This is a genomic window from Janthinobacterium algoris (assembly GCF_051380935.1).
Taxonomy (GTDB): Bacteria; Pseudomonadota; Gammaproteobacteria; order Burkholderiales; family Burkholderiaceae_D; genus Janthinobacterium.
This window is the reverse complement of record NZ_JBNYXZ010000005.1, coordinates 113,789-222,952: the sequence shown is the minus strand read 5'-3', so window position 1 is coordinate 222,952 and position 109,164 is coordinate 113,789. Positions and strand designations below refer to the sequence as shown.

109 protein-coding genes, 7 tRNA genes, 1 pseudogene and 1 riboswitch (2 of these 118 only partly in view) are annotated in these 109,164 nt (G+C 61.3%); of the genes and pseudogenes, 81 read left to right on the top strand and 36 right to left on the bottom strand.

Annotation, left to right across the window (positions count from 1 at the left end; translation table 11 throughout):
• Positions 1–259, top strand: the final stretch of a protein-coding gene (gene fliD, locus ACQ4W7_RS09765; protein WP_436530096.1) for a flagellar filament capping protein FliD. It extends 1,127 nt beyond the left edge of the window; 259 of the gene's 1,386 nt are visible here — the last part of the coding sequence; its start codon lies off the left edge, out of view; it ends in the stop codon at positions 257–259.
• Here the strand turns inward: fliD and ACQ4W7_RS09760 are convergent.
• On the bottom strand, positions 256–1,056 hold the full coding sequence (locus tag ACQ4W7_RS09760; protein WP_436530094.1) for an AraC family transcriptional regulator: 801 nt from the start codon (positions 1,054–1,056) through the stop codon (positions 256–258). The two genes, fliD and ACQ4W7_RS09760, sit on opposite strands and share 4 nt — an antisense overlap.
• A gap of 100 nt (positions 1,057–1,156) precedes the next feature.
• Here ACQ4W7_RS09760 and ACQ4W7_RS09755 point away from each other — a divergent pair, with 100 nt between their 5' ends.
• The 3 genes from ACQ4W7_RS09755 (at position 1,157) to ACQ4W7_RS09745 (ending at position 3,725) form a co-directional block, all read left to right on the top strand.
• Positions 1,157–2,407: an MFS transporter gene (locus ACQ4W7_RS09755; protein WP_436530092.1), complete on the top strand. Its 1,251-nt coding sequence runs from the start codon at positions 1,157–1,159 to the stop codon at positions 2,405–2,407.
• Positions 2,408–2,439: 32 nt separating this feature from the next.
• Positions 2,440–2,934, top strand: a complete 495-nt coding sequence (gene rraA, locus ACQ4W7_RS09750) for a ribonuclease E activity regulator RraA (RefSeq protein ID WP_426070532.1) — start codon at positions 2,440–2,442, stop codon at positions 2,932–2,934.
• Between the two features lie 149 nt (positions 2,935–3,083).
• On the top strand, positions 3,084–3,725 hold the full coding sequence (locus ACQ4W7_RS09745) for a choice-of-anchor C family protein (protein WP_436530090.1): 642 nt from the start codon (positions 3,084–3,086) through the stop codon (positions 3,723–3,725).
• Positions 3,726–3,836: 111 nt separating this feature from the next.
• Here the strand turns inward: ACQ4W7_RS09745 and ACQ4W7_RS09740 are convergent, their stop codons facing one another.
• The gene (locus tag ACQ4W7_RS09740) at positions 3,837–4,220 is read right to left on the bottom strand and encodes a MerR family transcriptional regulator (RefSeq protein WP_436530302.1); all 384 of its coding nucleotides are present in this window, start codon (positions 4,218–4,220) and stop codon (positions 3,837–3,839) included.
• A gap of 81 nt (positions 4,221–4,301) precedes the next feature.
• Between ACQ4W7_RS09740 and ACQ4W7_RS09735 the strand changes: the two genes are divergently transcribed.
• The 4 genes from ACQ4W7_RS09735 to ACQ4W7_RS09720 all read left to right on the top strand — a co-directional run bounded on the left by ACQ4W7_RS09735 (position 4,302) and on the right by ACQ4W7_RS09720 (position 7,849).
• Positions 4,302–4,739 (top strand): hypothetical protein, encoded by a 438-nt coding sequence (locus tag ACQ4W7_RS09735; protein WP_436530088.1) that lies wholly within the window; start codon positions 4,302–4,304, stop codon positions 4,737–4,739.
• A gap of 102 nt (positions 4,740–4,841) precedes the next feature.
• Positions 4,842–6,659 (top strand): DUF4153 domain-containing protein, encoded by a 1,818-nt coding sequence (locus ACQ4W7_RS09730; protein ID WP_436530086.1) that lies wholly within the window; start codon positions 4,842–4,844, stop codon positions 6,657–6,659.
• 263 nt (positions 6,660–6,922) lie between these two features.
• A complete protein-coding gene (locus tag ACQ4W7_RS09725) occupies positions 6,923–7,375 on the top strand; it encodes a GFA family protein (protein WP_436530300.1) in 453 nt (150 codons plus the stop codon).
• Between the two features lie 153 nt (positions 7,376–7,528).
• Positions 7,529–7,849: a hypothetical protein gene (locus ACQ4W7_RS09720; RefSeq protein WP_436530084.1), complete on the top strand. Its 321-nt coding sequence runs from the start codon at positions 7,529–7,531 to the stop codon at positions 7,847–7,849.
• A 144-nt stretch (positions 7,850–7,993) separates the two neighbouring features.
• Here the strand turns inward: ACQ4W7_RS09720 and ACQ4W7_RS09715 are convergent, their stop codons facing one another.
• Positions 7,994–9,217 carry an MFS transporter gene (locus ACQ4W7_RS09715; RefSeq protein ID WP_436530082.1) on the bottom strand — a complete coding sequence of 408 codons (1,224 nt, stop codon included), beginning with the start codon at positions 9,215–9,217 and terminating at the stop codon, positions 7,994–7,996.
• Positions 9,218–9,417: 200 nt separating this feature from the next.
• On the opposite strand from ACQ4W7_RS09715, the gene ACQ4W7_RS09710 reads away from it, so the two are divergent.
• Positions 9,418–10,005: a TetR/AcrR family transcriptional regulator gene (locus tag ACQ4W7_RS09710; RefSeq protein ID WP_436530080.1), complete on the top strand. Its 588-nt coding sequence runs from the start codon at positions 9,418–9,420 to the stop codon at positions 10,003–10,005.
• 332 nt (positions 10,006–10,337) lie between these two features.
• Entirely contained in the window at positions 10,338–10,736 is a 399-nt protein-coding gene (locus tag ACQ4W7_RS09705; RefSeq protein WP_436530078.1) for a VOC family protein, read from the top strand.
• A gap of 40 nt (positions 10,737–10,776) precedes the next feature.
• Here ACQ4W7_RS09705 and motA read toward each other — a convergent pair whose 3' ends face one another.
• A complete protein-coding gene (gene motA, locus ACQ4W7_RS09700; protein WP_426070523.1) occupies positions 10,777–11,640 on the bottom strand; it encodes a flagellar motor stator protein MotA in 864 nt (287 codons plus the stop codon).
• 42 nt (positions 11,641–11,682) lie between these two features.
• The gene (locus ACQ4W7_RS09695) at positions 11,683–11,931 is read right to left on the bottom strand and encodes a type 2 periplasmic-binding domain-containing protein (protein WP_436530076.1); all 249 of its coding nucleotides are present in this window, start codon (positions 11,929–11,931) and stop codon (positions 11,683–11,685) included.
• A gap of 112 nt (positions 11,932–12,043) precedes the next feature.
• Here ACQ4W7_RS09695 and ACQ4W7_RS09690 point away from each other — a divergent pair.
• Positions 12,044–12,195: pseudogene (locus tag ACQ4W7_RS09690) on the top strand (mandelate racemase); the annotation flags it as partial.
• Between the two features lie 2 nt (positions 12,196–12,197).
• Here ACQ4W7_RS09690 and ACQ4W7_RS09685 read toward each other — a convergent pair.
• Both ACQ4W7_RS09685 and ACQ4W7_RS09680 read right to left on the bottom strand, forming a co-directional pair.
• Positions 12,198–12,560 carry a glyoxalase superfamily protein gene (locus tag ACQ4W7_RS09685; RefSeq protein ID WP_426070522.1) on the bottom strand — a complete coding sequence of 121 codons (363 nt, stop codon included), beginning with the start codon at positions 12,558–12,560 and terminating at the stop codon, positions 12,198–12,200.
• Positions 12,561–12,602: 42 nt separating this feature from the next.
• Complete coding sequence (locus tag ACQ4W7_RS09680) at positions 12,603–13,307, bottom strand: hypothetical protein (protein ID WP_426070521.1); 705 nt, start codon at positions 13,305–13,307, stop codon at positions 12,603–12,605.
• 181 nt (positions 13,308–13,488) lie between these two features.
• Between ACQ4W7_RS09680 and ACQ4W7_RS09675 the strand changes: the two genes are divergently transcribed.
• From ACQ4W7_RS09675 to nosR, 8 genes are all read left to right on the top strand, one after another.
• Positions 13,489–14,547, top strand: a complete 1,059-nt coding sequence (locus ACQ4W7_RS09675) for an Lnb N-terminal periplasmic domain-containing protein (RefSeq protein ID WP_436530073.1) — start codon at positions 13,489–13,491, stop codon at positions 14,545–14,547.
• A gap of 82 nt (positions 14,548–14,629) precedes the next feature.
• Complete coding sequence (locus ACQ4W7_RS09670; RefSeq protein ID WP_436530071.1) at positions 14,630–15,892, top strand: DEAD/DEAH box helicase; 1,263 nt, start codon at positions 14,630–14,632, stop codon at positions 15,890–15,892.
• 87 nt (positions 15,893–15,979) lie between these two features.
• Complete coding sequence (locus tag ACQ4W7_RS09665) at positions 15,980–16,438, top strand: hypothetical protein (protein WP_426070518.1); 459 nt, start codon at positions 15,980–15,982, stop codon at positions 16,436–16,438.
• Positions 16,439–16,611: 173 nt separating this feature from the next.
• Positions 16,612–17,454 (top strand): response regulator, encoded by an 843-nt coding sequence (locus ACQ4W7_RS09660; RefSeq protein WP_436530069.1) that lies wholly within the window; start codon positions 16,612–16,614, stop codon positions 17,452–17,454.
• Positions 17,451–17,795 (top strand): hypothetical protein, encoded by a 345-nt coding sequence (locus tag ACQ4W7_RS09655; protein WP_426070516.1) that lies wholly within the window; start codon positions 17,451–17,453, stop codon positions 17,793–17,795. The genes ACQ4W7_RS09660 and ACQ4W7_RS09655 overlap by 4 nt, the downstream gene beginning before the upstream one ends.
• Positions 17,792–18,631 (top strand): HDOD domain-containing protein, encoded by an 840-nt coding sequence (locus tag ACQ4W7_RS09650; RefSeq protein WP_426070515.1) that lies wholly within the window; start codon positions 17,792–17,794, stop codon positions 18,629–18,631. The genes ACQ4W7_RS09655 and ACQ4W7_RS09650 overlap by 4 nt, the downstream gene beginning before the upstream one ends.
• Before the next feature lie 14 nt (positions 18,632–18,645).
• A complete protein-coding gene (locus ACQ4W7_RS09645) occupies positions 18,646–20,109 on the top strand; it encodes an ATP-binding protein (RefSeq protein WP_436530066.1) in 1,464 nt (487 codons plus the stop codon).
• Positions 20,106–21,443, top strand: coding sequence for a response regulator c-di-GMP phosphodiesterase, NosR family (gene nosR / locus ACQ4W7_RS09640; protein ID WP_436530064.1), 1,338 nt, complete (start codon positions 20,106–20,108; stop codon positions 21,441–21,443). Before ACQ4W7_RS09645 ends, nosR begins: the two co-directional genes overlap by 4 nt.
• Positions 21,444–21,453: 10 nt before the next feature.
• Here nosR and ACQ4W7_RS09635 read toward each other — a convergent pair whose 3' ends face one another.
• The 5 genes from ACQ4W7_RS09635 to ACQ4W7_RS09615 form a co-directional block, all read right to left on the bottom strand.
• Positions 21,454–22,782 carry an ATP-binding protein gene (locus ACQ4W7_RS09635; RefSeq protein WP_426070512.1) on the bottom strand — a complete coding sequence of 443 codons (1,329 nt, stop codon included), beginning with the start codon at positions 22,780–22,782 and terminating at the stop codon, positions 21,454–21,456.
• Positions 22,783–22,869: 87 nt separating this feature from the next.
• Positions 22,870–23,550 carry a hypothetical protein gene (locus ACQ4W7_RS09630; protein ID WP_436530059.1) on the bottom strand — a complete coding sequence of 227 codons (681 nt, stop codon included), beginning with the start codon at positions 23,548–23,550 and terminating at the stop codon, positions 22,870–22,872.
• Entirely contained in the window at positions 23,547–24,578 is a 1,032-nt protein-coding gene (locus tag ACQ4W7_RS09625; protein ID WP_436530057.1) for an MlaD family protein, read from the bottom strand. Before ACQ4W7_RS09625 ends, ACQ4W7_RS09630 begins: the two co-directional genes overlap by 4 nt.
• A 55-nt stretch (positions 24,579–24,633) precedes the next feature.
• Positions 24,634–25,449 (bottom strand): MlaE family ABC transporter permease, encoded by an 816-nt coding sequence (locus tag ACQ4W7_RS09620; protein WP_152254685.1) that lies wholly within the window; start codon positions 25,447–25,449, stop codon positions 24,634–24,636.
• A gap of 72 nt (positions 25,450–25,521) precedes the next feature.
• A complete protein-coding gene (locus tag ACQ4W7_RS09615; protein ID WP_426070509.1) occupies positions 25,522–26,388 on the bottom strand; it encodes a LysR family transcriptional regulator in 867 nt (288 codons plus the stop codon).
• Positions 26,389–26,508: 120 nt separating this feature from the next.
• Between ACQ4W7_RS09615 and ACQ4W7_RS09610 the strand changes: the two genes are divergently transcribed.
• Positions 26,509–27,879, top strand: a complete 1,371-nt coding sequence (locus ACQ4W7_RS09610) for an MFS transporter (RefSeq protein ID WP_436530055.1) — start codon at positions 26,509–26,511, stop codon at positions 27,877–27,879.
• Positions 27,880–27,894: 15 nt separating this feature from the next.
• On the opposite strand, the gene ribB is transcribed toward ACQ4W7_RS09610, so the two are convergent.
• Entirely contained in the window at positions 27,895–28,542 is a 648-nt protein-coding gene (ribB, locus tag ACQ4W7_RS09605) for a 3,4-dihydroxy-2-butanone-4-phosphate synthase (protein WP_046683947.1), read from the bottom strand.
• A 95-nt stretch (positions 28,543–28,637) separates the two neighbouring features.
• Positions 28,638–28,788: riboswitch (FMN riboswitch) on the bottom strand.
• Positions 28,789–28,973: 185 nt separating this feature from the next.
• On the opposite strand from ribB, the gene ACQ4W7_RS09600 reads away from it, so the two are divergent.
• The 5 genes from ACQ4W7_RS09600 to ACQ4W7_RS09580 all read left to right on the top strand — a co-directional run bounded on the left by ACQ4W7_RS09600 (position 28,974) and on the right by ACQ4W7_RS09580 (position 35,917).
• Positions 28,974–31,817, top strand: coding sequence for a M16 family metallopeptidase (locus ACQ4W7_RS09600; RefSeq protein WP_436530052.1), 2,844 nt, complete (start codon positions 28,974–28,976; stop codon positions 31,815–31,817).
• 95 nt (positions 31,818–31,912) lie between these two features.
• Positions 31,913–32,110 carry a hypothetical protein gene (locus ACQ4W7_RS09595; RefSeq protein ID WP_010399555.1) on the top strand — a complete coding sequence of 66 codons (198 nt, stop codon included), beginning with the start codon at positions 31,913–31,915 and terminating at the stop codon, positions 32,108–32,110.
• Positions 32,111–32,253: 143 nt separating this feature from the next.
• Positions 32,254–33,846, top strand: a complete 1,593-nt coding sequence (locus tag ACQ4W7_RS09590; RefSeq protein ID WP_436530050.1) for a methyl-accepting chemotaxis protein — start codon at positions 32,254–32,256, stop codon at positions 33,844–33,846.
• An 82-nt stretch (positions 33,847–33,928) separates the two neighbouring features.
• A complete protein-coding gene (locus ACQ4W7_RS09585; RefSeq protein WP_436530048.1) occupies positions 33,929–34,798 on the top strand; it encodes a ThiF family adenylyltransferase in 870 nt (289 codons plus the stop codon).
• On the top strand, positions 34,799–35,917 hold the full coding sequence (locus tag ACQ4W7_RS09580) for a nitroreductase family protein (protein WP_436530046.1): 1,119 nt from the start codon (positions 34,799–34,801) through the stop codon (positions 35,915–35,917).
• Positions 35,918–35,995: 78 nt separating this feature from the next.
• Here the strand turns inward: ACQ4W7_RS09580 and pepA are convergent, their stop codons facing one another.
• The gene (pepA, locus tag ACQ4W7_RS09575) at positions 35,996–36,829 is read right to left on the bottom strand and encodes a flocculation-associated PEP-CTERM protein PepA (RefSeq protein WP_426070503.1); all 834 of its coding nucleotides are present in this window, start codon (positions 36,827–36,829) and stop codon (positions 35,996–35,998) included.
• A 415-nt stretch (positions 36,830–37,244) separates the two neighbouring features.
• Between pepA and ACQ4W7_RS09570 the strand changes: the two genes are divergently transcribed.
• From ACQ4W7_RS09570 to ACQ4W7_RS09555, 4 genes are all read left to right on the top strand, one after another.
• Complete coding sequence (locus tag ACQ4W7_RS09570) at positions 37,245–37,418, top strand: hypothetical protein (RefSeq protein ID WP_426070502.1); 174 nt, start codon at positions 37,245–37,247, stop codon at positions 37,416–37,418.
• Between the two features lie 239 nt (positions 37,419–37,657).
• The gene (locus tag ACQ4W7_RS09565; RefSeq protein ID WP_166674638.1) at positions 37,658–37,795 is read left to right on the top strand and encodes a hypothetical protein; all 138 of its coding nucleotides are present in this window, start codon (positions 37,658–37,660) and stop codon (positions 37,793–37,795) included.
• Between the two features lie 129 nt (positions 37,796–37,924).
• Entirely contained in the window at positions 37,925–38,293 is a 369-nt protein-coding gene (locus tag ACQ4W7_RS09560; RefSeq protein WP_426070501.1) for a hypothetical protein, read from the top strand.
• Between the two features lie 75 nt (positions 38,294–38,368).
• Complete coding sequence (locus tag ACQ4W7_RS09555; protein ID WP_034750191.1) at positions 38,369–38,827, top strand: acyl-CoA thioesterase; 459 nt, start codon at positions 38,369–38,371, stop codon at positions 38,825–38,827.
• An 84-nt stretch (positions 38,828–38,911) separates the two neighbouring features.
• On the opposite strand, the gene ACQ4W7_RS09550 is transcribed toward ACQ4W7_RS09555, so the two are convergent.
• The 3 genes from ACQ4W7_RS09550 to ACQ4W7_RS09540 all read right to left on the bottom strand — a co-directional run bounded on the left by ACQ4W7_RS09550 (position 38,912) and on the right by ACQ4W7_RS09540 (position 43,180).
• On the bottom strand, positions 38,912–40,318 hold the full coding sequence (locus ACQ4W7_RS09550; protein ID WP_426070500.1) for a DEAD/DEAH box helicase: 1,407 nt from the start codon (positions 40,316–40,318) through the stop codon (positions 38,912–38,914).
• Between the two features lie 560 nt (positions 40,319–40,878).
• On the bottom strand, positions 40,879–41,667 hold the full coding sequence (fabI, locus tag ACQ4W7_RS09545; protein ID WP_436530043.1) for an enoyl-ACP reductase FabI: 789 nt from the start codon (positions 41,665–41,667) through the stop codon (positions 40,879–40,881).
• 103 nt (positions 41,668–41,770) lie between these two features.
• Positions 41,771–43,180, bottom strand: coding sequence for a transglycosylase SLT domain-containing protein (locus ACQ4W7_RS09540; RefSeq protein WP_436530041.1), 1,410 nt, complete (start codon positions 43,178–43,180; stop codon positions 41,771–41,773).
• A gap of 339 nt (positions 43,181–43,519) precedes the next feature.
• Between ACQ4W7_RS09540 and ACQ4W7_RS09535 the strand changes: the two genes are divergently transcribed.
• A complete protein-coding gene (locus ACQ4W7_RS09535) occupies positions 43,520–44,092 on the top strand; it encodes a DUF1415 domain-containing protein (RefSeq protein ID WP_426070868.1) in 573 nt (190 codons plus the stop codon).
• Positions 44,092–44,286 (top strand): DUF1289 domain-containing protein, encoded by a 195-nt coding sequence (locus ACQ4W7_RS09530; RefSeq protein WP_426070497.1) that lies wholly within the window; start codon positions 44,092–44,094, stop codon positions 44,284–44,286. Before ACQ4W7_RS09535 ends, ACQ4W7_RS09530 begins: the two co-directional genes overlap by 1 nt.
• Before the next feature lie 51 nt (positions 44,287–44,337).
• Here ACQ4W7_RS09530 and ACQ4W7_RS09525 read toward each other — a convergent pair whose 3' ends face one another.
• Positions 44,338–44,844, bottom strand: a complete 507-nt coding sequence (locus tag ACQ4W7_RS09525; RefSeq protein ID WP_071322895.1) for a DUF1993 domain-containing protein — start codon at positions 44,842–44,844, stop codon at positions 44,338–44,340.
• Between the two features lie 261 nt (positions 44,845–45,105).
• Here ACQ4W7_RS09525 and ACQ4W7_RS09520 point away from each other — a divergent pair, with 261 nt between their 5' ends.
• A complete protein-coding gene (locus ACQ4W7_RS09520) occupies positions 45,106–48,231 on the top strand; it encodes an EAL domain-containing protein (RefSeq protein WP_426070496.1) in 3,126 nt (1,041 codons plus the stop codon).
• 9 nt (positions 48,232–48,240) lie between these two features.
• Positions 48,241–50,514, top strand: a complete 2,274-nt coding sequence (locus ACQ4W7_RS09515; RefSeq protein ID WP_436530039.1) for a xanthine dehydrogenase family protein molybdopterin-binding subunit — start codon at positions 48,241–48,243, stop codon at positions 50,512–50,514.
• A 131-nt stretch (positions 50,515–50,645) separates the two neighbouring features.
• Here ACQ4W7_RS09515 and ACQ4W7_RS09510 read toward each other — a convergent pair whose 3' ends face one another.
• Complete coding sequence (locus ACQ4W7_RS09510; protein ID WP_426070494.1) at positions 50,646–51,074, bottom strand: thioredoxin family protein; 429 nt, start codon at positions 51,072–51,074, stop codon at positions 50,646–50,648.
• A 278-nt stretch (positions 51,075–51,352) separates the two neighbouring features.
• On the opposite strand from ACQ4W7_RS09510, the gene ACQ4W7_RS09505 reads away from it, so the two are divergent.
• Complete coding sequence (locus ACQ4W7_RS09505) at positions 51,353–52,270, top strand: 23S rRNA (adenine(2030)-N(6))-methyltransferase RlmJ (RefSeq protein WP_101481977.1); 918 nt, start codon at positions 51,353–51,355, stop codon at positions 52,268–52,270.
• A 181-nt stretch (positions 52,271–52,451) separates the two neighbouring features.
• On the opposite strand, the gene ACQ4W7_RS09500 is transcribed toward ACQ4W7_RS09505, so the two are convergent.
• On the bottom strand, positions 52,452–53,201 hold the full coding sequence (locus tag ACQ4W7_RS09500; protein ID WP_436530036.1) for an SAM-dependent methyltransferase: 750 nt from the start codon (positions 53,199–53,201) through the stop codon (positions 52,452–52,454).
• A gap of 18 nt (positions 53,202–53,219) precedes the next feature.
• Positions 53,220–53,828: a Maf-like protein gene (locus ACQ4W7_RS09495; RefSeq protein WP_426070491.1), complete on the bottom strand. Its 609-nt coding sequence runs from the start codon at positions 53,826–53,828 to the stop codon at positions 53,220–53,222.
• 246 nt (positions 53,829–54,074) lie between these two features.
• Between ACQ4W7_RS09495 and ACQ4W7_RS09490 the strand changes: the two genes are divergently transcribed.
• From ACQ4W7_RS09490 to ACQ4W7_RS09430, 13 genes are all read left to right on the top strand, one after another.
• On the top strand, positions 54,075–54,572 hold the full coding sequence (locus ACQ4W7_RS09490; protein ID WP_436530297.1) for a YceD family protein: 498 nt from the start codon (positions 54,075–54,077) through the stop codon (positions 54,570–54,572).
• Between the two features lie 200 nt (positions 54,573–54,772).
• Positions 54,773–54,955, top strand: a complete 183-nt coding sequence (rpmF, locus tag ACQ4W7_RS09485; protein WP_010399517.1) for a 50S ribosomal protein L32 — start codon at positions 54,773–54,775, stop codon at positions 54,953–54,955.
• Between the two features lie 210 nt (positions 54,956–55,165).
• Positions 55,166–56,233 carry a phosphate acyltransferase PlsX gene (gene plsX, locus ACQ4W7_RS09480; RefSeq protein WP_436530034.1) on the top strand — a complete coding sequence of 356 codons (1,068 nt, stop codon included), beginning with the start codon at positions 55,166–55,168 and terminating at the stop codon, positions 56,231–56,233.
• A 15-nt stretch (positions 56,234–56,248) separates the two neighbouring features.
• Positions 56,249–57,247 (top strand): beta-ketoacyl-ACP synthase III, encoded by a 999-nt coding sequence (locus ACQ4W7_RS09475; RefSeq protein ID WP_436530032.1) that lies wholly within the window; start codon positions 56,249–56,251, stop codon positions 57,245–57,247.
• Positions 57,248–57,278: 31 nt separating this feature from the next.
• Positions 57,279–58,220: an ACP S-malonyltransferase gene (fabD, locus tag ACQ4W7_RS09470; protein WP_426070488.1), complete on the top strand. Its 942-nt coding sequence runs from the start codon at positions 57,279–57,281 to the stop codon at positions 58,218–58,220.
• A 49-nt stretch (positions 58,221–58,269) separates the two neighbouring features.
• On the top strand, positions 58,270–59,013 hold the full coding sequence (gene fabG / locus ACQ4W7_RS09465; protein WP_426055377.1) for a 3-oxoacyl-ACP reductase FabG: 744 nt from the start codon (positions 58,270–58,272) through the stop codon (positions 59,011–59,013).
• Positions 59,014–59,191: 178 nt separating this feature from the next.
• Entirely contained in the window at positions 59,192–59,431 is a 240-nt protein-coding gene (gene acpP, locus ACQ4W7_RS09460) for an acyl carrier protein (protein ID WP_008449912.1), read from the top strand.
• Positions 59,432–59,460: 29 nt separating this feature from the next.
• The gene (fabF, locus tag ACQ4W7_RS09455; protein ID WP_426070487.1) at positions 59,461–60,711 is read left to right on the top strand and encodes a beta-ketoacyl-ACP synthase II; all 1,251 of its coding nucleotides are present in this window, start codon (positions 59,461–59,463) and stop codon (positions 60,709–60,711) included.
• A gap of 131 nt (positions 60,712–60,842) precedes the next feature.
• Entirely contained in the window at positions 60,843–61,355 is a 513-nt protein-coding gene (locus ACQ4W7_RS09450) for a hypothetical protein (protein WP_426070486.1), read from the top strand.
• 66 nt (positions 61,356–61,421) lie between these two features.
• The gene (rpoE, locus tag ACQ4W7_RS09445) at positions 61,422–62,045 is read left to right on the top strand and encodes an RNA polymerase sigma factor RpoE (protein ID WP_426070485.1); all 624 of its coding nucleotides are present in this window, start codon (positions 61,422–61,424) and stop codon (positions 62,043–62,045) included.
• Positions 62,046–62,117: 72 nt separating this feature from the next.
• Positions 62,118–62,453, top strand: coding sequence for a sigma-E factor negative regulatory protein (locus ACQ4W7_RS09440; protein ID WP_426070484.1), 336 nt, complete (start codon positions 62,118–62,120; stop codon positions 62,451–62,453).
• 232 nt (positions 62,454–62,685) lie between these two features.
• On the top strand, positions 62,686–64,182 hold the full coding sequence (locus tag ACQ4W7_RS09435; RefSeq protein ID WP_426070483.1) for a DegQ family serine endoprotease: 1,497 nt from the start codon (positions 62,686–62,688) through the stop codon (positions 64,180–64,182).
• Between the two features lie 99 nt (positions 64,183–64,281).
• Positions 64,282–64,527 carry a glutaredoxin family protein gene (locus ACQ4W7_RS09430; protein WP_436507673.1) on the top strand — a complete coding sequence of 82 codons (246 nt, stop codon included), beginning with the start codon at positions 64,282–64,284 and terminating at the stop codon, positions 64,525–64,527.
• Position 64,528: 1 nt separating this feature from the next.
• Here the strand turns inward: ACQ4W7_RS09430 and ACQ4W7_RS09425 are convergent, their stop codons facing one another.
• Positions 64,529–64,750 carry a hypothetical protein gene (locus ACQ4W7_RS09425; protein WP_426070481.1) on the bottom strand — a complete coding sequence of 74 codons (222 nt, stop codon included), beginning with the start codon at positions 64,748–64,750 and terminating at the stop codon, positions 64,529–64,531.
• Between the two features lie 93 nt (positions 64,751–64,843).
• Here ACQ4W7_RS09425 and lepA point away from each other — a divergent pair, with 93 nt between their 5' ends.
• The 15 genes from lepA to ACQ4W7_RS09350 all read left to right on the top strand — a co-directional run bounded on the left by lepA (position 64,844) and on the right by ACQ4W7_RS09350 (position 75,160).
• Positions 64,844–66,634: a translation elongation factor 4 gene (gene lepA / locus ACQ4W7_RS09420; protein WP_426070480.1), complete on the top strand. Its 1,791-nt coding sequence runs from the start codon at positions 64,844–64,846 to the stop codon at positions 66,632–66,634.
• Between the two features lie 3 nt (positions 66,635–66,637).
• Positions 66,638–67,555, top strand: a complete 918-nt coding sequence (gene lepB, locus ACQ4W7_RS09415; RefSeq protein WP_425254046.1) for a signal peptidase I — start codon at positions 66,638–66,640, stop codon at positions 67,553–67,555.
• A gap of 92 nt (positions 67,556–67,647) precedes the next feature.
• Positions 67,648–68,463 carry a ribonuclease III gene (gene rnc / locus ACQ4W7_RS09410; RefSeq protein ID WP_426070479.1) on the top strand — a complete coding sequence of 272 codons (816 nt, stop codon included), beginning with the start codon at positions 67,648–67,650 and terminating at the stop codon, positions 68,461–68,463.
• Position 68,464: 1 nt separating this feature from the next.
• Positions 68,465–69,367, top strand: coding sequence for a GTPase Era (gene era, locus ACQ4W7_RS09405; protein WP_034749612.1), 903 nt, complete (start codon positions 68,465–68,467; stop codon positions 69,365–69,367).
• Between the two features lie 27 nt (positions 69,368–69,394).
• Complete coding sequence (recO, locus tag ACQ4W7_RS09400) at positions 69,395–70,258, top strand: DNA repair protein RecO (protein ID WP_436530026.1); 864 nt, start codon at positions 69,395–69,397, stop codon at positions 70,256–70,258.
• 42 nt (positions 70,259–70,300) lie between these two features.
• The gene (pdxJ, locus tag ACQ4W7_RS09395; protein WP_436530024.1) at positions 70,301–71,062 is read left to right on the top strand and encodes a pyridoxine 5'-phosphate synthase; all 762 of its coding nucleotides are present in this window, start codon (positions 70,301–70,303) and stop codon (positions 71,060–71,062) included.
• A 16-nt stretch (positions 71,063–71,078) separates the two neighbouring features.
• Positions 71,079–71,474, top strand: a complete 396-nt coding sequence (gene acpS, locus ACQ4W7_RS09390) for a holo-ACP synthase (RefSeq protein WP_436530022.1) — start codon at positions 71,079–71,081, stop codon at positions 71,472–71,474.
• Positions 71,475–71,509: 35 nt separating this feature from the next.
• Positions 71,510–73,426, top strand: coding sequence for an excinuclease ABC subunit UvrC (uvrC, locus tag ACQ4W7_RS09385; protein ID WP_436530020.1), 1,917 nt, complete (start codon positions 71,510–71,512; stop codon positions 73,424–73,426).
• Between the two features lie 127 nt (positions 73,427–73,553).
• Positions 73,554–74,138, top strand: a complete 585-nt coding sequence (gene pgsA, locus ACQ4W7_RS09380) for a CDP-diacylglycerol--glycerol-3-phosphate 3-phosphatidyltransferase (RefSeq protein ID WP_101481959.1) — start codon at positions 73,554–73,556, stop codon at positions 74,136–74,138.
• 225 nt (positions 74,139–74,363) lie between these two features.
• Positions 74,364–74,439: transfer RNA gene (locus ACQ4W7_RS09375), tRNA-Gly, on the top strand.
• 92 nt (positions 74,440–74,531) lie between these two features.
• Positions 74,532–74,607: transfer RNA gene (locus ACQ4W7_RS09370), tRNA-Gly, on the top strand.
• Positions 74,608–74,678: 71 nt separating this feature from the next.
• Positions 74,679–74,754, top strand: a tRNA-Gly gene (locus ACQ4W7_RS09365).
• A gap of 55 nt (positions 74,755–74,809) precedes the next feature.
• Positions 74,810–74,885 (top strand) — tRNA-Gly (locus ACQ4W7_RS09360).
• 83 nt (positions 74,886–74,968) lie between these two features.
• Positions 74,969–75,044 (top strand) — tRNA-Gly (locus tag ACQ4W7_RS09355).
• A gap of 42 nt (positions 75,045–75,086) precedes the next feature.
• Positions 75,087–75,160 (top strand) — tRNA-Cys (locus tag ACQ4W7_RS09350).
• A gap of 87 nt (positions 75,161–75,247) precedes the next feature.
• On the opposite strand, the gene ACQ4W7_RS09345 is transcribed toward ACQ4W7_RS09350, so the two are convergent.
• Complete coding sequence (locus ACQ4W7_RS09345) at positions 75,248–75,865, bottom strand: NAD(P)-dependent oxidoreductase (protein WP_436530018.1); 618 nt, start codon at positions 75,863–75,865, stop codon at positions 75,248–75,250.
• A 24-nt stretch (positions 75,866–75,889) separates the two neighbouring features.
• Positions 75,890–76,714 carry an inositol monophosphatase family protein gene (locus ACQ4W7_RS09340; RefSeq protein ID WP_436530016.1) on the bottom strand — a complete coding sequence of 275 codons (825 nt, stop codon included), beginning with the start codon at positions 76,712–76,714 and terminating at the stop codon, positions 75,890–75,892.
• Positions 76,715–76,790: 76 nt separating this feature from the next.
• Here ACQ4W7_RS09340 and ACQ4W7_RS09335 point away from each other — a divergent pair, with 76 nt between their 5' ends.
• The 3 genes from ACQ4W7_RS09335 (at position 76,791) to ACQ4W7_RS09325 (ending at position 79,898) form a co-directional block, all read left to right on the top strand.
• Positions 76,791–77,432 carry a TetR/AcrR family transcriptional regulator gene (locus tag ACQ4W7_RS09335; RefSeq protein ID WP_436530014.1) on the top strand — a complete coding sequence of 214 codons (642 nt, stop codon included), beginning with the start codon at positions 76,791–76,793 and terminating at the stop codon, positions 77,430–77,432.
• Positions 77,433–77,887: 455 nt separating this feature from the next.
• Positions 77,888–79,375 carry a SulP family inorganic anion transporter gene (locus tag ACQ4W7_RS09330; RefSeq protein ID WP_436530012.1) on the top strand — a complete coding sequence of 496 codons (1,488 nt, stop codon included), beginning with the start codon at positions 77,888–77,890 and terminating at the stop codon, positions 79,373–79,375.
• 70 nt (positions 79,376–79,445) lie between these two features.
• Positions 79,446–79,898, top strand: coding sequence for a hypothetical protein (locus ACQ4W7_RS09325; protein ID WP_426070470.1), 453 nt, complete (start codon positions 79,446–79,448; stop codon positions 79,896–79,898).
• 54 nt (positions 79,899–79,952) lie between these two features.
• Here the strand turns inward: ACQ4W7_RS09325 and ACQ4W7_RS09320 are convergent, their stop codons facing one another.
• Complete coding sequence (locus tag ACQ4W7_RS09320) at positions 79,953–81,668, bottom strand: methyl-accepting chemotaxis protein (RefSeq protein WP_436530010.1); 1,716 nt, start codon at positions 81,666–81,668, stop codon at positions 79,953–79,955.
• Positions 81,669–82,050: 382 nt separating this feature from the next.
• Between ACQ4W7_RS09320 and ACQ4W7_RS09315 the strand changes: the two genes are divergently transcribed.
• The 8 genes from ACQ4W7_RS09315 to ACQ4W7_RS09280 all read left to right on the top strand — a co-directional run bounded on the left by ACQ4W7_RS09315 (position 82,051) and on the right by ACQ4W7_RS09280 (position 93,854).
• Positions 82,051–84,201, top strand: coding sequence for a TonB-dependent receptor (locus ACQ4W7_RS09315; protein ID WP_436530008.1), 2,151 nt, complete (start codon positions 82,051–82,053; stop codon positions 84,199–84,201).
• A gap of 305 nt (positions 84,202–84,506) precedes the next feature.
• Positions 84,507–87,578: a formate dehydrogenase-N subunit alpha gene (gene fdnG / locus ACQ4W7_RS09310; protein WP_436530006.1), complete on the top strand. Its 3,072-nt coding sequence runs from the start codon at positions 84,507–84,509 to the stop codon at positions 87,576–87,578.
• Positions 87,579–87,591: 13 nt separating this feature from the next.
• The gene (gene fdxH / locus ACQ4W7_RS09305) at positions 87,592–88,515 is read left to right on the top strand and encodes a formate dehydrogenase subunit beta (RefSeq protein ID WP_426070466.1); all 924 of its coding nucleotides are present in this window, start codon (positions 87,592–87,594) and stop codon (positions 88,513–88,515) included.
• Positions 88,502–89,185 (top strand): formate dehydrogenase subunit gamma, encoded by a 684-nt coding sequence (locus ACQ4W7_RS09300; RefSeq protein ID WP_426070465.1) that lies wholly within the window; start codon positions 88,502–88,504, stop codon positions 89,183–89,185. The genes fdxH and ACQ4W7_RS09300 overlap by 14 nt, the downstream gene beginning before the upstream one ends.
• Before the next feature lie 140 nt (positions 89,186–89,325).
• Positions 89,326–90,381 carry a formate dehydrogenase accessory protein FdhE gene (gene fdhE / locus ACQ4W7_RS09295; protein WP_436530003.1) on the top strand — a complete coding sequence of 352 codons (1,056 nt, stop codon included), beginning with the start codon at positions 89,326–89,328 and terminating at the stop codon, positions 90,379–90,381.
• Positions 90,378–91,787: an L-seryl-tRNA(Sec) selenium transferase gene (gene selA / locus ACQ4W7_RS09290; protein ID WP_436530001.1), complete on the top strand. Its 1,410-nt coding sequence runs from the start codon at positions 90,378–90,380 to the stop codon at positions 91,785–91,787. Before fdhE ends, selA begins: the two co-directional genes overlap by 4 nt.
• Positions 91,784–93,739 (top strand): selenocysteine-specific translation elongation factor, encoded by a 1,956-nt coding sequence (gene selB / locus ACQ4W7_RS09285; protein WP_436529999.1) that lies wholly within the window; start codon positions 91,784–91,786, stop codon positions 93,737–93,739. The genes selA and selB overlap by 4 nt, the downstream gene beginning before the upstream one ends.
• 19 nt (positions 93,740–93,758) lie before the next feature.
• Positions 93,759–93,854: transfer RNA gene (locus ACQ4W7_RS09280), tRNA-Sec, on the top strand.
• Between the two features lie 94 nt (positions 93,855–93,948).
• On the opposite strand, the gene ACQ4W7_RS09275 is transcribed toward ACQ4W7_RS09280, so the two are convergent.
• Positions 93,949–94,944, bottom strand: a complete 996-nt coding sequence (locus tag ACQ4W7_RS09275; protein WP_436529997.1) for a LysR family transcriptional regulator — start codon at positions 94,942–94,944, stop codon at positions 93,949–93,951.
• Positions 94,945–95,050: 106 nt separating this feature from the next.
• On the opposite strand from ACQ4W7_RS09275, the gene ACQ4W7_RS09270 reads away from it, so the two are divergent.
• From ACQ4W7_RS09270 to ACQ4W7_RS09260, 3 genes are all read left to right on the top strand, one after another.
• Positions 95,051–96,220, top strand: a complete 1,170-nt coding sequence (locus tag ACQ4W7_RS09270; RefSeq protein ID WP_436529995.1) for an NADH:flavin oxidoreductase/NADH oxidase — start codon at positions 95,051–95,053, stop codon at positions 96,218–96,220.
• A gap of 56 nt (positions 96,221–96,276) precedes the next feature.
• Positions 96,277–96,660 (top strand): nuclear transport factor 2 family protein, encoded by a 384-nt coding sequence (locus ACQ4W7_RS09265; RefSeq protein WP_426070459.1) that lies wholly within the window; start codon positions 96,277–96,279, stop codon positions 96,658–96,660.
• Between the two features lie 109 nt (positions 96,661–96,769).
• A complete protein-coding gene (locus tag ACQ4W7_RS09260) occupies positions 96,770–97,270 on the top strand; it encodes a nuclear transport factor 2 family protein (RefSeq protein WP_426070458.1) in 501 nt (166 codons plus the stop codon).
• Positions 97,271–97,335: 65 nt separating this feature from the next.
• On the opposite strand, the gene ACQ4W7_RS09255 is transcribed toward ACQ4W7_RS09260, so the two are convergent.
• The 3 genes from ACQ4W7_RS09255 to ACQ4W7_RS09245 form a co-directional block, all read right to left on the bottom strand.
• The gene (locus ACQ4W7_RS09255) at positions 97,336–97,971 is read right to left on the bottom strand and encodes a TetR/AcrR family transcriptional regulator (protein WP_426070457.1); all 636 of its coding nucleotides are present in this window, start codon (positions 97,969–97,971) and stop codon (positions 97,336–97,338) included.
• A 137-nt stretch (positions 97,972–98,108) separates the two neighbouring features.
• Positions 98,109–98,852 carry an SDR family oxidoreductase gene (locus ACQ4W7_RS09250; protein ID WP_436529992.1) on the bottom strand — a complete coding sequence of 248 codons (744 nt, stop codon included), beginning with the start codon at positions 98,850–98,852 and terminating at the stop codon, positions 98,109–98,111.
• Positions 98,853–98,919: 67 nt separating this feature from the next.
• Positions 98,920–100,023: an alkene reductase gene (locus ACQ4W7_RS09245; protein WP_426070455.1), complete on the bottom strand. Its 1,104-nt coding sequence runs from the start codon at positions 100,021–100,023 to the stop codon at positions 98,920–98,922.
• Positions 100,024–100,253: 230 nt separating this feature from the next.
• Between ACQ4W7_RS09245 and ACQ4W7_RS09240 the strand changes: the two genes are divergently transcribed.
• From ACQ4W7_RS09240 to ACQ4W7_RS09230, 3 genes are read left to right on the top strand one after another with little or no spacing between them, the layout of a single operon-like run.
• Positions 100,254–100,637, top strand: coding sequence for a nuclear transport factor 2 family protein (locus ACQ4W7_RS09240; protein ID WP_426070454.1), 384 nt, complete (start codon positions 100,254–100,256; stop codon positions 100,635–100,637).
• Positions 100,638–100,670: 33 nt separating this feature from the next.
• Complete coding sequence (locus ACQ4W7_RS09235) at positions 100,671–101,057, top strand: nuclear transport factor 2 family protein (RefSeq protein WP_436529989.1); 387 nt, start codon at positions 100,671–100,673, stop codon at positions 101,055–101,057.
• A gap of 26 nt (positions 101,058–101,083) precedes the next feature.
• Positions 101,084–101,533 (top strand): SRPBCC family protein, encoded by a 450-nt coding sequence (locus ACQ4W7_RS09230; protein WP_426070452.1) that lies wholly within the window; start codon positions 101,084–101,086, stop codon positions 101,531–101,533.
• Between the two features lie 47 nt (positions 101,534–101,580).
• Here ACQ4W7_RS09230 and ACQ4W7_RS09225 read toward each other — a convergent pair whose 3' ends face one another.
• Both ACQ4W7_RS09225 and ACQ4W7_RS09220 read right to left on the bottom strand, forming a co-directional pair.
• Entirely contained in the window at positions 101,581–102,837 is a 1,257-nt protein-coding gene (locus ACQ4W7_RS09225; protein WP_436529987.1) for a cation:dicarboxylate symporter family transporter, read from the bottom strand.
• Positions 102,838–102,896: 59 nt separating this feature from the next.
• Complete coding sequence (locus ACQ4W7_RS09220; RefSeq protein ID WP_436529985.1) at positions 102,897–103,322, bottom strand: VOC family protein; 426 nt, start codon at positions 103,320–103,322, stop codon at positions 102,897–102,899.
• Positions 103,323–103,466: 144 nt separating this feature from the next.
• Here ACQ4W7_RS09220 and ACQ4W7_RS09215 point away from each other — a divergent pair, with 144 nt between their 5' ends.
• Positions 103,467–104,327 carry a LysR family transcriptional regulator gene (locus ACQ4W7_RS09215; protein WP_436529983.1) on the top strand — a complete coding sequence of 287 codons (861 nt, stop codon included), beginning with the start codon at positions 103,467–103,469 and terminating at the stop codon, positions 104,325–104,327.
• 428 nt (positions 104,328–104,755) lie between these two features.
• Entirely contained in the window at positions 104,756–105,469 is a 714-nt protein-coding gene (locus tag ACQ4W7_RS09210; RefSeq protein WP_426070448.1) for a substrate-binding periplasmic protein, read from the top strand.
• Between the two features lie 14 nt (positions 105,470–105,483).
• Here ACQ4W7_RS09210 and ACQ4W7_RS09205 read toward each other — a convergent pair whose 3' ends face one another.
• The 5 genes from ACQ4W7_RS09205 to ACQ4W7_RS09185 form a co-directional block, all read right to left on the bottom strand.
• The gene (locus tag ACQ4W7_RS09205) at positions 105,484–106,224 is read right to left on the bottom strand and encodes a GGDEF domain-containing protein (RefSeq protein WP_426070447.1); all 741 of its coding nucleotides are present in this window, start codon (positions 106,222–106,224) and stop codon (positions 105,484–105,486) included.
• 3 nt (positions 106,225–106,227) lie between these two features.
• Positions 106,228–106,626: a DUF1987 domain-containing protein gene (locus tag ACQ4W7_RS09200; RefSeq protein ID WP_426070446.1), complete on the bottom strand. Its 399-nt coding sequence runs from the start codon at positions 106,624–106,626 to the stop codon at positions 106,228–106,230.
• 22 nt (positions 106,627–106,648) lie between these two features.
• Positions 106,649–107,206, bottom strand: a complete 558-nt coding sequence (locus ACQ4W7_RS09195) for a SiaB family protein kinase (RefSeq protein ID WP_426070445.1) — start codon at positions 107,204–107,206, stop codon at positions 106,649–106,651.
• A gap of 65 nt (positions 107,207–107,271) precedes the next feature.
• Positions 107,272–108,483, bottom strand: coding sequence for a SpoIIE family protein phosphatase (locus ACQ4W7_RS09190; RefSeq protein WP_426070444.1), 1,212 nt, complete (start codon positions 108,481–108,483; stop codon positions 107,272–107,274).
• A 180-nt stretch (positions 108,484–108,663) separates the two neighbouring features.
• On the bottom strand, positions 108,664–109,164 hold the 3' portion of the coding sequence (locus ACQ4W7_RS09185; protein ID WP_436529980.1) for an NAD(P)H-dependent oxidoreductase. It continues 90 nt past the right edge of the window; 501 of the gene's 591 nt are visible here — the last part of the coding sequence; its start codon lies beyond the right edge, outside the window; its stop codon occupies positions 108,664–108,666.

The following is a 109,164-nucleotide window of genomic DNA, read 5'->3' as shown; positions in this document are numbered from 1 at the left end:
TAACGGCAAGGGCGTGGCGGATCAGTTCTCCAGCAAGATCGGTGAACTGACGGGCGAAACGAGCATCATCCGCAAGGAAGTGCAATCGGTGGGCAAGGACATCACTACGCTGACCAACAAGAAAGCCGTGCTGGCCAAGGCACTGACGGCGCAGGCGCAGGCGCTGGTGAAAGCTTATTCCGCCCAGGAACAGATGGGGTCGAACTCGGCCTTGCCGGGTTATACGGGCAAGAATTCGCTCTTCGACTTCATGGCTTAAGGGCGCTCGCCCTGTGCAAAGAAAGCCGATGGCGAACTGCCGAAAGTCTTCTTGAACATGGCGGAAAAGGCCGACTGGCTGGCGTAGCCCAGTTCTTCGGCCACCTGCGACAGCGGCACGCCGCGCGCGATCAGGGGCGCCGCGTGCGCCAGGCGCACCTGCTGGCGCCACTGGCCAAAACTCATGCCCAACTCCTGTTCGAACAGCCGCGCCAGGGTACGCTCCGAGGCGCCGACCAGCTGCGCCCAGTGTTCCAGGGTCTGATTACCGCCCGGTTTCTCGATCAGGCTGTCGCACAGCGCTTTCAGACGCTTGTCGCCAGGCAAGGGGACGCGGATGGGGCGCGTGGCCGAGCGTTTCAATTCATCGAGTATCAGTTCGGCCAGCAATGCCTCGCGCGCCGGTTCCTGGCCCGGGTCCAGTTGTTCCAGCGCCATGATCAGCTGGCGCAGCAGGCTCGACACTTCCAGCACCTTGCAGTCATGTCCCGCAAACGGCGCGCGCGCGGCATGGATGCACAGGGGGCGCAAACGGGTTTTTTCCAGTATCGTGACGGCATGCTCCACGTTGGGCGCGATCCAGATGGCGCGCATGGGTGGCAGCACCCAGCTGCTGTTGTTGGCGGTGATGCGCAGCACGCCTTCGAGCGCCATGGTGACCTGGCCCCAGGGATGGCTGTGCGGTAATAAAAACTCATCGGGCTGCAGGTCGCGCGCAATCATCGTCACGGGGATAGTCGCGCTGGGCGCCTCTCGCGGCGGACACATGCGGGTATGGTGGAGGATAGGTACACCCATCAGCTTGGCCTTAATTCGATAAATTATGTCGTTCTGTCGGAAAACAGACGATGGTATTTTGCATACACTTGAGCTTCACCAGTATAAGACAGGGTATGACATGATAACAACTAACTCGGCAAGGCACTTGCCACCGCAGTCGCTGCCAACTTTGCGCAGCGATGCGCGCGTCATCGCCCTGGTGGGACTGGCGCATGGCGTGTCGCACTTCTACCATCTGATCCTCGCGGCCCTGTTTGTCTGGCTGAAGCCCGCCTTCGATCTGTCGTATGCGGAGCTGGGCCTGCTGATGACGGTGTTTTTCATCATCTCGGGTGTGGGGCAGGCGCTGGCGGGCTTTGTCGTCGACCGCTTCGGCGCCCGCGCCGTGTTGTTTTCCGGCATATTCTTGCTGGGCGTGTCGGCGCTGGCCCTGTCTACCGCCCACAGCTATGCGGCGCTGATGCTGGGCGCCATGCTGGCCGGCATGGGCAACAGCGTGTTCCATCCGGCCGACTACACGATACTCAACCAGCGTGTCTCGGCGGCCCGCGTGGCCTACGGCTTTTCCGTGCATGGCATCAGCGGTAATATCGGCTGGGCCCTGGCGCCCCTGTTCATGACGTATGTTGCCACCCAGTATGACTGGCGGGTCGCGCTGCAATGCGCGGCCGTGCTGCCGTTTGGCGTGCTGCTGATCCTGTTCCTGAACCGCCACGCCATCCGTCCCGAGCCTGTCAAGCAGGCCGCGCCGGGCCAGATCGCCAGCGGCGAAGGCGCCCTGGACTTCCTGCGCCTGCCGGCCGTGTGGATGTGCTTTGCCTTCTTCTTCATCACCGCCATCGCCCTGGGCGGCATCCAGAGCTTTGCCAGCGTGGCCCTGGTCAAGCTGTACGGCATGAGCCTGGCGCTGGCCACCAGCGCCTACACGGCCTACATGCTGGCCTCGGCCGTGGGCATGCTGGCAGGCGGCGTGGTGGGCGCGCGCAGCAAGCAGCCGGACCGGAACGTGGCGATCGCCTTTTCCGCCGCCGCCCTGCTGGCCATGCTGCTGGCCATGGCTGTCGTGCCGGCCTGGGGCGCAGTGGTGCTGATGGGCGCCATCGGCCTGACGTCCGGCGTGGCGGGGCCGTCGCGCGACCTGATGATACGCGCGGCAGCGCCCAAGCATGCCACGGGGCGCGTGTATGGCGTCGTGTATTCGGGTCTCGACAGCGGCCTGGCCGTGGGACCCCTGTTCTTTGGCGCGCTGATGGATGGCGACCATCCGGCTTTGCTGTTCGTCTTCATCGGCGTTTTCCAGGCACTGGCGATTGCCACGGCCGTGGGCGTGGGCGGGAAAACACGTGCCGCGGCGCTGCAAAAGGCATAGAATCGTTGCCATCTGCCACGAAAGGAATCCCCATGACCTTTGCCACCACCGACCTGTGCGACGACTATGCAGCCATGCTCGACGATGGCACCCTGGCCGTACTGCCGCCCGTGTACCGCGCCTTCGGCCAGCGCGTGCGTTTCAGCGGCCCCGCCACCACCTTGCAAGTGTTCGAGGACAATGCCCTCGTGCGCAGCACCCTGGAAATGCCGGGCCAGGGCCGTGTGTTGGTGATCGATGGCGGCGGCAGCCTGCGCCGCGCGCTGGTCGGTGGCCAGTTGGGTGTGCTGGCTGAAAGCAACGGATGGGCCGGCATCGTCGTCGATGGTTGCATTCGCGACAGCGAGGAAATCAATGTCTGCCAGATCGGCGTGCGCGCCCTGGCCACGCATCCGCGCAAGAGCAACAAGACGGGCGCCGGCCAGCGCGACGAGCGCGTGCAGCTCAGCGGCGTGGCCGTGCATCCGGGTGACTGGATCTACGCCGATGCGGACGGCATCCTGGTGGCGCGCCAGCAACTCGATTGAGTTATCCCCTCTCCGGGATGGGGTAGGTGGAGATGTTGTAAATTGCTCACATTAAATATATTTTTGCAAAGTTCTTTGATTTTTATCATGGCTGAGATATGATTTCACTTAAGGTAACTTTAATATCAACAAGGCAAGGAAATCAGCTCATGAAAATCGCCACCATCGCAGCAGTTGTCGCCCTGTTTGTTGCAGGCACCGCCAGCGCCAGCCCCGTCAACCTGATCACGAATGGCAATTTTGACACGGTCGCTTCCGGCTACACCTTTGACAGCGGTTTTAAAGTCGTCAACAGCGGTTCGTCGGCCATCACGGGCTGGACCGTGGGCGCCAGTTCCGTCGACCTGATCCGCAATGCCTACAATGCCATCAATGGCTACAGCATCGATTTGCTGGGTACGCCAGGTCCGGGTTTTCTGTCGCAAAATTTCAGTGTCGTTGCCGGCCAGACGTATAACCTGAGCTTTGACATGGCGCGCAATTCCGGCGGCCCGGCAGGCCAGGGCGTGGCTGTCAATTTCGGCGGCGTGGCAGGCGATTTCTACTCGACGGCTGCCGCTTCGAACACCTTGTACAGCAATACCCTGAGCTTCACGGCCGCCACCACCGGCTTGGCGACCCTGTCGTTTGCCAGCGCAGCCAAGGCTGGCACGCCGTTCGACAATTACTCGGGCGCCGTGATCGACAACGTTTCCGTGATGGCTGCCGTGCCGGAACCGGAAACCTACGCCATGCTGCTGGCCGGCCTGGGCCTGATGGGTTTCCTGCGCCGCCGCAAGGCTGCCAAGTAATTCCAGCTTAGCCGCACGTCAAAACCGCCTGTTGCATCGCACAGGCGGTTTTTTGTTTTTCGAGGGTCTTGGGTACTGTCCGCACCCGGCAACAGCAGCCACGGCAGTCATTCAGCGCGCCGCATCGGCATCCCCGCGCAAGGGACAGGCCGCCGCCTGCGGCCCCAGCCGCCGCGCCAGTTCGCCGCGCAACTGCGTCAATCCGGCGATGCGCGCATCGATGTCACCCAGCTTGCGCACCAGCGCCGCGCGCAGCAATTGCGCCGTGGCGGGATCGCCGGCGCTGGCCAGCAGCGGCATGTCGGCCTCGATTTCGGCCAGGGTAAAGCCCAACTGTTGCGCCGTGCGCAGGTAGCGCAGCCAGTCGGCCGCCTCGGGCGGGTAGTCGCGGTAGCCATTCGCGCCGCGCCGCGCGCGCAGCAAGCCCCGCTTTTCATAAAAGCGCAGGGTATCGCGGCTCAAGCCCGTCGCCTGCGCCATCTCGCCGATCTGCATGGTGGTTTCTTTCATAAAATGCTTGACCATGGAGTGTACTCCAGCCTTGATCATGGCTACTTTCCAATGACAGGAGTTGCCATGTTGTCTGTTTCCGCCTTTCGCCGCCTGGTGCGCGCCAGCGCCATTTATGATGTGCTCATGACGGCCGCATTCGCCACGCCGTGGACGTTCTCGCTCTTGCGCGAGCACTTGAGTACCCTCAACGTGCGCCTGGGCGGCGTGCCGCTGCCCCTCTTCGTGCCGTTTCATTTGCTGATTAGCAGCTTGCTGGGCAGCGTGGTGATGGTCTGGTCGGTGCTGCGCATCATCGACCCGCAGCCGCGCTTCGGCCGCTATGACGCGGCAGCGCGTTACCTGTTTTCCACCTGGATGGCGTGGGCCTTGCTGGTGACGGGCCAGCCCGTGCTGTGGCTGTTCATCGTACCGGAACTGGCCTGGGGCCTCGCGCAAAGCCTGCCGCTGCGCCGCGGTGTAGGCGCGCGGCGAGGGGCGCCATACGAATCGTTGTTGAGATGACGATAACGAAATGCAATAATGGCCGTGCTCGCAGTACAGCAATGACTGCAATGAACGACTATTAAGAGGATGACTATGCAGCAGGATGCCGCAGGAAAAAACATGGCGTTGCTCGATCCGGTGGTGGCGCCGCGCATCGCGGTGACGCGCCTGGTGACGGGCCTGCTGCAAGGCTTGCTGCTGTACTGGCTGTACAGCACGGCGCAAGACAAAGTGTGGCCCGCCACGGAAGCCTATCTGCTGGGGCCATTGATGCTGATCAGCTTGCTGCTGCCCATCTTGCTGGTCTCCAGCCTGGGCCACATGTCTCTCAAGCGCATCGCCCTGTGGATGGCGGGTGCCGCCGCCGTGCTGGCCGTGCTGGCCTGGCATGACGTGGCGCGCGGCGCCGAACACGTCATCTGGGGTAATTACAAGCCGGGTGCGCCGCTGCGTGTGATTTCCGCCCAGCTGTTCGGCTTTTGCGTGGTGGGTTTGTATATCGCCCATGCGCTGGTGCTGGCCAGCGCCCAGGACGGCCAGCGCATCGCCCGCTACCCCACGTATTTTGAAATCGCCTGGAAGCTGGGCATCCAGCTGCTGTTTTCCCTGCTGTTCGTGCTGGGCCTGTGGCTGGTGCTGTGGCTGGGCGGGCAACTGTTCCTGCTGATCAAGCTGAGTTTCCTGAAAAAACTGCTGGGCCAGGCCTGGTTCGTGATCCCCGTCATCTGCTTCGCGTTTTCGTTCGCCATCCATATCACGGACGTGCGCCCGTCCATCGTGCGCGGCATCCGCACCTTGCTGCTGGTGCTGCTGTCGTGGTTGATGCCGATCGCCGCCGTGCTGGTCTCCGGTTTCCTGCTGACCCTGCCATTCATCGGTTTCGAGCGCCTGTGGGCCACGCGCCATGCGGCGTCCGTGCTGCTGGGCATGGCCGGCGTGCTGGTGGTGCTGATCAATGCCGCCTTCCAGAATGGCGAAGTGGGCCATGGTGTGGCGCGCGGCATCCGCCTGGGCACGCGCCTGGCTTGCTTGCTGCTGCCGTGGGTGGTGGGCATCGCCATTTATGCGCTGACCCTGCGCGTGATGTCGCATGGCTGGACGGCCGACCGCCTGATCGCTGCCGCCTGCCTGCTGGTTGCCACCTGCTACGCCGCCGGCTATGCCTGGGCGGCCAGCAAGTATGGCGACTGGCTGCACCTGATCGCCAACGTCAACGTGGCCACCGCCTTTGTCACCCTGCTGGTGCTGTTCGCGCTGTTCTCGCCGCTGGCGGACCCGGCGCGCATTTCCGTGGCCAGCCAGATGGCGCGCCTGGAGAGCGGCAAGGTCGGCGTGGACAAGTTCGATTTTGAGTACCTGCGCTTCCAGGGCGCCCGCTATGGCCAGGCGGCCTTGCAGGAATTGAGCAAACGCACGACGGGGCCGGACGCGGCCATCGTGCGGGCCCGCGCCGAGGCCATGCTCAAGCGCCAGAATCGCCTCGACGAGACGGGCGCGCTGAGCGACGTGTCGATCAACTTGACCCTGCGCCCTGCCACGGCGAAGTTGCCGGAGAGTTTTCTGCGCCAGGACTGGACGCAAGTGAGCCCGGCCTGGCGCTTGCCCGCCTGTTTGAAGCGGGCAGGGCCGCAGTGCGATGCGTATCTGCTCGACTTCGATGGCGATGGCAAGCAGGACGTGCTGCTGATCAGCAATGACCCGCGCGCCTCGTCAGTCTTGCTGGCGGAGAAGGAAGACGGCAGCTGGTCGGCGCGTGGGCAAATCCCCGTGGATGCCCTGCGCTGCAAGCCCCTGCGCGAGAAACTGCAGGCCGGCGAGTTCCAGCTGGTGCCACCGAAAGTGCGCGAACTTGAAATCGATGGCCAGCGCGTGCCGATGACTTTATATACGCCAGAGGACGAGGTCAGCTGCCCGGATGAGACGGTGCCGGCCCCGTAAATGGCAGTGAGAGGACTTGGCGCGCCTGGCAAAACCTCTTGTTTGCCATGAAGGCAATGATTTCGTGCGCTGAGCCATGTTGACCGTCCGCGAACGGCCTATTGTGTTGAAAAAGTCGAGCGGCAACAATTTCGGGAGGTCTCAGATCTCCAGGCAGCCGGTGATCGTTCACTGGCGACGGTACTGGTCAATCTGGGCTGGCAGGATATCTATCTGAAGGTCTACGTACCTGAGTTTTTCAACACAATAGGCCAGGAGCCGTCATTGAAAGGAGAAATGGACGCACTGATGGAAAGTTACGAGGTTCATGCCATTGTGGAGCTGTAAGATTTCAAGTTCGACTTACCGACGGACTCAAGACAGCAAGGCGCTGCAATTGCTCCTATTGCCGCATGCGCGGTGCGATCGCGGTTTCTGCAGCGCTTCAGGATATCGAGATCACTTCTGCCGAGGAATTGCTCACGCTCTATCAGTTCCACACTATGCAAGCGAAGCACTATTTCTGCTCAAAATGCGGGATATACACACATCACCAACGCCGGTCAAAACCCGATCAATTCGGGATCAATGTGGCCTGCCTGGAAGGAATCAGTCCGTTTGACTTTGAAGAGGTACCATTAAACGAAGCCCGACTCCATCCAAAAGACAAAAGTGCTGGAGACGGGCCTGACATCATTGGATACCTACGCTTTTTTCCTAATACCGGCATTAAATGAGTTTGATCGTTGAGCTACCTCAATAACCTCTTCGGGGCGAAACCTGCTGACGACGGCAGCCGGCCAACAGCGGACTATCGAAAGTGAAGCGCAGCAAATGGGGGATGCATGTCTCACGTGACCAAATTGATTCTGATATGCCTGGCTCTTATCATGGCGATCACGCTGGCGCTCCTGTCGGTATTTGTCGAGTGCATCGGTCCTGAACTGGCCGTGTATGGGAGCCTGTGCGGGCCGAGCGGTTCCGAGTTCTGCTACAAGCCGGTATTGAAAGGCGGTTTCCCGGTTGCGTACTTGTTTGATGCGACAGGCGTTTCAGTCGAGCGACAACTTGCGTTCGTCGAAGACGATCTGTCCGTTGGCGCTCTGGTCCTCGACATTGCTACCTATCTCGCGATTGTTTTGTCGACCATGATGGCTATCTCGCGTTGGCGGCAAGATCGCATGCAAAGCGTAAGGTTTGATAGAACGTGACGTGAACCCCATGTTTCAGCTTTGTCCGCTTCGGGTCGGATGCTGCCTGTCGAGCCACCCCACCAACTTTTCAAGTTGGCAATCTGCTATGCTGGACCCAACGGTCGGGTCCGGCCAGAAGCGGTCATAACAGACTTTATTCCGTCAGTCCGTTGCAGCGCTAAGCTGCTTGTCGGCAGCCTTCATTCTGTGTTCAACAAAGCTGATACTAAACGATAGCAGCAAAGCAGCGGCGGCGAATCCTGCGGCGAGCCAGAGGTTGGCGGAGAGGCCTAGCCTGTCCACGGCCTGTCCACCAGCCCATGCCCCGAGCGCAATGGCAACATTGAAGACACCCACATACAGCGCGGCAACTATCTCCACGGCCCGGGGCGCCGCCTTCATCATCAAGCTCATCAGGCCGACGGATACACCACCGTAGGCTAGTCCCCAAGCCAGCAACACCACGCCGCCGCCGATGTTGGAGTCGCCGACCGCCAGGAACAATAGCGGCGTGAGCAGCAAGCCACTCGAGATAGCGATGATGGTTGGCGCCGTGCGCGGCACCGCAACGACACCAGCCAGGAAGTTTCCAATGATGCCTGCGGAACCATAGAAAAACAGCAGTGCGCCTAGCCATTGCGCATCAACCCCCGACACTGACAGTAACAACGGACGCACAAAGGTAAATGCCACGAAATGGCTCGTCACCAGCAACAGGGTCAGAAGCAGCCCCGCTTGCAATTGCCGGTTGCGCAACTGCTTGCCGAATTGGCGCAAGGTCGCCGAACTGGCAGCGGGCAGCGCTGGAATGACGGCCAGATGCAGTGCCAGTACCAGGCCGCTAAACAGCGCCATGACGCCAAAGGCCCAGCGCCATCCCGCAAGGTCGCCGATTTGTGCACCGAGCGGCACACCCAGCACAGAAGCGATCGCTACTCCACCGAAGATAATCGACGTTGCCAGGCCGATTGAGGGAGCAGGAACAAGGCGGGACGCGAGGCCACCGGCAATGGCCCAGATTCCACCCATGCAAAAACCGACGAGAACACGTGCAGCCAGCATCCACGCCATGTTCTGTGCCAATGCCGAGGCAATGTTCGCGATCACTAATAGACTTAGCAAGCCACATAGAATTTTGCGTCTGTCCAGGCGTCCCGATGCGATCACCAGCAGCGGAGCGAACAAGGCTGCCAGTAATGCTGGCAGCGAGATCATCAGGCCGGCGGTTCCGGTGGAGGTGTCCAGGGTATCACTAATCGGCGTCAACAGACCGACCGGGAGCATTTCCGTCGTCACTACCGAGAAGGTGGCCATACCTATAGCGGTGACCGCCAGCCACGGGTGACGGGCAGCGGTTTCTGCTGCAGCGTTGGGAAACGTACTCATGGTTCATATCCTTCATTTGATCATTCGATAAACGGCTTGTGCCGGCATCCGGCGGCGTCGGGTCGCTGTTATGCAATGGCATGCCCTGCTTGCAATGGAGACACGTCGCAGTGATAATACATACATCACGTATGAATAAATTATATATTCATACGCTCTGCATGTAAACAATCATACGCTACGTATGTAAGGAGGAAGCAATGGTTCGCCGCACCCGTGCCGAAATGGAAGAAACCCGTGCATTGTTGCTAGCCACTGCTCGCAAAGTGTTCAGCGAGCGCGGTTATGCCGACACATCAATGGACGATCTCACCGCGCAGGCAGGGCTAACGCGTGGTGCGCTGTATCACCACTTTGGCGACAAGAAGGGTTTACTGCTCGCGGTGGTAGGACAGATCGACGCGGAAATGGATGACCGCCTGCAAACCATCTCCGAACGCGCCGACGATCTGTGGGAAGGTTTTCGCAGTCGCTGCCGTGCCTATCTGGAGATGGCCCTGGAGCCGGAAATTCAGCGCATTGTTTTGCGCGATGCCAGGGCGGTCCTGGGTGGTGCCTCACCGGACTCGCAGCGCCATTGCGTCGAGTCGATGCAAGGGATTATCCAGGAGCTGATTCATCAAGGTATCGTGGCAGACGCTAGCCCACGGGCACTGGCTTCGCTGATTTACGGCAGTCTGGCAGAAGCGGCGTTCTGGATCGCAGACGGTGACGCAGGCAAGACGCGTTTGATACATGGAGTTGCTGCATTGGAATTACTACTACGCGGGCTGTTGGTTAAGAGGTAATCGCGAAACGTTGCAAGGTCATCGCGCAAGGCAGTTTAGGAATTGTTGGACGAGAGACCGGCGGAGAGCTCAACATTTTTCGTTGTGACAGCGACTGCTTCGGGGCGGATGCCGCCAAGGACAGCAATCGGCCGAAAGCGCACCGGCGTATCAGGTGTAGTCATTCAGACTTGAGCTGACAGACGCTGTCTCTTGCCCGTCACTTTTTACGCTTTCATTTATTGCCACTCTGGAGGAGAATATTTTTTCGCAAGCGTGTCGATTTTGTGTGCCGTCACCCCTCGCAGGGATGAGGCACCGATTGACCATTCCACCTTCAGCAAGGAGGCGCCATGAACAAACAGATCATCCTCAACCTGCCCGTGAAGGACCTGGACAAATCCAAGGCTTTCTTTTCCGCTCTCGGCTTTGCCTTCAATCCCCGCTTTAGCGGAGAGAACGCGGCGTTCATGAACATCGTCGACGGCGCCATCGAGGCCATGCTGACGACCGAACCCTTCTTCCAGTCCCTGATCGGCAAACCGGTCGCGAATGCCAGGGAAGCCAATGAAGTCGTCATTTGCCTCAGTTGCGAAAGCCGGCAAGAGGTGGACAGCCTGATCGCCAAGGCCGTCGCCGCTGGTGGCCGCATACCGCATCCGCCCGAGGACAATGGCTTCATGTACGACCAGGGTTTCGAGGATATCGATGGTCACCTGTGGAACCTGGTCTGGACGGCGCCAGAAGTCTGAAGCACCGAACAAGTTGCCGAGGTCGGTGAAACAGGCTGGATCAGTTTTTCGTGCGCACCTGGCGTACGTGGTTTTCCAGTTCGCTGAACGATGGGCGTTCCGTGGCGGAAATGACCTTGCGGCCGAATTCCACGGCCAGCGCGGGCGCATAGCCGTTCAGGCTGGCCAATAAGGTCACTTTCACGCACTGGTACATCTTCGCCGTTTCATGGTGCTTGCGGCGCAGCAAGCTGGCCAGCGGGGCGATGAAGCCGTAGGCCAGCAAGATGCCGATGAAGGTGCCCACCAGCGCCTGCGCGATCAGCACGCCCAGCTCGGCCGGCGGCAAGCCGACGGACGCCATGGTATGCACCACGCCCATCACGGCGGCCACGATGCCGAAGGCGGGCATGGCGTCGGCCAGCTGCGAAATCGTCTGGATCGGCATTTCCGCATCTTCATGGTGCGTCTCGATCTCGTTATCCATCAAGTTTTCGATCTGGTAGGCATCCATATTGCCCGACACCATCAGGCGCAGGTAATCGGTGATGAATTCCAGGATGTGCTCGTCGCCGAGCGTGTACGGGTATTTCACGAAGATGGGGCTGCGGTACGGGTCGTCGATATCGTCCTCGACCGACATCAAGCCTTCCTTGCGAATTTTGCTGAGGATTTCATACATCAGCCCCATCAGTTCCATATAGCGCGCCTTCGTGTATTGCGAACTGTGGAACAGGGTGGGCAGGGCGGCGAACGTGGCGCGGATGGCCTTGGCGTCGTTGCCGACAAAGAAGGTGCCCAGCGCGGCGCCGCCGATCATCAGCAATTCCAGCGGCTGGAACAGGGCCGCCAGGTGGCCACCCTGCATGGCGAAGCCGCCGAAGACGGAAAACAGCACGACGAGAAATCCGAGTATGACTAGCAAAACTTACTCCTTCATAACATTGCTGTATCGCAATATTGTAGTTTAACCTGATTCGGTCGCCGTGGCCGCTTCCGGAGGCAACTGCTGGCCGAGAAAATTGATAAAAGCGCGTGCTTTGGCGGGCAATTGGTGGCGGCTCAGGTAATAGGTGCACAGGTCGGCGGGCGCCAGCGCGTAGTCGGCCAGCACCACGCGCTGGCGGCCGCTGGCGAGGTAGGGGGGGCAGGTTCCATTGCGAGCGCAGCAGGATGCCGTGCCCGTCCAGCGCCCAGCCCGGTACCACGTCGCCATCGTTGCTGGACACCGTGCCGCGCAGCTTCACCGTGTGGGTGGCGCGGCCCTTACTCAGGCGCCAGGTGCCGTAGGCGTCATCGTTTTGCCGGTGCACGATGCAGCGGTGCCGCGCCAGCACGCCTGGTCGCGCAGCCGCTGCATGCCGCACGGCGGGCATCCGATGTCCTTGAATATCGCCGCGGGCCTGGGTCCCTGGTCGGCATCGGTTTCGAGGGCAAGGCAAATTTGTACGCCGAGATGCGGGCGCTGAGCGGGCAATAGCGTTATTCGCTGCGCTGCCAGAAGCGCAGCCGGTTGCCGAACGGGTCCGCCACTTCCAGGACGCGGCCCCATTCCTCGTCGCGGATGCCGGGGCGCGCATGCGGGTAATTCTTGGCCTGCAGCTCGGCGTGCAGGGCGGCGATGTCATCGACGGGGATCAGCAGCGCCGCGCCTGGCGTGGCGTCGCCGTAGTGCTCGGACAGGTGCAGCACCAGATCGCCCCGCGTTACCTGCAGGTACAGCGGCGCCGTGGGCTCGAAGCGATGTTCCCAGTCCAGCTTGAAGCCGAGGTAATCGAGGTAGAACTCGCGCGCTTTCGCTTCGGAGAAGCTGCGCAGGATGGGGATGGCAGGGGACAGCTGCATGGTGGCCCTTTCAATCAAGGTGGCAAGACCATCATTCTAGCCTCAGGCCAGCGCCTGCCGCTTGATCTGCGCGGCGGGGCTGGTCTTCTCCCAGCGGAACAGCCACATGATGATCAGCTTGGTCGTGGCGCTGACGCAGGCGAGCAGCAGCAGGGGCCAGCCCGTCGATAGCCCCATGACGCAGGCAAAGAAGATGGTGCTGATATCCATCGCCAGGATGAACTGGCTCATTGTCAACGATACGGCGCCCGTCTTGCCCGAGCGCCAGATCAACCGGATCTGCTGCGCATAGCCCTGCGCCAGCAGGACCGTGACGGCAACGATCAGGCTTTGCGACAGCACGCGCTTTTCATCCGTGAACGTGGGGCCGAAGGCCAGCCCCGCCACGCCCGCGCACAGCAGCAGCGCGCAGGCCAGCAGCGCATTGCGCGATGTCGGGCTGCGGCGGTCGCGGTCAATTTCATACAGGATGCCCAGCGCGATCAGCGCAGCGATCAGGCGCGGCCAGACGATGTAATGGTTGAACGGCGTGATCGAATAGCCGTACACAAAGAATGCGCAATACGCGAGGAAGCTGACGCTGAACTGGTTGATCGACAGGATGTCCGTCGTCTTGCCTGCACCGATCCTGGCATCGTGCTTGCGCCGCCAGATCTTTTGCAACTGCGACCACAGGCCGACCAGGCTGACGACGATGAAGAGGGAATTGAGGCTGCCGGCGAGGGCGTAGAGAAAAGGCGGCTGCAAGGTATCTCCTGGAATGGCCAAGGCATCGCTGCCGTGACAGGCCGCCTTGTCTATACATTTTATTTTGGCAATATACTCTCATGAAATAAATTGGTAGGCAAGCAATGATTTTGCCGTCGTGGCCTGTGCCGAAGTACTTGCCTGAACTCACCTGTTCCTGCGCTTGCCCGTATAATCAGGCATGACTTTCTTATCACTGCGTGCCCGCTCCGTGCTGGCCAGTATCGGCAAAATGGCCGTTTCCCTGATTCTCCTGTTGACTGCCCTGTGGGGCGCGCTGGCGCTGTGGTACCAGCTCTCCGGCGGCACGGCGGCGCAAGCCATCGGCGCCCTGCTGTGGGGTGCGCTGGGCGTGGCCAGCGTGGTGCTGTGGTGGACGCGCGGCGATGTGCGCGTGCTGCTGCCGTATGCGGCCGGTTTCGTGCTGCTGCTCGTGTGGTGGAGCCTGATCGCGCCGAACCAGCAGCGCGTGTGGGCCGACGACGTGGCGCGCAATGTCACGGGCAAGGTGACGGGCAATCTCGTCACGCTGGACAATGTGCGCAATTTTGACTGGCGCAGCGATGACGATTACACGGTCCAGTGGGAGCAGCGCAGCTACGACCTCGACGAGCTGCGCACGGTTGACACGGCGCTGTCGTACTGGACGGGGCCGTACATTGCGCATACCCTGATCTCGTTCGGCTTTGCCGACGGGCGCTTTTTGACGTTTTCCATCGAGATCCGCAAGGAAAAGGGCGAGAGCTTTTCCGCCATCGGCGGCTTTTTCAAGCATTTCGAGATGAGCCTGATCGCCGCCGACGAGCGCGACATCCTGCGCGTGCGCACGAATGCGCGGGGCGAGGACATGCATTTGTACCGCGTGATGATGCCGAAAGCGGCCATGCGCTCGCTGTTCCTGGCCTACCTGGACGAGGCGCAAACGCTGAAGGCCAAGCCGCAGTTCTACCATACCCTGACGGCCAACTGCACCACCATCGTCTTCGAGATGGTGCGCCGCATCGTGCCGGGCCTGCCGTTCGACTACCGCCTGCTGGCCTCGGGCTACCTGGACCGTTATCTGTTCGACGTCCAGGGCCTGGTGCCCGGCTTGACCTTCCAGCAGTTGCGTATAGGCGGCCACATCACGGCGCGCGCGCGGGCCGCGAATGGCGATGCGGATTTTTCGCACGCCATCCGCCGCGGTATGCCGGGCTATGATGAAGAAGGCCAGCCGGTGCGGCAAATGCCAAAACAATAGCCGCCTGCCTTATACTGTCGCTATTCCGACCGGCCGCACATTGCGGCCGGTCTCACTTTACGACTATACAAGAAGGCCCGCTATGCCATTTTCCTCACTGGGTCTGATTCCCTCCCTGGTCCGTGCCGTTGACAAGGCCGGCTATGCTGCGCCGACAGCCATCCAGGCGGCCGCCATTCCCGCCATCCTGCGCGGCGGCGATGTGTTGGGTGCGGCGCAGACGGGTTCCGGCAAGACGGCCGCCTACGCGCTGCCACTGTTGCAGGCGCTGATGGCGCCCGCTTCCGGCCCGCGCCAGGTGCGCGCGTTGATCCTCGTGCCCACGCGCGAGCTGGCGGCGCAGGTGGGCCAGACGGTACACGCGCTGGCCAAGCCGCTGCCCGTCAAATTGAAGATTTCCGTGCTGTTCGGCGGCGTGTCGATCAATCCGCAGATGATGGACTTGCGCGGCGGCGCCGATATCGTCGTCGCCACGCCGGGCCGCCTGTTGGACCTGGTGCGCCAGAACGCCGTGAAACTGGGCGGCGTGTCGCTGTGCGTGCTCGACGAGGCCGACCGTTTGCTGGACATGGGTTTCAGCGAGGAAATCAACGCGATTTTGGCGCTGCTGCCAGCGAAACGGCAAAACCTGTTTTTCTCGGCCACTTTCCCCGACAGCGTGCAGGCGCTGGCCGACAGCCTGCTCAAGGAACCCGTGCGCATCGAGGTGGCGTCCGAACCGCAGGATAAGCCCGACATCGTGCAGCGCGCCATCACGGTCGACGTGCCGCGCCGCACGCAGCTGCTGCGCTACCTGATCTTGCAGCAGCAATGGGACAGGGTGCTGGTGTTTGTCGCCACCAAGTACGCGGCCGAACACGTGGCCGACAAGCTACAGCGCGCGGGCCTGCACGTGGGCGCCTTCCACGGCGAATTCAGCCAGGGCACGCGCAGCCAGCTGCTGGCCGACTTCAAGGCGGGGCGCTTGCAGGTGCTGGTGGCTACCGACGTGGCCGCGCGCGGCATCGACATCGCCGGCTTGCCGGCCGTCGTTAACTATGACTTGCCTCGCTCGGCCGTCGACTACACGCACCGCATAGGCCGCACGGGCCGCGCCGGCGAAAGCGGCACGGCCATCAGTTTTGTGACGGCCGATATGGAAGCGCATTTCCGCCTGATCGAAAACCGCAACGATTTGCGCATCGTGCGCGAAGTGGTGGCCGGTTTCGAGCCGACGGAACTGCCCGCGCCGGTGAGTACCGTCACGGATACGGTCAACGGCGGCGTGAAGGGCGCGCGCAAAAGCAAGAAAGACAAATTGCGCGAAGCGGCAGCCATGGCGGCAAAGGCGGACGAGGGCAATTAAATCCGCCTTATGTGCGCTAGCCGCTTGAACGGCCAGGCATCCCGGACTAAGATTGTATTTCTATAAAGCAAGGGGACGGGAATGCACATGACATTCATCAAACGCGCGGGCGCGCTGGCTTGCGCGCTGGCGCTGGCCGGCTGCGCCGGCATGGGCGGAAAGAATGACGCGAGCGGCATGCAGATGCCGGGCAAAGCGCAGGCCGATGCGGCCGTGGCCGCCACCTGGTACAACCCGCCCAGCGAATTTCCCGGCATTTGCCTGACCCAGTTCAAGGATGGCAGCCTGCGCTTCGACGGCGGCTTCGCTTTCTTTAACCCGGGGCGCTGGGCGTATGATGCCGCTACGTCCGAATTGCGCCTGGAACTGGCGCCGACGCCATCGTTGGCCCTGTCGCACGCGCAAACGGTGTTGCACAAGAATTTGCTGAGGGTCGAGGCGGCCAGGAACACGCTGGTGTACGCCGTGAAGGCCGATACGCAAGCCATCGGCCTGGGCGGGTTTGTGTTTTACCGCGACACACCTTGCCCGGCAAGGCGCGGATAAGTGCCGTATGAGTGCGGGATTAGTGTCATACGGGAACATTTAGTCGTATAATTTCAGCGCAAGCTGGCTGCCGCGCAAGATTGAGCCGCGCGGCAGATTTCCGCTCCAGGCAAGCTCCCATATCGCCGTGGCGATGAGAGGATGGTCCGATGGATGTGCACGACGAGCATGGTATGCCAGGGACTGCGGTGCCGGCGGCGGATGCCGTGCAGCAGCCTGCGGCGCAGCCGCGCACCTTGCTGCTGGTCGATGACGAGCCGAATATCCTCGCTTCCCTCAAGCGCCTGCTGCGGCGCGATGGCTACCATATCCTCACTGCCAACAGCGGCCAGGAAGGCCTGGACGTGCTGGCCATCCATGCGGTCGACGTGATTGTGTCGGACCAGCGCATGCCCGGCATGCTGGGGGCCGACTTCCTGCGCAAGGCAAAGCTGCTGTGTCCGCAAACCATACGCATCATGTTGTCGGGCTATACCGAGTTGCAGGCCGTCACGGATGCCGTCAACGAGGGCGCCATCTTCAAATTCCTCACCAAGCCCTGGGAAGACCATCAGTTGCGCGAGCATATCGCCGAAGCCTTCCGCCTGAAGGGCATCGACGACGACAATGTGCGCCTGAATGTGCAGCTGCGCGACGTCAACCAGGCGCTGGCGGCGGCGAATGCCGCCATGCAGGCCTTGGTGCACCAGCAGCAGCATCAGATCAGCCGCGACGAGGTCAGCCTGGGCATCGCGCGTGAATTGCTGCAATTTCTGCCGCTGCCCGTGATCGGACTCGACGAGGACGGCATGATCGCCTTCATCAACGCGGCGGCGGAAAACCTGTTCGAGCGGGGCGCGGCCTTGCTGGGCAACGAGGCGGCACTGGTCTTGCCGCAGCTGTTCGACGGGCAGGGCGCGCCCTGCCTGGCCGCCATCGATGGCCAGCCGTATGCCGTGGCGGTCCATCCCATGGGCTTGCATTCGCGCTCGCGCGGCAGCCTGGTCACCCTGAGTCGTCATGGAGCTCATACATGAGTGAAAGCGTGAGTGAAAGCGGACGCGAGATTTCCATGGATCAGGCACAGGAAGGCATGGTGCTGGCGCAGGCGCTGAGCGACGCCAGCGGCGCCGTGCTGCTGGCCCAAGGCGCCATCCTGACGGCGGCCAGCCTGACAGCCTTGCGCCGGCGCAATGTGGAGCGCTGCCGTGTCGTCATGGAGGCGGAACCGGACCCGGCCGCGCAGGCGCATGCCGAGCAGGAACGGGTGCGCCGCCTGGAACGGCTGGCCGTGTTGTTCCGCGCCACGCCGCCCGACTCTGCGGGGGCGGAACTGCTGGCGCTGCTGCAGCGCTACCGGCAAGGGAGCGGGGCATGACACGGCTCAGTTTTGAACATATCATCCGCCAGATACAGGAATTGCCGTCGCTGCCGGTGGTCGTGCTGGAGCTGCTGTCGAGCATGGACCAGGACGATACGGACGTGCATGTGCTGGCGCAAAAGATCGAGCTGGACCAGGCTTTGGCGGCGAAGACTTTGCGCATCGCCAATTCCTCGTTCTACGGCATGCAATCGAAGGTCACCAGCATTCCGCAAGCCGTCTCCGTGCTGGGCTTTCACAGCATCCGCACCGTCGTCACGGCCTGTGCCCTGACGGGCAGCTTCGCGCCGGTGAGCGGCGGCTTCGATTTCAAGGCGTTCTGGCGCCATTCGCTGGCCACGGCCATCGCCGCGCGCCTGCTGGCGCCGCACTTGCGCGTCAATCCCGAGACGGCCTTCACGGCCGGCCTGCTGCATGACCTGGGCACGCTGGTGCTGGTGACGCGCTTCCCGGCCGAGCACGCGCTCGTGCGCAGCTACCGCCAGGCGCATGACTGCCAGATGGCCGATGCCGAACTGGCCGTCATCGGCATTGATCATGCGCAGGTGGGCAGCGCCCTGGCCGCTTACTGGAAGTTCCCCGAAGCGATACAGCAGGCGGTGGCCGACCACCACGCCATCGACCGGCTGGAGGCGGGAGGCTTGCCGCTGGCCGTGCATATGGCCAATGCCGTCGCCCTTGCGCTGGACCTGGCCGGCGTCGACGATACACTGGTGCCGCCCGTGTCGCCTGCGGGCTGGCGCAGCCTGGCCCTGGACGAGCAGGCCTGGTTTGCGTTGCTGCGGCAAACGGAACACACCTTCGATGAAATGTCGCGCATCATGCTGGCATGAACAGGAAAGAGGCCATGGAAACAGACGCAGGGCAGGCGCTGCCCGCCACGCCGGAACGCCGCCAGACCGATTCCATCGCGCTATCGGCATTCTTCGATGGCCATCCCGTGGCCACCTTCGCCATCGACACGGACCACGTGGTGACGCACTGGAACAGCGCCTGCGAACAACTGCTGGGTTTTACGGCTGCCGAGATGGTCGGCACGCGCGACCACTGGAAGGCGTTTTATCCGCAGCCGCGCGCCTGCCTGGCCGATTTGCTGGTGGCCGACGATATCGCGTTCGGTGAAAATGAGCTCTACCTTGGCAAGCTGAAGCGCTCTCCCGTGATCCCCGGCGCCTTCGAGGCCGAGGATTTCTTTGCCAATATCGGCCCCGACGGGCACTGGCTGCATTTTACGGCGGCGCCCCTGCGCGACCGGCAAGGGCGCCTGGTGGGCGCCATTGAAACCCTGCGCGACGTGAGCGAGCGGCGCATTGCGGAACTGGCGCTGCGCAAGGCGCACGACAACCTGGAACACCTGGTGGCCAAGCGCACGGCCCAGCTGGCTGAAATGAACGAGCGCCTGGCCGACGATATCCGCCAGCGCCAGATTGCCGATCTGGAATTGCGCGAGCGTAACCTGGCCTTGACGGAATTGAACAGCAAGCTGTCGCTGGCCCAGCAAAAGCTGCTGCAGTCGGAAAAGCTGGCCTCGATCGGCCAGCTGGCCGCCGGCGTGGCGCACGAGATCAACAATCCCATCGGCTATGTGTTTTCGAATGTCGGCACGCTGGAAGGGTATCTGGACGACCTGTTCAGCATGCTTGACGCCTACGAGGAAGCCGAGCCGGCCGTCGCCGACGCGGTGGTGGCGGCGCGTCTGCGCGCGCTGCGCGAACAGATCGACCTGGACTTCCTGCGCACCGACATTCCGCTGCTGATGGGCGAGTCGAAGGAAGGCATTTCACGCGTGCGCCGCATCGTGCAGGACCTGAAGGATTTTTCGCGCACGGATGCGCACCAGGAGTGGGTCTGGGCCGACCTGCGCCAGGGCATCGATACCACGCTCAATATCGTGAATAACGAGGTCAAGTACAAGGCCGACGTGGTGCGCGAGTATGGCGACATTCCCGATATCGAATGCCAGCCTTCCGAGTTGAACCAGGTGATCATGAACCTGGTCGTCAATGCGGCCCACGCCATGGACGAGGCGCGCGGTCGCATCACCCTGCGCACGGGCAGCGACAACGCGACGGAAGTGTGGATCGAGGTCGAGGACACGGGCGGCGGCATCGCGCCCGAACACCTGTCGCGCATCTTCGATCCCTTCTTTACCACCAAGGCCGTCGGCAAGGGCACGGGGCTGGGCCTGTCGCTGGCCTACAGCACGGTGCAAAAGCACCACGGCCGCATCGACGTGCGCAGCATCATCGGCCGCGGCACCACCTTCCGCATCACCTTGCCCGTGCGCCAGGCGCAGGCCGCCGTACCATGACCATCAATGAACAGGACAGCATGAGCACCAGCACGGTGGCCGCGCCGCCGACCATCCTGTGCGTCGACGACGAACCGAACATCCTGTCGTCGCTGCGGCGTTTGTTCCGCCCGCACGGCTACCGCGTGCTGACGGCCGACGGCGGCGCAGCGGGCCTGGCCCTGCTCGAGAGCGAGACGGTGGACCTGGTCATCTCCGACATGCGCATGCCGCATATGGATGGCGCGCAATTCCTGGCCCAGGTGCGCCGGCGCTGGCCCGGCACCATACGTTTGCTGCTGACCGGCTATGCCGATATCCAGTCCATCCTCGACGCCATCAACCAGGGTGAGATTTACCGCTACGTGACCAAGCCCTGGGACGAGAACGATATCGTGCTGGTGGTGCGCCACGCGCTGGAACGGCGCGCGCTGGAACAGGAAAAATTGCGTCTGGAAGCGCTGACGGCTAGCCAGAACGTGCAGCTGCAAGCGCTTAACGCCAGCCTGGAAGCGAAGGTGGCCACCCGCACGCAGCAGCTGAAACAATCGCACGACGAGGTGCAGGCGGCCAACGAGCGCCTGAAGGCCACGTTCGTGACGACCATCAAGGTGTTTTCCAACCTGATCGAGATGCGCGGGGGCAAGCTCGTCGGCCATGCGCGGCGGGTGGCGGAACTGGCGCGCAAGCTGGCGCAGGCGCTGGGCCTGGAAGGACAGGCGGCGCGCGACGTGTTCATCGCGGCCCTGCTCAAGGATATCGGCAAGCTCAGCCTGAGTGACGATGTGCTGGAACTGCCGGCCAGCGCCTGGACGGGCGAGCAGCTGGCCGCGTTCCGCAAGCATCCGCTGCGCGCGGAACAATTGCTGATGGCGCTAGACGAGCTGCGCGCCGTCTCCGTGATCCTGCGCTCGCAACTGGAGCGCTTCGACGGTGGCGGCTTTCCCGATGCCATGGTGGGCCTGGCCATTCCGCTGGGCGCGCGCATCCTGGCGCTGGCGTCGGACTATGACGGCTTGCAGATCGGCGCCATGGTGCAACGCAACCTGCGCGCCGACGAGGCCCGCACCCTGATCTACGACAGCGTCGGCAAACGCTATGACCCCGCCGTGGTGGCCGCTTTCCGCAGCATCATGGACGAGACGGAAGCGCCGGCGCACGACTTGACCGTGTTGTCGGGCCAGCTGGAACCGGGCATGGTGCTGTCGCGCGACCTGATCAGCCGCGACGGCCTGATGCTGCTGGCGGCCGAACACGTGCTGACGGCCCGCGTGATCGCCCAGCTGCTCGACTTCGAAGGCAAGAATGGCGGGCGCCTCAGCATTCGCGTGTACGCACCCTTGAAGGAATGCTAGGGCGGGAAGGCTAGGGCGCTGCCTGGGCCGCCGGCGGCGATACGGGCAGGTGCACGGTAAAGCGCGTGCCGCGGCCCACGTCGGACGCGACCTCGATGCGCCCGCCGTGCTTGTTGACGATGCCGTACGAGAGCGACAGGCCCAGGCCCGTGCCGCTGCCCACGGCCTTGGTGGTGAAGAACGGCTCGAAGATGCGGTTCAGGTGCTCGGGCGCGATGCCGGCGCCCGTGTCGCCGATCTCCACCCATACCCAGCCGTCTGCATGGCCCGTGCGGATGCTGATCACGCCGTCGCCGCTGATGGCCTGGCCCGCGTTGACGAGCAGGTTCATGAACACCTGGTTCAGCTGCGAGGCGAGGCACAGTATCGGTGGCAGCTCGCCATACTGTTTTTCGATGCGCGCCTTGTATTTCAATTCGTTGGCGACAATGTTCAGGGTGCTGTCCAGGCCTGCATGCAGGCTGGCAACCTGCCAGTCCGTCTCGCCCACGTGGGAAAAATCCTTCAATGCCTGCACGATGTCGCGCACGCGCTTCAAGCCATCCATCGATTCGCGCACCAGGTCCACCATGTCGTCCTGCAGGAAGCCCAGGTCGGCCTGCGCGCGCACTTGAGCCACGCGCGCAGCCAGGGCCGGGCCGTCGAGCGCCTCGCGCATCGCCGCTTCGTACTGGCCGATCACGCCGAACAGGGTGCCCACATAGCCTTGCAGCGAACTCATGTTGGAGTTGACGAAGCCGATCGGGTTATTGATTTCATGCGCGATGCCGGCCGCCAGCTGGCCGATGGACGCCATCTTTTCCGATTGCAGCAGCTGGTCGTGCGCTTCCTGCAGCTTGCTGATCAGGAGTTGCTGCTCTTCGCCGCGCGCTTGCAGCATCGCTTCCATGCGCTTGCGTTCGGTAATGTCCGTCAGCGAGCCGATCACCTCGAACGGCACGCCATGCTCGTCGCGCACCAGGCGCAGGCTGTCGTGCATCCACAGATAGCTGCCGTCGTGCACGCGGAAACGGTACTCATAGGCGCGCGCGCCTTCGACGAAGATCTGTGCCAGGCTGGAAAAGATGCCGGGCGCATCGTCGGGATGGATGTGGTCGAACCAGAAATTCGGGTCGGCCACCATCTCCTCGGGCTGGTAGCCCAGCACATTCAAGGCATTGTTGCTGACAAAGGTCATCTTGAAATCGCCGCTGGGCACGGTGCAATAGATGATGGAGGGTGTATTGTCGAGCAGGTATTGCAGGCGCACGGCCGTGCCGGCCGACGCATCTTCGCCAGGAGCTGCCCCGGCATGCCGGCCGGCATCGGGAGTGGAAAGGTCGAAATCCTCAAACTGCATGGTCTTACCTCGCTGCCTGCACGGCATGGATGTCATGCTGGCTCGATTATGCCTGATTCTGCCTAGCTTGGGCCGTCATCTGCATGCTCAAGGCGCCAGCGGCTGTTCCACGATTGCCATGCGCCTGGCGATGTGCTGCGCCGCCTGCGTGTCGCCCGCCTGTTCGGCGCGCAGGCGCTGCACGCTCAGCCACGCCAGCAGCGGGCGGCGCCAGCCCTGATCCGAGGCGGTGGTCACGGCCGTATCGAGCAGGTCCGGCGTGGCGCGGCTGGCGCGCAGCAGCACGCCGGCCGCCACCAGCTGCGACAGCGGGTCCTTGATGGCCGCCACGGCGCTGGCGGCGGCCGTGTCCGAGCTGGCGCTGGCGGCCGCCCGCTGCGCTTCCGGCAGCAGGGCGATGTCGGCCGGCTGCACCTGGCCGGCCAGGTAGGCCGCATACGCGCGGTCGGCGGCACCGGCGTCGGCGCGCATGGCGTCAAAGCCGGCACAGTCCTCAAAGGCCAGGCTGGCCACGCGCGCAGCGCAGCGCAGCAGTTCGATGCGCGCCACCAGTTCGAGCTTGCCCGTGCCGGCCACCTGGCTGCGGGCGCGCCGCAATTCCGTCTGTTCGACCAGGGCGTTGCCATTCAAATAGGCCGCTTGAAACCGTTCGATGGAACTTTGTGCATTCATTTTCCAGTCCGGCACAGGCGGGCCGCTAGAGCATGCGGCGAGCGCAGTGCACAACAATGCGGCCAGGGCGGACAAGGTGATATTGCGTTTTATCATGGCAGTTTGATCTCCGGATTGCGCTTGAACGGCCATTTGCGGTTGATTTCATTGACCAGTTGCTCGACCTTGCGCAGATTGCTTTCCACGTCGGCGCGCAACGGGCCCAGGTCGGCTGTCGCCGCCTTGGCGTTGGCGCCCACGGCTTGCGCCTCGACCAGCACGGCGTCGACTTTTTTCAGGCTGGCGCGCGTGTCGGCCAGCAGGGCGTTCAGTTGCACGATGGTTGCTTGCGCATCCGTCATGACGCCTTTTTCACCGAAGACGCGCGTATCGGCATTGGCCACCAGGCCATCCGTGCGGCGCGCCAGCTGGTCTGCCGTGATTAACAGGGCGTTGGCCCGCTCGACCAGCAGGCGCGATTGCTTGTCGTCGCCCGTCAGCAAGCCCATGGCGCCGCCCGGCCCGCTCAGCTTGCCCGTCACGGCCTGCACATTGCGCAGGGTGCCGTCGAGGGCGGAATCGCTGCCCGTCAGGCTGGCCACGTTGTTCAGCAAATCCTTTGCGGCGGCCAGCAGACGCGGGATTTCCGCCGCCATGTCGCCCACCAACAGGTCGCGCGTGGCGTCGTCGGGCAGCGGCGGGTCTGTCAGGATGCCGCTGTAGGCGCGCAGTTTGGCGCCGCCCACGATGCCCCGTTCCAGGGTGAAGATGGAGCTGCTGCGCAGCCAGTGCGCATCCTTCCTTGGCACGTCGATGATGACGCGGGCCTTGCCGTCCGGCGCCAGTTCGATGCGTTGCACGCGGCCGATGGGAAAGCCGGAAAAGGTCAGATCGGCGCCCACGCCTACTCCGTCCGAATCGTCGGTCGTCAGCACCAGCGTTTGCGTTGCCTCAAAGGCGCCGCGCGCATACATCAGGTAGACGACGGAGCCGACCACCAGCACGAACATGAAGACGAGCAGGATGGCTGCCTTCAGTTCGGCGTGACGCACGGGCGGCGGGGCGGGCAGGATGGCATCTTGCGTGAGACCGGCGGGCGCCGTGACGTCGACCTGGTCGGGATTGGGGGGCTGGCTCTGGCTCATGGATTCTGGCTCTCATATGGGTGGTTCGGGATCGCTGGCGGTGGCGGGCGGGGCATCAGTAGTAATTGCCCATCAGCGAAGCCACTTCGATCAGCAGGATGACGGAAAACAGGCGCAGCATCTCGGACAGGCCGTGCGCGGCCCACAGGCGGTTGCGCCGGCCATGCGGCTCTTCGGGGTAGTAGGAGGAGGCCAGCGGGATCAGGGCCACGGCAAAGCTGAAGAAGATGACTTTAAGCATCAGGATCAGGGCCACGGCCGGATTGAAGATTTGCCCCACCACGCGCGTGTAGCCCTGCAGCGCCCACGGCGTAAAACCGTAGATGGTGAGGTAGGCGAGGATCAGCGAGGTGACGCAGCTGACGATGGCCAGCATCCATACGGCGAAGATGCCGGACATGACGCGTGGAAAGTATTCGCGGCGCAGCAGGTCGACGCCCTGGCGCTGCATGGTATCGAGCATGCCGGAAGAGCGCATTTGCGCGAACGCAATGCCGTCGGGCAGGGTCAGGCGCAGTGCGACGAACAGGGCGGCCGTCAGCGGGATCAGTTCCAGCACCAGCACGCGCACCACCATTTCCAGCGCATAGCGCGACAGGCCGTAGCTTTGCGCGCTGACGACGACGATGCGGATCAGCACCAGGCTGACCAGCGCGCAGGCGACGCTGAACCACACCAAGTTGGGCGCCGTGTTCGTCACCAGCCGGTGCGCGAGGATGGGGCGGTTGTCGCGGTTATAGCTCGATGGCGACAGGGCCAGCGAAAACACGAGGATGGCGAAATGCAGCATGCGCCACCAGCTGACCAGCCAGGCCATGGTGGCCCGGTGCAGGCGGCGCAGGCTGATGATGAGGGAGACGGATAGGGTCATCATGGCATCTTAACATTGGATGCGGTCGAGACAAGCGATTCCCTGGCCGTGCAACCGTGCGCGGCTGGCCCGCTATTGGCCCGCCACGCTGGCAATGATGGCATCGGCCGCCGCGCGCACGCGGGCAGAACGGTTCAGGTCGGCGTGCATGACCAGCCATATGTCGTACGCCTCCGCCCGCTCGGGCCAGATGCGTACCAGTTGCGGGTCGATATCGCCCAGGTGGGTGGCCAGCTCGGCCACGCCCAGGCCCGCGCGCGTGGCTTCCTGCAGCATCGCCGCCGAGTTCACTTCCATGGCGACCCTGGCGTTGGCGACGGGCTCGCCGGCGATTTTCTCCCCATGACGGGGCGTTACGGAATGGTGGTAAATGACGATGTCGTGTCCGGCCAGCGCCGTGCCGCGCACGGGTTCGCCCCGTTCCGCCAGGTAGGCTTTTGAGGCGTACAGGCCCAGGCTGCGCTTGACGAGGTGGCGCGAGATCAGGTCCGGGTCGGTCGGGCGCACGCCGCGCACGGCCAGGTCCGCTTCGCGCCGCGTCAGGCTGGCCAGTGCGGGCGCCACGTTGAGCACGATGCGGATGTCCGGATGGGCCGCATGCAGCTGCTGCATGGCGCGGATGACGAAATGGCTGGCCATGGTGTCGGTGGTGGCCACGCGCACCAGGCCGGACAGGCGGTTGTCGACGCCCTGCATGTCTCTTTGTAGCTTGTCGGCCGCCCGTTCCATCGCTTCGGCGGCCGTGAGCGCCAGTTCGCCGGCTGGCGTGGGCACGTAGCCCGATGGCGTGCGCAGGAACAGGGTGGCGCCCAGGGAGCTTTCCAGCGCGGCCAGGCGGCGCCCGCACGTAGCCTGGTCGATGCGCAGCAGGGTCGCCGCGCCGCGCAGGGTGCCGGCGCGGCCGATGGCGAGAAAGATGCGCGCGTTATCCCAATCCATGAGTGATTTCCATTTCGTGTTTGTGATGCATTTTTGCATCGCAGCGCCGATTTTATGCCTGTTTACTGCATCATGCAACGCTCGCATAATGACTGCCCCGCTGTCCTTGCAAGGAAAACCATGTCTGCCCCCACACCACGCCGCGCCAACGGCTTGATCCTGCTGACCCTGGCCTTCGGTTTCGTCATGGCCATGCTTGACGTCACGGCCGTCAACGTGGCGCTGTCCGATATCGCGCTGGACCTGGCCATACCGCTGACGGGCCTGGTGTGGGTGGTCGACGGCTATACGCTGACGTTTGCCGCGCTGCTGCTGGCCGGCGGCGCGCTGGCCGACCGCTATGGGCCGAAAGCCGTGTACCAGGGTGGCCTGGGCTTCTTCATCCTCGGCTCGATCCTGTGCGGCGCCGCGCCCGACGGGCATTTCCTCACGGCGGCGCGTTTGTTGCAAGGTGCCGGCGCGGCCCTGTTCATGCCCAGTTCCCTGAGCTTGTTGACGCACAGCTTTGACGACGAGCGCGAACGCACGCGCATGCTGGGCGCCTGGTCGGCGCTGGTGGGCGTGGCGGGCGCGTCCGGCCCCCTGATCGGCGGCATCCTCGTGCACCAGTTCGGCTGGCGCAGCGTCTTCTGGGTGAATGTGCCGCTGGGCGTGCTGGCCATCGTCATGGCGCAGCTGCTGCTGGTCGCGCCGGCGCGCCAGCCGCGCGATTTATCGCTGTTCAGTCATGCACTGGGCGTGGCGGCGCTGGCGGGCCTGAGTTTTGTCTTGATCGAAGGCCCCGTGCTGGGCTGGCTGTCGCCGGGCGTGCTGGCGGCGGGGACGCTGGCGCTGCTGTCGGCCTGGCAGTTGCTGCGGCGCGAGCGCAGCGGCAGCCATCCGTTGTTGCCGCGCGCACTGTTTCGCAACAGCAGCTTCGGTGCGGCCAATGGCGTAGGCTTTTTGATCAATTTCTGCGTGTTCGGCCAGCTGTTTTTACTCAGCCTGTTCCTGCAGCAGTCTGGCGGCGCCGATGCCTTGCAGTCGGGCTTGCGCCTGCTGCCCATGATGGCGGCCTATACTGTAGGGAATTTCCTGGCGGGCGGAATCGCGGCGCGCCATGGCACGCGCTTGCCGATGTTGCTCGGCTTGCTGGTGGGCGCCGTGATGGCGCTCTTGCTGATGGGCTTGCGTCCAGATACGCCCTATGGCTTGCTGGCGCTGGGCACGGCCGTCATGAACGTGGCCATCGGCATCGCCATTCCCGCCATGACGGCCACCGTGATGCGGGTGGCCGGCAAGCAGCACGCGAACAGCGCGGCGGCGGCCCTGAATGCAAACCGGCAAATCGGCGCCCTGGTGGGCGTGGCCCTGATCGGCAGCATCCTGCACATGGTGCAGGACTGGTCGCTGCGCTTGCCGCTGGCCTACGCGACGATCGCCGTCGCATATGGCCTGGCGGCGTGCCTCGTGTACAAACAGGTACATTTTCCCAAGGCCGCAGCCGCCTGAAGCGTTATTGACGCGTTATTGCTCGCGCGTGCTGCGCCACTCCACCAGTTCTTCGATGGTCAGGATCGGCATGCCATGCAGTTCGGCGAAGCGTTCGATATCGTCGCCGCGCATCATGGTGCCGTCCGGGTTCATCAGCTCGCACAGCACGGCGGCCGGGTTCAGGCCCGCCATGCGCGACAGGTCGACGGAGCCTTCCGTGTGGCCACGGCGCTCGAGCACGCCACCGGGCGCGGCGCGCAGGGGGAAGACGTGGCCGGGGCGCACCAGGTCGGCGGGCTTGGCATTCGGGGCGATGGCGGCGCGGATGGTGGTGACCCTGTCGGCGGCCGACACGCCTGTCGTGACGCCGTCGCGCGCCTCGATGGATACCGTGAATGGTGTGCCGTAGCGGCTGCCGTTGTCGGACGACATCGGCGGTAATTCCAGCGCGCTGACGACGTCCGTCGGCAGGCATAGGCAGACGATGCCGCTGCATTCGCGGATCAGCAAGGCCATGGTTTCGTGCGTGAGTTTTTCGGCAGACAGGATCAGGTCGGCTTCGTTTTCACGGTCGAAATCGTCGAGCAGGATGACGGGAATGCCGGCGCGCATGGCGGCCAGGGCGGATTGGATGCGACCTTCCAGGTCGTTGGAAAGCAGGGTATAGCTGTTGACTAACATGGTGAAACGCTCCTCGCATAGGCGAAAAACGCTGCAGGGCAAGCGAATAGACGCAGCAGGCCGCATCGACAGGTCGATCGGACATCGCGTTTACTGCACATCTTCTTTCATCCGGACTATACCGTCGGCTCTGGAGTCACACCAGATCTGCTGACCCTGTCAAACGACGTTTGACAAGCGCTCGCGGGCTTGACCGTTGCCGGTCTTACCGCCGGTGGGGAATCGCACCCCGCCCCGAAGACGTATTGTTGTGCCGGTCCACATGACCGGCGGCAATACTTTAGCACAATTGAAAGAAGCTGGCAGGGCACTGCTGAGTTTGTTATCCGGCAAAGTTGCCAGGGCAAAGCAGGTTTTCCTAAGCTGTTTTTAATGGCGGAAAGACGATTTCAGTGTAAGGTACGCTTACTGAATCTTACCGTTGAGAATACATGAAGCTGAGTAAATTACGCCTGATCTCGGGCGCCGTCTTGCTGGCGTGCGCCTGCATGGCCCAGGCAGAAATCCGTTTGACCGATCCCCTGCCGGTGGCACCAGAAGTGACCGTCGGAAAATTGCCGAATGGCTTGACCTATTACATCAAGAAAAATGCCCGTCCCGCCCAGAAAGTGGAATTGCGCCTGGTGGTGAAAGCCGGTTCCATCCTGGAAGACGATGACCAGCAAGGCCTGGCGCATTTCACGGAACACATGGCCTTCAATGGCTCCACGCATTTCAAGCGCAATGAGTTGATTTCCTATTTGCAATCGATCGGCGTGAAGTTCGGCGCCGACCTCAACGCCTACACGAGCTTTGATGAAACCGTGTATGTGCTGCCGATTCCCACGACCAAAAAGGACAACCTGGAAAAGGGTTTCCTCGTGCTGGAAGACTGGGCGCATGGCTTGAAATTCAATCCGGCCGACATCAACAGCGAGCGCGGCATCGTGCTGGAAGAGGCGCGCCTGGGCAAGGGCGCCGGCGACCGCATGAACAAGGTCTTGTATCCGAAGCTGCTGAATGGGTCGCGCTATGCGGAACGCATGCCGATCGGCAAGGAATCCGTCTTGAAAACCTTCAAGCCGGAAGCCATCAAGCGTTTCTACAAGGATTGGTACCGTCCCGACCTGATGGCCGTCGTGGTGGTCGGTGATGTGGAGCCGAAACAGGCTGAAAAGCTGATCCAGCAGCATTTCGGTAAGCTGAAAAACCCCGCGAAACCGCGTCCGCGCCTGTATGCGGAGGTGCCGCAGCGCGCGCAGACGGAAGCGCTGGTGATCACTGACAAGGAAGCGCCGGACAACACGGTCTTCATCCGCTACCCGATCCGCGCCGCGCAGGAGCCCGTCACCATTGCCGACTACCGCCGCCAGATGATCGAAAATCTGTACGGGCAAATGCTCAGCGCGCGCATGCAGGAATTGACGCAGCAAGCCAATCCCCCGTTTATTCAGGGCGGCAGCAGCATGGGCAAGCTGGTGCGCGGCTATGAATCGTTCAGCGCGTATGCCTTGCTGGGCAAGGGCGGCGTGCAGCCTGCTGTCGATGCGCTGGTGCAAGAAGATGAGCGGGCGCGCCGCTTCGGTTTCAGCCAGGATGAGCTGGACCGCGCGCGCAAGGACATGCTGCGCAACTACGAGCGTGCGTACAGTGAGCGCGACAAGTCTGATTCGTCCGGCTTCGTGGCCGAGTATTCGCGCAACTTCCTGGAGCAGGAAGCCATGCCCGGCATCGCCAATGAATTGCGGTATGCGCAGGAACTCTTGCCGCAGGTAACTCTGCAGGAAATCAACGAGACGGTGGCCAGGGTGATCCCCGACCAGCAAAAGAAACTGGTGGTCTTCATGGGCGCCGAGCCGAAAGCGGGTGATACGGCCTCGGTTGTGCCGACGCAGCAGCAGTTGCTCGACGCGGTAGCGCAAGCCGAGCGGCAGAAGGTCGAGCCGCGCACGGAAAAAGTCCTGGCCAGCAAGCTGATGGATGGCCCGCCGGCAGGCGGCAGCATCGTCGCTGAAAAGTTGCATAGCGCCATCGGCATGACGGAGCTGACCTTGGGCAATGGCGTGCGCGTGCTGCTGAAACCGACGGACTTCAAGAATGACCAGGTGCTGATGGGCTCGACCCGTTTCGGCGGCCAGTCCCTGTTTGGCGACGCCGATATCTACAACGCCCGTTATGCCAGCGCCGTGGTCGGCAGCATGGGCTTGAAGGACCTGGCGCCGCTGGACTTGCAAAAAGTTCTGGCCGGTAAGACGGTTAACGTGGGCGCTTCGCTGGGCGAACTCAGCGAAGGCTTTGGCGGCTCGGCCAGCAGCGCCGACGTGGAAGCCATGTTGCAACTGGTGACGCTGTATTTCCATGACGTGCGCAAGGATGCGGGCCTGTACCAGTCCTTCATCGGCAAGCAACAGGACCTGGCGAAAAACAGCATGGCGCAGCCGGAAGCCGTGTTTTACGATGCCGTCCAGCACGCCATGTTTGGCGACAACCCGCGCGTCGATGGCGTGCCGCGCGCGGCCGACTTCGACAAGGTGGGCCTGGACCGCTCGCTGGAGATCTTCCGCCAGCGCTTTTCCAGCGCGCGCGACATGACCTTCATCTTCACGGGCAGCTTCGAGCTCGACAAGATCAAGCCGCTGATCGCCAGTTACCTGGGCACCTTGCCCGTGGCGGAGGTGCCGCACGCCTACCGCGACGTGGGCATGCGCCCGGTGGCAGGGATCGTCAAGAAGGATATCTACATGGGCAGCGAGCCCAAGAGCACGATTTCCATCACCTTCAATGGCAACGTGGCGTATTCGGACGAGCAAAAGCTGACCCTGCAGGCGCTGGGCGAGGTGCTGAACCTGAAAGTCATCGAAGTGCTGCGCGAAAAGATGAGCATGATCTATGGCGGCGGCTTTGAAACCTCCATGGGCCAGCATCCGTATGGCCATTATTCGGTGGCGCTGAACTTGCCGACGGGACCGGAAAACGTGGACAAGGTGATCGCCGCCGCCTTTGCTGAAATCAACAAGATGAAGGCGGACGGGCCATCCGTGGCCGACCTGGAAAAGGTTAAGCTGAACTGGATCACGCGCCAGCAAAAGTCGCTGCGCGAAAACCGCTACTGGATGAGTCAGTTGATGGGTTCGGTAACCCAGGGGCGTGATCCCGCGCACATCCTGCGTTACCAGCAGCGCGTGCGCGCCATCACGCCGCAAGCCGTCAAACTGGCGGCGCAGCGCTACCTGGACATGCACAATTATGTACAGGTGGTGCTGTATCCGGAACGCAAAAACGTTGCAGCTAAGTAATCTTCATTGTTGAACTGCAGGGGCGGCAGTGTGGCGAAGCTGTTAAACTGCTGCTGATGAATGTGATATTGCAATTTAACAAGCAAGGAAATGCGATGGCTAAGAAAGAAGAACTTGATCCGGAAACCCTGGAATTGATCAACTGGTGTATCGAGGTTGAAGGCTTCCTCGTGGCCGGCGGCGCCACCGTGGCGCAGGCGCAGGACCATATCGAAGAGCAGGTCGAGTGGTTTACCGACCAGTTCTACGACGGCTTGACGCCGGAAGAGGCTGCCAAGGAAGCGCTGGCGTGATCCGTCAGTAACAAGCAAGTAGTAACAAAGCGGGCGGTGCCTGCCGGGCATCAGCCTGGTAGCGCCGCCCGCTTTGCTTTTGTAAAAAGATTTCCATCAGGAAATTGTTTATAATTCCACGCTTTATTGTTACCCAGGCTCCCATGACTCTCCGTTCGCGCATTCTCTTATTGTGTTTCAGCACCTTATTGGGCATCGTCCTCATCGCCTCGTTTTCCCTGTATTCCTTGCGCCAGACCATGATGGCCGAAAGGGTCGAGCAATTGACGGTGTTGGTGGAATTGGCCAACGCGTCGGTGGAAAAGGCGTATGCGCTGGAACAGTCGGGCAAGCTGACGCGTGAACAGGCTCAGCAACAGGCCAAGCTGGCCATCGGCAGCTTCGTCAAGGATGAGATGTATTACTTTGTGCGCGATTTCAGCACCGACTTGCTGTACGTGCATCCGAATCCCTCGCGCATCGGCACGCCGCAAAAGAACATGCAGCAGTCGGGCGACCGCTACCGGACAGCTCTGGCCAATAGCCGCATCGGCCTGGTGCAGGCGAACGGCACGCGTCCCGGCGTGACGGACCCCGTGGCGAAGATGTATGCGGTGGTGAAATTTGCGCCCTGGGACTGGCTGATCGGCACCGCCACCTACATCGATGACATCAACCACAAGTTCTGGGCCCAGGCCGGCGTACTGCTGGCCATTGGCGGCGCGTTGATGCTGGTGGTGGGCGGCTTGGCGGCCTTGATGCTGCGCCGCATCCTGGGCCAGCTGGGCGGCGAACCCGACTATGCAGCGGCCATCGTGGCGCAAATCGCCAAGGGCGACCTGACCACGCACATCGATACGCGCCCGGGCGACACGGACAGCCTGTTGATGGCGATCAAGGCCATGCGCGACAACCTGGCGCACCTGGTGAGCCAGGTGCGCAACGATGCCGATGCCATTTCCACGGCGTCGGGTGAAATCGCTTCCGGCAACCATGACCTGTCGGCGCGCACGGAGCAGCAGGCGGGATCCCTGGAAGAAACGGCCTCGACCATGGAAGAAATGACCTCGACAGTGCGCCAGAATGCGGACAATGCGCGTCAGGCCAACCAGCTGGCCATTTCGGCCTCGCAAGTGGCGAGCCAGGCGGGCAGCGTGGTGAGCCAGGTGGTCGACACCATGGGCGCCATCAATGCTTCGTCGAAAAAGATCGGCGACATTATCGCCGTCATCGACGGTATCGCCTTCCAGACGAATATCCTGGCCTTGAACGCCGCCGTGGAAGCGGCGCGCGCGGGCGAGCAGGGCCGTGGCTTTGCCGTCGTCGCCAGTGAAGTGCGCAACCTGGCGCAACGCTCGGCTGCGGCCGCCAAGGAGATCAAGCAATTGATCGACAGTTCCGCCGAGCAAGTGGGCGCCGGTGAAAAACTGGTGGCGCTGGCGGGCGAGACGATGGAAAAAGTCGTTTCCAGCGTGCATCATGTGACCGATATCGTGGCCGAAATTTCCTCGGCCAGCGCCGAGCAGAGCGCCGGCATCGAGCAGATCAACCAAGCCATCGTCGAGATGGATAACATGACGCAGCAAAACTCGGCTCTGGTCGAGCAGGCTTCGGCGGCGGCGCAGGCCATGAACGAGCAGGCAGCCGGACTGGCGCAGATCGTCAGCGTGTTCAAGGTGGACGCAGTGGCGCGGCACACGGTGGCGCCCTCGCGCGCGGCACCGGCAGCGGCAGCGCAGCGCCGTCTGGCGCGCTAAGCTGTCGTCATAGCGGGAACTTATCGCCCGCCCGTCTGTCAAACCATTCTTGATCCTTTGAGGATGCACAGAAGAGGCCAGCATGACAGACGGTTTTTCCTATCAGGCGGCATTTTACCGCAACCTGGGCTGGGTCACGCAGGCGGAGCAGGACAGCTTGCGCGGCAAGCGCGTGGCCATTGCCGGCATGGGTGGCGTGGGCGGGGTGCATTTGCTAACCCTGGCGCGGCTGGGCATCGGCGCTTTTCACATCGCCGATTTCGATACTTTCGATATCGCCAACTTCAATCGACAGGCCGGCGCCATGATGTCCACCCTGGGCCAGCCCAAGGTGGCGGTGCTGGCGCAGATGGCACGCGATATCAATCCCGAACTGGAGATTAAACAATTTCCTGACGGCATACATGACAGCAATCTGGCCGAGTTTTTTGCCGGTGTCGACCTATATGTGGACGGCCTGGATTTCTTTGCCTTTCCCGCGCGCCAGGCCACCTTCGCCAGCTGCGCGCGCCTGGGTATACCCGCCATCACGGCCGCGCCGCTGGGCATGGGCACGGCCGTGCTCAGCTTCATGCCGGGTGGCATGACGTTCGAAGCGTATTTTGGCTGGGGCGACTTGCCAGAAGAGGAAAAAGCTTTGCGTTTTCTCGTCGGGCTGGCGCCGGCCGGCTTGCACGGCCCTTACCTGGTCGACCCGTCGGCCATCAATCTGACGGAGCGGCGCGGGCCGTCGACCATCATGGGCTGCCAGCTGTGCGCGGGCGCGGCCGCCACTGAGGCACTGAAAATACTCTTGAAACGCGGCAAAGTGATGGCGGCGCCGCACGGCATGCATTTCGACGCCTACCGCAACAAGCTCGTGCATACCTGGCGTCCCGGCGGCAACCGTCATCCGCTGCAACGGCTGACGATGGCCATCATCAAGCGGCGCCGTGCCGCGCAGGGGGCGTAAATGGCGCAAGCACTGCTGATCGCGCAGATCGATTCTGTGCTGGAAAACATCCTCGACCAGGCGCGCTGGGCGCCCAGCGGCGACAATACGCAGCCGTGGCGCTTTGAAATCGTGGAGCAGCGCCATGTCGTCGTGCATGGCTTCGATACGCGCAGCCATTGCGTGTACGACCTCGACGGCCATCCCAGCCAGTTATCGCTGGGCGCCTTGCTCGAAAGCATGGCACTGGCGGCCAGTAGCCATGGCTTGCGCATGGAAGCACGCCGGCGCGGCGGCTTGCCCGATACCTTGCCCACGTTTGACGTACGCTTTGTTGATAATTCCGGCATGCTACCCGACCCGCTGGCGGCATTCTTGCCGCAGCGCAGCGTGCAGCGGCGACGGCTCAGCACGCGCCATCTGCGCGCCAGTGAAAAGGCGGCGCTGGCGGCCAGCCTGCCGCCTGGCTACGCTGTGCAATGGTTCGAAGGCTGGCGCGCGCGCCTGGCCTGCGCGCGCCTGATGTTCGACAATGCGAAGCTGCGCCTGACCATGCCCGAAGCGCACAAGGTGCATCGTGACGTGATCGAATGGGGTGCGCGCTTCAGTAGCGACCGCATCCCGGAGCAGGCGCTAGGCGTCGACCCGATGACGGCGCGGCTGATGCGCTGGGTCATGCACAGCTGGCGCCGCGTGGACTTTTTCAATACCTGGCTGGCGGGCACCATTGCCCCGCGCCTGCAGATGGACTTGCTGCCAGGCCTGTATTGCGCCGCGCATTTCGTGTTGCTGGCCGATGCGCCGCCGCGCCATATCGACGATTACGTGGCGGCGGGCCGCGCCATGCAACGCTTCTGGCTGACGGCCACGCAGCTGGGCCTGCAGTTGCAGCCGGAACTGACGCCGTTGATCTTTGCCCGTTATGTGCGCGAACGGCGGGCCTTTTCGCGCACCGACGGCATGCTGGAGCTGGCGCAGGAACTGGCGGTGCAATGCCAGGCTGTGCTGGGTGCCGTGGTGGTCGAGCGGGCCGTGTTCCTTGGCCGCATCGGCGCCGGCCCGGCGGCCCAGGCGCGCTCCTTGCGCCGGCCGCTGCAAGACTTGCTGGTGGCGCCGGTCGACGCGAGGACGCATGCGTGAACGGCATGCGTTTGCTGGCTGCCGCAGCGAAAAAAGCCGCTGAGGACATCAGCGGCGCTTAAACTGGATGATCGCATGTCAAGCCTGGCGCTGCTTGTTTTGCTGGCGGCGCGCAGTCATGCCCAGGCCAAACAGGCCGATACCGAGCAGTGCGATGGTGCCTGGTTCAGGTACAGCTGCTTGAAATAATTCCAGACCGCCGCCGTCGGCCATCGCGATGAAACTGTTGGTCAAGCTGCCACCGATGAAGCTGTTCGTATTCCCGCTGAGGGACTCCAACGGAAAAAACGGGTTGGGGTTGACGAAAAACAACTGTCCTTGCGGCGTCAGCGTGGCATTAAGCAAGGCCTTGAAGTCGCCTTGGGCCAGGCCGGCGAAAATGTGTGCTTCGCCCAGGTCGAGCGTGTAAGTCACGATCGCATAGTCGTCCCCGGCGATACCACCGACATTCACCGGCGAGCCTGCTACGTTACTGACCGATAGTGACGTGTCCTGGTTGGGGTCGATGTACAGCGTCATGGTCAGGCTTTGAAAGGTAGCGTGGATCCCGCCAGCCAGAGTGTTCGACTGCCCGGTGATGGTAAACAGGCCATATATGCCATAGCCATTGAGGGCGTTCAGTTGCGATGGTATGCTGCCGCCAGTGGGACTGCCGAAAGCGGCCTTGCTCAAAAAGCCTGTTTGAGTGAAGGGATCGTTGCCACCACCCAAACCGCCAACGATGGTTTGTTCGACGCGTGCGTGATATTCAAAGCTGATGCGGTCGGCCACAACCAGATTGGCTGCGGTACCGGGGACGGAGCCTTCATTGACGGTAAACAAAGGACCAGCGAGTGCGGGAGCACTGATCAGCGCGGCGCCGATGGCGGCCGCGGACAGAGCGAAACGCAGGAATGAGGACAGCGGTTTCATAACATTTCCTTCAGCGTGAGGGTTGATCGGACCAGGTCACTGTGGCGGCTGCCTCAGATAACCTCATACGCCCTTGAAGCAGAATTTGTACCATGTAATATTTGTATTTAAATTCAACAGCTTATAAAAACAGGTATGCCGTTTTTTGCGTTTGTGTAAAAAAAATCGACGTTTGAAGCCACCTACACAGGCGCAGGCGTATTACAGCCGAGCTGGCCAGCCCAGGCTCTGGGGCGGCAGCATGGAAGACTCCTGTTTGTCTGATCTATAAAATATAAAAGACAGCAGGAGGCCAGGAAGATTTCTGGATTTCCCCTACCTAAGGTGGATAGAGCCTTTTTCCTGCGTGAATAGTGCTGCTCGCGGGCGCCAGTCTTTCCCGTCATCGGCTACAGTGGGGTAAAAGGAGGTCACCATGCAGCCACGATTCCGTCATGCCCCGCTGCGTGCGCACAGCACGCCTGAACCAGATATTCCGCCGCCGCCCGAAGGCGATCCGCTGACGCCGCCGCCTGAAAAGCCGCCGCACACGGATCCCGTGCCCGTCGAGGAACCGACGCCACCACCGCCGCCCGTCAAGATGGTCTGAGAGCAAGTCGTCGCGGATCTGAGCGAACCTGAGCGGCCACGCGCTGCCATGCGCTGTTTATTTCTAGTTGGAAATGGATTGCGCGGGCGGCGGGATCGCCACGCCATTTAAACAACAAATATGCCAATAAACGTTGCCTAGTGGATACAAATCAAGCGCTAACTGCTGTGTGTCATGCGGTCGTCACGATTCTGTTCTTATAATGAGACATCATAAAAATTCTTGTACAGGAGACCATCATGGGCAATTCCTTGCATAACAAAATCTACCTGGGCCGGCGCCCTGTGATCACCAGTAAAAACCTCGCAGCGCTGGCCCTGGCGGGCGCCGTGGCCGGTTGCGGTCTGGCGTGGCTATTGCTGCGCACCTACAAATAAGCGCGCTCCACGCGCATTTTCAGCACGCCGTCCGTGGGGCTGACGGCGACTGAATCACGTTGCCTGTTGCCGATGCGCAGCGGGGCGCGTACCATGGGGGCCGAACACCTGGCCTCTTATGGAAAAGTAATGAAGAACGAGAAATTAACAACCGATGAATATGACGCGCTGGAGCAAGTTGCACGCGGTATCAAGACCGAGCGCCCCAGTGCTTGCGTTGCCCGCAATGCCAAGCGCCTGTCCGGCCTGAAGCTGCTCAGCTACGCCCGCGACGGCCGCCTGTCCATCACCGAGAAAGCACAACAACTGCTGTTCCTGCGCCGCTGCATCATGGGTTTGCGCGCCGTCGCCGCCGATCCGCTGACCAAGCTGGACACGGAGGTGGCCTATTTCCTGGGCAAGAAAGCCCACATCGTGGCGCGCGCCGAAGGCGAGGGGCACGACATTTCAGACAAGGGCCGCGACTCGCTGGCCGATATCGATACCCTGGGCCTGTAAGGTCTACACCGGCCCCTGGGGCCGGTTTTCACATCCCCCTCACATCCCCCTTTGGAGAATACTTTGGACAGCGCGATGAACTGGTCGGCCCACGAACTGACGATGACGGTCTTGATGACGCCCGATATGGCCAACTTTTCCGGCAACGTGCACGGTGGTACCATCCTGAAATATCTCGATAGCGTCGCCTACGCCTGCGCCAGTCGCTACTCGGGCAGCTATGTCGTGACCCTGTCCGTGGACCAGGTGATGTTCTTGCAGCCTATTCACGTGGGTGAGCTGGTGACGTTCCTCGCCTCGATCAATTACACGGGCACGACCTCGATGGAAGTGGGCATTCGCGTGGTGACGGAAAACATTCAGCAGCGCCTGGTGCGCCATGCCAATAGCTGCTATTTCACGATGGTGGCCGTGGATGCCAACCGCAAGCCGGTGGCCGTGCCGCCGCTGGTGCTGGAGACGCCGGAGCAGCATGCGCGCTTCGAGCAAGCCAAGCTGCGCAAGCTGTCGCGCCAGAAGGTGTCGAAGAAGTAAATGCGCCGGGCATAAAAAAACGGCCACCAGAGTGATCTGGTGGCCGTTTTTATTGCCTGCCGCCTCGACGGCGGTGCGCCGTGATTAACGGTCGCCGTAGCTGCGGCGTGCGCCGTCGGTGCTGCGCGGGTTGGAACCCTTGTAGCCGCCGCCGGTGCTAGGCGCGCCATCTTTGCGTGGTGCGCCCGGCTTGCTGAACGTGCGTTGCGCTGGCTTCGCGCCGCCACGGTTGTCGCCTGGTTTCCAGCCGCCTGGACGGGCGCTCGAACGCGGTGCCGACGCCGTTTTCTTAGGTTCGAAACCTTCGATGACATTGACCGGGATCAATTGCTTGGTGAAGCGTTCGATGCGCTTGACGTTCATGCCTTCAGCGTGGTTCACCAGCGAGATGGCCAGGCCATTGCGGCCAGCGCGGCCGGTACGGCCGATACGGTGGACGTAGTCTTCCGGGAACTTCGGCAGATCGTAGTTGAACACGTGGGTGATGGTTGGCACGTCGATACCGCGGGCGGCAACGTCGGTGGCGACCAGCACTTTGACCTGGCCGCGACGCATGCCGTCCAGGGTGCGGTTACGCGCGCCCTGATGCATGTCGCCGTGCAAGGCGGCAGCCGAGAAGCCGGCGATGTTCAGGCGGTCGGCAATGGTGTCGGCGTCACGCTTGGTGGCGGTGAATACAACAGCCTGGTCCAGGGTTTCGTCGCGCAGCAGGTGGTCCAGCAGGCGATTCTTGTGCGACAGATCGTCGACGAAGTGGACGCGCTGGGTGATGTTTTCATGCTTGTTCGACGAACCGGCGATCTGGATGACCAGCGGGTTTTTCGTGATGCGGCGGGCCATGTTGCCGACGACGCCGTCCAGGGTTGCCGAGAACAGCATGGTTTGACGGCCTTCTGGCGTCGCGTCCACGATTTTTTCAATGTCGTCGATGAAACCCATGTCCAGCATGCGGTCGGCTTCGTCCAGCACCAGGATTTCCAGTTGCGAGAAGTCGATCTTGCCCGAGTCCATGTGGTCGATCAGGCGGCCAGGGGTGGCGACCAGAATTTCAGGATTCTTGGCCAGCAATTGCATCTGTTTAGGGTAAGGCATGCCACCCAGAATCGACACAGCCTTGATGCGGCGGATGCCGGTGCTGTACTTGTCGGTGTTGGTGGTCACTTGCAGTGCCAGTTCGCGCGTTGGCGTCAGCACCAGCATTTTTGGCTGGGCAGCCTTGAAACGTGGACGCTCGCCGCGGGCGCGCGATGCTTGCATTTCCTGGTTTGGTGTCTTGCCGGCGGCGCTTTGTTCGGCGATGGCCAGTTTGTGCAGCGACGGCAGCATGAAAGCTGCGGTCTTGCCCGAACCGGTCTGCGACGAGACCAGCAGGTCACGGCCTTCGATCGCGGCTGGAATCGCTTGCGACTGTACCGCGGTTGGCGCGGTGTAGCCCGATTCGGTCAGAGCGGCGATGATGGACGGATGCAGGCCTAAGGATTCAAATGTCATTCTTTTCTTTCGTAAAAATCAGCGTTCTTGCAAAAAGCAGAACGCAAAATAGCAACGCCAACCAAAACGAAATGACTCAACTAGAAAGAAATTTCGGCACAAAAGCTTTGCGCCGGGACGGTGTCAGGTGCGACACACAAGGCGGGAGGGCTTTATAAGCGGCATCCTGTGGATGCGCTAAGGCTTGCGAAGCTGCTAAGTTTGTAATTGCATGTAACTGCGGTGTTGCCATCGCTTCAAGCGAACATATTGCAGCGCACAACGACACTATACCGTATTTGCCGCCGTTTTGCACGGCCTAAATGGGAAGAAACGACAGTCCTACCACGTTTCAAACATGTTTCCTATGTGAAATCAGTAGGATTACGTAGTTTTCCGCCAGTCAGGCAAGCATGGCAGCCATCATCGTTACAAGGGCAGTGAATCTTGCCCCAGGCTTAGCTGTTGCCCACTGCGGCACGCCAACCCTGGCTTTCCGCGTGGCGCAGTGCCGCTTCGATTTCTGTCCTGGGATGCGAGGAGCGTGCCATGCGAGGCCTCCAAGGTGGGCCATCACCGCATCACTCTACTTCGGGATTGACGGCCATCACTTGCGAAAAGCCGCCATCGACGTAGGTAATTTCGCCCGTGATGCCCGACGCCAGGTCGGACAGCAAAAAGGCGGCCGTGTTGCCCACTTCCTCGATAGTGACGTTGCGGCGCAGCGGGGCGTGCTCGGCCACAAAGCCCAGTAGTTTACTGAAATCCTTGATGCCGGTGGCGGCCAAAGTCTTGATGGGGCCGGCCGAGATACCGTTGGCGCGGATGCCGCGCGGGCCGAGCGATTCGGCCAGATAGCGCACGGACGCTTCCAGCGACGCCTTGGCCAGGCCCATGGTGTTGTAGTAGGGCACTGCGCGCATGGCGCCCAGGTAGGTCAGGGTCAATACGCAGGCGCCCGGATGCAGCAGGGGCAGGGCGGCCTTGGCCATGGCGGGAAAACTGTAGGCGGAAATATCGTGCGCGATGCGAAAGCTGTCGCGCGACAAGCCGTCGAGGAAGTCGCCGGCGATCGCCTCGCGCGGCGCAAAGCCGATGGCGTGCACGAGGCCGTCCAACTGTTCCCAGTGCCTGGCCAGGTTGCTGAAGACGGCGCTGATTTGTTCATCGCTGGAAACGTCGCAGTCAAACACCAGTTCGCTGCCGAATTCGGCTGCAAACTCCGTGATGCGCTCCTTGAAGCGCTCGCCTACATAGGTGAAGGCGAGGGTGGCACCTTCGCGGTGGCAAGCCTTGGCGATGCCATAGGCGATGGAGCGGTTCGACAGCAAGCCCGTGATGAGAATTTTTTTGCCTTGCAAGAAAGCCATGACGACTCCTGTCTGGGTGGGTGGGCGGGGTGGGCGGATGTACAACCGGCCGCGACAGCAAAGCTGTGGCGGCCGGTGGCGTGTCTCGATAAGGACCAGGCGATCAGTGGCGCGCTTTTGCCCGGCTATTGCTACCGCCGCGCTGGATGCGCGGTTTCACCAGAGAAATTGGCGCAGCTTGCACCTTGCCGCCCTTGGCGACGCGGCGCAATGCTTTGGCGGCCCGTTCCGGACGGTCCGCTTCCAGCAGCATGGTGGCGCTGTCGGCGATTTCCTGGGTGATATCCTTGTTTATCGTGGCCGAGGTTTTCGGCACGAGGATGGTGGAGCCGGCACGCAGGCTGGTGCGCTGGGGAATATTGTTGGCCTGGCGCAGCACGTCGGCCGTGGTGCCGAATTTCGATGCCAGGGTTTCGATGCGCTCGCGCGCATTGGTGATCTTGTGCGTGGTCCAGCTTGACAAGGCATGGCCCCAATGCGCCAGGTTGGTAGTGAACTTGGCGGCGTTTTCCTGCGGTAACAAAATCTTGGTCTTTTCACCGCCGATGATGACGGGGCGGTTAAATTGCGGATTCAAGGCCTTGAATTCATCCATCGACAGTTCTGCCAGTTGGGCGGCGACGGTGATGTCGATGTCGCTGGTCTTGTCGATGGCCGTGAAGTAGGGCTGGTTGTCGACCACGGGCAGGGTCAGGCCGAACTGGGCCGGATTGGCGATGATGTTTTTCACCGCTTGCAGCTTGGGCACGTAATTACGCGTTTCGGCCGGCATCAGGTCGGCCAGGCTTTCGAAATCGGTGGGTTTGCCCAGCGCCTGATTTTTCTTGATGGCGCGCTGTACCGAGCCTTCGCCCCAGTTGTAGGCGGCCAGCGCCAGTTGCCAGTCGCCAAACATGTCGTACAGGCGCTGCAGATACGTCAGGGCCGCATCGGTCGAGGTCAGCACGCCGCGGCGCTCGTCCTTGAACATGTTTTGCTTGAGGTTGAAATCGCGTCCCGTAGCGGGCACGAATTGCCACATGCCGGCCGCACTGGCGCTGGAGAACGCTTGCGGGTTGAAGGCGGACTCGATGAACGGTAGCAAGGCCAGTTCCGTCGGCATGCCGCGCTTTTCCAGTTCCTGTACCACGTGGAAGATGTAGCGCGACGCGCGCGCCGTGGTGCGGGCGATGTGGTCGGGGCGGGTGGCGTACCAGTTGACGTGGTTCGTTACCAGTTGGTTGTTGATGTCGGGAATCGCATAGCCGCTGCGGATGCGGCCCCAGATGTCGGCTTCGCGCAGCGGATCGGAATTGTCGCTGAGGTTTTTCAGCAGACGATCAGTCTTTTGCAGGCGGTTGTCGAGGGTGGGGAGTTTTGCCGTGACCTGGGCGGTCATCGGGATCAGGGCCGGTGCGGTGGCGACTGGTGCGTTATCGCTCTCAACACCGGCTTCGTACGCCTGGCTGAGGGCGGGCGCAAGCGCCAGGGCCAACGCCGCCAGGACGGTAGATTTAAAGGAGTTTTCGTGCATAGTGTTCCATTGTTGTCGTCGGAGAAACATCGGACAGACCCATGATTAAGCTGCGAGTGTACGTATATCCACATGCCGGAGTCAAGAATTATGTCAGCCTGATGACAGAAAATACGCGGTAATAAGTGGCAAGCGGCTGGGTTTCCATTCGCAAATGCTGTCATTACTACAAATTTAATTTGCCCAATGCGTGATTCGACCGTTGTTATAGCATACATGGCGAGGAGGCTGGCGCAAGCTTGGCAGCCGTTCAGTATGAGACTGCGCAAAGAGTGCGTACAATTTGGCTTTGGCCGGCCATTCAGTTGCCGGCCGCCATATTGATAGAGAGTCATGCATATGAACACCCCGCCGCGCCACGACGACGACAACGCCGTCATCATCGCCAATACCGTTGCCTGGCTGGAAAAGGCCGTGATCGGCCTGAACCTGTGCCCGTTCGCCAAGGCCGTGCACGTCAAGAAGCAGATCCGCTATGTGGTGTGCGAATCGGGCAATCCGGAAGATTTGCTGGCGATGCTGATGGACGAGCTGCAAACCCTGGCCGACACGGACCCCGAGCAGCTCGACACGACCTTGCTGATCCACCCCTACACCTTGAACGATTTCCTCGACTACAACGAGTTCCTCGATGTGGCCGATGCGGCCGTGGAAGACATGCACCTGGCCGGCGAACTGCAAGTGGCCAGCTTCCACCCGAACTACCAGTTTGCCGAGACGTTCGAAGACGACATCAGCAACTACACCAACCGTTCGCCGTACCCGACCCTGCACCTGCTGCGCGAAGACAGCATAGCGCGCGCCGTCGAGGCATTTCCGGAAGCGTCGGAAATCTTTGACAAAAATATTGCTACCCTGGAAGCGTTGGGTGTCGAAGGCTGGGAAAAGCTCGGCTTGCCGAAGGTGGCCTGATGGCTGACAAGGACTTGCCGCCGCGTCCCGATACGCCCTGCGTGGCTGTCTGCTCGACGACGTTCGATGAAGTCTGCCGCGGCTGCGGGCGCAGCGTAGTGGAAGTGGCCCACTGGGTCTCGATGACGGCTGAAGAAAAGGAAGTGGTGTGGGTGCGCATTCTGGCGCAAGGGTATCCGCGCCGGAATACTTGAATAGCGACGCGATAGAGCAGTATCCCTCTATCGCGTCGACGCTGATTTGTATCAGAAACTGCCGATGAAGTCTTTCTTGCCGACTTCGATGCCGTTATGGCGCAAGATGTCGTACGCCGTCGTCGCGTGGAAGAAGAAGTGCGGCAGCGCGTAGTGGAACAGATACGTCTGGCCCGTGAAGTGCTTGGTCTTTTCGCCGCTGCCGGTGGTGATGGCGCGCGTTTCGCTGCCGTCGATGTCCGCTTGCGGCAGGCTTTCCAGGAAGGCGATGGTTTTCACGATGCGCGCTTTCAGCTCTGCAAAGCTCTGTTCGCTGTCTTCATACGGCGGCACGGCCACGCCGGCCAGGCGCGCGCCGCAGCCTTTGGCGAAGTCGGTGGCGATCTGGATCTGGCGCACGAACGGCAGCATGTCCGGGAACAGACGGAATTGCAGCAGGGCGTTCGGGTCGATTTTCTTGTCTTGCGCATGCGTTTCCGCCTTGTCCAGGATGGCGGCCAGGCTGCCCAGGATTTGTTTGAAGACGGGGATGGAAGCGGAGTAGATGGAGAAGGTCATGGTGATTCCTCTAGGTAAAGTGGCGCGATGATAGCAAGCTGCGCGCTTTTCTGCTGGCGCTCGCCGGCCGCGCCAGCGCGCGTGTGGTTTTTCAACCCTGTCTATATGGCATGACGTCGCCGTTGTCGCGTGTTTATTGGTGACTTTTCCCGCTTTTTCCATGCATAATTGCCCCTGATAAAGTTTCTTCCTGCCTGACCACCCGAATTCCCCTGTAAAGTTCAATGATCGCCCGCCTGATCCCTGTCGCCCTGTTGCCGCATGTTTAATTCACCCTATCAGCGCCTGCGCGCCAGCCTGCGTGTGCTGTACGGCTCGTCCATCTATGGCGCCTTGCTGCTGGTGGTGTTTGGCGGCCTGGTCGTTCCCGCCATTTTCGGCAGCTATCTGCTGGTCGGCGTGCATGAACGCCAGTCGGCGCGCACCAGTCTGAACGAGGCCTTGCAGCGCAATGCCGACATCCTCGCACTGGGCATGCAGGAATCGCTGTGGAACATGAATGCGGAATCGGCCCATTCGCTGGTCGAGTCGGTGATGCGCGACCGCGCCGTGCTGCTGGTGAAGGTGCTGGGGCAGGGCGACACGGAATTCATCAGCCTGCAGGCGCCGCAGCGGCCCGTGGGCAATCTGTACCGCGCCGAGCGCGACATCCTCGTGCGCGGCGAACGCATCGGCCATGTCGTCGTCGAGATGGACGATGCGCGCAGCCAGCAGGAGCTGCGCGAAAAGCAGATATCCTATATTTTTGTGCTGGGCGCGCAGCTGGCCGTGTCGATGGCGCTGATCGTGCTGTTCCTGAACCGCCGCCTGTTGAAACCGCTGCGCCGCCTGACGCGCTTTTCCGACCGCCTGTCGCACGGCGATTTTGACACGCCGCTGGCCTCGCACAGCAATGACGAGCTGGGGCGCCTGACGGCACAGCTCGAGCAAATGCGCGCAGCCATCCGCCAGTTGTTCCAGGATGTGGGCCAGCGCGAAGAGCGTTTCCGCACCATCGTCACGCAGGTGCCGGGCGCCGTCTTCCGCTATCGGCCCGACGGTCCCATCGATTTCGTCAGCGATGCCATCGAGGACATCGCCGGCTATTCGGCGCGCCAGTTCATGCGTGGCACCTCGCACGCCTGGGCCGACTTGATCTGCCCGGAAGACCGTCGCGAGCATCGCCGCGCCGTGCGCCAGGCGGTGCTTGAGATGCTGCCGTATGCGCTGGAATACCGCATCGTCGACGCTGTCGGCATTGAGCGCTGGGTGGCCGAGAATGGTCAGCCGCAGGTGGGCGAGCAGGGCGTCATCTGGGTTGACGGCATCATTGCCGACATCAGCCAGCGCAAGCACCACGAGATGCGCATCGAGGCGTTGCTGACGGAGCAAAGCGCCATCCTCGACAACGTGATGTTCGGCGTGATGTTCGTGCGTCACCGGCGCATCATTTCCGTGAATCGCCGCTGCGAGGAACTGTTTGGCTACGGGCATGCCGAAATGACGGGCAGTTCCACCGCCATCGTGTTCATGACGTCGTATGACTTCGAAGAGGCGGGCGAGCGCCAGTATCCGGCGCTGGCGGCCGGCGGTGATTTCAGCGAGGAGCGCCAGTACAAGCGCCGCGACGGCAGCCTGTTCTGGGCGCTGGTCAGCGGCTGCGCGCTCGATCCGCTGCGCCCCAACGAAGGCAGCATCTGGGTGTATGCCGATATCACTGCGCGCAAGGAAGCGGAAGAAAAGCTGCGCCTGTCGGCCACCGTGCTGGAATACATCGCCGACGGCGTGATGGTGGTCGATGCCAGCGGCATCATCGTCACCGTCAATCCCGCCTTTACGCAGATCACGGGCTACAGCGAAGCGGAGGCGCTGGGTCGGCATTCGTCGCTGAACCGCTCGGCGCGCCACGACGCGGCGTTTTACGAAGCCATGTGGCACGAGCTGAAGGCCAGCGGTTTCTGGCGCGGCGAAATCTGGCACCAGCGCAAGAACGGTGAGGTTTACCTGGAGTGGCTGACCATCAGCGCCGTGCGCGACGCGCGTGCCGACACCACGCATTACGTGGGCGTGTTCAGCGATATCACGTTGATCAAGCAGTCGCAGGAAAAGCTCGACCACATGGCGCACCACGACCCGCTGACGGCGCTGCCGAACCGCCTGCTGTTCCACGACCGCCTGCAGCACGCCCTGCTGCGCGCCGCGCGCGAGCAGGAGCAGTTGGCCGTGCTGTTCATCGACCTGGACCGTTTCAAGAACGTCAACGACACCCTGGGCCACCATGTGGGCGACGAATTGCTGCAAAAGGTGGCCGGCCAGCTGGCGGCCCGCTTGCGCGAAGGCGACACGCTGGCGCGCCTGGGCGGCGACGAGTTCATCGTGCTGCTCGAGCGCGTCGATGGTGAATACGGCGCCACGCACGTGGCGGAAAAACTGATGACCATGTTCGACCAGCCGTTCACGGTGGCCGACCATGAGTTGTTCGTCACCTGCAGCGTGGGTATCAGCCTGTATCCGGACGATGCGCTGGACTTGAACATGTTGATCCGCAATGCCGACGTGGCCATGTACCAGGCCAAGGCGCGCGGGCGCAATGGCTACCGCTTCTATGCGCCGTCGATGACGGGCGAGGGCGTCGAGCGCCTGCGCCTGGAAACCTTTTTGCGCCGTTCGATCGAAAAAAACGAGATGTTCCTCAATTACCAGCCGCAGGTGGAAATCGACACGGGCCGCCTGGTCGGCGTCGAGGCGCTGGTGCGCTGGAACCACCCGGAATTGGGCCTGGTGCCGCCGGTGCGCTTCATCCCGCTGGCCGAGGACAGCGGTTTCATCAACCAGCTGGGCAAATGGGTGCTCGATGAAGCCTGCCGCCAGATGATGCGCTGGCAGGCGCAGGGCTTGCACGTGCCGAAAATGGCCGTCAACCTGTCGGTGAAACAGTTCGAGCGGGGCAGCATCGCCGGCATGGTGGCCGATATTTTGCAGGAAACGGGGCTCGAGCCGCAGCGCCTGCAGCTGGAAGTGACGGAGTCGGTGATCATGAACACGGGCGACGCGCTCGGTTTCATCAACGATTTGCATGCCATCGGCGTGGGCCTGGCCATCGATGATTTCGGCACCGGCTATTCCTCGCTCGCGTATTTGAAACAGCTGCCCGTGCAGACGCTGAAGATCGACCGCTCCTTCATCAAGGATATCTCGACGGACGTGAACGACGAAGCGATTGCGATTGCCATCATTCAGCTGGGCAAGAGCATGCACTTGTCAGTGATTGCCGAAGGCGTGGAGACGGAAGAGCAGGCCGCCTTCCTGCTGCGCCATGGCTGCAAGCTGGCGCAAGGTTATTTTTATAGCCGCCCGGTGCTGGCACAGGATATGCTGGAGCGCTGGATCGATCACTCACCACTATAAAGGATAGTCATGGCCGTACAATCTTCCCCGTCGCGCCGCCGCTTCCTGCTCGGCGGCCTGGGTCTCGGCGTGGCCGGCGTGGGCGCCCTGGTGCTGGGCTGGGGCGTGCTGCCGCCGCGCCAGCGCCTGCAGGGCAGCGCGCCGCTGCCGCTCCAGGATGGCGCCGTGGCGCTGAACGGCTGGCTGGCCATAGGCACAGATGGCATGGTGATCCTGGCCATGCCGCGCAGCGAGATGGGGCAGGGCGTGCACACGGCCTTGCCCATGCTGGTGGCCGAGGAACTCGACGTGCCGTTGACCAGCGTCAAGCTGATCCAGGCGCCCATGGATAAGATCTTCGGCAATGTGGCCATGCTCAAGGATGGCCTGCCGTTCCACCCCGACGACCAGGGTCGCATGAAGGCGCTGGCCCAGTGGGCGGTGGCCAAGGCGGCGCGCGAACTGGGCGTGATCGTCACGGGCGGTTCGTCGAGCGTGAAGGATGGCTGGGGCCCCATGCGCGAGGCGGGGGCGTCGGCGCGCGCGATGTTGCTGGGTGCCGCCGCCGCGCAGTGGCAAGTGCCGGTTGCGCAATGCCGCACGCAGGATGGCGCAGTGATCCACCCCGATGGCCGGCGCGCCAGCTACGCCAGCCTGGCGCAGCGCGCCGCCGGTGTCGACCCGGGCACGCCCGTGCTGAAACTGCCCCAGGATTTCAAACTGATCGGCCAGCCGGCGCCGCGCCGCGACACGCCGTCCAAAGTGAATGGCAGTGCGCGGTTCGGTATCGATGCGCGTCCCCCGGGCATGCTGTACGCGGCCCTGCATTTGCCGCCGCGCCTGGGCGATATCCTGGCCGCGTTCGATGCGGCACCCATCCTGGCCATGCCTGGCGTGACGAAAGTGCTGGACCTGACGCCGCACCTGGCGCAGCGCAGCGTCTCTTGTGTCGCCGTGGTGGCCGACACATGGTGGCGCGCCAAACAAGCGGCCGCCGCCTTGCCGACGCAGTGGAAGGCTGGCCCGCAGGCGAATTTGTCCAGCGCCGGCGTGTATGCGGAGTTTGCCCGCCTGTTGGATAGCGAAGCGGGCCATGTCTACCACGCCAGCGGCGAGGTCGAGGGCAAGGTTGCGCAGGGTTTGCGGCAGGTTACGGCCGAGTACCGCGCGCCGTTCCTGGCGCATGCCGCCATGGAACCCATCAACTGCACCGCGCAGGTAAAAGATGGCAAGGTGATGCTGTGGGTCTCGACGCAGGCGCCCGGCATCGCCATCGATGTGGCGGCGAAGGTGGCCGGCGTCGATGCAAAGGACGTGGCCATCGAGGTGCTGCTCCTCGGCGGTGGTTTCGGCCGCCGCCTGGAAGTGGATATGGTGGCGCAAGCCGTGGCCATCGCGCTGCAGTGCGATGGTGCGCCGGTGCAGCTGGTGTGGACGCGCGAGCAGGACACAAAGCATGATATGTACCGTCCCGCCGCGCTGGCGCGTTTTACGGCACGCCTCGATGAGCACGGCCGCATCGCTTCCTGGGACAATCGCTCCGTCAGCGGCTCCATCACGCACCAGTTTCTGCAACGCAATTTCGGCTTGCCCGGCGCGGGGCCGGACAAGACCACGGCCGAAGGAGAATTCGACATGCCGTATGAAATCGCCAACCAGCGCATCGCCCACGTCATCGCCGACAGCCCCGTGCCGATCGGCTACTGGCGTTCCGTAGGGCATTCGCACAACGCATTCTTCAAGGAAAGTTTTATCGATGAGCTGGCTCACGCGGCGGGGCAGGACGGCATCGCCTTCCGCCGCGCCATGTTGGTCAGGCATCCGCGTCACCTGGCAGTGCTCGATGCGGCGGTGGCCAAGGCGGGTACTCCTCCGCCCGGCCATGCGCATGGCGTGGCCCTGCACCAGTCGTTTGGCAGCATCGTTGCGCAAGTGGCGCAAGTGTCCGTGGAAAATGGCGAGATCCGTGTGCAGCGCGTGGTGTGCGCCATCGATTGCGGCATCGCCGTCAATCCGAACATCATCGCCCAGCAGATGGAGTCGGCCGTGCTGTTTGGCCTGTCGGCGGCGCTGGGCGGCGAGATCACCTTCAAGGAGGGCAAAGTCGAGCAGAGCAATTTCCACGACTATCCCGTGCTGCGCATGGGGCAAACGCCCGAGGTGGAAACCATCATCATCGCCAGCGCCGAGCATCCGGAAGGCGTGGGCGAGCCCGGTACGCCGCCCATCGCGCCGGCCGTGGCCAACGCCGTATTCAGTTTGACGGGGAAACGGCTGCGTAGCCTGCCGCTGCGCCTGGGGTAAGGTTTATTAAGAACCCCTAACAAAACCGTAGCGAGCGGCAGTGAGTTGTGGCTGAGAAGCGGAGCTGTGCGGATGCACAGTGAGCATCGGAGGCCGCAAATCGCGACGCGCAGTAGGTTTTGTCGGGTGTTCTAGGCCAGGGTGGCGGCCAGTAAGTGACGCAGATTGCAATCGCGCTGCCAGTCGCGCCGCTCCTGCGTGCTGCCGGCCAGCGTCGCCAGTTCATCCCCGCTGAGGGCTTGTTGCGCCTGCACCATGCGGTGCGCCAGGCCGCCGTCGGGCAGCACGGTGCCGAAGAAGGCGACATGGTCCTCATGCTGGATCAGCAGGGTGGGGAAGTTGTCGATGTCGAGGTCGCCCACCACGTCGGCCTGGTCTTCGATGTCGATCCAGACGAACACGGCATCCGGATGGCGCGCTGCCAGTTCCTCGAACGTGGCGCGGTAGCTGCCACAGGTGCCGCACCACAGCGCGCACAGGCAAGCCACCGTCCAGCGCGGGCCGGCCAGGGCTGCCGCGACGTCGGCGCGGTTATCGGTCGTGAGGGTCAGGCTGTGCATGGCTGTATATATGAGTAGGCGGATGGGCGCGGGGTGCCCGATGCGCGTATTCTACCTTGCCCGGCCCCCTCAGTCCTGAGAATGCATGAGCTTGTTTAGCTGTGTTTTTTGATGTAATGCACCTTTCTGGTGGATAATGCTGCTTATTGCGCGCTGATTACGCTGGTCCATGCTGTTTCCTGGCCCCGCAGCCTGACTCCTCCAGTCTGTTTTCATGCCCTGCCCGGTGTCAGCGCAGCCCCGCCTTTGTTTATTTTTATTATGGAATTAGCCAGCTTATGTTGAGTTACCGCCACGCCTTTCACGCGGGTAATCACGCCGATGTGTTGAAGCATTATGTGCAGATTCAGTTGTTGCAATATCTGAATCAAAAAGATACCGCCTATAGTTATATCGATACCCACTCCGGCGCGGGCGTGTATGCGCTCGACGGTGGTTATGCCTCGAAAAATGCCGAGTACGAAACGGGCATCGCGCCTCTGTGGGACCGCACGGACTTGCCGGCCTCGCTGGCCGAGTACATGAAGCTGATCAAGGAAATGAATCCGAGCGGCAAGATGCGCTACTACCCGGGGTCGCCGTACTGCGCCGACAAGGTCAGCCGCGAGCAAGACCGTCTGCGCTTGTTCGAGCTGCATCCAGCAGATGCCAAGATTCTGGCAGACAACTTCCGCAAGGTCGAGGCGCATGCGCTGGCCCAGGGCGAGCGTCCGACCGTGCGCGGCAAGCGCGTGCTCATCACCAAGGCCGACGGCTTCCAGAGCCTGAAAGCCCTGCTGCCGCCGCCATCGCGCCGCGCGCTGGTGCTGATCGACCCGCCGTATGAAGACAAGATGGATTACCGCAAGGTCAAGGACACCCTGGCCGACGCCCTCGTGCGCTTCCCTTCAGGCATCTATGCCGTCTGGTACCCGGTGCTGCAGCGCATGGAATCGCGCCAGTTTGCCGACAAGCTGAAGCAATTGCCCAGCTCGGACTGGCTGCACGTGACCCTGACGGTCAATACGCCGTCGCCGGACGGCTTCGGTTTGCACAGCAGCGGCATGTTCATTTTGAACCCGCCGTACACGCTGGAGCCGATGTTGCGCGAAGTCATGCCTTACCTGGTCAAGGTGCTGGGCCGCGACGATGGCGCGAAGTTTGTGCTGGAAACGGGCAAGGGCGGTCAGAAAAATACGGGTACCCGCCGAGTCTGAGGATACCTGACCAAACCTACTGCGCGTCGGTATAGGCGGCCTGCGATGCTCACCGTACTAAAGTACGGTTGCGCTTCTTAGCCACCTCTCCCTTCCGCTCGCTACGGTTTTGTCAGGTGTCGTAACTATCGTAGTTGAGCAAAGTAAACGCCACGGCAAATATGTTCGTGGCGTTTGTCGTTTACTGTCCCAACAACAAGAACACTGTCGGCTTCTTGTGGAAGTCGGGCGCGTTGCCTGCCGCCAATTGTTTCTTCCACTGCCCGCCATTCCACGTTTGCACGCTTTCCGTGTCCAGGCTGAGGTCGGTGGCGACGCAGATTAACGTGGAAGGTGCGCATTGCGCCACCAGCGCTTCGAGCATGGCGGCGTTGCGGTAGGGCGTTTCGATGAACAACTGGGTCTGCTTTTCAGTGCGCGAACGCACTTCCAGTTCCTTGATGCGCTTGGCGCGCAGGGCTGCATCCGTGGGCAGGTAGCCGTTGAAGGCGAAGCTCTGGCCGTTCAAGCCGCTGGCCATCACGGCCAGCAGGATCGACGACGGGCCCACCAGCGGGCGCACTTTAATGCCGTGCTGATGCGCCAGGCGCACCAGGTCGGCACCGGGGTCGGCCACGGCGGGCACGCCCGCTTCCGAGACGAGACCCGCATCGCGTCCCGCCAGCAAGGGTGCCAGCAAGCCGGCCAGCGCTTGCGCCGGGGTATTCACGTTCAGTTCGGAAATGGTGATTTCCTGCAACGGCTTGGCCAGCGGATGCTGGTTGCCGATCAATTTCAGGAAGGCACGCGCCGTCTTGGCGTTTTCTGCGACGAAATAATCGAGCTGCGAGGTGATCTGCCGCACTTGGCTTGGAATGATGTGGGACAGCGGGTCGATTGCGCCTTCGGACAGGCCAAGGTGGTTGGGGATCAGGTACAGGGTGCCGGTCATATTCTTCTTGTGGATAAATTAAATGGTGAAAAATGCCACGCCCGCCTTGCGCAGCATGCCCGTCAGGGCGATCAGCGGCAAGCCGGTGAGGGCGGTGGGGTCAACGCTGTCGATGCGTTCGAGCAGGGCGATGCCCAGGCCTTCGTTCTTGGCGCTGCCGGCGCAATCGTACGGTTGCTCGATGCGCAGGTAGGCATCCAGTTCGGCATCGGGCAAGTCGCGCACGGTGACGAGGGTCTGGATATCTTCCACTTGCGCCACGGCGGGCGAGTGGCGCCCGTCGAGCAGGCACAGGGCCGTATGGAACACGCTCTGGCGCCCGCGCATGGTTTGCAGTTGCAGCAGGGCGTTGGTGTGGTTGCCCGGCTTGCCGATCTGCGCGCCATCCAGGGTGGCGACCTGGTCGGAGCCGATGACGAGGCTGCCAGGGTAGCGGTCGAGCACCGCCTGCGCCTTGGCCTGGGCCAGGCGCATGGCCGTGGCGCTGGGGCTTTCGCCTGGCAGGGGGCTTTCGTCGAGATCGGGCACGGCCACCTCGAAAGGCAGACGCAGGCGTTCCAGCAGTTCCTTGCGGTAGCTTGAGCTCGATGCAAGAATCAAGCGCAATGGGGCGGAAGTTGGTATCATACGGTAATGGATAGCGGCCGGCATGGCCGCGCTGGTCGATGTCAGGGGAATTTTACGCAAATTCCAGGGCGCAGAGCCCATAACTGAGGCCCCATGCGGCATGACGGTGTTGATGAGTTTGTCACTGAGTTTGTCACTGAGTTTGTCACAAATACGGCAATCAAGTCGTCAAAAAGATGCTAAGGCTTTGACTCGGTGCTGAAAACCCTGTTATTATCGCAGGTTTTCCGGGGAAATTTTCTACCAATGAATGCTTTTGTGATCGACGCCTTTGATTTTTGTCGTATCAGCGGGAGCCGCGAGGGTGTAACTCCTGTCGCTGAAATGACCCGGTTGACCAAGGATTGTGCAGATGCTTCCGGCGACATCGCCTGGAAGATCGTCGGCGGCACCAGCAAGCTGGGCTACCCACAACTGACCTTGTCGGTCAACGGCACCGTTCAGCTGGTTTGCCAGCGCTGCCTGACCCCGTATGCTTACGCAATTGATTCGACGACTACTCTGATGCTGGGCAAGGATGACGAGCAGGCGGACGAGATCGAAGAAATCATCAGCGATGAGACGATCGATGTGATCGTCGGCAGCCGCAGCATGGATGCCGCGGCCCTGATCGAAGATGAAGCCTTGCTGGCCCTGCCGCAGGTACCCAAACATGACGTCTGCCCCGATACGGCGCAGCTCGATGCTCTCAAGACTGAAAAGAAATCGCCGTTTGCGGCACTGAAAGACTTGAAGCAAGAATAAGTAGTAAGGGGTTTTCCCCAAGCAAGGAACGTGTCAAACGCGTGTAGTAATCGAGTATGGCAAGTGTAGTGAAATGTAGTGTAATAAACGATGTCGGTCCGGGCTATTTTCGGGTAGTCTTTGCCGCTGGGATACTCGATTCGCATGTATTTGCCAATCGATTGTGCTAAAATTTTAGAACTTATGTATTAGGAGTCATCATGGCAGTTCAACAGAACAAGAAAACCCCTTCCAAGCGCGGCATGCACCGTTCGCACGACTTCCTGGTCGCGCCGCAATTGAGCGTCGAGCCAGTTACCGGCGAAACACATCTGCGTCACCATATCAGCCCTAACGGCTTCTATCGTGGCCGCAAAGTGTTGAAGACCAAAAACGACGAGTAATCGACGTTTTTGTTGGGTAAGATGAAAGCGGTGTTGCGTGGTTATTCGGCGTGGCGCCGCTTCTTCTTTTTTATCGGCTGCAATTCATCTTGCATACCCGTCATTTTGAATCACGCTGTCCAGGTCTGTGCATGACATGCTGCGCCCTGCATATGCTCCAGTCCGATTCACATCTTGCCGCACGCCCGCAGCGGTATTGAATCAACACAAATGACAATCAAAATTTCTATCGACTGCATGGGCGGAGATCATGGTCCCTCAGTCACTATCCCCGCAGCAATTTCCTTCGTAAAACATGAGCCTGAAGCCGAACTGATCCTTGTTGGATTGGAAGACGTTATCCGTGCCGAACTGAAGAAACATAAAGCCGATACGCACCCGCGCCTGTCGGTATTGCATGCCTCCGAACAAGTTACCATGGACGACCCCTTGGAAGTGGCCCTGCGCCGCAAGAAGGATTCCTCCATGCGCGTGGCCATCGAACAGGTGAAGAGCGGCGCTGCGCAAGCTTCCGTTTCTGCCGGCAATACGGCAGCCCTGATGGCCGTGTCGCGCTATGTATTGAAAACCATGTCCGGCGTCGATCGCCCGGCCATTTGCAGCATCTTGCCGAATCAAAAGAACGGCCCGACCTACATGCTGGACCTGGGTGCCAACGTCGATTGCGAACCGCATCACTTGCACCAGTTCGCCATCATGGGCTCCGTGCTCGTTTCCGCCATGGAAGGCATCGAACGCCCGACGATCGGCTTGCTGAACGTGGGTACGGAAGATATCAAGGGCAATGAAGTGGTGAAACTCACCTCGAAGCTGCTGCAGGCTGACCACGAGCGTGGCGCGCTGAACTTCTACGGCAACGTGGAAGGCAACGATATCTTCAAGGGCACCACCGATATTGTCGTTTGCGACGGCTTTGTCGGCAATGTCACCCTGAAGGCCATCGAAGGCCTGGCGCGCCTCATGAAGGACGTGCTCACGTCCGAATTCAAGCGCAATCCGATCACCATGCTGGGCGCGCTGATCGCCCGCGGGGCCCTGAAAGCCATCGGCAACCGTTTGAATCCTTCGCGTTATAACGGCGCCAGCCTGTTGGGCTTGCGTGGCCTCGTCTTCAAGAGCCATGGCAGCGCCGATGCCTATTCGTTTGAATGGGCCTTGCGCCGCGCCTTTGATGCGGCAAAAAATGACGTGCAAGCGCACTTGGCCAGCCTGATCGCCGAGCTGATGCCGCGCACGCCAGTACCGGACGAACCTACATCAACAAGCTCTACCATTTAGTGGACGGGTACTTGCATGACTGTTTTTAGCAAAACTTACAGCAAAATCATCGGCACTGGCAGCTATTTGCCCGAGAGGCGCGTCACCAACCAGGACTTGACTGAACAGCTCGCCGCCAAGGGCATCGAGACGTCGGATGAATGGATCGTCTCGCGCAGCGGCATTTCGGCGCGCCATTACGCGGCGCCGTCGCAAAACTCCTCGGACCTGGGCGTGGAAGCGGCCAAAAAAGCCCTGGAAATGGCGGGCCTGAAAGGCAACGACCTGGACCTGATCATCGTCGCCAGCTCGACCCCCGATTTCTTTGGCAGCTTTCCCAGCACCGCCTGCATCGTGCAGAGCAAGCTGGGCATCACGAATAACTGCGCCGCCGTCGATGTGCAAGCCGTCTGCAGCGGCTTCGTGTATGCAGTCGCCACGGCCGATAGTTTTATTCAATCAGGCATGCACAAGAATGTGCTGGTGATCGGCGCCGAAGTGTTTTCGCGCATCCTCAATTTCGATGACCGCGGCACCTGCGTGCTGTTCGGTGACGGCGCCGGCGCCGTCGTCATGACGGCCTCCAAGGAGCCAGGCATCCTGGCTACCAAGCTGCACGCGGACGGCCGCCACTCGAACATCCTCAGCGTGCCGGGCAGCGTGGCTGGCGGCGCGCTGGCAGGTAGCGCCTTCCTGTACATGGATGGCCCGGCCGTGTTCAAGCTGGCCGTGTCCGTGCTGGAAAAAGTCGCGCACGAAGCATTGGCGCACGCCAACATGACGGCGGACCAGATCGACTGGCTGATCCCGCACCAGGCGAATATCCGCATCATGAATAGCACGGCCAAGAAACTCGGCTTGCCGCTGAACAAGATGGTCGTCACCGTCGACCAGCATGGCAACACCTCGGCGGCTTCGATCCCGCTGGCGCTGGACATCGCCGTGCGCGACGGCCGCGTCAAAAAGGGCGATAACGTCATGATGGAAGGCGTGGGCGGCGGCTTTACCTGGGGCGCCGTGCTGGCGCGCATGTAATCCCGCAACACTATTAAAAAACGGAGTCACCATGACACAATTTGCATTTGTTTTCCCAGGCCAAGGCTCGCAAGCGATTGCGATGCTCGACGGTTTCGCCGGCAACCCTGTGGTGGCCCAGACCGTGGCCGAAGCATCGGACGCCCTGCAATTCGACCTGGGCAAGCTGATCGCCGAAGGTCCGAAGGAAGAGCTGGACCTGACCACCAACACGCAACCGGTGATGCTGACGGCGGCCGTGGCCTTCTACCGCGCCTGGCTGGCAGCGGGCGGCCCCGTGCCGAACGTTGTGGCCGGCCATAGCCTCGGTGAATATTCGGCGCTGGTCGCCGCCGGCGTCATCTCCTTCAAAGATGCCGTGCCGCTCGTGCGTTTCCGCGCGCAAGCCATGCAGGAAGCCGTGCCCGTGGGGCAGGGCACGATGGCCGTCGTGCTGGGCCTGTCGGATGACGACGTGCGCGCCGCCTGTGCGGCAGCGGTGGCGGAAAACCCGGCCCTGGTGGTCGAACCTGTCAATTTCAATGCACCTGCGCAAGTGGTCATCGCCGGCCATACGGCGGCGGTCGAGCGCGCCTGCGAACTGGCCAAGGCCAAGGGCGCCAAGCGCGCCATGAAGCTGCCCGTGTCCGCGCCATTCCACTCATCGCTGCTGAAACCGGCTTCGGACCGTTTGCGCGACTACATGGCCGGCTTGAGCTTCTCGGCACCGCAAATCGCCCTGATCAACAACGTCGACGTGGCCATCGTCAACGATGTCGCCGGCATCAAGGAAGCGCTGGTGCGCCAGGCTGCCAGCCCCGTGCGCTGGGTGGAAACCATGCAAAAAGTGGCGGCCGACGGCATCACGCAAGTGATCGAATGCGGTCCGGGCAAGGTCCTGATGGGCCTGGCCAAGCGCATCGATCCGGTGCTGGTGGGCGACGCCATCGTCGACCAGGCCTCGCTGGAACGCATTTTGACGCAGCTCAAATAAACATCAGATCGCGGCAGCCTGCCTGCCGCGCTTGCTTTTAAGGATACTCATGAATTTAGCAAATCAAGTCGTGTTGGTCACGGGCGCCTCGCGCGGCATCGGCCGCGCCATCGCCACCGAACTGGGCAAGCAAGGCGCCACCGTGGTTGGCACCGCCACCTCGGAAAGCGGCGCGCAAGCCATCACCGATTACCTGGCCGCCGCAGGCGTGGCGGGCAAGGGCCTGGTCCTGAACGTGACCGATGCGGCGCGCTGCGCGGCCGTTGTCGATGAAGTACAGAAAACCTACGGCAGCCTGTCGATCCTGGTCAACAATGCGGGCATCACGCAAGACCAGTTGGCCATGCGCATGAAGGATGAAGAGTGGGATAGCGTGATTTCCACCAACCTGTCGGCCGTCGGCCGCCTGTCGCGCGCTGTATTGCGCGGCATGATGAAAGCCAAAGCTGGGCGTATCATCAATATTACGTCAGTAGTGGCCTCATCGGGTAATCCGGGGCAAATGAATTACGCGGCGGCCAAGGCCGGCGTGGAAGGCATGAGCCGCGCCCTGGCGCGCGAAATCGGCAGCCGCAACATTACCGTGAACTGCATCGCTCCGGGTTTCATCGATACCGATATGACCAAGGCCCTGAGCGAAGAGCAGCACGCGGCCCTGTTGACGCAAATTCCCCTGTCCCGCCTGGGTAAACCGGAAGACGTGGCAGCGGCGGTGGCCTTTTTGGCCTCGCCGCAAGCGGCGTATATCACGGGCACGACCCTGCACGTGAACGGCGGAATGTACATGAATTGATGGGAAAGGTAGACGGGGCGGGCGTTTGTGGCATGATTCAACGGTCGTTTTTGTCTATAATCGCATCTTTTAGCAGCAGCTTCGGTCGAATTAGCAGCAGACACCGAAATTAGTATTCGGACGCGCAAACCTGATAAAATGCGCGCACTTTCCGTAACACACACTTTGGAGCCATAACATGTCGGATATCGAACAACGCGTTAAGAAAATCGTCGCTGAGCAACTGGGCGTTGCAGAAGCAGACATCAAAATCGAATCCTCCTTCGTCGACGATCTCGGCGCCGATTCCCTGGACACAGTGGAACTGGTCATGGCCCTGGAAGACGAATTCGAAATGGAAATCCCTGACGAACAAGCTGAAAAAATCACCACCGTGCAACAGGCAATCGACTACGCCACCGCACACGTCAAGGCCTAAGCCTGTCTGACCGACTTCAGGAGAATCGCTTGAGCCGTTCTAAAAACCGTCGTGTTGTTGTAACCGGCCTGGGCTGTGTTTCACCTGTCGGCAATACTATTGCCGAGGCGTGGGGCGCAATCGTTGAAGGTAAATCCGGCATTGCCACGATTACCAAGTTTGATGCATTGCCCTTCACCACGCATTTTGCCGGTGAAGTCAAAGGTTTCAATATCGAAGAGTACATCTCCGGTAAGGAAGCCCGCCACATGGATACCTTTATCCATTACGGCATGGCTGCAGGCATTCAGGCGATGCAGGACTCCGGTCTGGAAGTGACCGAGGAAAACGCCGAGCGCATCGGCGTGATCATCGGTTCCGGTATCGGTGGCTTGCCGCTGATCGAGGAAACCAAATCCGAGTACGAGAAGCGCGGTCCGCGCCGTATCTCGCCATTTTTCGTGCCTGCCTCGATCATTAACATGATTTCTGGCAATCTTTCGATCAAATATGGTCTGAAGGGCCCGAACCTGGCGATCGTGACGGCGTGTACCACCGGTTTGCACAGCATTGGCGCTGCCGCGCGCATGATCGAGTACGGCGATGCCGACGTCATGATTGCAGGCGGTGCTGAATCGACCGTGTCGCCGCTGGGCTTGGGCGGTTTCGCCTCGGCACGTGCCTTGTCGACCCGCAACGACGATCCGGCAACGGCATCGCGTCCGTGGGACACCGACCGCGACGGCTTCGTGCTGGGCGAGGGCGCTGGTGTCATGGTGCTGGAAGAGTACGAGCACGCGGTGGCCCGTGGTGCCAAGATTTATGCCGAAGTGCATGGTTTCGGGATGAGCGCAGATGCTTATCACATGACCTCGCCGCTGGAAGATGGTAGCGGCGGCAGCAAATCGGTGATCGCGGCCCTCAACAACGCAGGCTTGAACCCGGATCAGATTCAGTACCTGAACGCGCACGGCACGTCGACCCCGCAAGGCGACGTGGCGGAAGTGATGGGTATCAAACGCACCTTCGGCGAGCATGCCAAGCATCTGGTCGTCAACTCGACGAAGTCGATGACGGGCCATTTGCTGGGCGGCGCGGGCGGTCTGGAAGCGGTGTTTACGGTCTTGGCATTGCACCATCAGGTGTCGCCACCGACCATCAACATCTTCAACCAGGATCCGGCTTGCGATCTCGATTTCTGTGCCAACACGGCACGGGATATGAAGATCGATTATGCAGTGAAGAATTCGTTCGGCTTCGGCGGAACGAATGGCACGCTGATTTTCGGTAAAGCGAAATAAGTAGGAACTTTCAAGCGCTCGCTACGGTCAAAACGTAGTGAGCGCTGATTCGGCGCCAACGTTCGTTGGTGTCTGATTTTGCCCGGCATGGTGTCGGCGCGCCTGATGTTTTCCCTTTTTAAGTTGACAATATGTCGATTGCGGTAGCGGCTGTTATTCGCACGCCTGTCTGTTTGCGTCGGCTGCAAGCGGTGCTGGGGCTGTGCGCATTGCTGGCCGCCTGGCCCTTGAGCGGCGCGTGGCGCGTTGCGGCCCAGTCCGGCCCCGGCCCAGGTCAGCTGGTGGGCGGCTATGCGCTGGGCTGGCCCGGTGCGCTGCCGAGTGCGGCTGGCGGTGTGTTTTTGCTGGCTTTGCTGCGCAGGCGCAGAAAGGCGCAGACGCTTGATATTTCGCCGGTCGGCCAGTTGCGGCTGGCGGTATATCTGGAGCATGGCGGAGCGCCGTCCGGCTCAGGGGTCTTGGTGCCGTCTGTGCTGCGCCTGTTGCCGGGCTCGACCCTGTGGCCGTCGCTGCTGGTGCTGTGCCTGGCCGATGCCGCGGGGCGGCGCACGCAGTTGCTGGTGCAGCGTGGCAGCAGCTGCGTCGCCTTCCGCCCGCTGGCCGTGGCGTGCCGAGCCATCGCGGCGCGGAGTGGGGAGGAATAAAAGTGGGACGAACATTGAACTTCTTGCAGCGGGCCAACTCTATATCCATACAGGCGCCCACGCTGCATGACTACAGGGACATTGGGCGTGAGGACAGAGCGCGAGTATGATCAGTTACTGGTCGAGCGGGTGCAGGCTGGCGACAAACGGGCATTCGATGTGCTGGTATCGAAATATCAGCGCCGCTTGATGCGCCTGGTGTCGCGCCTTGTGCATGACCCGGCGGAGGCCGAAGATGTGGTACAAGAAACCTTTATCAAGGCATACCGGGCGCTGCGCCATTTTCGCGGCGATGCCGCTTTTTATACCTGGTTGTATCGCATCGGCATCAATACGGCCAAGAATTATCTCGTCACGCAGGGGCGGCGTGCCGCCACGTCCAGCGATGCCGACGCCGAGCAGGCGGAGTCCTTCGAGGATGGCACTAAATTGCGCGACAACAATACGCCCGAATCAGTGCTGGCCAGCAAGCAGATTGCGGCCACCGTCAATGCGGCCATGGAGGTGTTGCCCATCGAGTTGCGCACGGCCATCGTGCTGCGCGAGATCGAGGGCCTCAGCTATGAAGAGATATCGACAATCATGGCGTGTCCCATCGGTACCGTGCGCAGCCGTATTTTTCGCGCGCGCGAAGTGATTGCGGAGAAATTGAAACCGTTGTTGGACATGCCGATTGACAAGCGCTGGTAATCTGGGGAATATGAGGCTGGCGTGGCTGCGTCCGGTTTCCGCAACTATCCTCTTGAAATGGCAGGACCCATCATGGATACGCATACACGATTGCACGAGACGATTTCCGCCCTGGCCGATGGCGAGCTGGCGGCGAGCGAACTCGAACTGGCTTTTGCCGCCCTCGATACGCCATCGGGGCGGCAAGCCTGGGATGCCTATCGCCTGATTGGCGATGTGCTGCGCTCGGAGCAGTGCGGCCATGCCCTGAGCGCCCAATTCGACGCGCGCCTGGCCAGCCGGCTGGCTGCCGAGGCTGCGCCAGAGGGGGCGGCTGCCCATGTGGAGCCATTGCTGCCCCTGCCCGCGGCCATCGTGCCGCCGGGCGCGGCCGAGCCGCTGGAGGCAGGGCCGCTGGCGCAACGTTAGCACTGCGGCAGCTTATGCCAGGCTTAACTTCTTCCTGGCCCTCTTGACACTGGACTTCGGTACGATTGACACTGTGTGCAGGCAATATCTTGCTTTTGCGATATATTGTTGCTGCCATGCGTGCTGTCAGGTGTCTTTGCCCCTGGGATTCCGTCATGACGGCCAAACCTGCACGCAGGTAATCGCCTGATCCGCGTTTTGATCCGTTTATATACTCGAAAAGATCCTTTCCATGAAAAAAAACATGTGTGCCGTCAGCAAGTCGTTTTCAGTGAAGACGCTTTCCGCCTTATTGTTCGGTATGGCTGGCGTCTTTCTCGCTCCCAGCATGCTGGGCCTGGCGCCACAAGCGCACGCCGCCGTGCCGGCCGTGAAACTGCCTGATTTCTCGGACCTGGTCGACGCCGTCGGCCCGGCCGTGGTGAATATCCGCACCACCGAGCGCCTGAAGATGCGTGCGCCCGGCGCGGGTGGCCAGGATGAGCAGGAAATGCAGGAATTCCTGCGCCGCTTTTTTGGCGGCGCCATGCCGACGCCGCGTCAGCAGGCACCGCGCGGCGGCCGCCGTGCCGTGCCGCAGGAGCAGGAAGTGCAGCGCGGCGTCGGTTCCGGCTTCATCATTTCGGCTGATGGCTACGTGCTGAGCAATGCCCACGTGGTCGACGGTGCCGACGAGGTGTACGTGACCCTGACGGACAAGCGCGAATTCAAGGCCAAGGTGATTGGCGCCGATGCGCGCACCGACGTGGCCCTGCTGAAAATCGAGGGCGGCAACCTGCCGCGCCTGACCATTGGCGACTCGGACAAGATACGCGTGGGCGAGTGGGTCATCGCCATCGGCTCGCCATTCAACCTGGAAAATACGGTGACGGCAGGTATCATTTCCGCCAAGTCCCGTGACACGGGCGACTACTTGCCCTTGATCCAGAGCGACGTGGCTGTCAATCCTGGCAACTCGGGCGGTCCGCTGATCAATATGCGCGGCGAAGTGATCGGCATCAATTCGCAGATCGCCACCTTATCCGGCGCCTACAATGGCATTTCGTTTGCCGTGCCCATCGATGAGGCCATGCGCGTGGGCGAGCAACTGAAAAAGACGGGCAAGGTCGTGCGCGGGCGCATCGGCGTGCAGATCGGCGAAGTGAGCAAGGACGTGGCGGAATCGCTGGGCTTGCCGAATGCCAAGGGCGCGCAAGTGTCGATGGTGGAGCCGGGCGGTCCGGCCGACAAGGCGGGCATCAAGCCGGGCGACATTATCCTGAAATTTAACGGCGCCCAAATCGAGCGTTCGTCCGATCTGCCGCGTCTGGTAGGCGGCGCCGCCGTCAACGGCAAGTCCACGGTGACTGTCTGGCGCAAGGGGGCGCAGCAGGATATTCCTGTCACCGTCGTCGAGCTGGAAGGCGAGAAAACGGCGAAGAAGGGTGCCAAGGAGCCGGAAGCGCAAGCCGTCAACGCACTGGGCCTGAAGGTCAGCGACGTGCCGGCCGCCAAGAAACAGGAAATGAAGATCGACGCCGGCGTACTGGTCGACGATGCGGATGGTGTGGCGGCCCTGGCCGGCCTGCAGCCTGGCGATGTGATCTTGCAATTGAACAATGTTGCCGTGAAAGATGCCAAGCAATTTAATGCCCTGGTGGCCAAGCTCGATCCGAAGAAGTCGTCGGCCGTGCTGGTGCGCCGTGGCGACACGGCACAATTCGTTTCGCTGCGTCCATCGGCAAAATAACTTTTCAACACGCACCCCGCAAAGGCCGGGGTCGGACCTCAGGGACCAGGCGTCCCCGTCCGGCCCCAGTCGCCGCTCCTGGGGTTATTCAAGTTTCCCATGCACTTCACTCTTTATTCCCGCAGTTACTGCCATTTATGTCAGGACATGCTCGACGCCTTGCTCTTGCTGCAGCCGCCTGAAAAACCGTTCACAGTGGACGTGATCGATATCGATGCCTCGCCCGATGCATCGCTGCTGGCGCGCTTCGACGAGCTGGTGCCGGTGTTGTTTGGCGATCTGGCGCAACCCGAGCTATGCCATTATTTTCTTGACGAGGCCGCTGTACGGCGCTGCCTGGTATAGCTTAAATGACAATATTGACACTGCATTGCAGCATTCTACTGCCGGAAACAGCTGAAAATGTCGCCTTGCCCCGGTGCTGGCCTCTGAAAGACGGGCTTTCCGCTCTGAAATCCGGTAAAATGGGGAGGTCGAAAAAGCTACTGTTCGAAGCAGCAGCTTCTGTCGCTTCAAAAGCGCTCGCCTGGGCATGCAGATGTCCTGCTCGGAGCGCTTTTTTCATCATGAGTGGGGTGCCCGGTTTTGGCCTGGTTTGGCCCGAGCATGATCCCCATGATTCCTGTTAAAGCAGTGTTGTCACTCGCACATATATTAGTTAATGAATAACATACGCAACTTCTCCATCATCGCCCATATTGACCACGGTAAATCGACCCTGGCTGACCGCATCATTCAATTGTGCGGCGGCTTGTCCGACCGCGAGATGGAGGCGCAGGTGCTCGATTCGATGGATCTGGAGCGCGAACGCGGCATTACCATCAAGGCGCAAACGGCGGCTTTGCACTACAAGGCACGCGATGGACAGATCTATAATCTGAACCTGATCGATACCCCAGGCCACGTCGACTTCAGCTATGAAGTGTCGCGCTCGCTGTCCGCCTGCGAAGGCGCGCTGCTGGTGGTTGACGCGTCGCAAGGCGTGGAAGCGCAAACGGTCGCCAACTGCTACACGGCGCTGGACCTTGGCGTGGAAGTGGTGCCCGTGCTGAACAAGATCGACTTGCCGAACGCGGACCCACCGAACGCCATTGCCGAGATCGAAGACGTGATCGGCATCGACGCGGCCGACGCCGTGCATTGTTCGGCCAAGACGGGTTTCGGCGTGCTGGATGTGCTCGAGCAACTGATCGTCAAGGTGCCGGCACCGAAGGGCGACCCCGATGCGCCGCTGCAGGCCCTGATCGTCGACTCCTGGTATGACGCCTATGTCGGCGTGGTCATGCTGGTGCGCGTGGTCAACGGTACCCTGAAACCGAAGGACAAGATTCGCCTGATGGCCACCGATTCGGTGCAGCTGGTGGAAGACCTCGGCGTGTTCTCGCCCCGTTCGCAATCCTTGCCGCAATTGTCGGCAGGCCAGGTGGGCTTCATCATCGCCGGCATCAAGGAGCTCAAGGCGGCCAAGGTCGGCGATACCGTCACCCTGGTCAGCCGTCCTGCCGCCGCGCCATTGCCAGGCTTCAAGGAAGTGCAGCCGCAAGTGTTTGCCGGCCTGTTCCCCGTCGAGGCGAACCAGTACGACGCCCTGCGCGACTCGCTGGAAAAGCTGAAATTGAACGACGCGGCCCTGATGTACGAGCCGGAAGTGTCGCAGGCGCTGGGCTTCGGCTTCCGCTGCGGCTTCCTGGGCTTGCTGCACATGGAAATCGTGCAGGAACGCCTCGAGCGCGAATTCGACATGGACCTGATTACCACGGCGCCTACCGTGGTGTATGAAGTGATCCAGCGCGACGGCACCATGATCAACGTCGACAATCCATCGAAGATGCCCGATCCTTCGCGCATTGAGGAAGTGCGCGAGCCTATCGTCACGGTCAATCTGTACATGCCGCAGGAATACGTGGGTTCCGTGATTACCCTGTGTATCGGCAAGCGCGGCATCCAGATGGACATGAGCTACCATGGCCGCCAGGTCAAGCTCGTGTATGAAATGCCGATGGCCGAGATTGTGCTGGACTTCTTTGATCGCCTGAAATCGACGTCGCGCGGCTATGCCTCGATGGATTACGAGTTCAAGGAATACCGCGCGGCCGACGTGGTCAAGGTCGACATGCTGATCAACAGCGAAAAAGTCGATGCGTTGGCCATCATCGTCCACCGTTCGAACAGCCAGTACCGTGGCCGCCAGGTGGCTGCCAAGATGCGTGAACTGATCCCGCGCCAGATGTTCGACGTGGCCATCCAGGCGACCATCGGCGCGAACATCATTTCGCGCGAGAACGTGAAAGCCTTGCGCAAGAACGTGCTGGCCAAGTGCTACGGCGGCGACATCAGCCGCAAGAAGAAATTGCTGGAAAAACAAAAAGCGGGTAAGAAACGCATGAAGCAAGTGGGTTCCGTGGAGATCCCGCAAGAAGCATTCCTGGCAATTTTACAAGTGGATGGTTGATCAATGAACCTGCAAGTGATTTTAGGAAATTTTGCTTTAATTCTGTTCGTGCTGATGGTGTTGACGGGCCTGGTCTGGTGCCTGGATGTATTTTATCTGTCCAAGCAGCGCCGCAAGGCGGCCGACCGCGCCCTGGCTGAATTCGATGCGCGTCAGTCCAAGCTGGCCGCCGAGGGCATCAAGTCCGATGCGGGTGGCAGCCGCGCGACCATCGAGGCAGCGCTGTTGCGCCAGCCCACCTGGGTCGAGTATTCGGGCAGCTTCTTCCCCGTCATCGCCCTCGTGTTCTGCCTGCGTTCCTTCCTGTACGAGCCATTCAAGATCCCGTCGAGCTCGATGGTGCCGACCTTGCTGGTGGGCGATTTGATTCTGGTCAACAAGTTCACCTATGGCATTCGTTTGCCGATCGTCAACAAGCGCATCATCGAAGTCAACGATCCGCAGCGTGGCGACGTGATGGTGTTCAAGTACCCGAAAGATATGTCGCAAGACTACATCAAGCGCGTGATCGGCGTGCCCGGTGATAAAATTACCTATGAAAACAAGCGCTTGACGGTGAACGGCAAGGAAGTCGCCTATACCCCGCTGGACGACTACCTCGATGATGAAAGCACTGTTTATCACAAGCAGCTGGAAGAAAATCTGACGGGCGTGAGCCACCGCATCCTCAACGACGAGCCTGCTCCAACGTTGAACTTGCGCGAAGTGAAGGATTTCCCGCACAAGGATGCGTGCAACTACAACGAAGACGGTTTTACATGTGTGGTGCCACAAGGCAATTACTTCATGATGGGCGATAACCGCGACAATAGCGCAGACAGCCGCTATTGGGGCTTCGTGCCGAACGAGAATATCGTCGGCAAGGCCTTCCTGGTGTGGATGAACTTCAGCAATCCGAAACGCGTGGGCGGCATACACTAAGCCGGCCTGGTCTGTAATGGACCACCCATGGCTGCCGCGCCGATTCCCCGCGCGGCGGCCAGCCGAATTACTCAGATGACACAGAAACAATAATGAATCTTCAGCTATTGCAAACCCGTTTAGGCTATACGTTCCAGGATGCTGGCCTGTTGCAGCAAGCCTTGACGCATCGTAGCCACAGCAGTTTGCATAATGAGCGGCTGGAATTCCTGGGCGACTCCATTCTCAACTGCGTGGTTGCCTCCATCCTGTACGAACGCTTCAAGTCCATTGACGAGGGCGACCTGTCGCGTCTGCGCGCCAACCTGGTCAAGCAGCAGTCGCTGTATGAAATCGCGCAAAAGCTGGAACTGTCGCAATTCCTGCGCCTGGGCGAAGGCGAACTGAAGTCAGGCGGTTTCCGCCGTCCGTCCATCCTCGCCGATACCCTGGAAGCCTTGCTGGGCGCCATTTTTCTCGATACGGGCTTTGACGCGGCCAGCACGGTGATCCGCGCTTTCTACATTCCCATCCTCGACTCGGTCGATCCGCAAACCCTGGGTAAGGATGCCAAGACCCTGCTGCAGGAGTTTTTGCAAAGCAAGAAAATTTCGCTGCCACAATACAACGTGGTGGCTACCCACGGCGCCGCCCACAGCCAGGAATTCGAAATCGAATGCCTGGTGCCGAAATTGAACATCCAGGTCTACGGCCGTGGCGGAAGCCGCCGCGCCGGTGAGCAAGCCGCCGCCAAACTGGCGTTGGACGTGGCCGAGCAGGCGCTGTTGAAGTCGCCAGCCGCCAGCCGCAAGCCTAAACCGCGCGCCGCCCAGCTCAAGCTGGCCGGTATTGCCACCATCCAGAGCGACGACGTGGCAGCCCAGGCTGTTCCGGCGAACGCCGCTCCTACTAAACAGAATCGACACTAGCATGACAGCCACCAAAATGCCCGACAACTTCCGCTGCGGCTATATCGCCATCGTGGGCCGCCCCAACGTGGGCAAATCGACCCTGATGAACGTGCTGATCGGCGCGAAGGTCAGCATCACTTCGCGCAAGGCGCAAACCACGCGTCACCGCATCACCGGCATCCAAACGGTGCCGGACGCGCAATTCATTTACGTCGACACGCCCGGCTTCCAGACGCGCCATTCGAACGCGCTGAACAAGACGCTGAATAAAACCGTGACAAACACGCTGATTTCCTCGGATGTCATCCTGTACGTGATCGAGGCGGGCACCTTCGGCCCGGCCGACCAGCAAGTGATGGATTTGCTGCCGAAGGAAGTGCCATGCATCCTCGTCATCAATAAATCCGACCGCGTCAAGGACAAGGCCGTATTGTTGCCGTTTGCGCAAAAGATCGCCGCCATGCGCGACTTCGCCGCGATCGTGCCCGTCTCGGCCAAGCTGCATTTCCAGCTGGAAGGCTTGCAGAATGAGATCAAGCGTTTCTTGCCGGAAAACCAACCGATCTTTGGCCCGGATGACATCACGGACCGCAGCGAGAAATTCCTTGCCTCGGAAATCGTGCGCGAGAAACTCTTCCGTTTCGTGGGCGACGAATTGCCGTACACGAGCACCGTGCTGATCGAAAAATTCGAGCAGGAAGGCGATTTGCGCCGCGTGTTCGCCGCCATCCTGGTCGAGCGCGATACGCACAAGTCCATGATCATCGGCAATAAGGGTGCGCGCCTGAAGGAAGTCTCGACCCAGGCCCGCCTGGATATGGAAAAACTGTTCGGCGGCCCCGTGTACCTGGAAATCTGGGTCAAGGTCAAATCGGGCTGGGCCGACAACGAGGCGGGCTTGCGCGCCTACGGCTACGAGTAATCCGCAACCCGGGGCGACGCTACACGCATGAGCACCACCACGCCAGCGCAGCCTGACATCGCGCCAGCCTCATTTGCTGTCTCCGCACCTGTTCCCGCGCCGGTGGCCATCGCGCCGCCGGCCGCAACGCCCGCAACTGCCACGCCCACAGCGCCCCGGCGCAGCCGTCCGCCCACGCGCGACGGCCGCATCACGGGCCAGCCCGCTTTCGTGCTGCACAGCTACCCGCATAAAGAAACCAGCCTCATCGTCGACGTGTTTACGCGCGAATACGGCCGCATCGCGCTCGTCGCCAAGGGTGCCAAGCGGCCCCATTCGCAGTTGCGCGGCGTGCTGCAGACCTTCCAACCGCTGCAAGCGGGCTGGACGGGTAAATCCGAACTGCGCATTTTGACGGGCGCCGAATGGGTGGGCGGCATGTTGCCGCTGGAAAAGACGGCCCTGCTGTGCGGCTTCTATTTGAATGAGTTGCTGGTGAAACTGCTGGCGCGCGACGACCCGCATCCTGTCCTGTTCGACCACTACGTTGCCACCTTGAATCAACTGGCGCACAATGAGCCGCCGCCCATCGTGCTGCGCAAGTTCGAGCGCGCGCTGCTCAAGGAAACGGGCGTGGCGGCCGACCTGACGCGCTGCACCGGCACGCGCCAGGCCGTCGAGGCAGGGCAGGTCTATGTGGTCGACCCGGAACGGGGGCCGCGCCCGGCGCGTGCCGGCGATGCCTGGCCGAAGATCACGGGCAAAACCCTGCTCGACATGGAGCGCGAAGATTATCTTGACGTGGCCACGCAGGCGCAAAGCAAGTTGCTGATGCGCTTTTTGCTGGCCCATCAACTGGGTGGCGCCACCTTGAACACGCGCCAGATACTGATCGATTTAATGCAGCTATAGCGGCGGTTTGCCGCACAACAGCACTTTACGGATACCATCACTATGAGCTTTTTGCAGCCTTCCGGCCCCGTCATCGACCTGGGCGTCAATATCGACCACGTGGCCACCTTGCGCAATGCGCGCGGCACCCAATACCCGGACCCGCTCCGCGCGGCCCTGCTGGCCGAGCAGGCGGGCGCCGACGCCATCACCCTGCATTTGCGCGAAGACCGGCGCCACATCAAGGATGCGGACGTGATCGCCATCGCGCCGCAGTTGCTCACGCGCATGAACCTGGAAGCGGCCGTGACGGCCGAGATGATCGACTTCGCCTGCCGCATCCGTCCCGCCGATGTGTGCCTGGTACCGGAAAAGCGCACGGAAGTGACTACCGAAGGTGGCCTGGACGTGGTGCGCTACTTCAAGGAAGTACAGGCGGCTGTGCAACAATTGCAAGGCGAGGGCATCCGCGTGAGCCTGTTCATCGATGCCGACGAGCAACAGATCGCCGCCGCTGCCGAGCTCGGTGCGCCCGTGATCGAGCTGCACACGGGCCGCTACGCGGATACGGCCGGCGCCGAGCAATTGGCTGAGCTGGAGCGCATCAAGGCGGGCGTGCTGTTCGGCGTGGGCCGTGGCTTGAAAGTCAATGCGGGCCACGGCTTGCATTACACTAACGTGCAGGCCATCGCCGCCATTCCTGACATTGCTGAATTGAACATCGGCCACGCCATCGTCGCGCATGCCGTGTTTGTCGGCTGGGAAAACGCCGTGCGCGAAATGAAGGCCATCATGGTGGCTGCGCGCTTGGGCAACAAAGCATAAGGAATAGGACAAGCCCATGATCTACGGCATCGGCACCGACATTTGCAAGATCCCCCGCATCGAGGCGGCACTGGCGCGCCATGGCGAGCGTTTCGCGCAAAAGATACTGGGGCCGCAGGAAATGGAGAAATTCCGCGCCCGCAGCGCCAAGAATGCCGTGCGCGGCGTGCGCTTCCTGGCAACCCGCTTTGCGGCAAAAGAGGCCTTTTCCAAGGCCATCGGCCTGGGCTTGCGTATGCCGATGACCTGGCCCGCCGCGCAAATGCTGAACCATCCCAGCGGCAAGCCGATGATCGTCTGCAGTGGCGTGCTGGCGGAGTTCATGGAAAAGCACCGCCTGAGCGCGCAAGTGACCATCAGCGATGAAGAAGAATATGCGGTCGCGTTCGTGATCGTGGAGCAAGCAGCATAACTATGAGTGCGCCATAAGTACGCAATGAGCCAGCAATGACCGAAGCAAGCCCAGAACCGATCCCTGAATCGATCCCTGTATCGACCTTGGCGGAAACGCCACCCGACCCGCGCGCGCACGTGCTGGCCACGGTCGCCAAGCTGCCCAACCTGCCCGGCGTGTACCGCTATTTCGATGCCGGGGACAAGGTGTTGTACGTCGGCAAGGCGCGCGACCTGAAAAAGCGCGTCTCCAGCTATTTCCAGAAAAACCTGGCCAGCCCCCGCATCGCTATGATGGTCGAGCGCATCGCGCGCCTGGAAACCACCGTCACGCACAGCGAGGCCGAAGCGCTGATCCTGGAAAACAACCTGATCAAGGCGCTGCAGCCGCGCTACAACATCCTGTTTCGTGACGACAAGTCCTACCCCTACCTGAAAATCACCAACGGCGCCGCGCCGCGCATGGTGTATTACCGGGGCGCGGTGGACAAGAAAAACCAATATTTCGGGCCGTTTCCCAGTTCCTGGGCCGTCAAGGAATCGATGCAGATCCTGCAAAAGGTATTCCTCATCCGCACCTGCGAGGATAGCGTGTATGCGAATCGCACGCGGCCCTGCCTGTTGCACCAGATCGGCCGCTGCAGCGCACCCTGCGTGGACCTGATCAGCAAGGAAGACTATAAAAACGACGTGGAAAACGCGGCGCGCTTCCTGCGCGGGCGCCAGAGCGAAGTGATGGCTGACCTGGAAAAGAAGATGCATGCGTTTGCCGCCGAGCTGAAATTCGAGCAGGCCGTGGTGGTGCGCAACCAGATCGCCTCGCTGTCGCGCGTGCTGCACCAGCAAAGCATGGAAACGACGGGCGACGCCGATGTCGACATCCTCGCCGTGCTGGTGCAGGGCGGGCGCGCCTGCGTCAACCTGGCCATGGTGCGCGGCGGGCGCCACTTGGGCGACCGCGCCTACTTTCCCAGCCAGCTCAGCGATGCGGCGGCGATTGCCGAAGAGCCCATCGAGGTGGAAGTGCTCGCCGCTTTCCTGGCCCAGCACTACACGGAAAAATTCATCCCTGGCACCCTGATCCTGAATATCGAATTCGACCAGCCGGCCCTGATCGTGGCCCTGATGGAGCAGTGCGGCCACCGCATCAACCTGATCTTCCAGCCGCAGGGACAGCGCCGCCAATGGCTGGAGATGGCGCAGAAGGGCGCCGAGATTTCGCTGGCGCGCCTGCTGTCGGAGCAAGGTTCGCAGCAGTCGCGCACGCGTGCGCTGGCCGAGGCGCTGCGCCTGGAAACGGAAGACCTCGACAGCCTGCGCGTGGAGTGTTTCGACATCAGCCACACGCAGGGCGAGGCGACGCAGGCGTCGTGCGTGGTGTTCCACAACCACACCATGCAGAATGGCGAATACCGGCGCTACAACATCAACGACATCACGCCCGGCGACGATTACGCGGCCATGCGCCAGGTGCTGATGCGCCGCTACGAGAAGGTGGCCAATGAGGTCGCCAATGGCGATGGCGTGATGCCCGACGTGGTGCTGATCGACGGCGGCAAGGGGCAGATTGAAATGGCGCGCCAGGTGTTTGCCGAGCTGGGACTCGATATCAGCTTGATTGTCGGCGTGGCCAAGGGGGAGGGGCGCAAGGTGGGCCTGGAAACCCTGCTGTTCGTCGATGGTCGTCCGGCGCAGGAACTGGGTAAGGAGTCGGCGGCGCTGATGCTGATCGCGCAAATCCGTGACGAGGCGCACCGCTTCGCCATCACGGGCATGCGCGCCAAGCGCGCCAAGACGCGCCAGACCTCGCGCCTGGAAGAGATAGAAGGCATCGGCGCCAAGCGTCGGCAGAAGCTGCTGTCGCGCTTTGGCGGCTTGCGCGGCGTGGTCGATGCCAGCGTCGAGGATTTGATGTCGGTGGAGGGGATTTCCACGCAACTCGCGGAAGAAATCTACAAGCAGCTACATTAATGGATAAGTGGCCTGGACCGGCGCTGCCGCAACCGGACTAGGCTAATACCCCCGGGCCATGTAGACTAGTGGCGCTTTCTTCACGCTTTCTTCATGTTCAATTTACCCGTCGGCCGATTGCTTCCTTATGCCTTTTAATATTCCCATTCTTTTGACCTGGCTGCGCGTGGCCCTGATACCGCTCGTCGTCGGCGTATTTTACCTGCCGCCGTCGATGCTGCTGCATGGCGACCAGAACCTGGTTGCCACCCTGGTCTTCATTGTTGCCGCGGTGACCGACTGGTTCGATGGTTTTCTCGCGCGACGCTGGAACCAGACCTCGGCCTTTGGCGCCTTCCTCGACCCGGTCGCTGACAAGCTGATGGTGGCGGGCGCCTTGCTGGTGCTGGTGCAGCTGGACCGGGTCAATGCCGTGCTGGCCTTCATCATCATCGGCCGCGAAATCACCATTTCCGCATTGCGCGAATGGATGGCGCAGATCGGCGCATCGAAATCGGTGGCCGTCAGCTCGATCGGCAAGATCAAGACGGCCGCGCAAATGACGGCCATTCCCTTGCTGCTGTACCACGACGTGATCTTCGGCGCGATCGACACCCACGTGTGGGGCGAAAAGCTGCTGTGGATCGCCTGCGTGCTGACGGTATGGTCGATGTTCTATTATTTGCGCCTGGCATGGCCCTTGATCAAGGAAAAAGCGGGAAATTTGCACTAAGGCCACTCCGCCTAGCTACTGCGCAGCTCACTCTCGCGTCTCCGTTGCTCGCTGTACCTTCGTACAGCTCCGCTACTCAACACGATATTGAGCTTGCTCGCTACGCTATTCGGCGGACCTTAAGGTGGGATTGGCGGCTTTCTTCGGAATATTTTGCAAAACACCAGATATTGCCCGTTGACAGCCCCTGTAATCCCTCTATAATGCTGGCCTGTCGTTGATGACGCGGGAGTAGCTCAGTTGGTAGAGCGCAACCTTGCCAAGGTTGAGGTCGAGAGTTCGAGCCTCTTCTCCCGCTCCAGTTTTTTGGAGAGTGTCATAGGTAAAAACAGCGTATGCAGTAAAAAGTAGTACTGGTGATGTAGTAGAGCTTCTGATACAATGTTGTCCACTGCGGGAGTAGCTCAGTTGGTAGAGCGCAACCTTGCCAAGGTTGAGGTCGAGAGTTCGAGACTCTTCTCCCGCTCCAGTGAATACTGGATCAGCAGTAAAGCAGCACTGGTAAACGGTAGGAAAAAGCAGTAAAATAGTGGTTTGTATGCGGGAGTAGCTCAGTTGGTAGAGCGCAACCTTGCCAAGGTTGAGGTCGAGAGTTCGAGACTCTTCTCCCGCTCCAGCGAAAGTTGGAGGCAGTACAGCAAGATGCAGTATCAGATAATAGAAGCTCCAATGCGGGAGTAGCTCAGTTGGTAGAGCGCAACCTTGCCAAGGTTGAGGTCGAGAGTTCGAGACTCTTCTCCCGCTCCAGAATTCTAAAGGGAAGCTAAGCTGGCTTCCTTTTTTTATCCGCCGCAGTACGCAGCGTGATTAAGCAGCAACCAAGCTTCAATGCGGGAGTAGCTCAGTTGGTAGAGCGCAACCTTGCCAAGGTTGAGGTCGAGAGTTCGAGACTCTTCTCCCGCTCCAGTTTTCAAGGTGGGCCGCAAGGCGCATCCAAGCAGTTCCTCTGGCGAGGTAGCAAAGAGGTTATGCAGCGGCCTGCAAAGCCGTTTAGACGGGTTCGATTCCCGTCCTCGCCTCCAGATGAAAAAAATAGCCCACTTTCGAGTGGGCTATTTTCATTTGGGCGCCAGCTGCAGTGTTTCTGCGCGACCGGCGACGCTGTGCACTCAGGTGCAGACGACAGGCGCCTGATCGAGATGATTTCCCTGTTCAGCCGTCCGCAGCATGAAGGCGGCCAGGTCGGCGCGCGGTATCCGTCCCATGATGCCAGGCTTCAAGGTGGTGCCGCTACGATACACGCCGCTCGACGGGCCGTTCGTCAGCGCGGGCGGGCGCACTAGCGTCCAGTCTGTAGCGCTGGCGCGCACCAGTGCTTCCATCTTGTCCTTGTCGCGCATTTTTGCGCCTATCATCTTGCGCACGAAGCGTATGAACAATGACGCCTTGTATGTTTCCGATGCACCATAGGCGCTCAGGGCAATCAGCCGGCGTGCTCCGGTCGCCTGCATGGCAGGCAAAATATGACGCATGGCATCGCTGCAAATGTTCTGTGCACCGCCCTTGCGCGCGCCCAGCACGCTGATCACCGCCTCGGCGTCTTGCACGACAGCGCGCATGGTGGCGGGGTGACCCAGTTGGCCAACGATGCGCGTAAGGCGGGCATGATCGATAGGCAAAGCGTCTGCACTGCGCAGCAACACCGAGACCGTGTGGCCGGCATCGAGCGCCTGCCTCAGCAGCTGACGACCGGTGGCGCCAGAGGCACCAAAAATGGCAAGTTTCATGAATGTTCCTTGAAAGACTGGAAATCAGGCAATGGTGGACATGACGGCAACAGCGGCTCCCATCAGCGCCGGGGCCCCGGCGAGCAGGGTGCTGCTGCCCAAGTGCCACGGATTGCCGTCCAGGTCAGATACACTGCCGTTCGCTTCGGCCACCAGCAGCGCTCCGGCCAGCAAGCCCGAGCGCACCTGGCTGTATTGCCAGAACAGATCCTGGCGGCCGGCAGCAACCTGCACCAGCTGCAAGGTCGATGGCACCGAGACCCTGACCACCAGCGCCGCTTCCAGCATGGCGCTCACCGACTTGCCGATGCGCTGGTAGACGCTGCTGCCTTCACCGGGCACCGCCTGGCCGGTGCCGACCATGGCGGCGTTCAGCTCGGTTTTCAGCGATGTGTGCAACCGTTTTCCGTTCAGCCATGCGCCGCCGCCACGCAAGGCCGTATAGGTGTCTGCGCACATGGGTAAATGCACTGCTGTGAGCACGGGCGCGTTGTCGCGCACCAGCGTGGCCGTCACGCCCCACTCGGGCAAGCCGTGGATATGGTTGATCGCTCCCTCGACGGGATCGCAGACCCACCATTCGCCGTCAGGTAACAAGCCGCTGCCGCCTTCATCCTCCGTCCATCGCGCCGCGGGATGGGCCTTAGACAAGGCCGGGCGCAGGATGGCCAGCGCAATGGCATCGTTGGCGGCGATCAACGCGCCGATATCGCCCCGGTGCTCAGGCCGTGCACCCGGGCTGAAACGGGCCTCGATGGCCTTGCCTGCCGACTGCACGGCTTTCACGACCAGCGCCAGCAGTTCGGCGTCGCCGGACGCCGTGGCATGTGTATTGTTTGAAGAGTTCATGGATGTTTCCGTAGCGGTTCGCCAGCGCAGAAATTGCGCTTGACGTGGCAGGAAAATGATATGAGCATTAGCTCACATGAACAACTCGCAATCCAAAGCGGCAAGTGCGCGCCGCCTGAAGCCGCGCAAAGCGCCGTCCCAGCCGCGTTCCGCCCATACCGTCGAGGCCATACTCGAAGGCGCGGCTCACATTCTTGAGCAATCCGGACTGGACGGTTACACCACCAATGCCATCGCCGCACGCGCCGGCGTCAGCATCGGCTCGCTCTATCAATATTTTCCCACCAAGGATGCCGTGACAGTGGCGCTGATCGAGCGCGAGAGGGCAGACTTGGTGCGCGAGGCGATACAGGCGCTGGCCCAGGATGACCGATGCCTGGCATTGCATCAGCTGATCGAGATTGCGGTGCGCCACCAGTTGCGCCGGCCTGCGTTGGCGGCGCTGCTCGATTTTGAACAGCATCGTTTGTCGGCGGTCATGCCGGCATCTGGCAATGGCGTGACCATGCATGTGGCGCTGGCCGGCTTCGTGCGTGCTGGCATCTCCAAGGGAATGCTGGCGCCGGAACTGGCTGCAACCGATCTGATGGCCATCATCAGCGCGCTGACAGACGCCGCCGGCCGCCGTGGCAGCGTTGATCCGCTACAATTGGTGGCGCGTATTGAAGCGGCGGTGCGCGCTTATCTCGGTGCGCTCGCTGAGCCTGGGATGGGATGATCTGGGGCCGTACGCAAACGCACCGGTCAGTGCGGCCACCACTTCGCGGTGCAATCCCGGGGTGCGGCGCCGTCCTTCAGGCAAGCCGGACTGCTGCGGCTACAGCCGGTGCCGGCGGGAGAGGAAGACGCTACATGCGCACCGTTGTTCGAAGCAATGGCGGCTTGCCATCGATTGTTTCGTGCTTCAATTCAAGTGTTTCCGCCATTGGCCGATAGTTGCCTACGGCCTGGGTCTTTCCGGCAGTAAAGGCCGCCCGGGTGATCTTGTATAATCCAGGCTGGCCCAGCAGCGCCGCCCGGCGCGCGGTTTATTGTCCTTGCCGCCATACCGATGTAGTCATTGATTTTCCAACTGTTCGCCATATGCCGGCTTCCCTTGCGAAGCTGTCGTCTGCGTGCGCGTGGATGCGCCGCACCAGGCGCTATTTCACTGTTATAAACCTGGATAGTTCAATGATCAACGCGACGTTTCGGGCAGAATGGTTCCCGAATCTACAAAAGAATTTTCTTGCTGGCTTGACCACTTCGTTTGCCTTGGTACCTGAGTGCATCGCTTTCGCCCTGGTGGCGCAGCTCAATCCCCTGATGGGCCTGTACGGCGCCTTCATCATTTGCGTATTGACGGCCATCTTAGGCGGACGCCCTGGCATGGTGTCGGGCGCTGCCGGCTCCATGGCCGTCGTCATCGTGGCGCTGGTGGCACAGCATGGTGTGCAATACCTGTTGGCCACCGTCGTGCTCAGCGGCATCCTGATGGCGCTGTTTGGTATCTTGCGCCTGGGTAAGCTGATCCGCATGGTGCCCCATCCCGTGATGCTGGGCTTTGTGAATGGCCTGGCCATCATTATCGCCATGGCGCAGCTGGAGCACTTTCGCCAGGCCACGCCGCAAGGGGAGGCCTGGCTGCAAGGCACGCCCCTGCTCGTGATGGTCGCGCTGGTGGCCCTGACCATGGCCATCGTCTACGTGCTGCCGCGCATCACGCGTGTCGTGCCGCCCGCGCTGGTGGCCATCCTGGGCGTGGGCGTGCTCAGCTATAGCTTGCACTTGCCCACGCGCAGCCTGGGCGACCTCGCGCATATCGCCGGTGGCTTGCCAGTGCTGCATTGGCCCAGCGTGCCGCTGGACATGGCCACCTTGCACATCATCTTCCCGTATGCGGTGCTGATGGCCATGGTGGGGCTGCTGGAAACTTTGCTCACCTTTAATCTTACCGATGAGATAACGGAAATGCCGGGGAAGCCGAACCGCGAATGCATCGCGCTCGGTGCCTCGACTGTCGTTTCGGGCCTGTTTGGCGGCATGGGCGGCTGCGCCATGATTGGGCAGACCATGATCAACCTGAGCTCGGGCGGCCGCTCGCGCTTGTCGGGCGTGACGGCCGGCGTGATGATCTTACTGTTCATCCTTTTTCTTTCGCCGTTGATCGAGCGCATCCCGCTGGCTGCCCTGGTGGGCGTGATGTTCGTCGTGGCGCAGCAAACGTTTGCCTGGGGTTCCTTGCGCGTGCTGGGCAAGGTGCCGTTGCAGGATGCGCTGGTGATCGTTGCCGTGACGGTGATCACGGTGTTGACGGACCTGGCGCTGGCCGTGCTGTGCGGCATCGTCATCGCCGCCTTGAATTTTGCCTGGCAACATGCCCGCGAAATGCGTGCCGACATCGATGACAGCAGCCCTGGCAGGCGCGTTTACCTGCCGCACGGCACCCTGTTTTTTGCTTCCACCACGCATTTCCAGGAGCTGTTCCAGTCAGCGTCGGATCCGGCCCGCGTCATCCTCGACTGCCGGCACCTGCACATGGCCGATCACTCGGCCATCGCCGCCATCGAATCCCTGTATGAGCGCTATGACAAGGCCGGCAAGCATCTGCAGGTGACGCATCTGTCCGCCCGCAATAAGGCCTTGCTGCAGCGGGCCGGGGTGGACGTGAGCGTGGCGTAAAATGATGGATAGTCTGACCCGCGCAATTTCTTGAAAATGGGCGGGATTGTTGAATGTCTGTGGAGTGTGAATGCTGTCGAACGAACAAGAACAATTATTGCAGCAAAGCCAAACGGCTTTTGATGCCTACTATGACGCGCTGGGTGCGTCGCTGGTAAGTTTTGTCGAGCGCCTGGGCATCCAGCCCGCGCACGAAGTGTTGACGAACGCGGCCGAATATTTGCCGTACATCGATGCGGCCATGCGCACCATCGTCATCCGCGACGAGAGCTGGCAGTGGGTGAAAACCATGCTTGGCTATTTTATCGGCGAATACTTCGTGCAAGGCCATGCGGGCTGCTGGTATGTGGAAACGCGGATGGAATCGCCGCATTTCTGCCGAATCATGGTGGGCGGCTTCGAGCATGGCTTGCCGGCGGACGCCGCCATCGATCCGGAGGCGCTGGCGCTGGCATTTCTAGGGCAATCCGCGCCGCGCGAGTTGGCGAAGCTCATGGAAGATGCGCAAGCCAGGCTGTGCTGATGCCTGGCCGTTCGGCATGCGTGGCAGCCACTGCCACGCACTACATCTCCCACTTTAAAACTCTTCCCACTCGCCTTCAGTCGGCGCCGCCGCCTTGCTGCTGGCGCGTGTCACGGGCAGGCGCAGGGCAGGGGCCGAGGTCTTGCGGGCAGGCGCGGCCCGGGTTGCTGGCGCTGCCGGCACGCTGCGCTGCGCCGCTTTCACGCTGAAACGATCAGTCGCCGCCGCATTGGCGTCCAGGCGGAAGACGCTGACTACCTGCGCCAGTTCGCTCGCCTGTTCCTGCATCGCTTCGGCTGCTGCCGAGGCTTCTTCCACCAGGGCTGCATTTTGCTGCGTTACCTGGTCCATTTCGGAAATGGCCTGGTTGACTTGCTCGATGCCTGCGCTCTGCTCTTCGCTGGCGTTGCTGATCTCGCTCATGATGGACGTGACGAAGCCGATGCTTTGCACGATTTCTTCCATCGTCTTGCCGGCCTTGTCGACCAGATCCGTGCCCACGTCGACCTTTTGCACGGAGTCGTCGATCAGTCCCTTGATTTCCTTGGCCGCCGCTGCCGAGCGCTGCGCCAGGTTGCGCACTTCCGTTGCCACCACGGCAAAGCCGCGACCCTGTTCGCCAGCGCGTGCCGCTTCCACGGCCGCGTTCAGGGCCAGGATATTGGTCTGGAAGGCGATGCCGTCGATGACGGAGATGATGTCGACGATTTTCTTCGACGAGGTATTGATCTCGCCCATGGTGGCAACCACTTCGGCCACCACGGCGCCGCCGCGGCTGGCGATGCCGGCCGCGTCGCCCGCCAGTTTATTCGCCTGGCGCGCATTGTCGGCATTCTGCTTCACGGTACTGGTCAATTCTTCCATCGACGACGCGGTTTCTTCCAGCGAGCTGGCTTGCTGTTCCGTGCGCGACGACAGGTCCTGGTTGCCGGCGGCGATTTCCGCGGATGCCGTGGCGATGGTGTCGGTGCCGCTGCGTACCTGGCCGACGATGCCCACCAGGCTGTCGTTCATGGATTTCAGGGCATGCATCAGCTGGCCCGTTTCATCGCGGCCTTGCGCCGTGATGATGCTGCTCAAGTCGCCTGCTGCCACGGTTTCCGCCACTTTCACGGCGTCACGGATGGGGCCGGTGATCGAGCGCGTGATCCACCACGCAAAGCCGATGCCCATCAGCACGGCCAGCACGCCCATGGTAATCAGGAAAATGCGGGTGCTGCTGTAGGCCTCGATGATGCTGGCGCCGACGCCGTCGGCGGCCTTGATCTGCATGTTGGCAAAGCGCTTCACTTCGGCCAGGTAGGCCTTGGTGATCGGCGCGACTTCCTTCTCGAACACTTGCTTGGCGCCCGCCACGTCGCCGTCGGCTTTCATCTTGAAGGCGCGTGCGCGCGTCGTCACGTAGTCGGTGCGCACCTTGCGCACCACCTTGAATTGCTCGATCACGGCAGGGTTGCGCAGCGACGCGATGATGTCGTCCTGCAGCTTGCTGGAACGCTCCGCATCGACCTTCAAGTCCTCCTCGATCTTGGCGCGCACGACAGGATCGGTGATTTCAAACGAGGCGACGCCGCGCACGCTATTGAGTTCAATGATCTTCGACCATTCGGCCACCATGCGCTGGTTCTTGATGCTGGTATTGATGAGGCGGTAAGTCAGGTCGCTGGCCGTTTGCATGCGCACGAGGGCAGTGATGGTCAAGGCGGCAAGCAACAGCAATACGACAGCAAAGCCGACGCCAAGGCGGCTGCCGATGTTCAGGTTTTTCATGTAATTCCTAACAGTTTAATAGTCATGATCGCCGCCGCCAGCAGGGGCGGACAGGCGCCGCAAGGCGCAGGGGATCGGGGTCTTCGTGTGCCGCGTGATGGCTGTGCGGCGCGCCACGCTGAGCGTGGCGATGGAGGTGAAGCAAGGAGCATATCGGTCAGGTTGACCGCTGCCCAGCAAGCCGCAAGTATAGCATTGACGCAGGGAAATAGTTTTTCAAAGCAATTTTAATTATTTTTTGGCATTGATTTCCTGTTGCTTTTTTACGTCAAGTACCTAGTCCATAAGTACTATCACTTACATTTCGCCTTACCTTATGCTGCGTCTGCTGATAAAATACTAATGATAATCATTCGTATTAAACCATCGACCAGGGAATTGTATGCAGCAACAGCGCAAGCCAGGATGTAAACCGATCACCATCGCCGTACTGGGCGCCTTGACCTTGGGCGCCGTGCCACTGGCGGCTTTGGCCCAGGAAAGTTTGCCCGCCGTCACCGTGACGGCATCGAAGGACAAGGATGGCTATGTCGCCGCCACTTCCGCCAGCGGTACCAAGACGGAAATGGCCCTGCGCGATGTGCCGCAGACGATCAACGTGGTACCGGCCGCCGTCATCCGCGACCAGAACGCCATGTCGATCCAGGACATCATGAAGAACATCCCCGGCGTGGGCTTGTCCACGGGCGACGGCCAGCGCGACCAGGTGTTCATCCGCGGCTTCACGGCCATCGGTGACCAGTTTGTCGACGGCTTCCGCGATGACGCGCTGTATTTCCGCGACCTGTCGAACGTGGAGCGCCTGGAAGTGATCAAGGGGCCGGCTGCCGTGCTGTACGGCCGCGGTTCCTCGGGTGGTCTGGTGAACCGCATCACCAGGAAACCGGGCGTGGATATCACGGACGTGGCCCTGAGCTTGACGAACACGGCAGGGCGCCGCGGCGAAGTCGATGTGGGCAGGGTGGGCGAGACGGTGGACTGGCGTTTCACGGGCGCGCGCGAATTGTCGGACAGCTACCGCGACCAGCAATTCATCAACCGCACGGCGCTGGCGCCATCCGTGGCCATCCGCCTCTCTGGCGCCACCAAATTGCTGCTGCAAGGTGATTACCTGGAAGACCGCCGCCTGACGGACTTCGGCATTCCGTCCTACCAGGGACGCCCGGTGGCTGTCGATGCGGGCACTTACTATGGCGCCGCCAACGCCCGCGATGCCGACTTCAGCCAGTCGCGCGTGGTCTCCACGGCCGCCACCCTGACGCACAAGTTCAGCGAGTCCTTGTCGCTGCGCAATGCCTTCCGCTACTACGATTACCACCTGGACCGCAACAACACGAATATTTCCGGCAACGTCAATGAAGTCAAGGGCACGATGAGCCTGGGCCACGCCAAGCTGAACCGCGACGAAAGCGGCTGGTTCAACCAGACGGAACTGACGCAAAAATTGGTCACGGGCACCTTGCGCCATGAAGTGCTGTATGGCGCCGAGTTCGGCAAACAAAACAAGGATGCCAACAGCTGGGCTTCGACCGTGGTGGCGACGAATGTATCGATCTTCAATCCCGTCCTGCCGCACGTCAACCGCAGCAAGCTGGGCGCGCGCAGCGATACGTTCGGCACCTACGACACGGCCGCCGCTTACGTGCAGGACGCCATCGCGTTCAGCGACGAGTGGAAGGCGCTGGCCGGCTTGCGCTATGACCGCTACAAGCAGCAATCGCGCCTGGCCAATGCGCTTGGTGTGACGACGGCGGACCTGTCGCGCACGGATTCGGCCTACAGCCCCCGCGCCGGCCTCGTCTGGCAACCCAGTGCGGTGCAATCGTACTACGCGTCGTGGAGCCGTTCCTTCCAGCCCAGCGGCGAGAACTTCGCGCTGGCCGCCAACAATGCCGACCTGGCGCCGGAAACCACGCGCAACACGGAAGTGGGCGCCAAGTATGACTTGTGGGGCGGCCGCGCCAACGCCACCGTGTCGCTGTTCCGCCTGGAGCGCGACAATATCAAGAGCAGCGACCCGATCACGAACCGCATCGTGCCCGTCGGCACGCAGCGCACGGACGGCCTGGAATTGACCTTCAACGCGGACTTGCACGATGGCTGGAAAATGATGGCCGGCTATGCTTACCTGGACGCCAGCATCACCGACTCCATCGCCGTCGACAAGAGCGTGAATACGCCGGGTACGACGACCGCCAGATCCGTCGCCATCAAGGGCAAGCGCGCCACCCTGACGGCGCGCAATACGGCCAACTTGTGGCTGACGAAAGACCTGGGCCATGGCTTCACGGTGGGCGGCGGCGCGAATGCCGTCGGCAGCCGCTTCGCCAATGCGGGCAACACGGTGGTCTTGCCTGGCTACGTGACGGCAGACGCCATGGCCGCATACCGCACCGGCCGCTATGAAGTGCAGCTGAACGTCAATAATATCGGCGACACGCGCTACATCGTTTCGGGCCATGGTTCCAGCCCGAACCTGAGCTTGCCGGGCGCACCGCGCACTGTGGCGCTGACCTTGCGCTACAGTCTGTAATTTTTGTCACTTCCTCAAAACCCGCTTGCGAGCGGGTTTTTTCATGGATGGATGGATAGCGATATGCAAGCGCGCAGTACCGGTGCATGGCTGGTGCTGGCAGGTTGGCATTGTTTAGAGGAACTGTTCGGTACCGACAAAATAATGTTGACTATGTGCAATTTTTTCCGGCGCTCTGAGCCTTGATGGGCTTTGAGGGGTAAAATGCTGTCATACGGCACAGGCATGGTGCTTATATCTTAGTGATATGACACCACCAAGACGTTGTATGACTTTTTATTTACTCACATCATAGAGGCCTGAATATGGTTCAGATGTCCAGGCGCCAGTTCCTTCGGGTAACTGGCGCGACCATTGCTGGTTCCAGCCTCGCCCTGCTCGGTTTCGCACCGGGTCAGGCGATGGCGGAAGTGCGGCAATACAAGCTGTCTCGCACGACTGAGACACGCAATACCTGTCCTTACTGTTCGGTAGGATGTGGCGTCCTGCTGTATGGACTGGGCGACGGCGCGAAAAATGCCGTCTCCAGCATCATCCACGTGGAAGGCGATGCCGATCACCCGGTGAACCGCGGCACGCTGTGCCCGAAGGGCGCCAGTCTGGTCGACTTCATCCACAGCCCGAACCGCCTGAAAGTGCCCGAATACCGGGCACCGGGCGGCACGGAATGGCAAGCTATCTCCTGGGATGTGGCGCTCGACAAGATCGCGCGCCTGATGAAGGATGACCGCGATGCCAACCTGATCGAAAAGAATGCCGACGGCAAGACCGTCAACCGCTGGCTCTCCACCGGCATGCTGGCCGCGTCCGCCGGCAGTAACGAGGTCGGTTACCTGACCCACAAGACAGTGCGCAGCATGGGGATGCTGACCTTTGATAATCAGGCGCGTGTATGACACGGACCGACGGTGGCAGGTCTTGCCCCGACGTTTGGCCGTGGCGCGATGACGAATCATTGGGTCGATATCAAGAATGCCGATGTGATTTTGGTCATGGGCGGCAATGCAGCAGAAGCACATCCTTGCGGCTTCAAATGGGTAACGGAAGCGAAGGCGCATAATAAGGCCAAGCTGATCGTTGTCGATCCGCGTTTTACCCGTACCGCATCCGTGGCAGATTATTACTGCGCCACGCGTACCGGCACGGACATCGTTTTTCTCGGCGCGATCATCAATTATCTGCTGACGAACGACAAGATCCAGCATGAGTACGTGCGCAACTACACGGACATGCCCTTTATCGTGCGCGAAGACTATGCGTTCGAAGACGGCCTGTTCTCGGGTTTCGACAAGGAAAAAGGCAAGTACACCAACAAGGCCACCTGGGATTACGAGATCGGCGACGACGGTTATGCCAAGGTCGACCCGACCCTGGAACACCCGCGCTGCGTCTACCAGATGATGAAGAAGCACTATGCGCGCTACACGACCGAGATGGTCGAGCGCACGTGCGGCGTCTCGCCCGACAAGTTCCACAAGGTGGCGGAAGCCTTGGCTTCGACCGCCGTGCCGGGACGCGCCGGTACCATCCTGTACGCGCTGGGCTGGACGCACCACTCGACGGGCGCGCAAACCATCCGCACGGGCGCCATGGTGCAGCTCTTGCTCGGTAACATGGGTATCGCTGGCGGCGGCATGAACGCCTTGCGCGGCCACTCGAACATCCAGGGTTTGACCGACCTGGGCCTGATGTCGAACCTGTTGCCAGGTTACATGACCTTGCCCAACGAAGCCGAGCAGGACTTCGATGCCTACATCGCTGCGCGCGCCACCAAGCCGCTGCGGCCGAACCAGCTCAGTTACTGGAGTAATTACCGCAAATTCCACGTCAGCTTCATGAAGACGTGGTGGGGTGATTTCGCCACGGCCGAGAACAACTACGCGTTCGACTACCTGCCGAAACTCGACAAGCCGTATGACTTGATGCAAGCCATCGAGAACATGCACCAAGGCAAGATGACGGGCTATATCTGCCAGGGCTTCAATGTGCTGGCGTCCGCGCCGAACAAGCAGAAGGTCACGGATGCGCTGTCGAAGCTGAAGTTTCTCGTCATCATGGATCCGTTGGCCGTGGAAACGGGCGAATTCTGGAAGCCGCACGGGCAATACCACGAAGTCGATCCCACCAAGATCATGACGGAAGTGTTCCGCTTGCCGACCAGCTGCTTCGCCGAAGAGCGCGGTTCCCTGGTCAGTTCTTCGCGCGTGCTGCAATGGCACTGGCAGGCGGCCGAACCGCCGGGCCAGGCGCGTAGCGACCTGGAGATCATGTCGGGCCTGTTCTTGCGCATGCGCACCATGTACCAGAAAGAGGGCGGCAAGTTCCCCGATCCTATCGTCAACCTGACGTGGAATTATGCGCAGCCGCATAACCCGCAACCGGAAGAAATCGCCCGCGAATTCAACGGCAAGGCGCTGGCCGATCTGTACGATCCGAAAGATGCCACCAAGCTGCTGCTCAAGAAGGGCGAGCAGCTGGCTTCGTTTGCGCAGTTGCGCGACGACGGCACGACGTCGAGCGGTTGCTGGATTTTTGCCGGCAGCTGGACGCAAGCGGGTAACCAGATGGGACGGCGCGACAATAGTGACCCGACCGGCATCGGCCAGACGCTGGGCTGGGCCTGGGCGTGGCCGGCGAACCGCCGCGTGCTGTACAACCGCGCCTCATGCGACGTGAAGGGCAAGGCTTTCGATCCGACCCGCAAGCTGATCGAATGGAATGGCACGAACTGGAGCGGGGCCGATATTCCCGACTTCAAGGTCGACGAACCGCCGGAAAACGGCATGGGCCCGTTCATCATGCTGGGCGAGGGCGTGGCGCGCTTCTTTGCGCGTGGCGCCATGGCCGAAGGACCGTTCCCCGAGCATTACGAGCCGTTCGAAAATCCGCTGGGCTACAACCCCATGCATCCGAAAAACCCGCTGGCGACCAGCAATCCGGCCGCGCGCGTGTTCGCCGCTGACCGCAAGCAATTCGGCACGCATGAGGAATATCCGCATGTGGCGACCAGCTACCGCCTGACCGAGCATTTCCATTACTGGACCAAGCATGCACGCTTGAACGCCATCATCCAGCCGCAGCAATTTGTCGAAATCGGCGAAGAGCTGGCCAAGAGCATCGGCGTCGTTGCCGGCGGTGAAGTGCGCGTCAGTTCCAAGCGGGGGCACATCATCGCCAAGGCCGTGGTCACCAAGCGCATCAAGGCGTTGATGATCGAGGGCAAGCAGGTGCATACCGTGGGCCTGCCGCTGCACTGGGGCTTTACAGGCGTGGCCAAGCCGGGGTATCTGATTAATACCCTGACGCCGGGCGTGGGGGATGCGAATTCGCAAACGCCGGAATTCAAGTCCTTCCTGGTGAAGGTGGAAAAAGCATGATGGGAGCTCAATAATGGCACTGCAATCCTTAGATATCCGGCGCCTGTCGGCGACCACGGTGACGCCGCCGCAAGCGCGCAGCCCCGTGACCGGCACCGTGGCCAAGCTGATCGATGTGTCGAAATGCATCGGTTGCAAGGCTTGCCAGACGGCGTGCATGGAATGGAACGACTTGCGCGATGAAGTCGGCGAAAACCACGGCACCTATGACAATCCGACGGACTTGACGCCGCAATCGTGGACGGTGATGCGTTTTGCCGAACACGAAAACAATGACGGCAACCTCGAGTGGCTGATCCGCAAGGATGGCTGTATGCACTGCGAGGATCCGGGCTGTTTGAAAGCCTGTCCGGCGCCGGGCGCCATCGTGCAATACACGAACGGCATCGTGGATTTCCACCAGGAAAACTGCATCGGTTGCGGCTACTGCGTGGCCGGCTGTCCTTTCGACGTGCCCCGCATTTCGAAAAAGGACGACCGCGCCTACAAGTGCACCTTGTGCTCGGACCGCGTCGCCGTGGGCCAGGAACCGGCCTGCGTGAAAACCTGCCCGACGGGCGCCATCGTCTTCGGCACCAAGGAAGACATGAAGGTGCATGCGGAAGAGCGCATCGTCGACCTGAAGTCGCGCGGTTTCGACAACGCGGGCTTGTACGATCCGCTGGGCGTGGGCGGCACGCACGTGATGTATGTGCTGCACCATGCCGACAAGCCGAAGCTGTATTCGAACTTGCCGGAACGCCCGCGTATCAGCCCGATGGTGGGCTTCTGGAAGGGCTGGTCCAAGCCGCTGGCGGTGGCCGGCATGGCTGCCACGGCGCTGGCAGGCTTCTTCCATTACACGCGTGTCGGTCCGAACGAAGTGAGCAAGGATGAAGAGCACGAAGCCTTGGAAGAGGCTAAGCGGATCCGGGAGGAACAGCATGAATCACAGTGAACAGCATCGTGAACAGCACGATGGCAAGCTGCGCGACAAGGATGGCAACCCGCTGATCCAGCGCTACGATCCCAACGAGCGCACGAATCACTGGGTGACCGCCATCACCTTCGTCATGCTGGCCTTGTCAGGCCTGGCCATGTTCCATCCCTCGATGGCGTGGCTGGCGAACCTGTTCGGCGGCGGGCAATGGACGCGCATCTTGCATCCGTTTGCCGGCCTGGTGATGTTCGTCTCGTTCGCGATCCTGGTGGTGCGCTTCTGGCACCACAACAAGTTCGAGGACGGCGACAAGCAGTGGCTGAAACAGATGGACGATGTACTCAACAACCGCGAAGAAAAGCTTCCGAAGATTGGCAAATACAATGCCGGCCAGAAGATCCTGTTCTTCGTGCTGCTCGCTTGCATGGTGGGATTGCTGCTGTCGGGCATCGTGATCTGGCGTGCGTATTTCGCGTTCTATTTCCCGATCGACGTGGTGCGTTTTGCCGCCTTGTTGCATGCCGGTTGTGCTTTTGCCATCATCTGCGCCATCATAGTGCACATTTACGCGGCGCTGTGGGTCAAGGGCTCGATCGGCGCCATGGTGCGCGGCACGGTCACCTACGGCTGGGCGCGCAAGCACCATCCGAAGTGGTTTGAAGCGGTGATGCGCAACAGCAAGGATTAAGCTGCTGCAAGCGATACCCTGCTGCAAGAGCCGGGGCCGGTCCCACGGGATCGGCCCCTTTCTCTTTATCGATTAAAATACTTTTACAGCACAGCCAACTCCGCTGGCTCTGCCTTGCTTTTTTTGATGGGAAAACTCCATTGGTACAACGCATTCTTCAACCAGGCGAAATCGAAGGCCTGGACCACAACGCGATACCGCGCCTGCTGCTGCCGCAGCCTGACCGCCTGTTCACGGCGCGCGCCTTGCGCTTGCGCGAGTTGGCGAAAGGCAACATTAAGGGCATCCCTGTCGACGCGGGCATGCAGGGCTACCTGGTGTTGATGGCCGCGCTGGCCGATGCGCAGGCCGCCGTGGTGGGCAAGCTTGCGCCGGGCGCCGTGCCTGCCGCCGATCCCGACGCGCTACGCCGCGCCATCCAGCACCGCATGCCCGTGCTGCCTGTCAGCGGCGCCCGTCCGCCTGTCTGGCGCGACATCTTTGCCAGCCTGCTCGATGAACTGGCTGCCACGGCGGCCAGCCAGCCGGCATTATCCGGCGGCCTGACGCAGGTGCTGGCCCAGCTGCGCGCGCTCGACGCGCAAGCACTCGACGCCTGCGCCGATGCCGTGCTCGATGAAAACGGCGACAACCTCAATCCCATGCACGCGCCGTTCGTCGCGGCCGCGCTGCAAATCCTGTGGTCGGTGTCGGCCAGCGCACTGCGCGCCGCGCGCGTGCCGGACCTGGAAACGGGCACCTTGTGCCCCGTTTGCGGTTCGCATCCCGTCGCCAGCGTGATCCGCATCGGCGGCCAGTCGCAGGGTTATCGCTATCTGCACTGCGGCATCTGCGAAAGCGAATGGCATATGGTGCGCGTGAAGTGCTCGACCTGCGAACAGAATGGCAAGATCGCCTACCAGGGTCTGGACGCGGCCGATGCGGCGCCGTTCGACCCGGTGGCGGCGAAGGACGACAAATTGCCCAACAAGGCGAATGATCCGAAAAAAGTGGCGCGCGCGGAAACCTGCGACGACTGTCATACCTACCGCAAGGTCTTCAACCAGGAACACGATTACAACGTCGAGCCGCTGGCCGACGACCTGGCCAGCCTGATGCTCGACCTGCTGGTGGGCGAAGCGGGCTACCAGCGCGCCAGCGGCAATCCGCTGCTGTGGCTGGGGAAGAACGACGCCAGCGAGGGCCAGCAAGCATGACGACGGGGCAAACCGTGCGCCTGCCGTCGGTTGACCGCATCCTGGGCGACGCGGCTTGCCTTGCGCTGATGGCACACTACGGCCGCGTGCAAACCCTGGCCTGCGCGCGCGCCGTGCTGGCCGAACTGCGCACCGCCATGCTGGCGGGCGCAGTGTGCGAAGAGGGCGCATCGCTTGCCGCCATCGTCGCGCAAATGGCTGAACGGCTGCAATCGCAATCGTGCTCGCAGCTGCGCGCCGTGTTCAACCTGACGGGCACCGTGCTGCACACGAACCTGGGCCGCGCGCTGTTGCCCGACGCCGCCGTGCAAGCCGTGGTGGAGGCGCTGCAGTGGCCGATGAACCTGGAATTCGACCTGGAAACGGGCAAGCGGGGCGACCGCGACGACCTGGTAGAGGAACTGCTGCGCGAACTGACGGGAGCCGAAGCGGCCACCATCGTCAACAACAATGCCGCGGCCGTGCTGCTGATGTTGAATACCCTGGCGCAGAATAAAGAGGTGATTGTCTCGCGCGGGGAACTGGTGGAAATCGGCGGCGCCTTCCGCATCCCCGACGTGATGACGCGCGCGGGTGCCGTGCTGCGCGAAGTGGGCAGCACCAACCGCACGCACCTGGCTGATTACGCGAACGGGATCAACGAGCAGACCAGCCTGCTGATGAAGGTTCATTGCAGCAATTACGCGATCACCGGTTTCACGAAAAGCGTGGAGCTCGACGAACTGGTGCCGCTGGCGGAAAAACACGGCGTGCCGACGGCCGTGGACCTGGGCAGCGGCACCCTGGTCGACCTGGCGCAATACGGTCTGCCACATGAAACGACGGTGCGCGAAACCATCGCAGCGGGCGCCGACCTGGTGACCTTCAGCGGCGATAAATTACTGGGCGGCCCGCAATGCGGCGTCATCGTCGGACGCGCCGATTTGATCGCGAAGATCAAGCGCAACCCGCTGAAACGCGCGCTGAGGGTCGGCAAACTCACGCTGGCCGCGCTGGCCCCCGTGCTGCAGCTGTACCGCGCGCCGGACTTGCTGGCCGAGCGACTGACCACCTTGCGCCTGCTGACACGTCCTGCCGCCGCCATGCGTACGCAGGCGGAAATCCTGCTGCCGCTGTTGCAACGCGCGCTGGGCATGCAGTACGTGGTGACGGCTGAAGCCATGAAAAGCCAGATCGGCAGCGGCGCCTTGCCCGTCGACCAGCTGCCCAGTTTTGGTCTGGCCATCCGCAGCGCGCCGGGCTCGCGCCTGAGCAATCCATTGGGAACGCTGGAGCAGCGCCTGCGCGCCTTGCCGCGCCCCGTGATCGGGCGCATCGGACAAGATGCCTTGTGGCTGGACTTGCGCTGCCTGGAAGCGGCGCACGAGGCGGCTTTCAGCGCGCAGCTTGACGAGTTGTCCGCATGATCGTCGGCACCGCAGGCCATATCGACCATGGCAAGACGACGCTCACGCGCGCCCTGACGGGCGTGCACACGGACCGCCTGAAGGAAGAACAGGCGCGCGGCATCTCGATTGAACTCGGTTATGCCTACCTGCCGCTGGCGGACGGCACGGTGCTGGGCGTGATCGACGTGCCGGGTCACGAAAAATTCATCCGCACCATGGCTTCCGGCGTGACAGGCATCGACTTTGCCCTGTTGGTGGTGGCGGCCGACGATGGCATCATGCCGCAGACGCACGAGCACCTGGCCATTTTGCAATTGCTGGGGGTGACGCGCGGCGCCGTGGCGCTGACCAAGATCGACCGCGCCGATAGTGCCCGCGTGGCGCAGGTGGAAGCGGATATCGAGGCACTGCTGGCAGACACGCCGCTGGCGGGCAGCCCGATTTTCCCCACTGCCGCCAGCCGCGACAACGATGCCGGCGTGGCCGCCTTGCTGGCGCACTTGACGCAAGTGTCGCGCAGCCTGCCGCAGCGCGACGAGCGGCGCTTGTTCCGCCTCGGCGTGGACCGCGTGTTCACTTTGTCGGGGCAGGGCACCATCGTCACCGGCACGGCGCTGGCCGGCATGGCGAAAGTTGGCGACACCTTGCAGCTGGCGCCCGGCGGCGCAGGCGCGCGCGTGCGCAGCATCCATGCGCAAAACCGCGCGGCAGAGACGGGCATGGCGGGCCAGCGCCTGGCGCTGAACCTGGCCGGCATCGACCGCGAACGCATTGAACGGGGCAACTGGATCGTCGCGCCGGCACTGGCGCAATGCTCGGAGCGCGTCGATGTGGAACTGAGCCTGCTGCCCGACGCCGGCGTGCAACTGAAAGCCTGGTCGCCGCTGCACGTGCATCTGGGCGCGGCGCACCAGTTGGCGCGCGCCGTCATGCTCGATGGCGAGACCCTGTCGCCGGGGCAGACGGGCAGGGTACAGCTGGTGTTCGAGACGCCCATGCACGCCGTGCCCGGCGACCGCTTCGTCGTGCGCAATGCGCAAGCGACGCAAACGGTGGGCGGTGGCATGGTGCTCGACCCGTTCGGTCCCGCGCGCAAGCGCCGCAGCCCGGCCAGGCTTGCCTGGCTCGACGCCCTGGCGGCTTTTGTCGCGCAGGGCGATTATGCGGCCCTGCTGGCGCAAAGCCCGCTGGGTTTGCGCGAGTCGCTGCTGGTGCGCTTGTCGCTGCTGCCGGCGGCCGCCATCGCGCTGCCGCCCGATACGCAGCGCATCGCCCTGCGCGGTGACGATGCCCTGCTGCTGGCGCCGGCGGCGCAGGCAGCACTGGAAGCGCGCGTGCTGGCCGCCCTGGCTGTCTTCCACGCGCGGGCACCCGATGAAGCGGGGCCGGAACTATGGCGCCTGAAACGCATCGTCGACGCCGAGATGGAAGACGCCTTGTGGAGCCACCTGGTCGAAGGCTTGCTGGCGCGCGGCGAACTCCAGGCGCGCGGCGCCAGCCTGCATCTGCCGACGCACAGCGTGGAACTGACGCCGCAGGAGGAAATGGTGGCCGAGCCCTTGCTGGCGGCCTTGCTGCACGGGCGCTTCGAGCCGCCGTGGACACGCGACCTGGCGCGCGACTTCGGCCTGGCCGAGGACGAAACGCGCCGGCTGTTGCGCAAACTTGCCAAGGCCGGTCAGATCAGCCAGGTCGTGCACGACCTGTTTTATCACCAGGCGGCGCTGGCCGAGCTGGCGCAACTGGTACGGGGACTGGCGCAAAAAGCAGAAGAGGACGGCGGTTTGCCGGTGGGCAGTGGCGCCGTCGGCGCCGCCACCTTCCGCGATACCAGCGGTCTGGGCCGCAAGCGGGCGATCCAGGTCTTGGAATTTTTTGACCGCGTCGGTTATACTCGCCGTGTTGGCAATGGGCATCTATTACGCCCGCAGGCGCTGTGGTCCTACACCGCAGTCTTGCCCAACAGCTAAGTACTAACTCAGGCACTGCGGAAAGCACACTCATCCGGTGATGTGGCCGGGCTTCAAACCCGGTGGAGGGCGTCAGACGTTCTCCCGTAGGTTCGACTCCTACTGTTTTCCGCCAGTTACTTTTCCGTCGACCCCTCTCCCTGATGTCGCTCTCATTGCGCTCTCATTGCGCTCTCCCGGCGTTGGCTTGTTGCTACGTTGCCGCAGATTCACACTGCAATAGTAGCCATCAAATCAAGACGTTTCGTTTGATTGGCATCGCGCATGAAATCAACGAATGCACGCAGCTTTCCGGGCATGTGCTCGCGATGGGGATAGTAGAGATGAAAAGCGTCATCCAATGCCCAGTGCTGACTCAGTATCTGTCGCAGCATGCCCTTGGCTAATTCCTGCTTCGCAAAATCTTCCAGGATGAAAGCGATGCCCTGGCCTTGTATTGCAGCGTCGAGCACGGATCGCATTTCGTCAAAAATAAAGCGCCCTTGAACATCGATTTGCACCATCTGACCGCGATCTTCGAACTTCCAGTCATACAATCTGCCCCCCACGCAATAGCGCTGGCGCAGGCAGTTGTGCTTGAGCAGTTCAGCCATCGTTTGTGGCTCACTGCGCTCGCGGAAATAATCGGGCGCTGCTACCACAATTCTTTTTTGTACTGCTCCCAGTTGTACAGAAATCATGTCATTTTGCAGTTTCCTCCCCATGCGTATGCCGATATCAAAACCGGTGCTGACGATATCGCTCAGTTGATTATCGAGTGATATCTCGACATTAATCAAGGGGAACTGTTCCAGGAACGACGCCATGTGGGGCTCGATCAAGATACGGTAGGCAACGTAGGATGAACTGACGCGCAACATGCCCGACGGTTGATCAGTCGTGAGCAAAGCTAGTGACAAGGAGTTTCTGATCAAGGCAAGTGCAGGCGACAATGCCGCGTTCAATGACGCGCCAGCTTCGGTCAGACTGACACTACGTGTGGTGCGATTGAACAGACGCACATTCAGTTGGGCTTCCACGTTTTTGATCGTGCGTGATACCGCAGTCGGCGTGACGCCTATTTCTGCGGCAGCGCGAGCGAAGTTCAAATGCCTGGCGGCAGCCTCGAAGGTCAGCAAACCTGGAAGGTGCAACGGCGGTGAAGGGAGTGCGCGCCCTGCATCCTCAGTGCTGGCCGGAGCTTCTATTATGACTTTTTTGCTCATACTGTATCTCCACCTATGACTATTTACGTCATTATCGCTGATCTGCATACTGATCACATCAAGCAAATCATTCCGGCTACGCCAGCCATCTTTCGAGAAAAGAAGCATGAACAAAATCTTTGAACCCCTGACATTGCGTGGTGTCACCCTGCGCAATCGCTATGCCCTCAGTCCGATGTGCCAGTACACGGCGAAAGACGGCCTGGCCAGTGATTACCACACCATCCACTACGGACGTTTCGCTCTTGGCGGCTTCGGCCTGCTGATGGTCGAGGCGACCGCCGTCTCGCCCGAAGGACGCATCACGCATGGCGACCTGGGCCTGTGGGATGACGCGCACATTATCGGCCTGGCGCGCATCGCCGCCTTTGCCAAGGCCTATGGTGCCACGCCTGGCATCCAGATAGGCCATGCGGGGCCGAAAGCGAGCATCCAGCGCGCCTTTGACGGCAACGGCCCCTTGAACGAAATGGACGCGGCGCGCGGTGAGATCCCTTGGGAAGTGGTGTCGCCCAGCGCGCGTCCGGTGGCCGACGGCTGGCTGTTGCCCACAGCCCTCGATGCTAACGGCATCGCCAAGGTCCGTGATGATTTTGTTGCTGCCGCCCGCCGTGCGCTGGAGGCAGGCTTCGATGTACTCGAGCTGCACTATGCGCACGGCTTTCTGCTCAACGCTTTCCTCTCACCGCTGACCAATGATCGCACGGATGAATACGGCGGCAGCTTCGAGAACCGCATCCGCCTGCCTTTGGCAATCGCCCGTGAAGTGCGCGCGGTCTGGCCGCAGGACAAGCCACTGTTCGTGCGCCTGTCGGCGGTCGATGGCAGCAGCAGTGGCTGGACCATTGACGACAGCGTCGCCCTGGCCGAAGCGCTGAAGGCGGTCGGTGTTGACGTCATCGATTGCTCGTCCGGCGGTTTCGGCGTCTATGAATACCCGAACGGCTATGGCTTCCAGGTGCCGTTCGCCGCGCAGATCCGCCGCGAAGCCAATATTGGCACCATGGCCGTCGGCATTATCGTTGATCCGGCGCAGGCCGAAGCCGTCATCGCTTCCGGCCAGGCCGACCTGGTCGCACTGGGCCATGCGGCGCTGCGCGATCCGCACTTCCCCCTGCATGCACAGCAGGCGCTGGGAGCGGCTAACCCGGACGCAGCCTATGCCAACTGGAATGTCCAGGCCGGCTGGTGGCTCGACCACCGTGCCAGCAAGCTGGCACAGTTGGGTGCATGGTCCCCGGCACCGGCTGCTACCGCTTCTACCCGCAAGGATTGAACCCCATGCCGGCCAGGGCGGCCGGTTTTTTAGTATTAACAACCAGGAGTAAAAAAATGAGCAAACCGACCTATGTGCAGGACTACCAGGCCATCGTCGAAGTACTGAACAAGTACAACGAAGGCTGCAAGCAAGCCGATAGCAGCATCATGAAACCGGCCTTCAATGAACAGGCAACGATGTTCAGCGTTGATGCCGAAGGCAAGCTGACTGGCGGAGGTATTCAAAATCTGTTCGACGGCATCGACACCGCTTTCCATCCATCGCCTGAAGCTCAGGGGGCAATCGTCAGAGTCGACATCGTCGGCACCGCCGCCAGTGCGCGCATCGACACGAACGATGTTTCTGGTTTCTGCTTTACCGACTTCTTCCACTTGCTGAAAGTTGAAGGCAAGTGGACGGTAGTGAGCAAAATATTCCACACGCACATCGCACCCTGAACTTCCGGTGTGCATTGTTCAGTCCGCGATGAGCATGCATAGCAGATCAGGCCTCCCTTCAAATCTGCTGCCTTCATCAGCAGTTGCAACCATTATCACGAGTGACTAAATGAAAAAAACCCTCTTCAAGACCTTGTTGTTCGCTGCAATCATTTCTGGCATGGGCGCCACTGCTCAAGCCGCAGACCTGCAAGGCGGCCAGCAAGTTGCCAGTAGCAAGGCCATCAACAAACCCACCTACGTGCAGGACTATCAAGCCATCACGGAGGTACTGAACAAATACATAGACGGCTGCAAACAGGCCAGCAGCACGGTCATGAAGCCAGCCTTCAGTGAAAAAGCCACCATATTCAGCGTCGATGCCAAGGGCAAGCTGACTGGCGGCTCCATCCAGGAACTGTTTAAGGCTATCGACAACCCGCCATTTCGCCCATCACCTGAAGCGCAAAGCGTGATCGTCAAAATCGATATCGTCGGCACCGCTGCCAGTGCGCGCGTCGACTCCAACGATGTCTCGGGTTTCTCGTTCAGCGACTTTTTCCATCTGCTCAAGGTCGATGGCAAGTGGACCATCGTCAGCAAGATATTTCATACCCACGTCGCGCCCTAAGCGCGGCATTGGTGTTGAACGATGGGCCTGGTAGTAACCGACAAGTCGTTCATGCTGCGTAGCGCTCAAGTAAGAGCCTTTGTTGGAAGAAGCCTTACCGCGTACGCAGCAAGCTTTGTCATTTCGCTTAACGTCACGCCATCGCGCACATGAATCGACATACCTTCCAATAAAGTGTTGAGGACGGCCGCCAGCGATTTGACATCGGTCCTGGCGGGCAACTGGCCGTCCCTGATGCCTTTTTTTAGCCGCTTGCTGAAGTGTGCGATACCTTCTTGCCGCAAGGCTTTCACAGCATCGAAGACCTCGACCGACTCCGCCGACACATTGATGGCGGCCAGCACCACCAGGCAACCGCAGGGTACCTGTGGTGAGAGCAATATCTCGCCAGATTCCTTGAAGAACCGATCAATTGCGCGATGGACGTCCGGCTCATCGGCCATGCGCGCCCACGGCGCATCCCAGTAGGTACGCTCATAAAAATCGACGGCTTCGAGAAATAATTTGGCCTTGTTGCCGAAGGCGGCATACAAACTGGGCGGATTGATGCCCATGGTCGAGCACAACTCGGCCAGCGAGGCCGGTTCGTAGCCACGCCGCCAGAACACATCGAGTGCCCGCACCAAGGCCTCGGCGCGGTCAAAGCCACGCGGCCGGCCCTTGATTCTGGTGGTCGATGGAAGATTTTCAATGCTGGACATCAGGATTACCGCCTCTTTTCAAATCTGCTGCACATAAAACTGCTCGTTGCCGAGTATACCGGCCATCGCCCGGCAACGGCAATGCAAACAGGCCGCCGGGGCGTTCGCCCGGGCGGCCTGGCGTGCCGTGGGGAAGCTTACCAGTCCTGGCGGGTCGGCGAGATGATCAGGTCGTTGACGGTCACATTGGCCGGCTGGTCCAGCGCGTAGACTACCGCGCGGCCGATATCTTCCGGTGCAATCGCAATCTTATTGAGTTCTTGCGCCGCCTTGCGGCCCGCCGGATCGGTAACCTTGTCGGCCCACCCCGTGTTGATCACGCCGGGGCTGACGGTGTTGACGCGAATGCCATGCTGGACGCCAAGCTCCTTGCGCATCGATTCCGTCATCGCCTGCACAAAAAATTTCGTGGCGCTGTAGACGCCCGCCGCAGGGCCTACCTGGTGGCCGGCGACCGAATCCATGTTCAGGATCTGTCCGGATTTTTGCGCCAGCATGAATGGCAGCACGGCGGCGATCGCGTTCAGATAGCCCTTGACGTTAACATTGATCATCTTTTCCCAGTCGTCGACAGCCAGGTCGGTCCAGTTGGAAAAAAGCATCAGGCCGGCGTTGTTGACGAGAATATCGACGGCCCCGAAATGGTCGTGCGCCGATTGCGCCAGGGCCTTCATCTCGGCCGGCTTGGTGACATCGCACACGATGCCGATCGCTTGCCCGCCGGCCGCCGTCAATTCAGCGACGATGGCGTCCAGGCCTACCTGGTCGCGCGCCGCCAGTACGACTTTCGCGCCATGCGCGGCCAGCGCGCGCGCCGATGCCGCACCGATGCCCGACGATGCGCCGGTAATGATGGCAGTTTTGTTGTGAAGATGACTCATGATGTTTCCTTTTCGGTTGCATGCCCGGCACCCGCCGGGCACTAAATGGCGATAAATTGCTGGCGAATCAGTTGGCGGCCGTTGGCCAGTCGGTGTAACCCTTGGCGCCGCCGCCGTAGTAGGACTCGCGTGGCGCGATCACCAGCTCGATGCCGGACTGCAGGCGGTGCACCAGGTCGGGATTCGAAATGAACCAGCGCCCGAAGGCAACGGCGTCGATCTTGCCTGCCGCGCGGCGCTGTACCGCCATTTCCAGGTCGTAGTTGTTGTTGCCGATGAATGGGCCTTGGAATTGCGCGCTCAATGCATCGAGGTCGATACCATCCGGCACCTCGCGCGAGGTTGCGGTCGCGCCTTCGACAAAATGCAGATACGCCAGGTTAAAGCGGTTCAGCTCACGGATCAGGTGGCCGTACATGGCCATCACATTGCTGTCCGGCGGCGTGTTGCCTGCATCGGGCGTGACCGGAGACAGGCGGATGCCGACACGCTCGCTACCCCATATCTCGACGATTGCAGCCGTCACTTCCAGCGTCAGGCGGGCGCGGTTTTCGATGCAACCGCCATAGGCGTCAGTCCGGTGATTGGTGGAGTCGCGAAGGAACTGATCCAGTAGATAGCTGTTCGCCGAATGCACCTCGACGCCATCGAAGCCGGCACGTTTTGCGTTGCGCGCGGCAATCCTGTACTGCTCGATGATGCCCGGGATCTCGGAGGTGTCCAGCGCGCGCGGCATCGATACCGGCACGAAACCCTCGGCGGTGTAGGTGTTGCCTTCAGCCTGGATGGCTGATGGAGCCACGGGAGAGGCGCCATCAGGCTGCAGAGCAACGTTTGAAAAGCGGCCCACGTGCCATAACTGGCTGACGATCTTGCCGCCGGCCGCATGCACGGCATCGGTGACCTTTTTCCAGCCTGCCACCTGCGCGTCGCTCCAGATACCGGGCGTGGCGGCATAGCCGCGTCCCTGCGGCGAGATATTGGTTGCCTCGGCCACGATCAGGCCGGCGCTAGCGCGCTGGGCATAGTACAGCGCATGCATTTCTTCTGGGATGCCCTCCTCGCTATAGCGGCTGCGCGTGACTGGCGCCATCACGATACGGTTGGCAAGTTCGATGGCGCCCATGTTGACGGGCGAAAATAAATCGGTACGGCTGGCATTATCTTTCATGTGTTTTCCTTGTCTCGACCAGTTAAGGTCGCTGAGCAGTGGCCCGCTTGCGCTGGCCTTCGGTGATAGTGGGTGCCCCGGCAATCCTGCAGGCACAGCTGAATCGAATCGATTGACACGATCTGTAGCAATCACTATATAATACACTTATTCCGTAGCGATTGCTACAGATCTATGCCGGTACATGCCCTGGCAGCGCCGGCCATTCATTCATCACTAAGGAGCAATCCATGTCCCAACCAAGCTATGTGCAGGAATACAGCGCCATCGTCGATGTGCTCAATCAGTACAACGAAGGTGGTAAACAGGCCAACAGCAGCATCATGAAGCCCGCGTTCAGCGAGCAGGCCACCATCTTCGGCGTCACTGCAGACGATCAATTGACGGGCGGTGCCATCCAGGGCTTGTTCGATACCATCGACACGGCATTTCGTCCGTCGCCAGAGGCGCGGGCAGTGATTGCCCGCATCGACATCGTCGGCTCGGCCGCTAGCGCCCGCATCGATACCAATGATATTTCCGGCTTCTGCTTTACCGACTTCTTCAACCTGCTGAAAGTGGCAGGCAAGTGGACCGTGGTGAGCAAGATCTATCACACGCATGTCGCACCCTGAATCATCTTTTCTATTGACTAACAAGGAACCATCATGAACAACAATATCAAGGCAGTAGCCACCAGCCAATACGCTGCCGTCATCGCTGTTGCACAACAATATGTCGACGGCTTGCGCGCGGGCAGTATCGAAGGCGTTGCACAAGCCTTCCACCAGGATGCCGTGATGTACGGCTTTACCAATGGCGAACTGCTGGGCGGCCCGATCAGCAAGCTGTTCGATTTCGTCAAGACCAATGGCAAGGCGCCGGACATCACTACACGCCTCGACGTGCTGGCCATCACGCCAACTACCGCCGTGGTGCGCGTGGATATGGAAAAAGACGCCATCGGGGCTGACTACAACGACTACCTGACCCTGATCAAACTGCCCGAAGGATGGAAAGTCATCGCCAAGGTCTACCACCAGTTCGCAGCCTGAACATTTACCTGAGACAGGAGGCCATCATGGCAACAGTCGAATATTGCGCCCTGGTCGAGCATGCGGCAGACGATGTCTGGCGTGTGCTAAAACAATTTGGCCAGATCAGTACCTGGCACCCGGCCATCACGCTCAGTCGCATCGAAGGCGATCTGCCGGATGGCATGGTCGGTTGCATGCGCCACCTGACGCTGGAGAACGGTGCCATCCTGCGCGAAAGACTGCTGTCGGTTGATGACAGCGAGCGCAGGCTGTCGTACCGCTTCGAAGAATCGCCACTGCCGGTGGACAACTATGTCGCTACCATCCGCCTGACGCCAGTGAGCGACCAGGCGACGACGCTGATCGCCTGGAAAGCCACCTTCGATCTGCGCGAGCCGGATCCGCAGCAGCAGCAAACGGCGGCGATACATGCGTTGATCGTTGGCGGGCATCAGAGCTTACAGTCCTATCTGGCAAGGCTCGAACTTAGCTGAAGCCAGGACGGCTTGCGGCGCTGACGCGTCCGCAAGCTTTTTTCGTCTCAAGGGCGGGCCATTCCCGCCAAGGAATGTTGCGTTAGTAAAGCCTCTTTTTCCCAGCGCGCGATGACCAGCGGCGCGACGGCATTGCCGAGTACATTGAGGGTCGTCGTGCCACTGTCGATAATCCTGAAAATCCCGGCGATCAGGGCCACGCCTTCCAGCGGCAGTCCGGCCGAGGCTAGCGTGGCGGACAAAATGATGATGGCAAAGCCCGGCACGCCAGCTGCCCCTTTCGACGTCAGCACCATGGTGATCACCAGCATTGCTTGTTGTGTCACCGACAGGTCGATGCCATATAGTTGCGCGATAAAGATGGTCGCCACGCCGAGGAAAATCGCCGCGCCGTCCAGGTTGAAAGCGTAGCCGACCGGCACCACGAAGCTGACGATGCGCCGTGGCACGCCATAGGCTTCCAGTTTTTCCATCAGCTGTGGCATCACGGCGGCCGAGGCCGCGCTGGAAAAGGCCAGTAGCAATTCATCCCTGAAATAGCGTATCAACTTGAAGATGTTTTCGCCGATCAGGTAACAGATGCCGCCCAGCACCACCAGCGCGAACAGCAGCAGCGCCAGGTAAACCACGCCGATCAGCTTTAACAGCGGCAACAGCGACGCGAAGCCGAAACTGCAGACGGTGGCCCCTATCATGCCGAATACGCCGATTGGCGCGTAGGCCATGACGATGCGCACCACCTTGAACATGGTGTCGAGTATGCCTTGCAGCACTGCCACCACCGGTGCGCTCCTGGCCTGCGGCAGGGAATTGAGGGACAGGCCGAACAGCACAGCAAAGAACAGGATGGATAGCAATTTGCCTTCCGCCAGCGCGACGAAAATATTCTCCGGGACGATGTTCTGAAGGATCACCAGCGCGCCTTTGGGCGGCTCCATCTTCATCGTCGTGGCGCCATGGACCATGGAGGAAATATCGGTACCCGTGCCAGGCTGGAACAGGTTGGCCAGCAGCAGACCGACGACGATGGCCAGGCTGGTGATGGCGAAAAAGTAGCCGATTGACTTCATGCCCATGCGGCTGAACGATTTGTTGTCGCCGCCGGCAATGCCAAGCACCATGCAGCAGAACACCAGCGGCACCACCACCATCTTCATCATCTTGATAAAGATATCGCCCAGAGGCTTGAGCACTTGCGAGCTCATCCAGTCCTGGTGCAAGGGATGCGTGTTGAAATACCAGCCGACCAGTATGCCCAGCGCCAGTCCGATGGCGATTTGTACAACCAAAGAAATCCGTTTCATGCCTGTCCCCGTTTTATTGTATGGCAATTGGACACGGGGCGAGACCCGTGCCACCGGTATTACTTGGCGAACAGCTGGTCGATGTTCTGGAAGGCCTTGAACTCCAGGGCGTTACCGCACGGATCAAACAGGAACATGGTGGCCTGCTCGCCGACCTGGCCCTTGAAGCGGATGTAAGGTTCGATGACGAACTTCGTGCCGAAGGTTTTCAGGCGCTCGGCCAGGGTTTCCCATTCGTTCCAGCCCAGCACGACACCGAAGTGCGGCACCGGCACGTCATGCCCATCGACGGGGTTCGAATGCACGTGTTCCTGCGAGGCCGTCTTGGGGTGTTCATGGATCACCAGTTGATGGCCAAAGAAGTTGTAGTCGACCCATTGCACGCTTGAACGTCCTTCTTCAAGGCCAAAAACATCGCTGTAAAAACGGCGTGCCGCCGGCAAGTCATAGACCGGAATAGCAAGGTGAAAAGGTGAAAGACTCATGCGGAAATCTCCTATTAGTGTTTGATGTATGGCGTGGTTCGGCAATATTTGAGAAAGTCAATGACGCCACTCAAGTATTGTAGAATCTTGCAATGAAAAAAATAATCAATATATTTTTTCCATAAACACAAATAGGATTGATGAATGATACGAGAACTCAAAACCCTGGTCTCGGTCGCGCGCGAGGGCACGTTTGCGGCTGCCGGCGACAAGATCGGCTTGACGCAAGCGGCGGTCAGCGCACAGATGCAGCGTCTGCAGGCGGAACTGGGCTTATCCTTGTTCGACCGCGCGGGGCGCTCCGCTCGGCTCAACAAGATGGGGCATCAGATACTGGAGCAGACCCAGGAGTTGTTACGCCTGTACGACAACCTGGGCTCCGCAAGCGCCGGTGCGCCGGCCGCCAAAGTGACCATGGGCGCGATCGCGTCAGTACAGCGTTCCTTCCTGCCGGACGCCTTGGCCGCGCTGCACCAGCGATTGCCCGATTGCCGCACGCGCGTTTTACCTGGCTTGTCAATGGAGTTGTTGAATATGGTAGACGCGGGCGAGATCGACATGGCGGTCATCATTCGCCCACCTTTCGCACTGCAGAGCGACTTGCGCTGGACCACGCTGGCGCGCGAACCGTTCCGTTTGATCGTGCCACGCGACGTGCCCGGTGATGACTGGGTGGAGTTATTGTCGCAGCAGCCTTTTGTTCGTTATGACCGTGCCTCGTTCGGCGGGCGCCAAGTCGATCGTTTCCTGCGGAAAATGCATCTGCCTTTGCGCGAAGTGTGTGAAGTGGACGAACTCGATGCGATCATCAAGCTCGTGGCCAATCGCGTTGGCGTTGCCTTGCTGCCACAAACTGCTGCCCATCGGCGTTGGCCGCCTGCAATTCGCGTCATCGATCTCGGGGCACACACCTTCCATCGGGATATTGGATTGGTACACCGCGCTCAGGCGAGCCTGAGCGCTCCTGCGCGCATGCTGGTGGATCTGATGGTAAAACTTGTCTGAGCGATCAGCCTCGACTGCAATTAAGATAATTCAGATCAGTTCCTCGGCTTGCTCCTTGCGGGGAATAGCTTCAACAACCATCGGCAGCAAGCCAGATTTTTGACGGTGGCTGATGGGAACACAGACCTCATGACGATTATTCTTGAAGTGCGCAATCAGTCGGAGCATTCGGCAGACGTCAATCCGTAGCCTGGAGTGCAGACCTATATGAGGCTTGCTCGCAACAAGGCCATTCACGCGTATATTGAAATAAGTTTATGACAAGATGCTTGATCTAGCGGCTATTCAAGAGGCTATGAGACGAAAAGTACTGGATGAAAATCCTGAGTTTTTGATACCAATGAGGGGCGATTCAAGTTTCTCTTCTGACGTAACAGCGGGCCGATGGTAACATCGGCTTGAAACCCCTGTAGCAGATGAAAGCAAGCATGAAACAAGCAAGCATGGCATGGCTGCTGGCAGTGGCGCTGCTGATGCCGGCGCTGGCCGCGGCGACAAGTCTGCGCATCGTTGGAGAGCACTTGTCGCCATCGAGCATGATGGAAGGCAACGTCGTCGTGGGACGCGAAACCAGGAAGGTGCGCGAGATTATGGCGCGCGCCGGTATTGCCTACAGTATCGAATTGCTGCCATGGAAGCGCGCGTATGCGCAGGCGCTGCGCGAAGCCGACACCTGCATCTTTTCCACCAGCCGCACGCAAGAGCGCGAAGCACAATTTCGCTGGATCGGCCCGCTCAACGAAGCGGAGTGGATATTGTATGGCCTGGCCGAGCGGCATCTGACGCTGCGCACGCTAGCCGATGCGCGCGGCCTGGTGATCGGCACGGTGCTGGGCGACGCGCGCGACGACTACCTGCGCCAGCGCGGCCTGAGCGTGGCGCCCGTGACGCAGGAGTGGCTCAATCCGCAAAAACTGCTGCTCGGGCGCATCGATCTATGGGCCGTGGGCATGGCGGTGGGCAGCAAGCCGTTTGCCGGCAAGGAGTGGGAGGGCAAGGTGGTGCCGCTGCTGACCTTCAATCGCGTGCAGACTTACCTGGCCTGTAACCTCAAGGTGCCCGAGGCGCAGGTGGCGGCCATGCAGCGCGCGGCAGCCGCCATGCGCCGTGACGGCAGCATGGCGCGCGAACAGCTGCGCTGATTCAATGCATTGATTCAGCTTTCCAGCCACTGGCGCACACAGTTGCGTCCTTCGCGCTTGGCCTGGTACAGGGCCTGGTCGGCATGGCTGTAGGCCGTCTCGAAGGCGGTGCCGGCGCGGTTCCAGCTCAGGCCCACGCTGACGGTGATGGGACGCGTGATGGGCGCCGCATGGCGCTGGCGGCCGACGCTCTCGCAGATGCGCTGCGCCACCGTCGCCGCGTCGTCGCGCGAGGAGGTGGGCCAGACCACGGAAAACTCTTCACCGCCGACCCGGCCGATGGCCGTTTCTTGTCCCAGCAGTCCCTTCAGGCAGTCGACCACGGCCTGGATCACGCCGTCGCCGGCCGGGTGGCCGAAATCGTCGTTGACTTGCTTGAACAGATCGATGTCGAGCACAATCAGGGCCATGTCGCCCTGCGCCAGGCAGCGCGAGGCATGGTCGATCACGGCGCCGCGGTTCAGGGCACCCGTCAGCGGATCGTGCGTGGCGCGGTACTCGAGCTGGCCGGCCAGGGTTTGCAGTTGGCGATTCAGCAAATGCATGTCGCGCTCGGCGCGGTCGCTGCGGCCGATCAGGCGCCGCGTCTCACGCATCAGCCGTTCGTAGTGAACGATCAGTTCACCGAACACGCGGCGCTGCGCCTCGCCGCTGGCCTGGACGTCGGCGTGCATGCGGCGCGCGGCAGCCAGCGCCGCCGCTTCCACGGTGAACAGGTCGGGTTCGAGGCTGGACTCGGAGATGGCGGCGCGCATGCCTTAGCTGCCCTGCACCGGATGGTCGCGGAAATCGAGCGCGATAAAGTCCTGCTGCAGCTCCTGGCCGAATTCCAGGATGGTGTCGTCATCCTCGTCGTGATACCAGTTCAGGCGCACCTGGTTGCCTTCCACGGCCGCCTGGTTCAGGGTGTCGAACAGGGTAAACAGCATTTTCGTGCTGGAGCTGTTGAAGTAGGCCAGCGAGACGTTGACGGTGATGGCGCTCTCGCGGCAGCCGTCCAGGTACGTGCGCACGGCGGCGATCAGCGGGCCATAGAAGGCGGCCGCGTTTTCCGGATACGATTCGCCCTTGATCGACAGGGTGTGCTGCTCGAAACGGAAGTCGATTTCGGGCGAACTGGGGGTCGCGGCGATGAACAGTGGTGACGGTAATTGCATATGCTTTCCTGAGTCGGCTCTTTCAAATGATGGCTTTGATGCAGAAGATGGTGTGGCCCGGCTCCTGGGGATCCTGGACGAATTCGAATTCCAGCGGCTCGCTGGCGTCGCGCGCCATGGTGAGGAAACCCAGGCCAGCGCCCTTGCTGTCGGCCGGCGTTTCCTCGCGTAGTGCCTTTTTATAGGCGAGGCGGATTTCTTCCATCGTCATGCTATGCAGCGGCTCCAGGCGGGCGCGGATCTGCGCCACGTTGTCGGTCGAGACAGGGTTGGCGCACAGCAGGAAAAAGCTGTCGCCGCGCGTGCCGATGCAAAACGAGCCGCGCCGCATTTGCTGGTCCAGCTGCGCATCGGGCGTCAGGCTGTCGGCGGAATAATGCATGATGTTTTGCGACATCTCGATGAACGAGGAAAAGATGCGCCGTCGCGTGGGCCCCGCTGCGCCGGCCGTGTCGAGGCGCGCCTTGATGGTTTCGGAAATGGCGCTCACCACGTGCTGCGAGAAATAGCCCACGTAAAAAAAGATGATGTTGCGCTTGCGCGCCACATCCCAAAACTCGTTGAATTCTTCGTACAGCACGTTCGTGCTCCTGGCTAGCCGGTGACCCGGTTTCTTGTTGATAAGGTGGCTCGGTGGCGCCAAAACTACACGCGGAAACAGAAAAAGGTCAGGTCGTCGCGGCGCGGCTGCGCTCCCTGCCAGGCGGCGCTGTCCTGCAGCAGCGCCGCCGCCACGTCGCCGGCGGGAGAGTCGCGCTGCGCCAGCAACTGCTCGCGCATGCGTCGCTTGCCATAGGCAATGTCGCGCGCGCCACCGATCTGGTCGAGCAAGCCGTCGGTGCTGATGAATAACAGGCTGCCGGCGGGGATGGCTAGCGTCTCGTTGTGCCAGCAGTAGTCGGCCGGCGTATCGACATAGCCCACGCCCATGCGCGCGCCATCGATGGCGCGCACGGCCTCTTCGCCCGGTGCGACCACGTGCAGCGCCAGTTTCGCGCCTGCGAAACGCAGGCTGGCGCTGGCCTCGTCATGGCACAGGAAGGCGCAATCCATGCCGTCGTTCGAACCCGCGTGGCCGTTGCCGCTGCCGGCGCCGTCCTGGCCCAGCAAGGTCTTGATGGCGCGGCTGACGGCGCCGATCAGGGCGGCCGGGTCGCGCGGCCCCAGTTCGCGCAAGGCCTGGCTCAGGGCCGATGAGGCGATCAAGGTCATGAAGGCGCCCGGTACGCCGTGGCCCGTGCAATCGGCGATGGCGGCGAACCAGCCGCCCGCGTGGCGCTCGAAGAAGTAAAAATCGCCGCCGACCACGTCGCGCGGCTGCCACTCCAGGTGGGCGTCGGGCAGGGTGGCGCGCAGTTCCGCATCGGAGGTGCGCAGCAGGGCGCGCTGGATCACGCTGGCGTAGTCGATGCTGTGCATGATTTGTCGGTTCTTTTCCGCCTGCATGGTGGCCACCACGTTCATCAACTGCAAGCCGAAGCCCACGCCGGCCAGCGCGCCATCCTCGGTGATGATGAAGCCGTCGGCCAGCGCCTTTTCGCCCGCTTCCACGGCGCGGAAGGTGAGGTCCTCGATGCTCATGGCACCGTCGACGATCAGCGGTTCCTTGTCCATGAAGGCGATGCAGCTCTTCTTGCCGTACACCTCGTGATAAAAGGGCTTGGACATCTGCGACATGAAGATGTTGCGGCTGATCAAGCCGATGGGCTTTTGCCGCTCCGTGACGGGCAAACTCATCATGTCGCGCCGTTCCGTGAACAGTTCCAGCACGGCGAAATTGCTGGCGTCGGCCTGCACAGATTCCGTGGGTATGCACAGATCAAACGCCACGGAGGTGCGATAACGGGGAAGATGCAATCGAGAAGCGTTGAACTCCACAGCGGTTACCTTTACATGACGATCGGACCCTTGTTGTCGCGACGGCAAGGCGACTGACAAACAGGCAATATCATCATGGTAGCCTTGGAATATGACGGCTTGATTACCAGCTTGTCAAAACCGTATGCAACATGGCTGCATGGCAAGCCGTTGCCGGGCTTACAGGCGTCGGGCCAGTGCCTGGGCCTGTGCCAGCCAGCGCGTGCGTTGCGCTTCGGTAGAATCGAGGATGGGGCCGAAGCTGGCCACTTTGACGGGCTTGACGCCGCAAAATTCCAGCGTCGTCTTGCGCAGCTGGTGGATGCCGGGCATGTGGTAGACCCAGCGGAAATACCAGGGCGGCGTGTCCATCGTCACCAGCAGTTGCGCCGTGCGGCCCTTCAGCAGCTGGGCCGGGAAAGCCTTGCCAGGACGGTACTTGAAGGCAAAGCCGGGCAGGAAGACGCGGTCGACAAAGCCTTTCAGCAGGGCCGGCGCGCCGCCCCACCAGATGGGGTAGGCGAACACCAGATGTTCGGCCCAGCTGATGGCATCCTGTGCCGCCAGCAAGTCCGCTTCCAGCGGCTGCACCTGGCGGTAGCCTTCGTGCAGGATGGGGTCGAAGTCCAGCTGGCCCAGGCGCAGTTCGCGCACGCTGTGGCCTGCGCTGCGGGCCGTGGC

What these genes read in the sequence shown, in the direction of transcription:
- ACQ4W7_RS09560 (WP_426070501.1), top strand. Translation starts at nt 37,925, where the DNA reads ATGAAGAACGAGAAATTAACAACCGATGAATATGACGCGCTGGAGCAA.
- lepA (WP_426070480.1), top strand. Translation starts at nt 64,844, where the DNA reads ATGAATAACATACGCAACTTCTCCATCATCGCCCATATTGACCACGGT.
- ACQ4W7_RS09755 (WP_436530092.1), top strand. Translation starts at nt 1,157, where the DNA reads ATGATAACAACTAACTCGGCAAGGCACTTGCCACCGCAGTCGCTGCCA.
- ACQ4W7_RS09530 (WP_426070497.1), top strand. Translation starts at nt 44,092, where the DNA reads ATGGCTGACAAGGACTTGCCGCCGCGTCCCGATACGCCCTGCGTGGCT.
- ACQ4W7_RS09340 (WP_436530016.1), bottom strand. Translation starts at nt 76,714, where the DNA reads ATGAACTCTTCAAACAATACACATGCCACGGCGTCCGGCGACGCCGAA.
- fdxH (WP_426070466.1), top strand. Translation starts at nt 87,592, where the DNA reads ATGGCACTGCAATCCTTAGATATCCGGCGCCTGTCGGCGACCACGGTG.
- ACQ4W7_RS09520 (WP_426070496.1), top strand. Translation starts at nt 45,106, where the DNA reads ATGTTTAATTCACCCTATCAGCGCCTGCGCGCCAGCCTGCGTGTGCTG.
- ACQ4W7_RS09585 (WP_436530048.1), top strand. Translation starts at nt 33,929, where the DNA reads ATGACAGACGGTTTTTCCTATCAGGCGGCATTTTACCGCAACCTGGGC.
- ACQ4W7_RS09710 (WP_436530080.1), top strand. Translation starts at nt 9,418, where the DNA reads ATGGTTCGCCGCACCCGTGCCGAAATGGAAGAAACCCGTGCATTGTTG.
- rraA (WP_426070532.1), top strand. Translation starts at nt 2,440, where the DNA reads ATGACCTTTGCCACCACCGACCTGTGCGACGACTATGCAGCCATGCTC.
- ACQ4W7_RS09525 (WP_071322895.1), bottom strand. Translation starts at nt 44,844, where the DNA reads ATGACCTTCTCCATCTACTCCGCTTCCATCCCCGTCTTCAAACAAATC.
- pepA (WP_426070503.1), bottom strand. Translation starts at nt 36,829, where the DNA reads ATGAAACCGCTGTCCTCATTCCTGCGTTTCGCTCTGTCCGCGGCCGCC.
- ACQ4W7_RS09315 (WP_436530008.1), top strand. Translation starts at nt 82,051, where the DNA reads ATGCAGCAACAGCGCAAGCCAGGATGTAAACCGATCACCATCGCCGTA.
- ACQ4W7_RS09625 (WP_436530057.1), bottom strand. Translation starts at nt 24,578, where the DNA reads ATGAGCCAGAGCCAGCCCCCCAATCCCGACCAGGTCGACGTCACGGCG.
- ACQ4W7_RS09430 (WP_436507673.1), top strand. Translation starts at nt 64,282, where the DNA reads ATGCACTTCACTCTTTATTCCCGCAGTTACTGCCATTTATGTCAGGAC.
- ACQ4W7_RS09615 (WP_426070509.1), bottom strand. Translation starts at nt 26,388, where the DNA reads ATGGATTGGGATAACGCGCGCATCTTTCTCGCCATCGGCCGCGCCGGC.
- ACQ4W7_RS09550 (WP_426070500.1), bottom strand. Translation starts at nt 40,318, where the DNA reads ATGACATTTGAATCCTTAGGCCTGCATCCGTCCATCATCGCCGCTCTG.
- ACQ4W7_RS09235 (WP_436529989.1), top strand. Translation starts at nt 100,671, where the DNA reads ATGAACAACAATATCAAGGCAGTAGCCACCAGCCAATACGCTGCCGTC.
- ACQ4W7_RS09660 (WP_436530069.1), top strand. Translation starts at nt 16,612, where the DNA reads ATGCCAGGGACTGCGGTGCCGGCGGCGGATGCCGTGCAGCAGCCTGCG.
- pgsA (WP_101481959.1), top strand. Translation starts at nt 73,554, where the DNA reads ATGCCTTTTAATATTCCCATTCTTTTGACCTGGCTGCGCGTGGCCCTG.
- ACQ4W7_RS09600 (WP_436530052.1), top strand. Translation starts at nt 28,974, where the DNA reads ATGAAGCTGAGTAAATTACGCCTGATCTCGGGCGCCGTCTTGCTGGCG.
- ACQ4W7_RS09240 (WP_426070454.1), top strand. Translation starts at nt 100,254, where the DNA reads ATGTCCCAACCAAGCTATGTGCAGGAATACAGCGCCATCGTCGATGTG.
- fabI (WP_436530043.1), bottom strand. Translation starts at nt 41,667, where the DNA reads ATGGCTTTCTTGCAAGGCAAAAAAATTCTCATCACGGGCTTGCTGTCG.
- ACQ4W7_RS09735 (WP_436530088.1), top strand. Translation starts at nt 4,302, where the DNA reads ATGTTGTCTGTTTCCGCCTTTCGCCGCCTGGTGCGCGCCAGCGCCATT.
- ACQ4W7_RS09475 (WP_436530032.1), top strand. Translation starts at nt 56,249, where the DNA reads ATGACTGTTTTTAGCAAAACTTACAGCAAAATCATCGGCACTGGCAGC.
- lepB (WP_425254046.1), top strand. Translation starts at nt 66,638, where the DNA reads ATGAACCTGCAAGTGATTTTAGGAAATTTTGCTTTAATTCTGTTCGTG.
- ACQ4W7_RS09325 (WP_426070470.1), top strand. Translation starts at nt 79,446, where the DNA reads ATGCTGTCGAACGAACAAGAACAATTATTGCAGCAAAGCCAAACGGCT.
- ACQ4W7_RS09225 (WP_436529987.1), bottom strand. Translation starts at nt 102,837, where the DNA reads ATGAAACGGATTTCTTTGGTTGTACAAATCGCCATCGGACTGGCGCTG.
- ACQ4W7_RS09570 (WP_426070502.1), top strand. Translation starts at nt 37,245, where the DNA reads ATGCAGCCACGATTCCGTCATGCCCCGCTGCGTGCGCACAGCACGCCT.
- ACQ4W7_RS09450 (WP_426070486.1), top strand. Translation starts at nt 60,843, where the DNA reads ATGTCGATTGCGGTAGCGGCTGTTATTCGCACGCCTGTCTGTTTGCGT.
- selA (WP_436530001.1), top strand. Translation starts at nt 90,378, where the DNA reads ATGACGACGGGGCAAACCGTGCGCCTGCCGTCGGTTGACCGCATCCTG.
- rpmF (WP_010399517.1), top strand. Translation starts at nt 54,773, where the DNA reads ATGGCAGTTCAACAGAACAAGAAAACCCCTTCCAAGCGCGGCATGCAC.
- ACQ4W7_RS09620 (WP_152254685.1), bottom strand. Translation starts at nt 25,449, where the DNA reads ATGACCCTATCCGTCTCCCTCATCATCAGCCTGCGCCGCCTGCACCGG.
- ACQ4W7_RS09630 (WP_436530059.1), bottom strand. Translation starts at nt 23,550, where the DNA reads ATGATAAAACGCAATATCACCTTGTCCGCCCTGGCCGCATTGTTGTGC.
- selB (WP_436529999.1), top strand. Translation starts at nt 91,784, where the DNA reads ATGATCGTCGGCACCGCAGGCCATATCGACCATGGCAAGACGACGCTC.
- ribB (WP_046683947.1), bottom strand. Translation starts at nt 28,542, where the DNA reads ATGTTAGTCAACAGCTATACCCTGCTTTCCAACGACCTGGAAGGTCGC.
- recO (WP_436530026.1), top strand. Translation starts at nt 69,395, where the DNA reads ATGAGCACCACCACGCCAGCGCAGCCTGACATCGCGCCAGCCTCATTT.
- uvrC (WP_436530020.1), top strand. Translation starts at nt 71,510, where the DNA reads ATGACCGAAGCAAGCCCAGAACCGATCCCTGAATCGATCCCTGTATCG.
- ACQ4W7_RS09300 (WP_426070465.1), top strand. Translation starts at nt 88,502, where the DNA reads ATGAATCACAGTGAACAGCATCGTGAACAGCACGATGGCAAGCTGCGC.
- ACQ4W7_RS09245 (WP_426070455.1), bottom strand. Translation starts at nt 100,023, where the DNA reads ATGAAAGATAATGCCAGCCGTACCGATTTATTTTCGCCCGTCAACATG.
- ACQ4W7_RS09745 (WP_436530090.1), top strand. Translation starts at nt 3,084, where the DNA reads ATGAAAATCGCCACCATCGCAGCAGTTGTCGCCCTGTTTGTTGCAGGC.
- ACQ4W7_RS09610 (WP_436530055.1), top strand. Translation starts at nt 26,509, where the DNA reads ATGTCTGCCCCCACACCACGCCGCGCCAACGGCTTGATCCTGCTGACC.
- ACQ4W7_RS09265 (WP_426070459.1), top strand. Translation starts at nt 96,277, where the DNA reads ATGAGCAAACCGACCTATGTGCAGGACTACCAGGCCATCGTCGAAGTA.
- ACQ4W7_RS09230 (WP_426070452.1), top strand. Translation starts at nt 101,084, where the DNA reads ATGGCAACAGTCGAATATTGCGCCCTGGTCGAGCATGCGGCAGACGAT.
- acpP (WP_008449912.1), top strand. Translation starts at nt 59,192, where the DNA reads ATGTCGGATATCGAACAACGCGTTAAGAAAATCGTCGCTGAGCAACTG.
- ACQ4W7_RS09215 (WP_436529983.1), top strand. Translation starts at nt 103,467, where the DNA reads ATGATACGAGAACTCAAAACCCTGGTCTCGGTCGCGCGCGAGGGCACG.
- ACQ4W7_RS09650 (WP_426070515.1), top strand. Translation starts at nt 17,792, where the DNA reads ATGACACGGCTCAGTTTTGAACATATCATCCGCCAGATACAGGAATTG.
- fabD (WP_426070488.1), top strand. Translation starts at nt 57,279, where the DNA reads ATGACACAATTTGCATTTGTTTTCCCAGGCCAAGGCTCGCAAGCGATT.
- ACQ4W7_RS09505 (WP_101481977.1), top strand. Translation starts at nt 51,353, where the DNA reads ATGTTGAGTTACCGCCACGCCTTTCACGCGGGTAATCACGCCGATGTG.
- plsX (WP_436530034.1), top strand. Translation starts at nt 55,166, where the DNA reads ATGACAATCAAAATTTCTATCGACTGCATGGGCGGAGATCATGGTCCC.
- pdxJ (WP_436530024.1), top strand. Translation starts at nt 70,301, where the DNA reads ATGAGCTTTTTGCAGCCTTCCGGCCCCGTCATCGACCTGGGCGTCAAT.
- rnc (WP_426070479.1), top strand. Translation starts at nt 67,648, where the DNA reads ATGAATCTTCAGCTATTGCAAACCCGTTTAGGCTATACGTTCCAGGAT.
- ACQ4W7_RS09320 (WP_436530010.1), bottom strand. Translation starts at nt 81,668, where the DNA reads ATGAAAAACCTGAACATCGGCAGCCGCCTTGGCGTCGGCTTTGCTGTC.
- ACQ4W7_RS09670 (WP_436530071.1), top strand. Translation starts at nt 14,630, where the DNA reads ATGCCATTTTCCTCACTGGGTCTGATTCCCTCCCTGGTCCGTGCCGTT.
- ACQ4W7_RS09760 (WP_436530094.1), bottom strand. Translation starts at nt 1,056, where the DNA reads ATGGGTGTACCTATCCTCCACCATACCCGCATGTGTCCGCCGCGAGAG.
- ACQ4W7_RS09695 (WP_436530076.1), bottom strand. Translation starts at nt 11,931, where the DNA reads ATGGCGACGTGGTACCGGGCTGGGCGCTGGACGGGCACGGCATCCTGC.
- ACQ4W7_RS09210 (WP_426070448.1), top strand. Translation starts at nt 104,756, where the DNA reads ATGAAACAAGCAAGCATGGCATGGCTGCTGGCAGTGGCGCTGCTGATG.
- ACQ4W7_RS09435 (WP_426070483.1), top strand. Translation starts at nt 62,686, where the DNA reads ATGAAAAAAAACATGTGTGCCGTCAGCAAGTCGTTTTCAGTGAAGACG.
- ACQ4W7_RS09685 (WP_426070522.1), bottom strand. Translation starts at nt 12,560, where the DNA reads ATGCAGCTGTCCCCTGCCATCCCCATCCTGCGCAGCTTCTCCGAAGCG.
- ACQ4W7_RS09330 (WP_436530012.1), top strand. Translation starts at nt 77,888, where the DNA reads ATGATCAACGCGACGTTTCGGGCAGAATGGTTCCCGAATCTACAAAAG.
- ACQ4W7_RS09345 (WP_436530018.1), bottom strand. Translation starts at nt 75,865, where the DNA reads ATGAAACTTGCCATTTTTGGTGCCTCTGGCGCCACCGGTCGTCAGCTG.
- ACQ4W7_RS09260 (WP_426070458.1), top strand. Translation starts at nt 96,770, where the DNA reads ATGAAAAAAACCCTCTTCAAGACCTTGTTGTTCGCTGCAATCATTTCT.
- ACQ4W7_RS09655 (WP_426070516.1), top strand. Translation starts at nt 17,451, where the DNA reads ATGAGTGAAAGCGTGAGTGAAAGCGGACGCGAGATTTCCATGGATCAG.
- ACQ4W7_RS09535 (WP_426070868.1), top strand. Translation starts at nt 43,520, where the DNA reads ATGAACACCCCGCCGCGCCACGACGACGACAACGCCGTCATCATCGCC.
- era (WP_034749612.1), top strand. Translation starts at nt 68,465, where the DNA reads ATGACAGCCACCAAAATGCCCGACAACTTCCGCTGCGGCTATATCGCC.
- ACQ4W7_RS09220 (WP_436529985.1), bottom strand. Translation starts at nt 103,322, where the DNA reads ATGAGTCTTTCACCTTTTCACCTTGCTATTCCGGTCTATGACTTGCCG.
- ACQ4W7_RS09495 (WP_426070491.1), bottom strand. Translation starts at nt 53,828, where the DNA reads ATGATACCAACTTCCGCCCCATTGCGCTTGATTCTTGCATCGAGCTCA.
- ACQ4W7_RS09515 (WP_436530039.1), top strand. Translation starts at nt 48,241, where the DNA reads ATGGCCGTACAATCTTCCCCGTCGCGCCGCCGCTTCCTGCTCGGCGGC.
- ACQ4W7_RS09635 (WP_426070512.1), bottom strand. Translation starts at nt 22,782, where the DNA reads ATGCAGTTTGAGGATTTCGACCTTTCCACTCCCGATGCCGGCCGGCAT.
- ACQ4W7_RS09665 (WP_426070518.1), top strand. Translation starts at nt 15,980, where the DNA reads ATGACATTCATCAAACGCGCGGGCGCGCTGGCTTGCGCGCTGGCGCTG.
- ACQ4W7_RS09730 (WP_436530086.1), top strand. Translation starts at nt 4,842, where the DNA reads ATGGCGTTGCTCGATCCGGTGGTGGCGCCGCGCATCGCGGTGACGCGC.
- nosR (WP_436530064.1), top strand. Translation starts at nt 20,106, where the DNA reads ATGACCATCAATGAACAGGACAGCATGAGCACCAGCACGGTGGCCGCG.
- ACQ4W7_RS09335 (WP_436530014.1), top strand. Translation starts at nt 76,791, where the DNA reads ATGAACAACTCGCAATCCAAAGCGGCAAGTGCGCGCCGCCTGAAGCCG.
- ACQ4W7_RS09715 (WP_436530082.1), bottom strand. Translation starts at nt 9,217, where the DNA reads ATGAGTACGTTTCCCAACGCTGCAGCAGAAACCGCTGCCCGTCACCCG.
- ACQ4W7_RS09270 (WP_436529995.1), top strand. Translation starts at nt 95,051, where the DNA reads ATGAACAAAATCTTTGAACCCCTGACATTGCGTGGTGTCACCCTGCGC.
- rpoE (WP_426070485.1), top strand. Translation starts at nt 61,422, where the DNA reads ATGACTACAGGGACATTGGGCGTGAGGACAGAGCGCGAGTATGATCAG.
- ACQ4W7_RS09555 (WP_034750191.1), top strand. Translation starts at nt 38,369, where the DNA reads ATGAACTGGTCGGCCCACGAACTGACGATGACGGTCTTGATGACGCCC.
- ACQ4W7_RS09590 (WP_436530050.1), top strand. Translation starts at nt 32,254, where the DNA reads ATGACTCTCCGTTCGCGCATTCTCTTATTGTGTTTCAGCACCTTATTG.
- ACQ4W7_RS09425 (WP_426070481.1), bottom strand. Translation starts at nt 64,750, where the DNA reads ATGATGAAAAAAGCGCTCCGAGCAGGACATCTGCATGCCCAGGCGAGC.
- ACQ4W7_RS09255 (WP_426070457.1), bottom strand. Translation starts at nt 97,971, where the DNA reads ATGTCCAGCATTGAAAATCTTCCATCGACCACCAGAATCAAGGGCCGG.
- ACQ4W7_RS09645 (WP_436530066.1), top strand. Translation starts at nt 18,646, where the DNA reads ATGGAAACAGACGCAGGGCAGGCGCTGCCCGCCACGCCGGAACGCCGC.
- ACQ4W7_RS09705 (WP_436530078.1), top strand. Translation starts at nt 10,338, where the DNA reads ATGAACAAACAGATCATCCTCAACCTGCCCGTGAAGGACCTGGACAAA.
- ACQ4W7_RS09250 (WP_436529992.1), bottom strand. Translation starts at nt 98,852, where the DNA reads ATGAGTCATCTTCACAACAAAACTGCCATCATTACCGGCGCATCGTCG.
- ACQ4W7_RS09540 (WP_436530041.1), bottom strand. Translation starts at nt 43,180, where the DNA reads ATGCACGAAAACTCCTTTAAATCTACCGTCCTGGCGGCGTTGGCCCTG.
- ACQ4W7_RS09720 (WP_436530084.1), top strand. Translation starts at nt 7,529, where the DNA reads ATGGCGATCACGCTGGCGCTCCTGTCGGTATTTGTCGAGTGCATCGGT.
- ACQ4W7_RS09740 (WP_436530302.1), bottom strand. Translation starts at nt 4,220, where the DNA reads ATGCAGATCGGCGAGATGGCGCAGGCGACGGGCTTGAGCCGCGATACC.
- acpS (WP_436530022.1), top strand. Translation starts at nt 71,079, where the DNA reads ATGATCTACGGCATCGGCACCGACATTTGCAAGATCCCCCGCATCGAG.
- ACQ4W7_RS09275 (WP_436529997.1), bottom strand. Translation starts at nt 94,944, where the DNA reads ATGAGCAAAAAAGTCATAATAGAAGCTCCGGCCAGCACTGAGGATGCA.
- ACQ4W7_RS09675 (WP_436530073.1), top strand. Translation starts at nt 13,489, where the DNA reads ATGACTTTCTTATCACTGCGTGCCCGCTCCGTGCTGGCCAGTATCGGC.
- ACQ4W7_RS09565 (WP_166674638.1), top strand. Translation starts at nt 37,658, where the DNA reads ATGGGCAATTCCTTGCATAACAAAATCTACCTGGGCCGGCGCCCTGTG.
- fabG (WP_426055377.1), top strand. Translation starts at nt 58,270, where the DNA reads ATGAATTTAGCAAATCAAGTCGTGTTGGTCACGGGCGCCTCGCGCGGC.
- ACQ4W7_RS09595 (WP_010399555.1), top strand. Translation starts at nt 31,913, where the DNA reads ATGGCTAAGAAAGAAGAACTTGATCCGGAAACCCTGGAATTGATCAAC.
- ACQ4W7_RS09440 (WP_426070484.1), top strand. Translation starts at nt 62,118, where the DNA reads ATGGATACGCATACACGATTGCACGAGACGATTTCCGCCCTGGCCGAT.
- ACQ4W7_RS09490 (WP_436530297.1), top strand. Translation starts at nt 54,075, where the DNA reads ATGAATGCTTTTGTGATCGACGCCTTTGATTTTTGTCGTATCAGCGGG.
- ACQ4W7_RS09205 (WP_426070447.1), bottom strand. Translation starts at nt 106,224, where the DNA reads ATGCGCGCCGCCATCTCCGAGTCCAGCCTCGAACCCGACCTGTTCACC.
- ACQ4W7_RS09200 (WP_426070446.1), bottom strand. Translation starts at nt 106,626, where the DNA reads ATGCAATTACCGTCACCACTGTTCATCGCCGCGACCCCCAGTTCGCCC.
- ACQ4W7_RS09500 (WP_436530036.1), bottom strand. Translation starts at nt 53,201, where the DNA reads ATGACCGGCACCCTGTACCTGATCCCCAACCACCTTGGCCTGTCCGAA.
- ACQ4W7_RS09510 (WP_426070494.1), bottom strand. Translation starts at nt 51,074, where the DNA reads ATGCACAGCCTGACCCTCACGACCGATAACCGCGCCGACGTCGCGGCA.
- ACQ4W7_RS09580 (WP_436530046.1), top strand. Translation starts at nt 34,799, where the DNA reads ATGGCGCAAGCACTGCTGATCGCGCAGATCGATTCTGTGCTGGAAAAC.